Here is a 113,631-nt window from a genome sequence, read left to right as displayed (position 1 = left end):
GCGCGACAATTCCTGGCTGGCGGCGGAGGTCTGGGTGGCGCCCGCAGCCGTCTGGGTCGACAGGTCGCGGATGTTCACCAGGCTGCGGTCCACATCCCGGGCCACCAGCGCCTGCTGCTCGGCGGCACTGGCGATCACCAGGTTGCGCTGGCTGATCTGTGAGATCGCCCCGGTGATCTTCTCCAGCGCGCTGCCGGCGCCGTTGGCCTGCTGCAGGGTTTGCCCGGCCTGTTCGGCGCTGGTCTGCAGGGCGCTGACGGTGGCATCGGTGCCGTGCTGAATACGGTTGATCATCTGTTCGATTTCTTCGGTGGAATCCTGGGTGCGTTGCGCCAGTGAACGCACTTCGTCGGCCACCACGGCAAAGCCACGGCCGGCCTCGCCAGCCCGGGCCGCCTCGATCGCGGCATTCAGCGCCAGCAGGTTGGTCTGTCCGGCAATGGCCCGAATCACCTCCAGCACTTTGCTGATGTCCTGGGCCTGGGACGCCAGCCCCTGGGCCTGTTCCGACGCCCCCAGCACTTCGCTGACCAGTTGCTGGATCGACTCGATGGTCTGGCTGACCTGATGATGGCCGTGGCGGCTGTCCTGGTCCGAGGCTTGGGAGGCTTCGGCGCTGGAGACGGCGTTGCCGGCCACTTCATCCACCGCCGCGCTCATTTGCGTGACCGCGGTGGCGGCCTGCTCGATTTCATCGTTCTGCAACTGCAGGCCGCGGGTGCTCTGTTCCATCACCGCGCTCATTTCCTCGGCGGCCGAGGCCAGTTGCTGGGACGACTCGGCGATGCCACGGATGGTCGAGCGCAGGTTGTCCTGCATGCCGGCCAGGGCCGTCAGCAGTTGCGCCGGCTCGTCCCGGCCCTGGCCATTGACGTCCTGGGTCAGGTCGCCGGCAGCGATGGTCCGGGCGATCGCCAGGGCCTGGGCCAGGGGCGCGGTGATGCTGCGGGTCAGTAGCCAGGCCAGGAACAGGGTGCTGGCCAGGGCGATAGCAATGATGATGCCGACGATCCACTGTGAGCGCTCATAGAGCCTGGCGGCCTCCTCGGCGGCGGTATCGGCGCCGTTCTGGTTGAACTGGATCAGCTCTTCCAGGGTGCTGTCCAACTGGCTGCCCAGGGGCGCCAATTCGACGTTGAGTCGGGTGTAGGCCTGCTCCTTAAGGCCGCCATCGATCTGCTGGATGATTTCCTGCAGAAGGGTCGTGTACTGGGCAATGGTGTTTTTCAGCCGTTCCAGCAGCGCCGCTTCCTGCTCGCTGGTCAGCAGGGTCTTGTGCTGTTCCAGGCGTTGGGCCAGCTCCAGGCGTTCGTCGGCGATCATGCGCTTGCTTTTTTCCCGGCTCAGAGGCTGGTCATTGACCAGCAGTCGCAGCGCTTCCAGGCGGATGGTGGCGATATTGGCGGCGCTGTCATGGATGTTCTCGATGCTGGGCATCCACGAGGCCTCGATGACTTTTGCACTTTCGCGCAGGGTTGCCATCTGCCCCAGGCAGAACAGCCCGACTGTCACCAGCAAGGCGGCCAGAACCGCAAAACTGAGGCTGGCTCGCAAGCCGATTCGAATATTCCTGATCGACATCATGTGCTCCTTGAATACATTAAAAAAACATTCGGCCCTCGCTGATTTAGCGCTGTTGTTAGGGGAGGGTGGGCGCTTTATATGGCAAAGTGCCATCATATTGAAAGGCCCTGAATAGAGGCTTTTCCCCGATAGTCATGGGGTTTTTTCGGCAACGGGAGCCCTTTTTTCGCGACCAGCTTGCTCAGCTCATGAGGCCTTCACGCCGCGTACTGGAAGGCCTGCGGGTGAATCGATAAAGCCCGAGCTTTGCCGACTTGATGGTTTTTTATTGACCGAACGGTCGATTTAAAAAATTGCCGGCAATCGTCAGCAAAGATTTCCCGGCTCGGTGGATCGGGCGAAAAAATGCGCTTCTCCTCGGGTCGTTTCACTGGCTAAGCTCTGGCATCGCAAATTCCCGCAGAGGTCTACTTATGCCGCAGTCATGGCCCGCCGCCGATATCGCTCGAATGATCCTCGATGGCTTCGACGACTACCGCGAGCACTTCCGCCAGATCACCGACGGTGCCCGGCAACGCTTCGAGCAGGCGCAGTGGCAGGAAGCGCAGAAGGCCTCGGCGGCGCGCATCAATCTCTATGAGGAGAAGGTCGGGCAAACCGTGACCGGCCTGCATCAGGCCTTCAGTGACGACGCGTTGATGGATGTGGCGCAGTGGCCGCTGGTGAAAAGCGCCTACATCAGCCTGATCGACCTGCGCTTTGACGACGAGCTGTCCGAGACCTGGTACAACTCGATCTTCTGCGGCCTGTTCAGCCACGACCTGATCAGCGACGGCTGCATGTTCATCCACACCACCCGGCCCAGCCTGCGCCGGGCCCGGGCCGCGCAGACCCGCAGCTACCAGCCCCAGGGCAACCTGTCGGCGATGCTCGAACAGGTGTTTGCCGACTACCGTTTCAGCGAGGACTATGCCGATCTGGCGGGCGACCTGCGGCGCCTGGAGGCGCAATTGCGGGAGAACCTGCCGGACTGGGTGTGCAAGGACCCGGAGCTGACCCTGGAGCTGTTTTCCTCGGTGCTCTATCGCAACAAGGGCGCCTACCTGGTGGGGCGCATCTTCACCCATGAAGAGCAGTGGCCGCTGGTGATCCCGCTGCTGCACCGCGAAGGCCGGGGCATCCAGATCGATGCGTTGATCACCGACGAGGCCGATGTCTCGATCATCTTCTCCTTCACCCGTTCGTACTTCATGGTGGATGTGCCGGTGCCGGCGGAATTCATCGGCTTTCTCAAGCGCATCCTGCCGGGCAAGCACATCGCCGAGCTGTACACCTCCATCGGCTTCTACAAGCACGGCAAGTCGGAGTTCTACCGCGCCCTGATCAACCACCTGGCCAGTACCGACGACCGTTTCATCATGGCTCCCGGTGTGCGCGGCATGGTCATGAGCGTGTTCACCCTGCCGGGCTTCAACACCGTGTTCAAGATCATCAAGGACCGCTTCTCGCCGTCGAAGAACGTCGACCGGGCCACGGTGATCGAGAAGTACCGGCTGGTGAAGAGCGTCGATCGGGTCGGGCGCATGGCCGACACCCAGGAGTTCGCCGATTTCCGCTTCCCCCTGAGCAAGTTCGATCCGGCCTGCCTTGAGGAGCTGCTGGAAGTGGCGCCGTCCACCGTGGCCGTGGAAGACCAGACGGTGCTGATCCGCCACTGCTGGACCGAGCGCCGCATGACCCCGCTCAACCTCTACCTGGAGCACGCCAACCCGGACCAGGTGCGCGAAGCGCTGGAGGATTACGGCCTGGCGATCAAGCAACTGGCGGCGGCCAACATCTTCCCCGGCGACATGCTGCTGAAGAACTTCGGCGTGACCCGTCATGGCCGGGTGGTGTTCTACGACTACGACGAAATCTGCTTTCTCACCGAAGCCAACTTCCGCCACATCCCGGCACCCCGTACCCCGGAAGACGAGATGGCGTCCGAACCCTGGTACTCCATCGGCCCCCACGACGTGTTCCCCGAGGAGTTCCCGCCGTTCCTGTTCGCCGATGCCGGCCAGCGCAAGCTGTTCGACCAGTTGCACGGCGAGCTGTACAACGCCGACTACTGGAAGGGCCTGCAGGACGCCATCCGCGCCGGCAAGATCATTGATGTCTTCCCTTACCGGCGCAAAGGCCTGGAAGACGAATAGCCGCAGCGGCTAGCGCCCCCTCACAAGCTGCAAGCTAAAAAGCGGAAGCTGCGTTAATCTTGCGGCTTTTCGCTTGAAGCTTGCCGCTGCTTTTATGACTGACCAACTGCTGAAAAACCTCGATCACGCCATGCTCGCCGACCGCCACCGCTTGCGTCGGCAGTTGCTTGAGCTGCGCAAGAAGCCCGATGAGGCCAAGCTCGCCCAGTGGCTGGAGCGGATGCAGGCATCGTGCAACCTGGTGACGGCGCGGCGCGCGAGTGTGCCGCCGATCCGCTATGACGACAGCCTGCCGATCGCCGCCAAGCGCGACGAGATCAAAGAGGCGCTGCTCAAGCATCAGGTGCTGATCATCGCCGGTGAGACCGGCTCGGGGAAAACCACCCAGCTGCCGAAGATCTGCCTGGAAATCGGTCGCGGCCAGCACGGCCTGATCGGCCATACCCAGCCCCGGCGGATCGCCGCCCGCAGCGTTGCCAGCCGGGTCGCCGAAGAACTGGCCACGCCCCTGGGTTCGCTGGTGGGCTATCAGGTGCGCTTCGAGGATCAGAGCGATGCCAGCACCCTGATCAAGCTGATGACCGACGGCATCCTGTTGGCGGAAACCCAGAACGACCGCTACCTGGAACGCTACGACACGATCATCGTCGACGAGGCCCACGAGCGCAGCCTGAACATCGACTTCCTCCTCGGCTACCTCAAGACCCTGCTGCCACGGCGCCCGGACCTGAAGGTCATCATCACCTCGGCGACCATCGACCTGGAGCGCTTCTCCAAGCACTTCGATAACGCGCCGATCGTGGAAGTCTCCGGGCGTACCTTTCCGGTGGAAACCTGGTATCGCCCCCTGACCCTGGAGCAGGACGAGGAGGGCAACCGGGTCGAGGACGACCTCACGGTGGATCAGGCGATCCTTGCCACCCTGGATGAAATTGCCGCCTACGAGCGCAGCGAACGGCGCAGCCCCGGAGACGTATTGGTGTTCCTTCCTGGCGAGCGGGAGATCCGCGACGCCGCAGAAATGCTGCGCAAGGCCCAGCTCAAGCACACCGAGATTCTGCCGCTGTACGCACGCCTGTCGCCGGCGGAACAGCAACGGATCTTCCAGTCCCATCCGGGGCGGCGCGTGGTGCTGGCGACCAACGTCGCGGAAACCTCGCTGACCGTGCCGGGCATCCGCTATGTGATCGACAGCGGCACCGCGCGCATCAGCCGCTACAGCTACCGGGCCAAGGTCCAGCGCCTGCCCATCGAGGCGATTTCCCAGGCCAGCGCCAACCAGCGCAAGGGCCGTTGCGGCCGGGTCGAGCCGGGGATCTGCGTGCGCCTGTACAGCGAGGAGGATTTCCTCGGCCGGCCGGAATTCACCGACCCGGAGATCCTGCGCACCAACCTGGCGGCGGTGATCCTGCAGATGCTCCATCTGCGCCTGGGTGAAATCACCGCATTCCCGTTTATCGAGCCGCCGGATGGCAAGGCCATCAGCGACGGTTTCAACCTGCTGCAGGAACTCTCGGCAGTGGACCGCAACAGCCAGCTGACGCCTCTGGGCCGGCAACTGGCGCGCCTGCCGGTGGACCCGCGCATGGGCCGCATGCTGCTCGAAGCGGCCAAGCTCGGCAGCCTGCAGGAAGTGCTGATCGTCGCCAGCGCGATGTCGATCCAGGACCCTCGCGAGCGTCCGCCGGAGCGCCAGCAGGCGGCTGATCAGGCCCACGCACAGTGGAAAGACGTGGACTCGGATTTCGCCGGGCTGGTCAACCTGTGGCGCGGCTTCGAAGAACAGCGCCAGGCCCTGACCGCCAGCCCGTTGCGCAACTGGTGCCGCAAGAACTTCCTGAATTACCTGCGCCTGCGGGAATGGCGCGACTCGCACCGGCAACTGAGCCTGATCTGTCGCGACCTGCAGTTGAGCCTGAACAAGGAACCGGCGGACTACCCGAAACTGCACAAGGCGGTGCTGGTGGGGCTGCTGAGCCAGATCGGCCAGAAGACCGAGGATGGCGACTACCTCGGTGCCCGTCAGCGGCGCTTCTGGGTTCACCCGTCCTCGGGCCTGGGCAAGAAGCGCCCGCAATGGCTGATGACCGCCGAACTGGTGGAAACCACCAAGCTCTACGCGCGCATGGTGGCCAAGATCGAGCCGGACTGGATCGAGCCCCTGGCCGGCCATCTGGTGAAGAAGAACCACTTCGAGCCCCACTGGGAGAAGAAGCGCGGCCAGGTGGTGGCCTACGAGCAGATCACCCTGTTCGGGCTGATCGTGGTCGGCCGCCGGCCGGTGCATTACGGCCCGGTGGACCCGGTGGTGTCCCGCGAGCTGTTTATCCGCGAGGCCCTGGTGCGCGGCGAGATCCAGTCCAAGGCCAAGTGCCTGAGCGCCAACACCCAGTTGTTGGAACAGCTCGACGCCCTGGAAGCCAAGGCCCGGCGCCGCGACATCCTGGCGGACGAGGAAACCCTGTTTGCCTTTTACGACGCTCGCTTGCCGGCCGAGATCCATCAGACCGCGACCTTCGACAGCTGGTACCGGGTGCACAGCCAGAAGAACCCGCAGTTGCTGATCATGCGCGAGGAAGACGTGCTGGCCCGCGAGGCCAGCGAAGTCACCGCCAAGCAGTACCCGGACACCCTGCATATCGGCGACCTGGAACTGGCCCTGAGTTATCACTTCGAACCCAACCATCCCCGCGACGGCGTGACCTTGCGGGTGCCGGCGCCCCTGTTGCCGGCGCTGCCCGCCGAGCGCCTGGAATGGCTGGTGCCGGGGCTGATCGAGGCCAAGTGCATTGCCCTGGTACGCAACCTGCCCAAGGCCCTGCGCAAGAACTTCGTGCCGGTGCCGGACTTCGTCAAGGCGGCCTTGCAGCGCATGGTCTTCGCCGAAGGTTCCTTGCCCCAGGCCCTGGGCCGCGAGCTGTTGCGCATGACCGGCGCGCGGGTCAGCGACGAGGCCTGGAGCGAAGCCGAACAACAGGTGGAAAGCCACCTGCGGATGAACCTGGAAATCGTCGATGCCCAGGGCAAGTTCCTCGGCGAGGGCCGTGACCTGGCCGAACTGACCGCGCGTTTCGCCGAAGCCAGCCAGGCTGCCCTGGCGGTGCCGCAAACCGCCAAGAGCCAGCAGCCGGTGGAGGCCAAGGTGTTTGCCGCGGTCGCGGAAAAGACCCAGCAGAAGATCGCCGGGCTGTCGATGACCGTGTATCCGGCCCTGGTGGAAGAGGCCGGGACGGTCAAGGAAGGGCGTTTCTCCACTGCCGCCGAAGCCGAATTCCAGCACCGCCGGGCCTTGCAGCGCCTGCTGTTGCAGCAACTGGCCGAGCCGGCCAAGTTCCTGCGTGGCAAGTTGCCGGGGCTGACCGAGCTGGGCCTGCTGTACCGCGAATTGGGCCGGGTCGATGCGCTGGTGGAAGACATTCTGCTGGCCAGCCTCGACAGCTGCATCCTTGAGGGCGAAGCCAGCTTGCCCCGCGATGGCGCGGGGCTGGCGTCCCTGGCCGAGCGCAAGCGCGGCGCCTGGACCGAGCACGCCGAGCGTCTGGCGCGCCTGACCCTGGAGATCCTCAAGCTCTGGCACGGCCTGCAAAAACGCTTCAAGGGCAAGATCGACCTGGCCCAGGCGGTGGCCCTCAACGACATCAAGGCCCAGCTGGCAAACCTGGTGTACCCGGGTTTTGTCCGGGAAACCCCGGCCCTGTGGCTCAAGGAGCTGCCGCGCTACCTCAAGGCGGTGGAGCTGCGTTTCGAGAAACTCGGCAGTCAGGTGCAGAAGGATCGGGTCTGGAGCACCGAGCTTGCGGGCCTGTGGAACCAGTACCAGACCCGGGCGCAGAAGCATGCCCAGGAAGGCAAGCGTGATCCGCAACTGGAGCTGTACCGCTGGTGGCTGGAGGAGTACCGGGTGTCGCTGTTTGCCCAGCAGTTGGGGACCAAGGTGCCGATTTCCGACAAGCGCCTGAACAAGCAATGGAGCCAGGTCGACGCCTGAGCCGACGCCCCCTCAGGCGCTGGCGTGCCAGCGAAGGCGTGATCAAGGGCGCGGCAAGGCTCAACCCGGCTCGTTGGCAAGCCGGTGCCTGCCGGGCGCGCGGCAATTGCGGCGAAATGCCGGTGGTTATGGCAAACTCCGCCGTCATAAATACCGGCACGCTGGTCTGGCCCCCCAGGCAAGCGGGCGGATCGGAATAAAGCGATGCCAGGAAGGCTCCCACCAGCGGGGCAGTCCGTTTGTGGTTTGGCACGGCGGTGCCAATACCTTCTGCCTCATCACACTAGAGGAACGACCGTGCATAACGTCGTCATCAGCGGCACCGGCCTGTTTACCCCGGCCAATAGCATTTCCAACGAAGAGCTGGTGGAGTCTTTCAACACCTACGTCCAGCAGTTCAACCGCGACAACGCGGCGGCCATCGAACGGGGCGAAGTGCAGGCCCTGACCGAATCCAACGCCGCCTTCATCGAGAAAGCCTCCGGGATCAAGAGCCGCTTTGTCATGGACAAGGCAGGCATCCTCGACCCGCAACGCATGGTTCCGAACCTGCCGGAGCGCTCCAACGACGAGTGGTCGGTGCTCTGCCAGATGGCCGTGGCCGCCGCCGAGCAAGCCCTGCAACGGGCCGGCAAGACCGCCGCTGATATCGACGGGGTGATCGTCGCCTGCTCCAACCTGCAGCGCGCCTACCCGGCCATCGCCATCGAAGTCCAGGCGGCCCTGGGTATCCAGGGCTTCGGTTTCGACATGAACGTGGCCTGCTCCTCGGCGACCTTCGGCATCCAGGCCGCCTGCAACAGCGTGCAGCTGGGCCAGGCCCGGGCGATCCTGATGGTCAACCCGGAAGTCTGCACCGGGCACCTGAACTTCCGTGACCGTGACAGCCACTTCATCTTCGGCGACGCCGCCACCGCGGTGATCATCGAACGCGCCGACCTGGCCACCTCCAAGCACCAGTTCGAGATCGTCAGCACCAAGCTGCTGACCCAGTTCTCCAACAACATCCGCAACAACTTCGGTTTCCTCAACCGCGCTGCGCAAGAAGGCATCGGTGGCCGCGACAAGCTGTTCGTCCAGGAAGGCCGCAAGGTGTTCCGCGACGTGTGCCCGATGGTGGCGGAGCTGATTGCCGCGCACCTGGAAGAGAACCAGCTCAACGTCGGCGACGTGAAGCGCTTCTGGTTGCACCAGGCCAACCTCAGCATGAACCACCTGATCGTCAAGAAACTCCTGGGCCGCGAAGCGTCGGTGGAAGAGGCGCCGGTGATTCTCGATACCTACGCCAACACCAGCTCGGCCGGCTCGGTGATTGCCTTCCACAAGTACCAGGACGACCTGGCCAGCGGTTCCCTGGCGGTACTCAGCTCCTTCGGCGCCGGTTATTCGATCGGCAGCGTGTTGCTGCGCAAGCGTTGATCTAGGCTGATGCGGGTGTGGCGCCGGGCGGCATTGGCGCGTCACACCCTCTCAAACCTGCATGATTGAACGAGGCACGAATGGCTGCTGCAGATGACGGGCAACTGCTAGAGCGCCTTTTGGCGGGTGAGCAAAAGGCTTACAAGGAACTGGTCAGTACCTACCAGAGCGCCATGCGCGCGGTGGCTTACGCCATTGTCGGCAATCGCCATGCCGACGAAGTGGTGCAGGATGCCTGGCTGTCGGTGGTGCGCAATCTGTCGGGCTTTCAGGGGCGCTCCAGCCTCAAGACCTGGCTGCTGACCATCACCGCCAACGCGGCCAAGGGCCGCTACAAGCAAAATCGCCGGGAAGTGTTGCTCGATGACCTGCCCGCGCCCCATGGCACGGTCGGCGATGAGCGTTTCTCCTCCACGGATGGCCACTGGCTGGTGGCGCCTTTCGCCTGGCACGAAGACACCCCCGAAGCCTTGCTCACCGAATCCGAGCTGCGCGACTGCCTGGAACACACCCTGCTCAGCCTCTCGGAGCTGCAAAGCAGCGTCCTGCTGCTGCGTGAGCGCCAGGGCCTGGAGCTGGAAGAAATCTGTAATCTTTTGGGGCTCACGCTCTCCAATGTCCGGGTGCTGTTGCATCGGGCACGTCTTAAGGTCTTCGCCACCGTGGAGCATTTTGAGGAAACCGGCCAATGCTGACCTGTAAGGAACAAGTGGCACGCTCCAGCGATTATCTCGATGGTCAGTTGAGCTTTCGCGAGCGCCTGATGGTGCGCCATCACCTGCTGTTCTGCCCCAATTGCCGGCGATTCATTCGGCAGATGCGCCTGCTCCAGGCCACCTTGCGGGTGTTGCCGGAGCCGCCCCTGGAGGGCTTGGATGCCTTGGCCGAGCGTCTGGCGACGCAACGCAGCAAGGACGTTTGAGAGGGAAAAACACAGGCCGGCGCGGCGACGACGAACGGATGATGGGGGAGCGTCGCCCCGCGCCGGACTGTTGAAACCCGGCAGAGGCTGCTCGCGGTTGGCGCGGGCAGCCTCTGCGGTGTACGAGCTGGTCGCTTAGAACTTGGCTTCGGCGTCCAGTTGCAGGGTGTTGGTATTGGCGTCGCGCTGGGTGCGGCTGGAGTAGTCGGCCTTGGTCAGGAAGTAGGTCGCGCCCAGGGCGAAGTTCTTGTCGATGTCGTAACCGACCTTGAACTTGTGGCCACGGGAACCGGTGGTGCCGTTGGCAAAGTCGGAGTCGGTAAAGGCGCCGACCACGGCATTGCGCTGCACGTCGCGGTAGTTGTAGTCGAGGTTGAAGCCGAACACTTTCGACTTGGCGCCCAGCAGCCAGGCGGTGTCCTGATCGTTCACCGCATCGTTGTTCTTCACGTACTGGCCGTAGAACGACAGCGGCATCGGCAGGCCGCCGATGTCGATCTGGCTGAAACCTTCGTACAGGCGGAACTGGTTGTCGGCCGAGTTGCCGTTGACCGCCAGGGCACAAGGCGTGGAGGTGCCGGTGCAACGGCTGTCCTTGTCGTTCTGGTAGGCATAGACGCTGCCGCCGACGGTCAGCTTCAGATTGTCGGTGATGGCGAAGCGGCTACCCAGTTGGCCGGCGGTCAGGCGCAGGTCGTGGCGGAACTGCACGCCTTCGCCGTCGACGTTGTCCTTGAGGCTGTAGTTGCCCAGGCTGCCGAACAGTTCGGCGCTGCCGCCCAGCGGGTACTTGTAGGTGACGGCCAGGCCTTCAGGGTTGATGTCACTGTCCCAGATCACATCGCCCATGCTGACCCAGGGTTGCAGCATCTTGCCGCCGATCACGTGCAGGTTCTTGACGGCGTCCGGGTGATAGTCGATGTAGCCCAGGTCCAGCCAGATCTGTTTCTTGTCGAAGTAGTTGTCCATGTCCTGGTTGGTGGAGCGGGCATCGTCGCCGCCGCCGGTGGCGATGCGGATGCCGGTGTCCACCTGCGGGTTGATCTCGCTGTAGGCGCCCAGGCGGGCACGGATGCGCTGACGATCCTTGTCGCGGCCGCCGTTGTTGGATTCGCCGTCGATCTTGACGGTTTCCTGGCGGACCCGAACGTCGCCCTTGAACTGAGTCTTGGCCGCCCAGGCCAGCTTCTGGTCGAAGGCGCTCAGCTCGTTGGCTTTCTTGGCGGCCGCCGCCACTTGTTCGTTGGTTTCTTGCTGCGCTTGCTGAGCGATTTGCTGGGCCTTCTGATCCTTGGCCAGATCGGCTTGCAGTTCAACGTACTGCGCCTGGGAAATCGAGCCGTTGGCCTTGAGCATGTCGAGCAGTTTGGCGTCGACCGCAGCACTGGCGGGAACGCTCATGGCCAGTAACAGGCCGCCACACAGGGCCGCCGCGGTTTTCGTGGAAGCAAGACGCATAGCAATCTCCGAAGGTAAGAGTGGATGGCTCAACCATCCAGGACACAACCGACCTGTGCAGATCGGAAAACAGTGGTCGGGTAGAACCCGGCGCTCTAAAAACAGGCGCCAGTATCACGATGGTTTATGACAGCGGGGTGGCAAAGTAATGGCGTGTAGATGACGATTGCTGACGGCAATGCCCCCTGGGCGAGGAGCGTTGTTGGTGCCGGGACAGGGGGGATGCTGGGGGCGAACGGCCGCCGTTCAGTGGGCGGGTGTCGCGCCGCAAGAGGTCAGAGAAGCGGGGCGGGCGGCTTGGCCCGAGCTTGGGGCTCGGGCCTGGCGGGGTCAGGGGCAGGTGGTTTCGTGCAGGTACAGCCACTGCGCCGAGTTGTCCTGGACACGGATGATCGCCAGGGACAGGCGCGCGGTTTCGAGTGAGTCCAGGCGGTGGACTTCCTTGTAGCGGATCGCCGCACACGGGCCTTCCTGCCACACGCAATGCAGGTCGCTGAGGCGGATTTCCAGCCCCGGGCGCTTGCCCAGGCCCGCGTGAAACAGCTGTTGCACCTGCTCGCGGCCGACCAGGGCGCCGCCGGTGGTGACCATCTGGAAGTCCTCGGCCAGCAACGCCATCAAGGGTTCGAGGCAGGCTGCGCCGTCCCCCTGCCGGTTGCTGAAGACGCTGTGAATCAGTTGGTGAATACGCTGCACGCTGTGTTGCGCTTGTTCAATGATCGAGTTGGGCATGGGGGGCCTTCATGGTGGGGAGTTGGTTCAGGGTCAGCAGCGGCAGCAGACCGGCCGCAGCGGCCAGCAACAGGCTCAGGTGGTAGGCGCCGGTGGCATCGGCGTACCCCAGCAGCAGGTTGTAGAGCATCAGCAACCAGGCGGCGCCGAGGCTGAACGCCACCTGCCGGTTGATGTTCCAGATCACACTGGCCCGGTGTGTATCGGCGCCGTTGAAGTCGAGCAGGGCGGTGGTCTGCGCGGTGTTGGCGCCGGCACCGCCGCCCAGGCCCATCAGCAGGTAGGCCATCACCAGCAGCGGCAGGTCGGCGGCCGAGTCGACCCAGCACAGGCTGGCGATGCCGGCGCTGTGCAGCACCAGGGCCATGGCGAACAGCCGCGCGGCGCCCAGGCGGTTGTAGCAGCGTCCGCCCACCAGCATCGCCAGCAGCGCGCCGGCGGCGTACAGCAGCATGAACATGCCGCTGTGCCGGGCACTCAGGTGCAGGTGCTCCTGGAGGAAGAACAGGCTCAGCAGATTGACCCCGGTGAAGATCCCCGGAATGGCGTGATAGATCGCCACCGACAGGCCCAGGCGCGGGTTTTTCAGCAGCCGTAGTTCGACGATCGGACGGGCGCAGGCCCGGCAGTGGCGCCGATAGCACTCGGCCAACAGCAGCCCGGCGATCAGGCTCGGTGCCGCCTGATACGCCGGGTAGCCGCTGCCGTACAGCGACATGCCCAGCAGCAGGCCGCCAAGGCTCGCGCTCACCAGCAGCAGGCCGCGCAGGTCCGGGCGATCCGCGGGTGCCGAGGGGCCAGGGGCGATCCAGCACCAGGACAGCAGCGCCGCCAGCAGCGACAGCGGCAGGCTGGCGAAGAACACCCAGCGCCAGGAACTGTGATCGACAATCGCGCCGCCCAGCGTCGGCGACAGTGCCGGCGCCAGCAGGGCCACGGCCATCACCAGGGTGGAGATCCGCGAGCGTTGCGCGCCCTGGAACAGGTTGAAGGTCAGCGCCTGCCCCAGGGGAATCAGCAGGCCGCCGGCCATGCCCTGGACCAGCCGCCAGAACACCAGCGACATGAAGCTGTCGGCCAGCCCGCACATCAGCCCCGCGCCGCTGAACAGCAGCATCGAGGCGCAGAGCACCTGGCGGTTGCCGAAGCGCCCGGCCAGCCAGGTGCTGATGGCGATCACCAGCGTCAGGCCAAGGATGTAGGCATTGGCGACCCAGGCCACGGCGGCGCTGGACACCTGCAAGTGGCCGGCAATGCTGGGCAGGGCCACCGCCGACATGAAGATGTTGACGCAGTCGATAAAGAACCCGAGGAGAAATACCACCGCCACTTTGTATCTGTAAGTCATGCCGTCTCCCTATTTGCGCGCAGCTTAGGGAGCTTGGGGGCGGCGTGTCGAGGCGCCTATACTTGACGCATTGTTTAACAGGATTTGACAGTGAGCGATCATTTTCACGGCCAGCTGCACCGGGTGCAGACCTTCCTCGCGGTGGTCGACTTCGGCTCCTACACCCGCGCCGCGCAATACCTGGGCATCAGCAAGGCCATGGCCAGCCTGCATGTGAAGACCCTTGAGCAGGCACTGGCGAGCACCTTGCTGGTGCGTACCACGCGGCAGGTGACCCTGACCGAAACCGGCGAGGACCTTTACCACGAGTTCAAGGGGATTGTCGCCAATATCGACACAGCCTTCGACAACGTGCTGCATGGGCGCAACCGGGTCAGCGGCAAGCTGCGCATCAGTTCCACGGCGGAGTACGCCGAGACGTTCGTGTTGCCGATCCTGCCGCTGTTCACCGCGCGCTATCCCGAGGTGCGCCTGAGCTATCACTTCAACTCATCGCTGAATGATCTGGTGGCGGAAAAGCTCGACCTGGTGATTCGCCTCGGCCACCTGGCGGATTCGGGGTTCAAGGGACGCAAGCTGGCGGACTACGCCATTGCCCTGGTGGCCAGCCCGGCGCTGCTTCAGGGCCGGGAGTTGCAGCGGATCGAGGACCTGAGTGCGCTGCCGTGGATCGGCAACAGCAACCTGGCCGGGCCGCCGGGTTGGACCTTCAGCCATCCGCGCCGCGGCGAGGTGGAGGTGAAGGTCAGTCCGGGGCACGAATCCAACTCGGCGACGGCGATTCGTGCCCTGGCCCTGGCGGGCCTGGGGCTGGCGGTGCTGCCGGAGTGGATGGTCCTCGACGATCTGGGCAGCGGCCGCCTGGTGCGGGTCCTGCCGCAGTACGGCCTGGCCCCGCAGCCGGTGCATGTGCTGTTTCCCAACAGCGCGCACTTGCCGCGCAAATCCCGGGTGTTCATCGATTTTCTTGCCGAACACCTGGGGCATTGAGGGGGGCAGGGTACTGGCGGTTTCGGTGAGTCCGGGGATGGAGGATACTCGCCGGGTCGTTCGATCTGAATTCCGGGGACCCCCATGCCGCTGCAATCCTTGAACAGTCTGTGTGCCGTCGATCCTGTGCAATGGGATGGCCTGCTCAAGGATGGGCAACCCTTTGTGCGCCATGCCTTTCTCAGTGCCCTGGAAGACAGCGGCAGCCTCGGCCCGCGCTCGGGCTGGCAGGCCGAGCACCTGTTGCATGTGGAGGACGGTCGCCTGCTGGCGGCCCTGCCCAGCTATCGCAAATGGCACTCCTACGGCGAGTACGTGTTCGATCACGGCTGGGCCGATGCCTGCGCGCGGGCCGGGATCGACTATTACCCCAAGCTGCTGACGGCGGTGCCTTTCAGCCCGGTCAGTGGCGCGCGGGTGCTGGCGGCGACCCAGGCGGATGCCTTCGAGCTGCTGAAAAGCCTGCCCGGCTACCTGGAGATCGAAGGGCTTTCCAGCGCCCATATCAACTTCACCGACGACTTCAGCGACGCTGCCCTGGAACAGCAACCGGGCTGGTTGCAGCGCCTGGGCTGTCAGTTCCATTGGCAGAATCGCGGCTATCGGGACTTTCAGGATTTTCTCGACGCCCTGAGCTCGCGCAAGCGCAAGCAGATGCGCAAGGAGCGTGAGCAGGTGGCGGGGCAGGGCTTTGATTTCCAGTGGTTCGAAGGCCAAGAACTGGACGAGGCGCACTGGGACTTCGTCTACGCCTGCTACGCCAACACCTATGCGGTGCGGCGCCAGTCGCCCTACCTGACCCGGGCCTTCTTCAGCCTGCTGGCCGAGCGCATGCCCGAGGCGATCCGCGTGGTCCTGGCCAAACAGGGCGGGCGCCCGGTGGCCATGGCTTTCAGCCTGGTGGGCGGCGACAGCTTCTACGGCCGCTATTGGGGCTGCCTGGCGGAGTTCGACCGCCTGCATTTCGAGACCTGTTTCTACCAGGGCATGGAGTACGCGATTGCCCAGGGGCTGCAACGCTTCGATGCGGGAGCCCAGGGCGAGCACAAGCTGATCCGCGGCTTTGAACCGGTGCTGACCCGTTCCTGGCACTACCTGCGCCACCCCGGCCTGAATGCCGCGGTGAAGGATTTCCTGCAGCAGGAGCGCAGCGGTATTCGTGCCTACGCCGAGGAGGCGAGGGACGCCTTGCCCTATCGGCAGGCGTGACCCTCGCCCCTTTGCGTCAGCTGTCTTCCTTGCCCAGCCAGCGGTAGACCACGCCACCGATCACCGCGCCGAGGATCGGCGCCAGCCAGAACAGCCACAGCTGCTGCAAGGCCCAGCCGCCGACGATCAGCGCCGGGCCGGTGCTGCGGGCCGGGTTGACCGAGGTGTTGGTGACCGGGATCGAGATCAGGTGGATCAGGGTCAGGGCCAGGCCGATGGCGATCGGCGCCAGCCCCGCCGGGGCGCGCTTGTCGGTGGCGCCGAGGATGATCACCACGAACATCAAGGTCATCACCAGCTCGCAGACAAACCCCGCCGCCATGGAATAGCCGCCGGGGGAGTGGGCGCCATAGCCGTTGGAAGCCAGCCCCGAGGCCAGTTCGAAACCGGGCTTGCCGCTGGCGATGAAGTACAGCAACGCCGCGGCGATCACCCCACCGAGCACCTGGGCGACGATATAGGCCGGCAGTTCCCTGGCCGGAAAGCGCCCGCCCACCACCAGCCCTACGGACACGGCGGGATTCAAGTGACAACCGGAGATATGGCCGATGGCGAAGGCCATGGTCAGCACCGTCAGGCCGAAGGCCAGGGCGACGCCCAGCAGGCCGATGCCGACATTGGGAAAGGCCGCGGCGAGCACGGCGCTGCCGCACCCGCCCAGGACCAGCCAGAAAGTACCGAGCATTTCGGTAACGGAACGTTTGAACAAAGACATGAGTGAGTCCTTGATAGGTCAACCTATCAACGCGATACAACTGTTATGCATCCCGCAGGTTAACTACAGGTTCCGCTCCGGAACCTAGGGTCAGTACAGCAGGCTTTCGGCGCAATTCCAGTCCGCAAAAAAACGCCAGGGCCCCTGGAAACGGGGCCCTGGCGTCGCGAGGCACAACCTTCTGCAACTGATTGCAACCTGTAGCCGCTGCCGCAGGCTGCGACCGAGTCCGCAGGACTCGCAGGGCGATTGACCAGGCAAACCGCGGATGCAGGTTCTGCGGCCCCTGCGGTGCCGATCGCAGCCTGCGGCAGCGGCTACAGATCAGTCGCCGCCGGTCAGTCGATGCCGACGAATCCTCCGGTCTGGTGTTGCCACAGGCGTGCATACAGACCGCCACGGGCCAGCAGTTCGGCGTGGGTGCCGGTCTCGGCGATGCGCCCCTGTTCCAGGACCACCAGGCGGTCCATGCGGGCGATGGTGGAGAGGCGGTGGGCGATGGCGATCACGGTCTTGCCCTGCATCAGGGTTTCCAGGCTTTCCTGGATCGCCGCTTCGACTTCCGAGTCCAGGGCCGAGGTGGCCTCGTCCATGATCAGGATCGGCGCGTCCTTGAGCAGTACCCGGGCGATGGCGATGCGCTGGCGCTGGCCGCCGGACAGCTTGACCCCGCGCTCACCGACATGCGCATCGAAACCGGTCCGGCCCTGGGCGTCGGACAGCAGCGGGATGAACTCATCGGCGCGGGCCTTGCGCACCGCTTCCCAGAGTTCCTCGTCCGTGGCGTCGGGGCGGCCGTAGAGCAGGTTGTCGCGGATCGAGCGGTGCAGCAGCGAGGTGTCCTGGGTGATCATGCCGATGCGTTCGCGCAGGCTTTCCTGGGTCACTTCGGCGATGTTCTGGCCGTCGATGAGGATTTGCCCGCCCTGCAGGTCGTACAGGCGCAGCAGCAGGTTGACCAGGGTCGACTTGCCGGCTCCGGACGGACCGATCAGGCCGATCTTTTCCCCGGGACGGATGTCCAGGTTGAGGTCGCTGATCACCTTGTTGGCCTTGCCGTAATGGAACTCCACATGCTCGAAGCGCACGCCGCCGTTGGCCACGGCCAGCTTGGGCGCCTGCTCGCGGTCGGTGAGCTGCAGCGGCTGGGCGATGGTCTGCAGACCGTCCTCGACCATGCCGATGTTTTCGAAGATGCCGTTGATCACCCACATGATCCAGCCGGACATGTTGACGATGCGGATCACCAGGCCGGTGGCCAGGGCGATGGCCCCGGCGCTGATCAGCGATTGGCTCCACAGCCACAGGGCCAGGCCCGTGGTACTGACGATCAGCAGGCCGTTGAGGCTGGTGATGGTCACGTCCATGGCGGTGACCACGCGCCCGGCCAGCTGGCTTTTCTCGGTCTGCTCGGCGATGGCCTCGCGGGCGTAGCTCTGCTCGAAATGGGTGTGGGCGAAGAGCTTGAGGGTGGTGATGTTGGTGTAGCCATCAACGATCCGCCCCATGAGTTTGGAGCGGGCGTCGGAGGCGTCCACCGAGCGTTGCTGGATGCGCGGCACGAAGTAGCGCATGGCGCCGATGAAGCCGGCGATCCACAGCAGCAGCGGGATCATCAGGCGCCAGTCGGCGTCGGCGAACAGCACCAGGGAGCCGATGGCGTAGATGGTCACGTGCCACAGGGCGTCGATCACCTGCACCGAGGAGTCCTGCAGCGAATAGCCGGTCTGCATGATGCGCTGGGCAATGCGCCCGGCGAAATCGTTCTGGAAAAAGTTCAGGCTCTGGCGCAGCACGTAGCTGTGGTTCTGCCAGCGGATCAGGCTGGTCATGCCGGGGTTGATGGTCTGGTGCATCAGCAAGTCGTGCAGGCCGACCATCAAGGGGCGGAACAGCAGGGCCACCACCGCCATCCAGGCCAGTTCCAGGCCGTGGTCGGTGAATACCCGGGCGCTGGGCGTGCCCTGGGCCAGGTCGATGATGGTGCTCAGGTAGCTGAACAGCGACACCTCGATCAGGGCCACGAACAGGCCCACCACCAGCAGGGCGACGAAGCTCGGCCAGACTTGCTTGATGTAGTGGAAGTAGAAGGGTAGGACCCGATTGGGCGGGGTGGCGCTGGGGGCGTCGCGGAAGATATCGATCAGTTGTTCAAAACGACGAAAGAGCATGGGGGTCTTGAAGCCCGGGGTACGGGCTCTCCTGTTCTGAAAGCGGACGGGGCGCCGGGTGGGGCGCCGCCGTCGGGACAGGCTGGCGGATTCAGTCGATGCGCTTGGCCGACTTGATCAGCACCGGGTCCACAGGCACGTTTTGCATGCCTTGCTTGGTGGTGGTCTGGGAATTGACGATCTGGTCCACCACGTCCATGCCGCTCACCACCTTGGCGAATACGGCGTAGCCGGCATCGCGGCCCGGGTCGAGGAAGGCGTTGTCGGCGACGTTGATGAAGAACTGGCTGGTGGCCGAGTTGGGGTTGGAGGTGCGGGCCATGGACAGGGTGCCGCGTACGTTATGCAGGCCGTTGGAGGCTTCGTTCTTGATCGGGTCGCGGGTGTCTTTCTGCACCATCTGCGCGGTGAAACCGCCGCCCTGAACCATGAAGCCCGGGATCACCCGGTGGAAGATGGTGTTGGTGTAGAAGCCGCTGTCGACGTAGTCGAGGAAGTTCTTGCTGGAGATCGGGGCCTTGACCGGGTCCAGTTCGACTTCGATCTTGCCGAAGCTGGTGTCCAGCAGGACGTGGGGCGCCTTGGCCGGTTGGGCGGCCATCAGGTTGGCAGCGAACAGCACGGAGCCGGCGACGAGGGCGATTTTTTTCAGCATGGTTCAGTGATCCTGGGTGGTGGTGTCGACTGTGGTTGTGAAGTCCAGCAGGGTTTGGTTGAAGCGCTGCGGCTGGTCCAGCGGGGTGGCGTGACGGGAATCCTCGATCACCACCAGCCGTGCATCCGGCAGCAGTTTGACATAAGCCTCCTTGACCGCCACCGGGGTGTAGTCGTGGTCGGCGCTGACGACCAGGGTTGGACAGGTGATACGGCCCAGACGTTCCTGCACCCCCCAGCCGACGATGGCGTCGAAGCTGGCGAGATAAGCACGTTTGTCGTTTTTTGCCCAGCGCTCGGCCATTTTCCGCCGCAACTCGCCTTGCTCGGGCTTGGGAAACAGGCGCTGGCCCAGGGCCTGGCCGATGGTGGCCAGGCTCAGCACCCGGGCCAGGCTCCAGCGCTTGAACCACTGCCAGTAGTCGTTGGCGCTGCGCACCTTGACCTCGGGGGCGCTGTTGACGATGCACAGGCTTTTGAGCAACTGCGGCTGATCCACGCCCAGTTGGAAGCCGATCATGCCGCCCATGGACAGCCCGACATAGTGCGCGGGGCCCAGGTTCAGGTGTTCGATCAGCGCCACGATATCGGCGGTGAAGCCCGGGATGCTGTAGCGCTCCCGGGGTTTGTCCGAGCGTCCGTGGCCACGCAGGTCGGGGACGATCAGGCGGTAGCGGTTCGAGAGCTCGGGGATCTGCTTTTCCCAGTCCTGGGCGCTGGAGCCCAGGCCGTGAACCAGCAGCAGGGGATCCCCCCGGCCGTATTCCTCGTAGTGCAGGGTGCAACCTTCATGCTCGAAATAGGCCATGGCAGAACTCCTGTTCTGGTGAGTGGACGTCAGGCTTGTTCGGGGGCGGCAAAGGGCGCGTCCAGGGGCGCGGTGTCGAACGTGCGCAGCAGTTCCACGAGGATCTGCGTGGCCGGGCCCAGGGGTTTGTCCTTGTTGGAATAGAGGAAGAAGGTCGGGTGGCGACTGCCGCCCTGGTCCAGGGGCAGGACCTTGAGCAGGCCTTCGCGCAGTTCCCGTTCGATCAGGTGCCGGGGCAGCCAGGCAAAACCCAGGCCGCTGCCGACGAAGGTCGCGGCGGTGGCCAGGCTGCCCACGGTCCAGCGCTGTTCGGCGCCGAGCCAGCCCACATCCCGCGGCTGCTGGCGGCCGGAGTCGCGGATTACCACTTGCAGCTGGCTTTCCAGGTCCTGGAAATGCAGCTCCCGTTGCAGGCGGTGCAGGGCGTGTTCCGGGTGGGCCACGGCGACGAACTCCACCGAACTCATCTCGGTGCCCAGGTAACCGGGAATGTTGAAACTGCTGATGGCCAGGTCGGCCACGCCTTCGAGCAGCACTTCCTCGACCCCGGACAGCACTTCCTCGCGCAGGCGCACGCGGCAGCCGCGGCTTTGCGGCATGAAGGCGGTCAGGGCGCGCACCAGCCGCGCGTTGGGGTAGGCGGCGTCCACCACCAGTCGCACTTCGGCTTCCCAGCCCTGCTCCATATGGTGGGCCAGGTCTTCCAGCTGGCTGGCCTGCTTGACTAGTTGCCGGGAGCGGCGCAGCAGCACGCCGCCGGCTTCGGTGAGCACGGCCTTGCGCCCGTCGATGCGCAGCAGCGGCACACCGAGCTGGTCCTGCATGCGCGCCACGGTGTAGCTGACCGAGGATTGCGAGCGGTGCAAGGCTTCGGCGGCCTGGGCGAAGCCGCCGTGGTCGACCACCGCCTGCAGGGTGCGCCATTGATCCAGGGTCACGCGGGGCGCTTTCATGAGGGACTCCTCTTGTCCTAAGCTGGCGCTCCTTATTGGAGACTGCCGAATGAGAAAATTCTGTTGTGTGTTGCTGGCGTTGTTGCCTCTCTGCGCCTGGGCCTATCCCATCGATGTCGAGAAGCAGCTCAATGGCCTGAGCATCGATTACACCGCCTACGACACCGATGAAGACATCGGCTCCATCCAGTTGAACAACTTCGGCAAGCGCGATGCCCTGTGCTCGGTGGTATTTCGCAATGGCCCCGAGTCACCGCGCACCCGCAAGGTGGAAGTCGCCGCGGGGCAGAGCAAGAACGTGACCGCCAAGTTCAACCGCAAGATCATCAAGCTGCGCCTGGAACTGAACTGCCAGGCCAAGTGATCGAAGCAGGCCGGTCCAGGGGGATTGCACAGGGGCCGGCTGTGCTTATAAACGAATTTATTGATTGGTTATAGCAGTTATTTGCGCTTTTTCATCGATATCACTCTGTTTAATCTGCGCTCCATCGACTTACGCATACCCCGATGGAGGCTTCAGCCATGTCCCGCGTCCTGATCATTGAAAGCAGCGCCCGCCAGCAGGATTCCGTATCCCGGCAACTGACCCAGACCTTTATCCAGCAATGGCAGGCCGCTCACCCCGGCGACTCGATCACGGTCCGCGACCTGGCCCGCCACCCGGTGCCGCACCTGGACGCCAACCTGCTGGGGGGCTGGATGAAGCCCGCCGAGCAGCGCAGCGCCGCCGAGCAGGACTCCCTGCAGCGTTCCAACGAATTGACCGAAGAGTTGCTGGCCGCTGACGTGCTGGTGCTGGCCGCGCCGATGTACAACTTCGCCATTCCCAGCACCCTGAAGGCCTGGCTGGACCATGTGCTGCGCGCCGGGGTGACCTTCAAGTACACCGACACCGGGCCCCAGGGCCTGCTCACCGGCAAGCGCGCCTACGTGCTCACTGCCCGTGGCGGCATCTACGCCGGCAGCAGCGCCGATCACCAGGAACCCTACCTGCGTCAGGTGATGGGCTTTATCGGTATCCACGACGTCGAGTTCATCCACGCCGAAGGCCTGAACCTGGGGGGCGACTTCCATGAAAAGGGCCTGAACCAGGCCAACGCCAAGCTGGCCCAGGTGGCCTGAGCCAGGATGCTGGGGCCCAGGCGCCCTCAGCCAGGGGCTCGGCGGCGCCGTTAATCCGCAGATAATCCCCCGGTGTTGAAGTAGCGCCTGCGGATCCCCTTCAAGCCGGTTCGCGCATCGAACCTCCCTTTGCACTGGTTGCTCCTTCAGTGCCGACGCCCGATTGCACGCTTAGCGAGATCGGGCTTTTTTTTGCCCGGGATTTCATCTGCGCGGGCAAAACCGCTATCGTCGCCGCCATTCAAGATGAGGCGAACATGGGCTATCTACTTTTTGTCACCCTGATCCAGGCGTTTTCCTTCAGCCTGATCGGCGAATACCTGGCCGGGCATGTCGACAGTTACTTCGCGGTGCTGGTGCGGGTGCTGCTGGCGGGGCTGGTGTTTCTTCCGCTGACCCGCTGGCGCCGGGTGGAGCCGGCCTTCATGCGCGGCATGCTGCTGATCGGAGCGCTGCAGTTCGGCATCACCTACGTGTGCCTGTACCTGAGCTTTCGCGTGTTGACGGTGCCGGAGGTGCTGCTGTTCACCATCCTCACGCCATTGCACGTGACCCTGATCGAAGACGCCCTGAACCGGCGTTTCAACCCCTGGGGCCTGTTGGCGGCGCTGGTGGCGGTGGCGGGCGCGGTGGTGATTCGCTACGACAGCGTCAACCCGGATTTCTTCATCGGCTTCTTGCTGCTGCAACTGGCCAACTTCACCTATGCCGCCGGGCAAGTGCTGTACAAGCACCTGGTGGCGCGCCATCCCAGCGACCTGCCGCACTACCGGCGCTTCGGCTACTTCTACCTGGGTGCCTTGCTGGTGGTGCTGCCGGCGTTCCTGCTGTTCGGCAAGGCCCATTACCTGCCTGATGCGCCGCTGCAATGGGCGGTGCTGCTGTTTCTCGGCCTGGTGTCCACGGCCCTGGGCATGTACTGGTGGAACAAGGGCGCGTGCCTGGTGACCGGCGCCACCCTGGCGGTGATGAACAACCTGCATGTGCCGGTGGGGCTGTTGATCAACCTGCTGATCTGGAACCAGCACGAAGACCTGGGGCGGCTGATGCTGGGCGGCTTGGTGATCCTTGGCGCGGTATGGATCAGCCGCCGCGGTGCCCGGCCCCGCCTGATCCCATAACCCGCAGGAGCCGCTGATCTGCCGGAGCCGGCTTGCCGGCTGAGAGCCCGCAAGCCCTGCGTCTGACCGGTCAACGCCTTCGCTGATCGGTAGGAGCCGGCTTGCCGGCGAAAGGGGCCGCAAGCCTTGCGCCTGACGGGCCGACGCTTTCGCTGGCAAGCCAGCTCCTACGGTGGGGCAGAGTCGGCTTGCTGGGGTAAGGGGCCGCAAGCCTTGTGCCTGACGGGCCGACGCTTTCGCTGGCAAGCCAGCTCCTACGGTGGGGCAGAGTCGGCTTGCTGGGGTAAGGGGCCGCAAGCTTGGCGCCTGACGGGCCGACGCTTTCGCTGGCAAGCCAGTTCCTACGGTGGGGCAGAGTCGGCTTGCTGGGGTAAGGGTCCGCAAGCCTTGCGCCTGACGGGCCGACGCTTTCGCTGGCAAGCCAGCTCCTACGAAGTTACAGCGCCTGTTTTTCGAGCTGGGGCACATGGCTGGCCCCCAGGACCGCCGGCAGCAAACCGGCCCGCAGATCGGTGCCGCTGGGCTGCTGGTAGAGGTTCAGGCCGAACTCCGGCATCACCGCCAGCAGGTAATCGAAGATATCCCCCTGGATGCGCTCGTAATCGACCCAGGCGGTGGTGCGGGTAAAGCAGTAGATCTCCAGCGGAATGCCCTGGGCCGTGGTCTGCATCTGACGCACCATGCAGGTCATGTTCGGCTGGATCTCCGGGTGACTCTTGAGGTACGCCAGGGCGTAGGCGCGGAAGGTGCCGATGTTGGTCATGCGCCGGCGGTTGGCCGACAGCGCGGCGACATTGCCCTGGGCTTCGTTCCAACTCTTGAGCTCGGCCTGCTTGCGCCCGATGTAGTCGGTGAGCAGGCGCACCTTGCTCAGCCGTTGCTCTTCGTCGTCATGCAGAAAACGCACGCCGCTGGCATCGATGTACAGGCTGCGCTTGATCCGCCGGCCGCCGGACTGCTGCATGCCGCGCCAGTTCTTGAACGACTCGCTCATCAGGCGCCAGGTGGGGATGGAGACGATGGTCTTGTCGAAGTTCTGCACCTTGACCGTGTGCAGGGTGATGTCCACCACGTCGCCGTCGGCGCCGACCTGGGGCATCTCGATCCAGTCGCCGACCCGCAGCATGTCGTTGCTGGTCAACTGCACGCTGGCGACGAAGGACAGCAGGGTGTCCTTGTAGACCAACAGGATCACCGCCGACATGGCGCCCAGACCGGACAGCAGCAACAGCGGCGAGCGGTCGATCAGGGTGGCGACGATGATGATCGCGCCAAACACATACAGCACCATCTTCGCCAGTTGCACATAGCCCTTGATCGAGCGGGTGCGGGCGTGTTCGGTGCGCGCGTAGATGTCCAGCAGGGCATTGAGCAGGGCGCTCAGGGCCAGCAACTGGAACAGGATGGTGAAGGCCATGGCCAGGTTGCCGAGGAACAGCAGGCTGGTCTTGCTCAGCTCCGGCACCAGGTGCAGGCCGAACTGGATCACCAGGGACGGGGTCATCTGCGCCAGGCGGTGGAACACCTTGTTGTGGCGCAGGTCATTGAGCCAGTGCAGGGACGGCTGGCGGCCCAGCAGCCTGACGGCGTGCAGGACCAGGTAGCGGGCCACTCGTCCGAGCACCAGGGCGACCACCAGCAACAGGGCCAGGCCGATGCCGGCGTGCAGGAGAGGGTGTTGATCGAGGGCTCCCCAGAGGTCCTGGGTATTGAGCCAGAGCTGTTTGAAATCCATGGGCTAAAACGATTCTTCTATGGGACACGAGGGGAGGATTAGAGCATTTAACCCTGACAAAGTTACGGTTAAGGACAAATCGGCTAACAAAAAACCAACTCTTTGCCACCGTTTGCACAAAGAAACTCGGCCTTCGCGCTCGAAACCGTTACCCTATGCAGCTGTTTTTTTGCATATCTTCGAGGTAGCACCCGTGTTTTCCCAATTCGCCCTGCACGAACGCCTGCTCAAAGCCGTGGCCGAGCTTAAATTTGTCGAGCCGACGCCGGTGCAAGCAGCGGCTATTCCGCTCGCGCTGCAAGGGCGTGACCTGCGGGTGACGGCACAAACCGGCAGCGGCAAGACCGCGGCCTTTGTCCTGCCGATCCTCAATCGCCTGATCGGCCCGGCGAAGATCCGCGTCAGCATCAAGACCCTGATCCTGCTGCCGACCCGGGAACTGGCCCAGCAGACCCTCAAGGAAGTCGAGCGTTTCTCCCAGTTCACCTTCATCAAGTCCGGCCTGATCACCGGCGGTGAAGACTTCAAGGTCCAGGCCGCCATGCTGCGCAAGGTGCCGGACATCCTCATCGGCACCCCGGGGCGCATGCTGGAGCAGCTCAACGCGGGCAACCTGGACCTCAAAGAAGTCGAAGTGCTGGTGCTCGACGAAGCCGACCGCATGCTCGACATGGGCTTTGCCGAAGACGTGCAGCGCCTGGTGGACGAATGCCCGAACCGCCAGCAGACCATGTTGTTCTCCGCCACCACCGGCGGTTCCGGCCTGCGGGAAATGGTTGCCAAGGTCCTCAACAACCCGGAGCACCTGCAACTCAACAGCGTCAGCCAGCTCAACGAAACCACCCGTCAGCAGATCATCACCGCCGACCACAACCAGCACAAAGAACAGATCGTCAACTGGCTGCTGGCCAACGAGACCTACCAGAAGGCCATCGTCTTCACCAACACCCGGGCCATGGCCGACCGCATCTACGGTCGCCTGGTGGCCCAGGATTACAAGGCGTTCGTCCTGCACGGCGAAAAGGACCAGAAGGATCGCAAGCTGGCCATCGATCGCCTGAAGCAGGGCGGGGTCAAGATCCTGGTGGCCACCGACGTCGCCGCCCGCGGCCTGGACGTCGACGGCCTGGACCTGGTGATCAACTTCGACATGCCCCGCAGCGGCGACGAATACGTGCACCGCATCGGCCGTACCGGCCGCGCCGGCAACGATGGCCTGGCCATCTCGCTGATCTGCCACGGCGACTGGAACCTGATGTCGAGCATCGAGCGCTACCTCAAGCAGAGCTTCGAGCGCCGCACCATCAAGGAAGTCAAAGGCACCTACAGCGGCCCGAAAAAGGTCAAGGCGTCCGGCAAGGCCGTTGGCGTGAAGAAGAAAAAGACCGACGCCAAGGGCGACAAGAAAAAGTCCGTGGCCAAGTCGCCGACCAAGCGCAAGACCGCCAACCGCCCGAAAAGCGACAGCCTGGTCAGCCAGGACGGCCTGGCGCCGCTCAAGCGCCGCAAGCCACAGGCGCCGGCGGCTGAGTAAGCCCGCCGCCTGCTGTCGATGAAAAGCCCGGACCTGGTCCGGGCTTTTTTTTGCCTGGCTTGCGGGTTTTCTCCATGGCCGGGCTGGGCCTGCAGGCCGCCACCAAGAAATGTGGCCTAAAGATTAAGAAATGTCTGATGTGTCGGTGACTGGAGCAAATCTAGTATCGGCATCCGCTGAAGGGCCCGGATTATTTGGGAACTACACAGTCTTTCAGCCTGCTCGGCGCTCATTTGACGTCAAGATGATGGCACATTAACATCCGCGCCCTGTCTTGGCCTTGCTGCCCTTTCGAAGGATCGAATATGTCTCTCTCCACCCTCGGGATGAGGTTGTGCTGCGCGCTGTCTTGCCTGCTGCTGACTGGCCCCTTGCACACGGCCCTTGCCGCCCCCTTACCTGCACCGACGTTCAGCCCCGGCGACCAGGACCTGATCCGCGACCGGCAGAACCGCCTGCTGGAAGAACAGCAGCGGCGTCTCGACGAACTCAAGGACCTGCCCGGCAAGAGCGCCACGCCGGTGGCACCCAGCGCGCCCGCCGACAGCCGCTGCTTCCCGATCAAGGACATCCAGCTCAAGGGCGCCGACTCGCTGTCCGCCAGCGAGCGCGAGAGTCTGCTCAAGCCCTACATCGGCCAGTGCCTGGGAGTGCCTCAGCTCAACGAGCTGCTCAAGGTCATCACCAACCGCTACATCGAAAAGGGCCTGGTCACCAGCCGCGCCTACCTGCCGCAACAGGACCTGTCCAGCGGCCACCTGCAGGTGCTGGTGGTGGAAGGCAAGCTTGAGGGCCTCAAGGCCGCCGAAGGCAGCAAGCTCAGCGCCCGCGAACTGAACATGGCCTTTCCCGGCAGCAGCGGTGAGTTGCTCAACCTGCGGCAGATCGAGCAGATGGTCGACCAGCTCAACCGCCTGCCGTCGAACCAGGCGCAGATGGAACTGGCCCCGGGGCAGGCCGTGGGCGGCAGTGAAGTCTTGGTCAAGAACAACCCGCAAAAGCCCTGGCGCGTCGGCCTGTCGCGCAGCAACGAGGGCCAGAAGAGCACCGGCGAGCAGCAGTGGGGCAGCTCTTTCGAATGGGACAGCCCCCTGGGCCTGGCCGACCAACTGGTGCTGCGCGGTGGCCACGACGCCATCAGCGACCACCAGAAAACCTCGCGCAACGCCATGCTCTACTACAACCTGCCGTTTGGCTGGTGGAACCTCAGCTACAGCTACAGCCAGAGCGAATACCGCTCCCTGGCCCAGGGGCAGGGCTTCAACTTCAAGCAGACCGGCGACAGCCAGAACCACCAACTGCGCCTGGAGCGAGTGATCCACCGTGACGCTGTGAGCAAGACCTCGCTGAACAGCGGCCTTAGCTACCTGCGCACCAACAACTACATCGAAGACAGCAAGCTCGCCAACAGCAGCAACCGCCTCAGCGAAGCCCAGTTCGGCATCAACCATGGCCGGCGCATCGGCGGCGCCTTCGTCAACTTCGACCTGGGGATGCAGGATGGCATCGGCGCCTTCGATGCCCAGCGCGAAAACCAGCGTGACCGATACGGCAATCGCCAGGCCAATGCGCGCTATCGCAAATACACCGCCACCGCCAGCTACCTGCAGCCGTTCAAGCTGTGGGACGAGTCCCTGGTGTTCAGCAGCCTGGTCACCGGCCAGCGCAGCGAGGATGTGCTGTTCAGCTCGCAACGCATGAGCCTGGGCAGCCAGTCCTCGATCCGTGGCTACAAGGACCAGAGCCTCAATGGCGACAGCGGTTACTACTGGCGCAACGACCTGCGCTGGAGTCGCCCGGTGACCTGGAACTGGCTGCGCCCGGCGTTCGCCGAGTACGGCACGGGACTGGGCTATGACGTTGGCGCGATCCGCAACGACCGCTACAACGCCGAGCAGCATGGCCGGGTCTCCAGCGACTCCATCGAATTCTTTGCCCGCGGCAAGCACCTCGCCGCCAGCCTGACCTTCGCCCACTCCCTCGAGCGGCCAGATGCCCTGAGTGAGCGGGAAGCACCGATCTACTTCCGTTTGGACCTGTTCCTCTAATTCCGCTTTTTGCCTGAGATTCTCGACATGGACGTTCGTCAGTTTGCCTTCCTGGCCCGCCAGCCTTCGGCTGCCCTGCAATCCCGTGAGTCCTTTTGGGGCCTGCCCAAGCGTGGTCTGGCGTTCATCCTGGCCAACATGATGTTCTGGCAGCCGGTGGTGGCGATGGCCGACGGCATCGTGGTCAACGGCAGCGGCACCAGCCTCGGGCAAGCGGCCAATGGCGTGCCTATCGTCAACATTGCTGCGCCCAATGGCGGCGGGCTGTCCCACAACAAGTTCAGTGATTACAACGTCGGCCAGCAGGGCGTAATTCTCAACAACGCCACGCAAAACCTACAGAACACCCAGTTGGGTGGCTACATCATCGGCAACAGCAACCTGGGTGGCCGCGCGGCCAATGTGATCCTCAACGAGGTCAATGGCGGCAGCCCCAGCCAGCTAAAGGGTTACACCGAAGTGGCCGGGCAATCAGCCCATGTCATCGTCGCCAACCCTTATGGCGTGACCTGCAACGGCTGCGGCTTCATCAACACCCCCAAGGCCACCCTGACCACCGGCAAACCGGTGATCGAGAACGGCCAGATCCAGCGTTACCAGGTGGACCAGGGCAGCGTCGCCATCGAAGGCGCGGGGCTCAACGCCAGCAATATCGACCAGTTCGAAATCATCACCCGCAGCGCCAAGATCAACGCCGAGATCCAGGCCAAGCACCTGGCGGTGATCGCCGGGGTCAACGATGTCGACGCCCAGACCTTGAACGCCACGGCACGCACCGCCAACCCGGCGGATGCGCCGCAACTGGCGATCGACTCCTCGGCGCTGGGCGGCATGTACGCCGGGGCGATCAAGCTGGTGGGTACTGAAGCCGGGGTGGGGGTGAAGTTGGCGGGGGACATGGCCACCAGCGGCGGCGACCTGCAAATCGATGCCAATGGCAAATTGACCCTGGCTCGTGCTCAGGCCCTGGGCGATGTGCAACTCAAGGCGCAAGAGGTGCAACTGACCGAGTCGGTGTACGCGGACCGGAACGCCAAAGTGGTTGCTGCTGAAAAACTGGCGGTGGACAAAAACCTGACAGCGGGCGGCAACGTGCACCTCGAAGGCCGGCAGGTGGTCAGTCGTGGTCAGCTTAATGCGGGGCTCCAGCGGCAAGAGGCTATCGAGACCATCAATCCCAGCAGCCATCTGCAGCTTCAGGGCGGCAGTCTGACCAATACCGGCACTATCAACGCCCGGGGCAGCCTCACGACTGATCTGGAGCGCCTGGATAACCGGGACGCGGAACTGGTGGCTGCGGGTGATCTGCACCTCAAGGCCGGTCGTGTTGATAACCGTGGTGGTCAGTTGATTGGCCAGCAAGCTCTCAAGGTTGAGGGCAGCAGTCTGGATAATCGTGGCGGGACCCTGGCCGCCGAGCAGTCTGTCAAGGTGGTACTCGACACTCTGGACAACCGCGATCAGGGCCTGCTGCTCAGCAAAAGCGCAGACTTGACCCTGAACACCGACAGCCTGGATAACCGCCAGGGCACCCTGCAAGCCAACCAGGGCGAGCTCAAGGCCAGGGTCAAACAGGTCCTCGACAACGGCGGCGGCAAGATCCTCACGGGTGCCGGAAAACTGAGCCTGGAAGCCGATGAACTGCGCAACCAGCAAGGACGACTGAACGCCCAGACCGGCAAGCTTGAGGTCAAAAGCGCGACCTTCGACAACACTCAGGGGCAGGCCCGCGGGGCGGCAGTCGAGATCAGCAGCCGCTCCCGTCTGCTCAATGATCAGGGGCATGTGCTGTCCACCGCAGGCGACTTGCAGCTCAAGGGCGGCGAGCTCCGCAACAACGAGGGCGAGATCGCCAGCCAGAAGCACCTGCAACTCTCCGTCGACAGCTTGCAGAATCAGAAGGGCAGCCTCAGCGCCGAAACCATCGGGCTGGCGCTTTCCGGCAAGCTGGACAACGACGCGGGGCTGATCGAGGCCCGGGAAAGCCTCGCGGTGGACGCCGGTTCAGTGAGCAACGCCAAGGGTCGTTTGCGGGCCTTGGGCGAGCAGGGCGAGAGCCGCTTCAGCATCGGTGGTCGTTTCGATAACGACCAGGGCCTGGTGGAGATCGGCAATCAGCGCTTGATTCTGAGCAGTGGGGGCTTGAGCAATCAGCAAGGGCTGGTGCGCCACCTGGGGCAACAAGGCTTCGTGTTGTCCCTGGCGGACGCTGGCAATGCTGGCGGTAGTTTCATCACTAACAGTCGGCTGGATCTGGACCTGGCGGACTGGAGCAACACCAGCCGGATCCAGGCACAAAAGATCGGCTTGAAGGTCGGGACCTTCACCCAGACCCGCACTGGCAAGCTGGTCTCGGTCGAGGGGGTCGAGGCTAGTGGTGATCATTGGATCAACGACGGCGGCCTGGAAACCGATGGCGACCTGAAGCTGATTCTCAGTGGTTCTTACCAGGGCAACGGCCTGCTCAAGAGCCAGGGGCGCATGACTTTCGCTGCCGCCCGCGCCGACCTTAGCCAAGAGGCCGAAGTGCGCAGCGGTGCTGCCGCCGATTTCACTCTCGGCGGTCACCTGCAGAACCTCGGCACGCTCACGGCCGCCGGCGACCTGCAACTCAAGGTCGACAGCCTGACCAACCAGGGCACCCTGGGGGCGGGCAATGCCCTGCACATCGAAACCCCGACCCTGGTCAACCAGAGCGGGCTGATCTTCAGCGGCGCCGACATGCAGCTGGAAACCAGCAGCCTGACCAACGACAAGGGTGACATCTACAGCCTTGGGCGCCTGGATGTGAATGCCCCGGGACAACAACCGGCCAGCCTGATCGAAAACATTTCCGGCACCATCGAAAGCGCCCATGGCATGCAGTTGCTGGCCAATCGCCTGGTGAACCGCAAGGAGAAGTTCGCCTTTATTCCGGCCCTGACCTCCGGGCGTATCACCTTGCACTTCACCGACAACTGCAAGGGCAAGCACTGTGCAGCCTCCTACTCGGTGACCGAGGTCTACGGCACGAAAATCACCGAGGACTCCCAGCGCGGTAACCTGATTTCCGGCGCCGAGCTGACCTTCAAGGGCGACAGCTTTGAAAACCAGTTCAGTACCATTTCTGCCGCCGGCGACATCAGCTTGCAAAGCAACAGCCTGAAGAACATCGGTGCCGGTGGTGGCGAGATCCGCAATTACGCTTACTCGATCTACACCAAGGACGACGGCGCCTACTACACCTTCATCAACAACATGGGGCGCTACAACGCCTACAACGACCCCAACTCTGCCAGTTACAACCCTGCGGCGATGCCATTGGGAGCGATCGCCCTTGGTAGCCTGAACGGCTTCAGCAAGGTTGAGACCTCCGGCAGTGGCGAAGTCGCCGAGGCAGTCATCCAGGGCGCCGGCAAGGTGGACATCACCGGCACCCAACTGCTGGAAAACAGCGTGATTCGTCCGGGTGAAACCGTGGCCGCCAGTGCCAGCCGGGTCGGCCTGACAACCGTGGACAGCAGCACTCAGGCCCTGCCACAGCTGAACCTGCAAGCCGCTCCGGACCTGCAGCAACAAGCGGTCAACCCTCTGGCCTTGCCCGGTTTCAGCTTGCCGCAAGGTGACAGCGGCCTGTTCAAGGTCAGCCGCAACCCGCAACACAAATACCTGATCGAAACCAACCCGGCGTTCGCCAACCTCAAGCAGTTCATCAGTTCCGACTACCTGCTCAGCCGCATCGGTTTCAACAGCGACCAGACCCAGCGCCGCCTGGGCGACGGTCTCTACGAACAACGACTGATCCGCGAAGCGGTGATCGCCCGTACCGGCCAGCGCTTCATTGCCGGGCTGGACAGCGACGAAGCGATGTTCCGCCACCTGATGGACAACGCGATCGCCAGCAAGACCGCCCTTGACCTGTCACCGGGTGTCGCCCTGACCTCCGCCCAGGTTGCGGCCCTGACCCACGACATCGTCTGGATGCAGGAACAGGAGGTCAACGGCGAGAAGGTCCTGGTACCGGTGCTGTACATGGCCCAGGCCAACAACCGCCTGGCGCCCAATGGCGCGCTGATCCAGGGGCGCGATGTGAACCTGATCTCCGGCGGCACCCTGGCCAATCAGGGCACCCTGCGCGCCAGTGCACAACTGCAAGCCAGCGCCCAGAACATCGACAACAGCGGCCTGATGGAAGCCAACGAACGCCTGTCGTTGCTGGCCACCCAAAGCATCCGCAACGCCCAGGGCGGGATTCTCAAAGGCCGGGACGTCAGCCTGGTCGCGACCCAGGGCGACGTCGTCAACGAGCGTTCGAAAGTCAGCCAGGACACCCGTTATGGCGGCGGTATCCAGCACAACGACTACCTCAACAGCGCGGCTCGGGTCGAGGCGGGCAACAGCCTGAATATCGACGCCGGACGGGATATCCGTAACAGCGGCAGCGTGCTCCAGGCCGGGGGGGATGCAAGTCTCAAGGCGGGGCGTGATCTGGCGTTGGTGGCCACTGAGCAAGTGAACAGCAGCAGCGGGCGCCACAAGAAGACCAGCTGGAGCCAGAGCCAGACCACCCAGCACGGCAGTGAAGTGCAGGTCGGTGGCAATCTTTCCGCCACGGCCGGCCAGGATCTGCAGATAGTGGCCAGCAAGGTCGCTGCCCAGGGCAGCCTGGCACTGGCAGCGGCGCGTGATGTCTCCATCGAGGCTGCGGCCAATGAGAGCCACCGCGCGTCGAAGAGCAAGAAGGTCACCAGCAGTAACGATCAGGTACGTCAGCAGGCATCCTCGGTGACCGCTGGCGGCGATCTGTCGATCAAGGCGGGTCAGGACCTGACCTTGGTGGCCAGCCAGGTGAAGGGCGAGCAAAACGTCGCGCTGGATGCCGCTCGCGATCTCAATCTGCTGTCCGCCAAGGACGAGAGCGCCTCTTTCTACTCGAAGAAGAGCAAAGGCTCCTTCGGGCGTAGCAGCAGCAAACAGCAGGAGAGCTACCACAGCACCAACGTCGCCTCTGTGGTCGAGGCCGGGAAAGACCTGACCCTCAACACCAGCAAGAAAGCCGATGGCGGCATGAGCATCAACGGCGGCCGCGATGTCACGGTGATTGGCAGCCAGCTCAAGGCCGGCGCAGACCTGATGGTCGGCGCCACCGGCGATGTGGCGGTCCTCTCCGGTGTCGAGGAGCACGGTTCCTACAGCAAGAAGACCAAGTCCGGTTTCCTCGGCCTGTCCAAAAGCGGCAAGAGCCAGTTGCAAACCACCGCGACCCAGGTCGGCAGCGAGCTGAATGCCGGCAACGATGTGGTGGTTGCTGCGGGCAACGATATTCGCTTGCGGGCCAGTGAAGCCACGGCCGGCAACGATGTGGAACTGCGTGCCGGGCTGGTCAAGGACACGGGTGACATCAACCTGGTTTCGGCCAACGACACCGCCTACAGCCGCAGCGAGCAGTACAAGAAAAAGGTCGGGCTGTCCTCCTCCGGGGCCAGCGTCTCCTTTGCCTCGGCCAAGGAATCCGGGCGCCAGGCGCAAAGCAGCACCAGCGTGGGCAGCCAGGTGCTGGCCGAGCGCGATGCGAGCCTGAAGGCCGAGCGCGACATCAACGTGGTGGGCAGCGGCATCAGCGCCGGGCGCAATGTCAGCCTCGACGCCGGCCGTGACGTCAATGTGGTGGCGGCACAGAACAGCTCAGCGGAGCAGGACTGGAAAAAGAGCAAGCAAGTCGGCGTAGGCGTCAGCAGTGACGACAACGGTGTCAGCCTCTTCGCCGGGGCCGAGCGCAACAAGGAAAAGAATCGCGTCGAAACCCAGACCGCCGCCGCCAGCCAGATCAGTGCCGGTGCAGACCTGTCGGTCAACGCCAAGCGCGACATCAATCAGATCGGTTCCGACCTTCGGGCCGATCACGACATCAACCTGGTGGCCGGCCGCGACATCAAGATCGACGCCGCCCGGGAAGTGCGGGTGACCGAGCAGCAGCGTGAAAGCGAGCGCAATGGCCTGGGCGTCACCCTCAACCACAACTACGGCAAGACCAAGGACGCCGTCAACGGCGCCGGCGACGGTGAAAACAACACCAGCAAAGCCTCCAGCACCCTCAAGGCCGTCGACTCGGTCAGCCAGTTCCTCGCCGGACCGACCGCTGACGTCAAGCTTGGCAACAGCAAGCAAAGCAGCAGTCAGGAGATCATCGAGCAGAGCAACCGCTCTTCAACCCTGCAGGCCGGCAACGACCTGAACCTCACGGCCAACAACGACGTGACCGTCAAGGGCAGCCAGTTGGGTGCCGGGCGCGACATCAACGTCAAAGGGCGCGACGTCACCCTGGATGTGGCCAAAGGCAGCATCAGCGAGGAAACCCGCAATACCGAGATGTGGGGCGGCATCCACGGCGGCACCAGTGGCGGCGTCAAGATCGGCGTCGGAGGCAGCTTCGGCACCGCCAACACCGAGAGCAGCCAAGGCTCCTCCACCGTCACCCAACTGGATGCCGGGCGCGACATCAACCTCAAGGCCAGCAACGACCTGAACCTGATCGGGACCCAGGCCCAGGCCGGACGCAACATCGACCTGGATGCCGGCAACGACCTGAACATCCGCGCCGCGCAGAACGACCACAGCAGCGAAAACAACCGCAACAGTGGTGGTGGGGAGATGGGCTTCACCTTTGGTTCAGAAGGCGTCGGTTTCTACGTCAGCGTCAGCATGGGCAAAGGCAATCTGGAACGTGAAGGCGAGCGCCAGCAAGAGGCCTATCTCTATGCCGGGGACCGTCTGGGCTTCACCAGTGGCAAGGACACCAACATTGCGGGTGCCAACCTGCGTGGTGATGAAGTGATCGGGCGTGTCGGGGGGGACCTGAACGTCGCTTCGGTCGCCGACACCGGCAAGGTCAAGGGTAAGGAATTCGACATCAGCGTCACCGCCACCTTTGGTCCTGCCCCGGGCCTCAGTGGCTCAGTCGGTTACGGCCAGACCACCGGCAAGACCGACTGGGTTGAAGAGCAAACCCGCATCACTGGCAAGAACAAGGTCGATATCCGCACCGAAAACCACACCCAGATCGACGGTGCGCTGATCGCCGCCGACAACGGCAACCTCAAGCTGGATACCGGCACGCTGGGCTTCAGCGATATCGCCGGTAAGGACAAGGAGCACGGCTATTACCTTAACGTGGGCGGCACCTACAGCTCCGGTAGTGGCACCACACAAGACAGCAGCCAGGTGGGTAAAGGCAAGGAGGGTGAAACCGGCTGGAGCGTCAGCGGCTGGGATTACCAGAAGAACCGCGAGCAGATCGTGCGGGCCACCGTTGGGGCGGGCGAGATCGTGGTGCGCAAGGATGCCGAGACCGGGGCCGATTCGACGGCCGGGCTGAACCGGGATGTTAGCAAGGCGTATGAGATCACCAAGGATGAAGAGTCGCGTACGGATTTGTATGCGAGTAGTTCTTCCATTGACGCTGCACTCAAACCGGGTGAAACGCTGAAACAATGGTCTGATGGGTTGCTCAACTATGACAAAACTGCACTGAATAACTTTAACAAGGCGGCGTCAGCGCTCAACGTGATGATTAATCGCGTGGATAAAATTTTAGGGCGTCCCATGGATGCTCGTGCGGAAGCTGTGGCAGGGAAGGACTTAGCAGAAAGTACACTTGAGGCACTGATTCTTTCCGGTAAAAGTCGCCGCGAAGCTATGGCGATGATGGGAGATCAAAAGTTTATCGATGGTGTTCTTGTTGGTATCGCCTCATTAAATGGTATCGAACCGAAGGTTCTGGAGGAAATTGAAAGGGTCGTAGAGCCCAGTAACAACGTTCCTAGCCAAGGTTCGCTGGTGCTGAAAGAAACGCAGGTTAATCCCACTGGGATATTGGAGCTTCAGGGAACTTTAGAGAGTCTTGCGGCAGCTCAGAAATATATTAAGGAAAATCCAGAGCAAGCGGAAGCTGTAGGCTATGTTATGGCTGCTGCGCAGGGGCCTAAAGGTGTTGCGCAGTTTCTGGTGATGAAAGCTATTGAGGGAACAGAGTTTGGTAAGAAGTTTGCTGAAAATATGGGTAAGGTGGAAGCCTACGCGGGAAAAGCAGCAGCACAGGCTATTCAAGGGACAGAGTTATACCCGAATTTTCAAGAAGATGCCTATATAATTGGCGGTGGCGAGCTGATCTATAGCATCTTTACTGGTGCGTTACCGGGTAAGAAGGGAGCGAAGGGCGAGGCTCATGTTTCTGTTAACGATGGCAGAATTAATGAACGTGGGGGGAATTCTGCTGGTGATACTGGAAAGGGGGGCGCTGGGTCAGTAGATAAAACTGTACACGATACCAATACTAATCTGCCTGTAGTTCGTGAAGGGAAAGTAGTTTATGAACCATTGGCTAGGCCTGATGCAAATGAAATTAGGGCTGGGTCAGGGTTTGCAAAGCTTGGATATGATGTTAAATATAAAGCTACCGCATCGGATCTAGGAGTTAAAGATGTAAGAACGCCAGATATGTATGTGTCTGGTATTGGGAAGGTTGATGTTTATACGCCGAACACAGCAAATCAAAAAAATATTATAAATGTTATTGAGAAGAAAAAGTCACAAGCTTCATCTGTTTTGACGCAGATTGATTTGTCTGGAGTTGAAATGAAAAGTATTGCAGATAGGGTTTGGGGCAAACCCAATGCTAAAAATATCCATACATTATTTTTTCAGGATTCAAAAGGGCAAATACATCGTTTTGATCGTCCGGTCTTAGGAGGTAACTAATGTCAAAGTTACAGTGTGAATGTGGTTGTGTAATGGTTGCTCGTACAATGGAGGAGGAGTTTTTATATGATTTTGTTCCTCAGAAGGTAATCGTTGGATTGCTAAATAAGTGGGAGGCTGCTGGTGCTAATTTTAGTAGTGATGATTTTTTGGATTTATATAATGAGTTTAGAAGAGATGCATACAAGTGTCCGTCTTGCGGTCGTATTCTATTGCAGGTTGATGAGGGGGGGGATGCGTTTGATAGATATAAAAAGGAAGTTGACTAGTTGCTGTTTGAGTGATTGTGGTTTTTGATAAGTTTGTTGCTGTAGTAAGTGGGTTTTGCGAGATGTAGATGTAATGGCTTGCTTGATTGGGTGAGTCCTTTTGGTTGTACATAAGAGAGCTCAAACCTCAAGATCAGCAGCGGCTTGAAGGTCCGCGCCGAGCAAAACGACAATGATGGTGGGGAAGTGGGCATCACTGTCGGTACCGAAAAGAGATGGCGTTCTATGCCGGCGTGACAATCTGGAGTGTGAAGGCGAGCGCCATCAAGAGGCTTATCTCTATGCCGGGGACCGTCTAGGTTTCACCAGTGGCAAGGACACCAACATTTCTGGTGCCAACCTGCGTGGTGATGAAGTGATCGGGCGTGTCGGGGGAGACCTGAACGTAGCTTCGGTCGCCGACACCGGCAAGTTCAAGGGCAAGGAATTCGACATCAGTGTCACCGCCACCTTTGGTCCTGCTCCGGGGCTCAGTGGCTCAACTGAAAACCACATCCAGATCGACGGTGCGCTGATCGCCGCCGACAACGGCAACCTCAAGCTGGACACCGGCACCCTGGGCTTCAGCGATATCGCCGGTAAGGACAAGGAGCACGGCTATTACCTGAACGTGGGCGGCACCTACAGCTCCGGTAGTGGCACCACACAAGACAGCAGCCAGGTGGGTAAAGGCAAGGAGGGTGAAACCGGCTGGAGCGTCAGCGGCTGGGATTACCAGAAGAACCGCGAGCAGATCGTGCGCGCCACCGTCGGGGCGGGCGAGATCGTGGTGCGCAAGGATGCCGAGACCGGGGCCGATTCAACGGCCGGGCTGAACCGGGATGTGAACAAGGCGTATGAGATCACCAAGGATGAAGAGTCGCGTACGGATTTGTATGCGAGCAGTTATTCCCTTGGCGCTGTGGCGAGCCCGAAGAAGGCGTATGAGCAGTGGAAGAAGAGTGTTGAGTTGTATGGGGAAAAAAGCCGGGAGACGATGGTAAAGCTGTTCCTTCTCTTGGCCAGCATGGGCGTTCTAATTGAATCGCCCCGGATTCTCTAGACACCTTGCAAGCTCATTGCGTAACGCTTTTCAAACTCTACCGGCGACAGCTGATTGTTGAAACCATGACGACGTTTCGCGTTGTAGAACATCTCGATGTAATCAAACACATCACTACGTGCACCTTCCCGTGTGGGGTAGATTTTGCGCTTGATCCGTTCCCGTTTCAGAAGCTGGAAAAAGCTCTCGGCCACGGCATTGTCATGACAGTTGCCTCGACGACTCATGCTGGCAACCAAATTGTTCGCCTTCAAAAAGCTGCGCCAATCGGAGCTGCTGTATTGGCTGCCTTGGTCGGAGTGAACCATCACCTCCTGTTTCAGTTTACGCCTCCAAACCGCCATCAATAACGCATCAATTGCCAAATCACTGGTCATCTGCGACTTCATTGACCAGCCAACGACCTGACGAGAAAACAGATCCAGCACCACTGCCAAATACAGCCAGCCTTCATACGTACGAATGTAGGTGATGTCGGTGACCCAAACCTTGTTGGGTTCTACGACATCGAACTGGCGCTTCAGCAAATTGGGTGAGGCTACCGCTGGCTTACCGCCGTACTTTCCAGGGCGACGTCGATACCCTGTCTGAGAGCGCAGCCCTTCAAGACGCATCAGCCTCGCCACACGATGGCGACCACAGTCTTCTCCGACCTCGCGCAGATCATCATGGATTTTTCGATACCCATAAACGCCGCCGCTCTCCAGCCATGAGTGCTTGATCAAACCCAGCAGTCGCTGATCGTCTTTAGCTCGTGCAGATTGCGGCTCAGACAGCCAGGCGTAATAACCGCTGGGATGGACTTTCAGCGTCAGGCAAAGCCGTCGAGTCGAATAGTCGCCCGCGCGCTGTTTGATAAAGGCGTACTTCAGCCGCACTCCTTGGCAAAGTACGCGGCGGCCTTTTTTAATATGTCTCGCTCTTCAGTCACCCGCTTGAGTTCCGCTCGAAGACGACGCAGCTCAGCGTGCTGATCATCATCCTGCTGCCGTTCTTCTTGAGGTTTGCTGTAGCGCTTTATCCAGGCATAGAGGCTATGCGTCGACACGCCAAGACGTGCTGCCACATCGGCGACAGGCAGCTTCTTTTCGGTCACTTGATTGACTGCTTGGATTTTGAATTCTTCAGGGTAACGCGGGTTGCTCATGGCACCTCCTAATTGACCTCAGTTTAAGGCAAAGAGGTGTCTACGAAACCCGGGGCGATTCATGATGCATTAAATCGAAAGGCTATTAGCGATGTAACTACTATGGGAAGTTTAGCTCACGTACCAGCTACTTGGTTAGGGAAGCTATTGGGTGCATTATTTGGTCGAAGTGTAATTGTTGGAGGGGAAGCGGCAGGCCTGAAACTCACGGGTAACCTACTTGGGAAGGAGAGGTCTCTCGGGAGCGCTGCGGGACACGCCTATGCTGGTGGTGTTCTTGAGGGAGGAACTGGTGCCGCATATGCTGGTCATGGTCAGTACAGATATGGAGTCGGGGAAACTATTGTGCCTGAAGGAACAGCTATAACTTTGCCCCGAGAGGGCATTCGTATCACAGACGCAACTGGGTAATTTATCGAGCGTGGTGATTGGGAGGGATTATTCGCAGCAGTGTTAAAAAATCCTCGTATTGCTAACGATATTGAAGGCATGGCAACTTGGTTGCCCGGTGCTAAAGTTCTTAATTACTCTCTTAGTGCGCCTACAAATCTGGTGATTTTGAAAAATTCATCAACGGTGGAACAGCGCACATCGCTTTCTGAATTGCTAAAGTCCTACGCAGGGTGTGTACAATGGGCTGCATGTACAGAATTCGTGAGGTGATTTATGTATTTTAAGGATTTGAGTGATTATTCTTACTATTTAAGTGGTGGGCTACCTAGTGTAAAGAATGTCGGCTGGATAGATTCAAGGCATTATTTTGAACGAGGTGATGTTCCAAAGGCTGTTGTTGATAAGCTGCATCAGCTGATAGCTGGCTCTGCTGTATTTGATGCTCATGTAAATAAGATACGAGGTATTCATCCGTGTAATTTATGCGGCGAGCGAAATGTTGAGGTCTCTGTAGGTAGTAAAAATATATATATTGGTAGCTCTGAGATTTGGGTGCCGTATGCTTGCGCTGATGGGTATTTTGCCTCCCCTACGATGATAGTTCACTATATAGAAGTGCATGGATATAAGCCGCCGGATGAATTTATTGAAGCGTTAATGGCTGTGGATTTAGATGTGGAGTACTCGGCTCAAGATGCTTATATGCTGGCTGTTTCTAAGGTTTGAGTATGGTGTTTAAGGGCGATTTATAGAACGTTGTTGGTGGTGAGGGGGTAGTCAGAAAAGATGGTCGAGTTATTATTTGCTGCCGCTATCGATCTTTGGGTTTCGATTCTCAGATGGTGTAATGACTTTGGATGAGATTTGGTGGCTATCTTTGCACTAAGAACATTAAGTGGCTCACGAGATAAGAGGGGGCTGAGTTTTGTCGCCTTGTTATGAATTGTTTCGAGCTGGAAGACGTTCTTGACTTAATTTTCCTGAAGTTGGATGAGCCAGTGAGGGATAGGGTGGTTTGGCTTTTAGAGTGTTTTGGAAAATACATAGGCTCAAGATCCATGTTTAGATTATCCAAGTCCGTGGTAGAAATGGATGTTGTTGGCCGTTATCTGCGTCAAGGAAGCATTATTGAGCACTATTACTAAGAGAACAGGTCTGTTTTTGAACTATAGGTGTATGGTCAATCACGAGAGAAAAAGGGCGACCTTCAAGCCGCCCCTTTTTGCTTACTGAAGCACTTGCTCTTGCATTCGCCTTGTCGTCACATCCATCAAATCACACCCATCGCGTAGCAGAATGCTGCACAGCAGCGACAGTTCCTGCAGCACCACTGCACCTTTGGGCGCTTCATCAGAAACTGCGAGGTTCTCCAGTAGTTGAGTCACAGCGCGAATGCGATACGCCGCTGCATCGTGCAGGACGTCTGTGGGAGCTTGGGTGTCGATCAGCAGTGAGGGAATGTTGCAGTCGTGGCCGGTTATAGCTTGATAACGCGTCATTTATTGAGCCTCTTTAGTTTGACTGAGGACTCTGTAAATCAGGTCGCCAAACCCGGTCGTCCTTTCAACGACCCCTCGACTATATCCAGCGCCCCCCCTGTCCTTAAAGCCCCATTCCTACTGGATTGTCTGCTTCTGCCGTAAGGCAATTCCTAATTTGTCGAGAGTATCTTTTCAAGCCGGTCCGCCACGATTTTCCTGGCTTACAATGCCGCCGCTTATCGCCATGCCACAGTTGGTTTTCAGGTGGCGGTGCGTTGTTGAAAACCCTCTCAAGGAAGATCCGTCATGCGTCTGTTGTCTCTGCTGTTCAGCTTCGTTCTGCTCGCCGGTTGTGCTTCAACCCCGGACTATTACATCTCGCCCAAACCGGTGCAGATTCCCGCCACCGCCACTTACTGGATCGACACCTTCAACCTGCAACTGGTGGGCGAGAGCGAGCGCTTTCTGCCCGAGGACAAGCTGCGTCAGCAGCTGGGCATGGAGTTGATCCGGCAATTGGGCAATGCCAATCGCTACGCCGCCAGCAAGGACAGCGCCGACTACCTGCTGGATGTGAATGCGGTGTACAAGCGCCGCCTGAGTGATTCCAAGGGTGGGCTGGTGTCGATGGTCGTCGATGACAATACGATCCTGGCCAGTGTCGATTTTGGCTACAAGGTCCAGGTCAAGCGCGACGGCGCCGAGGTGTTGCATTTCGCTCAGGAGCGCAACGGTTTGCAGCCTGCCGGAGCCATGGGCCAGTTGCGTAATATGAAGAGCATGCTGGGGGTGATCACCAACAGCGGTAATTCGGATGTGGAGAACTTCTACATTCGCGCTCTGCCGAAGTTCATTGTCAGTGATATCAAGGCCATTCCTTCGCGCTGAGTAGGTGTGTGGCTGGATGGTAGGAGCGAGCTTGCTCGCGATGAGCCGAGGGCGCTGCGTTCTTTCAGTTGCGGCGCGTTGTCGTTGACGTTCATCGCGAGCAAGCTCGCTCCTACATGGGGTATGGATGTATCAGTCGGCCTTTTGGCTTATAGCGCCCTCACCGGAATACAAATCTCACACTCCAGCTCCCCGGTCTTGATGTCGTAGTACGCATCCGCCGGATAGCGTTCGAACGCCGGGCGCGGGTCGAACTGCATGCCGCTCTTGGGCAGCCAGTCGCGGCACAGTTCGATCCAGGCATCGCCGATGTCCGGGCCAAGGCCGCGGTAGGCCGCTACGGCGTACAGGCCGCCGGGCAAGGTGGTGATCACGGCGGGAGGGCCGGCCTTGAAGTCTTCGTGCACTTCGACGCAGGCGTCGTAGCGGCATTTTTCGGCCGGGGTGAGGTCCGGGTCGTCGTGGCCGATGCCGTAGCGCACGCGGTTGAACAATCGGTGTTCGAGCATCCATGGCATGACGGTTTCGCGCCAGAAAACCCCAATGCCCGGGCCGTAGGCACCGATGTAGCGCAGGTAAGCCACGCGGGTGGCGGGCAGCTGCTGCAGGGTGACGTTCATCGCTGTTTCCTTCAGGTGAATGAAGGCGTCAGGATCGTCGAAGGCGGGAATGTGGGTCTGATCAGGATTGCTCAATTCACGCAGGCGCCGTTCTCGGATGTCGTCGAGGCGGCGGTGCCAGCGTTTCGGTTCGGTATCGCGCCAGGTGCTGGGGGAGACCGAGAAGTGTTGCTTGAAGGCTCGGGAGAAGGCTTCGCCGGAGCCGAAGCCGACTTCCAGCGCGATTTCCAGGATCGAGGCTGCGGGGCGACTGGCCATGAGGTAGGCGCCGCAGGCCAGGCGCCGGCGACGCAGGTAGGCGCCCAGGGGCTCGCCGACCCAGGCGCTGAACAGGCGGTGGAAGTGGTAGGGCGAAAAATGTGCCACCCGCGCCAGGTCCGTCAGCTCCAGGGGCTGGTCCAGGTGTTGGTCGATGTACTCCAGCACCCGGTTCATGCGCAGGGTGTATTCGTGGAGGCTGTGGTAGGCGGCGCTCATGTCTTCAGATTAGTTGGCTGTGAGGGTCGTCGTAGTCTGCCGCAGATTTGTGCCATTTGTGTGTGCGATTCGCCGGCAAGCCGGCTCCTACGGGAGGTTTCTGTCGGCGAACAGGCTGTCAGTCGTCACAGCAGCAACTGCTGCCCTTGCTCCGGGGTGTTTTCTGGTAACGGTCGTGGTGCCGAACCCAGTCCATGATCTGTTCTTCGTTGCGCCCCTTGGGCGTCAGGTCGAGGAAGTTGTAGGCCCCCAGCAACAGGTCCAGCCCGCGGGCATAGGTGGAATATGTGTGGAAAATTTCACCTTGCGGGTTGCGATAGAACACGCTCAGGCCGGGTAGCTCCCGCTCGTCGCCACTGACCTGTTCGTAGTTGTAGCTGGCGGTTCCCTGGGCCAGTTGCTCGTCGCTGAGGCTCACGCCAAAGTCTTGGTTGAAGTCGCCGCCGGCGCTGGAGTACCAGTCGAAATGCCAGCCCATGCGTTGGCGAAAGGCTTGGAATTGGCCGTAGGGCGCGTGGGATACCGCCACCAGCGCCACATCGTGGTGGGCCAGATGCAGGTTGGCGCCATCGAAGTGGTCCGCCAGGAACGAGCAGCCCTTGCAGCCCTCTTTCCAGCCGGCGCCGAACATGAAGTGGTAGACCAGCAGTTGGCTGTGGTCGCCAAACAGGTCCGCGAGGCTTAGCGGGCCATTCGGGCCTTGAAACTGATAGGGCTTGTCGATTTTTACCCAGGGCAGCGCCCGGCGTTCGGCGCTGAGCTGGTCGCGCTGGCGGGTAAAGGCCTTTTCGTGGATCAGATGCTGTTTGCGGGCTCGTAGCCATTGTTCCCGGGAGACCACGGGATGATCGGTAACGGGCATGACATTTCTCCTCTGGCAGTGGGCGAAGCGTCTTACACACGCTAGTCGTTTGACTCCGGGGCAGATCGACAAACCGCCCAGCGGTTTTCCGCTTGGGGGGCGCTGGCCTGGGTGGATTTCCTGAACGGCTGAAAAGCCTGTCGGTCACAACCTATGAACGGCATTTCATTCTTGTGTCTGGAGGTTGAATCAGGATGAGCACTTACAACTGGGATCTGATCGAACGGCTGTTGCACGAAGTGCAGAACGGCGCCGGCCACAGTTTCACTCCCCGTCCTTACGCCGAGCAGCATGCGGCGGCCAAGGCGGCGGAAGGTGAGGCCACCGGTAACCTGGATGATCTGAAAGTCACTGCTACCGAGTACGAAAAGCTGCTTCTGGACCGGGGGTTTATCGAAACTCGGCCTGAGGAAGAGGGTGGCAACGGTGAGAATTTCATCCTGACACCCCGGGGCTCCAGCCTGCTGTGCCTGCTCGACAGCAGTATTCCGGGTCATGAGCATCCCCGTCAGGTGCTGGATGAGCAGGCCGATGCCCTGGCGCCGGAAACTTTCGACGAGTTGGCCTCCAAGGCTCAGATCGCCTAGCTCAGGGCGGGTCCTGGCGGGCGTTCTGCAGGCATTTGAGTTCCGCGAAATCCTGGCGTACGCCGTCGATCTTCTTCAGCAGGCGCTGGCGCTGCTCAAGGCTGCTGGTGGCCATCAGGTCCACCAGCAGGTGGCGGGCGGCCTGTTCGGTGCGGGCATAGGCCTGGCGGTAATCCTCTGTCCATAACTGCTCGCGGTTCACCAGCAGTTGCTCGATGCGTTGTGGGAAATCGCTGTTTTGCCGTTGCGCCACGGCGGCGCTGAACTGTGCCTGCCAGTGGATGCGGTTGGCGATCCACTGCTGGTTCTGTTCGCCCAGGGACGCCGACCATTGCTCGATGCGTCGTTGCTGGTTGGGACTCAAGGGGCCGAGCCAGGATTTCAGGCGTTTGCTCATGCGCTGGCTGCGCTGTTCTATCTGCTGCGCCAGGGATGGTTTCAGGTATTGCTCGCGATGTTCCTGCTGGTCCTTGGCAAAGGCGTTGTTCATCTCGGCGACTTGTCCGTCGTCCAGGCCCTGGAGCAGCTCTACCGCGGAGGGCACGATCTGCCGCGCGGTTTCGGCGATGGCTTGCTTGGCTTCCTGGGTTCGCTGTTGCAGGGCTTGGTCACTGACCTGATTGCTCTGCACCATGGCTTGCAGGCGATCAAGCCAGTCCAGGTAGCCTGGCAGTTGGGTGGTGCAATGCCAGCTCAGGTGCTGCTGCAGACGCTGGTTGAACCAGCTCTTCTGCTCGCGGTTCATGTCCAGGTAGTCGTTGAGGGTCCAGGGGATGATCACATCCAGGTTGCGATAGGCTAGGCCTACCCGGCTGCAGGCGCCGAGCAGCAGGCTGCAGATCAGCAGCGGGATGAGCAGGTGCCAGCGGCGGGCCATGGGCGAGTCCTTGCGAGTGCGGGTTGCTGTATCTGAACCCGCCGGGCCGCTGACAGTTCAGAGGCCTGTGCCTAGTAAAACGTCCGTTCGGCCTTGAAGGTGAGCAGGCCGTCGCACTGTGGGTTGTGCCCGGTGTAGGCACTGCAGTCGCTACCGCGCAGGCTTGAATCACTGTAGATCAGCTTCAGATCGATCCCCCGCCAGGGCCGCGAGAATTTGATCGACCAGTCATTGAAGCCTGCCACTTCACTGCCGTTGGCCACGGCGACAGCATTGGTCAACTGGTACGCGGTGTATTTGACGCTGATGCCTATGCCGAACGGCGAGTTGCCGCCCAGGTCGGCGAACAGGGCGCTGTTGCGCATGGCCGGGTCGTTGCTGAGGGCGGCGCCAAACCGGCTGCCCAGCAGGCTCAGGCCGCCGTAGAACTCCTGGCTGTTCTGGGTGCGCCGCTGCGGGTAGTTGTAGTGAATGATCCCCAGTTCGTAGCCCAGGGTCTGGTCGAAGGGACGCTTGAAGCCCAGGTAGGCGTCCACTTCAAGCGGGCTGGCGGGGTTCAGGCCCATGCTGGGGGACCATTGGCCGAAGTACCAGCCGCTGTCGTGGCTCAGGTCGAGGCCGCCGTGCAGGGAGTCGCTGGAGGCGGGTTTGACCAGGCCCTGGGCCATGCTGCGGCTGGGGCTGGTGCCCAGCTTGAGGTCGAAGGCGCCCAGTTCTCGCTGGACTGTCTGGCCCAGGGCGATGGGGCAGGCCAGTAGCAGGCTGAGGGCCAGTGTGGCGGATTTGAGCATGCAGCACTCCTTGAACGGCGGGGAGTGACAACCTGAAAGTCGGCTGAAACGATTTATCCGGAAGGCGGCAAGAATACCGGCGAATGCCTGGGGATGAGGGCCGTTCGTCGATTTTTGCTGGCGTTGGGCGGGGAGCGGGGTGCCAGTCCTAGCGCTTTGAGGGCAAAGCGCTAAGGGACCAGGATAGAGCGTGGGGAATTACTTCTTACCGAGGCTGATCTGCTTGGACGGGCCGAAAGTCTGGCCGCTGACGCCTTTGGCAATTTGCTGGATTTCGCCGCCGGACTTGAGGAAGGCTGCGATTTGTTCGTTGATCGATTCGCTGGTTTCAACGGCGGGAGCTGGTTTTGCTTTGCTGTTGGAGGCTTTTACTCGCATGGCGGCCATTTAACCTTTCGGGAAAATTAATTTGGCCAGGCATCTTATCAGAAATACTTGACAATTGCTTGGTAAATATCCTCTGGAATAACGCGCGGCTTTTTGTGTTTTTTTCTAAGTTGATCTCGCTGATATCTACCTAAGTGGCTGTTTTAAATAAGGACTACTGGCGGGCAAGGCGGTCTTGGCGCTGCGGATTCCGCTCGGGCAGGTGCGCCTTTGCCTGACGAGTGGCCGCTTGATCGGCGCCAAGGCCAGAAAAATCAAGGCTGTTCATGGATTTTTTCCCTGGGCGACTCAGGAGCATCAACGCCACTGTGGAAAACAGGTAGAATGCCGCCCACGTAACGAGGGTATTGGAAATGGCTTTAGTCGGGCGCTACAACAGTTTGCAAGTGGTAAAACACACTAACTTTGGTTTGTATCTGGATGGCGGTGCGGACGGCGAGATCTTGCTGCCCAATCGTTATATTCCCAAGGATATTCCCAGTGAAGATGAAGACTGGTTGAATGTTTTTGTTTATCTGGACAGTGCCGACAAGTTAATCGCAACTACTGAAAAGCCGAAAGTTCAAGTCGGCGAGTTCGCCAGTCTTAAAGTTGTCGAAGTTAACAGCATCGGGGTATTTCTGGATTGGGGATTGCCCAAGGATCTGCTGCTGCCGTACTCCGAGGAAAAGCGCCAGATGAATGCCGGCGAATACTGCGTGGTGCATGTCTACCTGGACAAGCACACCCGTCGTATCACCGCCACGGCCCGCCTGGACCGCTATCTGGACAAGACGCCCGCCAACTACAAGGTGGGCCAGGAAGTCGACTTGCTGGTGGCCGAGTCCACCGACATGGGCTTCAAGGCCATCATCAATAACAAGCACTGGGGCCTGATTCACAAGAACGAGGTGTTCAAGTTCCTGCGCTCTGGCATGCAAGAGAAAGGCTTCATCAAGGAAGTCCGCGCCGACGGCAAGATCAGCCTGAGCCTGCAACCTGTGGGTGAAGAGGCGGCCACCAGTCTGAACTCGAAGATCCTTGCCAAGTTGCGGGAGAACAATGGTTCCCTGGCGGTCAGCGACAAGAGCGATCCGGCATTGATCAGCAGTTTGTTCGGGGTCAGCAAGGGCAACTTCAAGAAGGCCATCGGTGCACTTTATAAGCAGGGCCAGATTGTCATCCACGCAGATCGCATCGAGCTAAGCTGACACTCACTTCACGCTGCAGGCGAGTCTCATGAAAACCACTCTGGTCGCCTGGCTCGCCACCCTGCTGGCGTTCCTGCTGCTCGACGCGCTTTGGCTGGGGCTGATGATGGGCCCCACCTACCGCGCCCAGCTGGGCTCGCTGCTGCTGGAACAGCCACGGCTCTTGCCGGCGGCTCTGTTCTACCTCCTCTACGTGACTGGTTGCCTGCTGTTCGCGGTACGCCCCGCCCTGCAACAGGGTGGCTGGCGTCGGGCTGCGCGCCTGGGGGCACTGCTCGGGCTGGTGTCCTACGGCACTTATGATCTGAGCAACTGGGCGACCTTGCAGGCCTGGCCGGCCGCCCTGGCGCTGCTGGATATGGCCTGGGGCATGCTGGTCAGTGCCCTGGCCAGTGGTTTCGGCGTCTTCTGTGCCTGCCGTTGGGCACCTGGTGCTGGACGCGGGCCGCAAGTCTGAGCGGGTTTGCCACTGGGTTTTGCGCCGCTGTTCAGCCCGCTGGGGTGTAACTTTTTTATCTTGGGTAGGTGTCATGTCATTCAAACACTGTGAGGCACTGTGGTGAGCATCGAACGGCGCAACGCCGATGGCTTTGCCCTGCAAGTGATGCTGGGGTTGTGCCTGATCTGGGGCGTGCAGCAGGTCATGATCAAGTGGGCGGCGGCGGACATTGCTCCGGTGATGCAGGCGGCCGCCCGTTCCGGGATTTCGGCGCTGCTGGTGGCCCTGTTGATGTGCTGGAAGGGCGGCTGGTCGCAGATTCCCGGCACCTGGCGCGCCGGTCTATTGGCCGGCGCCCTGTTCGGCCTGGAGTTTTTGTTCATTGCCGAGGGCCTGAAGCTCACCAGCGCCGCGCACATGTCGGTGTTTCTTTATACCGCGCCGATCTTCACCGCCCTGGGGGTCAATTGGCTGCTGCCCAGTGAGCGTTTGCGGCCCTTGCAATGGCTGGGGATCGTTCTCGCATTCATTGGCATCAGCATTGCCTTTGCCGGTGGCATCTCCCTCGACAACCTGGACCTGCGCATGCTCCTGGGCGACCTGCTGGGATTGCTGGCGGGGCTGGCCTGGGGGGCGACCACGGTGGTGGTGCGGGCTTCACGGCTGTCGGAGGCGCCTGCCACCCTGACCCTGTTCTATCAGTTGATCGTCGGATTTGTCGGCCTGTTGTTGATTGCCGTGCTCAGCGGTCAGGTGACCCACGTCAGTCTGACCCCGGTGGCGGTGGCCAGCGTGCTGTTCCAGGGGCTGGTGGTGTCGTTTTTCAGCTACCTGACCTGGTTCTGGCTGTTGCGCCGCTATCTGGCGGCAAACCTGGCGGTGTTTTCCTTCATGACGCCGATGTTCGGCGTGACCTTCGGCGTGCTGTTGCTGGGTGAGCCTTTGAGTCTCAACTTTGTGCTGGGGGCGCTGCTGGTGCTGCTGGGCATCACTTTTGTCAGCGCCGAACAATGGTTGCGTCGGCGGATCAAGCGTTTGCTGTAAGCCGCTGTCTAGGACGCCAGCGGGCAGCGCTGTGTCGCGGACCGCGGTTGCCAGAGCAGGCTGGCGCCGAGCAGCAAGCCGCAGCCTGCGACCACCAGCGCCGGCTGCAGATTGCCGCTGAAATGACTGCTCAGGGCCGCCAGCAATGGACCGCTCAACTGGCCCATGGCGAAGCAGGCGGTGAGCAACCCGGCATTGCGCTGGGCCGACTGTGGTGCCAGTTCCCGTGAGCGCTGCATGACCAGTTGCATGCAGGCCAGGAACGGCGTGCCACACAGCAGCACTCCCAGCACCAGGCCCAGGCCACTGCCCAGCAGGCAAGCAAAGACTCCCGCCGCCTGCAGCCACAGGGTCGCCATCAGCCAGTGCCGAGTGTTGTCCGGGCGTTGTCGGCGCAGGCTGACCAGGGCGACTCCCAGGGCGGCGGCCAGGCCGAAGCCGGGCCAGAACAGATCGGCTTGCCACTGGCCGTGAAAGCGCGCGCTGGCCATCTGCGAGAGAAAGGTCGCGGGAATGATGTAGCCCACGCCGTACAGGCCATAGACCAGCCCCAGGCGGCCCACGCTTTGCTCATTTTCCGCGGTCGGCTGGGGGGTGAGCCGCTGGCTGCTGGAGGTCCGGGGTAGGATCGGCAGGATCACCAGCAGCATCAGCAAGGCCACGGCGCCATACAGCAGCCACAGGTTGGCGGAGCTTTGTCCCAGCCGATTGGCGCCCAGGGCCAGCAGGCCGGTGAGCATGATCCCCAGCCCCGGGCCGGCGAACACCAGGGCTCCCAGGCGGGGCCGGCCTGCCGCCAGGGCCAGGGGCTGGCTCAGGGCCGTGATCATCACCAGCACCCAGGCACTGGCCAGGCCGGTGCCGAAGCGCAGCGCCAGGTGCGGCCAGAAACCCCGAGCCCAGAACGAAGCCAGGGTCAGCAACACACATAACCACAGCCCACCCAGCAGGCGGGCCCGCATCTGGCCCGGCTGCCGGGCGAACATGGCGTCCAGAGCGCCGATGAAATAGCCCAGGTAGTTGGCGGCGGCGATCAGTCCGGCGGCGGTCAGGTCGACCTGGCCTTCGCTGATCAGGTGCGGCAACTGTGGCGTCAGGGCGAAGCGGCCAATGCCCATGGCCATCATCAGGGCAATGAAACTGGCAAGCAGGCGCAGCAGGGGGGACATGGTGGTCTTCCATCGGCAAGGACAATGACCGTCAGGCTAGGGCGGATTGACTTTCATTAAAAATGAATAATAGTGAGAAACCTGTTCAGTTTTGGAGAAGGTCATGGAGTTCAGCCAGCTGCGTATTTTCCAGGCTGTGGCCGAGGAAGGTTCCATCACCCGGGCCGCCGAGCGCCTGCACCGGGTGCCGTCGAATCTCTCGACCCGGCTCCGGCAACTGGAGGAGCAACTGGGCGTCGAGCTGTTTCTGCGTGAGCGCCAGCGCTTGCAACTGTCACCGGCGGGCAAGGTCCTGCTCGATTACGCCGCTCGGTTGTTCGCCCTGCACGACGAAGCTCATGCCGCGGTGCAAGGCGGTCAGCCGGCCGGGGATTTCGTCCTCGGCACCATGTACAGCACCGCGGCCATTCATCTGCCGGCGCTGCTGGCGCGCTACCACCGCACCTACCCGGCGGTGAATCTGCAGGTGCAGTCCGGGCCCAGCGGCGAGTTGCTGGAAGGCTTGCTCACCGGACGCCTGGACGCCGCCCTGGTGGATGGTCCCCTGGAACTGGCGGGGCTGGATGGCGTGCCGTTGTGCGATGAAACCCTGGTACTGATCAGTGAGGCCGATCACCCTCCGGTGCGCACTGCCCGGGATGTGGAGGGCCGGGCGGTGTTCACCTTTCGTCAGGGCTGTTCCTATCGCATGCGCCTGGAGTCCTGGTTTGCCCACTATCACGCAGCCATGGGCCGGGCCATGGAGATCGAGTCCTATCAGGGCATGCTGGCCTGCGTGATTGCCGGTTCCGGGGTGGCGCTGATGGCCCAGTCGATGCTCGACAGCCTGCCGGGGCGGGAAAGTGTCGCGGTGCATGCTCTGGCCGAGCCGTTCGCCCACACCACCACCTGGCTGATGTGGCGCAAGGGCATGCTGGGGGCCAACCTCAATGCCTGGATCGAACTGCAGCAGGGTGCCTTCGGGCATCAGGTGCCGGTGCTGCGGGCCAATGGCTGAATAGCCTTGGCCGATTCGTCTCAATCCAGTAACAGTTCATTGCGATTGCGAGGCAGCGCGCAGGAAAAGTTAGGACTATTATCTGCTTGAGGCGGCGCAGTACCGCCGCTCGGCACGACCCTGAGGGGGCACTATGAAAGACAAACTGCAAAGCTGGCTTCACGACCTTGGCGTCGCTTTGGGCCTGATCGAGCCACCGCTGCAACCGGTGCCGATTCCTACCGACGAAGAGCTGCGGCGCCGTCAGCAACGTCGCCGTTGAGCTTGCCGCGAGTGCGGAGTGCAGACTCCGTCTCGCGCCTGGTTTTTCCCACCACGAGACGCTGGGCCTGATCCCGGGGTGTTCGTGCAACCCTTTATAGTCCTGCTCCTCTGCCTGGCTCCTGCAGCATTCAACCGCGTTGCCCGCCCGGCGCCTGGGCACTTTTTTGTGGGCGAAAAAAAACGGGTGCGGCCACCGACGCCGCACCCGTCGAAGAAAAGCTTCAGGCGTCCGACGTCAGGTCAGATCGCGTTGGCCAGCGGCACCGGGCGCCGAGAGAGCAGGCTCACCACCACGAAGCTCACCAGGCCCACGGCCAGGCTGTAGTAGATCGGGGTGTTGGCGTCCAGGCCATCCTTGAACATGAAGAACAGGGCCGTGATGAACCCCAGGGACATGCTGGTAATGGCTCCGGCGGTGGTGGCGCGTTTCCAGTAGATGGCCCCGATCAGCGGAATCAGCATGCCGCCCACCAGCAGGTTGTAGGCCAGGGTCAGGGCGCTGATCACGTCACTGACCACCAGGGCGATGCCCAGCACCACGATGCCCAGCAGCAGGGTCGCGATACGGTTCTCGTGGACGTCGCCGTTGCCGCTCTGGCGACCACCGCGCAGGCGTGGCAGCAGATCCTGGGTCACGGTGGTGGAAGCGGCCAGCAGGCCGGCGCTGGCGGTGGACATCAGCGCAGCCAGTGCGGCGGCTATGACCAGGCCGCGGATGCCGTTGGGCAGGCTGGTCTGGACGATGCTGGCGAAGGCGTTGTTGACGTTGTCCAGGTCCGGCAGCAGCACCTTGGCGGCCATGCCGATCAAGGCGCCGGCCAGTCCGTAGAGCACGCAGTAGAGGCCGGCCGCGGTTCCGGCGATTTTCGCGACGCCTTCACTGCGAGCGGTGAATACCCGCTGCCAGATGTCCTGGCCGATGAAGATGCCGAAGAAGTAGATCAGGAAGTAGGTGAGGATGGTGTCCCAGCCGATGGCGGTGAAGTCGAAATAGCTGGCCGGCAACTTGGCCACCAGGCTGTCCCAGCCGCCGGCGTCGACGATGGATAGCGGCATCAGCAGGAACACCAGGCCGATGGTCATGATCAGGAACTGCACGATGTCGGTCAGGGTCAGCGACCACATGCCGCCGATGGTCGAATAGAGCACCACCACACCACCGCCCACCAGGATCGAGACCCAGAACGGCAAGCCGAACAGCACTTGCATCACGGTGCCTATGGCAATGGTCGAGGTGGCCCCGATCATCAGGGCGTAGACCAGCATGATCAGTCCGCTGGCATGGCGTGCCGCGGGGTTGTAGCGGCGCTCCAGCACTTGGGTGACGGTATAGATCTTCAGTTTCAGCAAGGGTTTGGCCAGGAACAGGCTGAGCCCGACGATGCCTAGGCCGATGGCGCCACAGAGCCAGAAGCCGGAAATGCCGTGGACGTAGCCCAGGCGCACGGTGCCGATGGTCGAGGCGCCGCCCAGTACGGTGGCCGCCATGGTCCCCAAGTAGAAGCCCGGCCCGAGGTTGCGGCCGGCTACCAGATAGTCGTCACGGGTCTTGGCCCGGCGCATGCCGTACCAGCCCAGGGTGATCATGCCAGCGGCATAAATCAGTACTACGAGAATATCCAAGCCCATGTTCGGGTCCTCAAAAGCAAATTGTTATTGTTGTCGCCACCTGCGGATGCGCACGGCCAACCGTTCGACCGGTGGCGACCGGTCTATCGCAAGAATTGCGGTTGCTGGGCAGTTCAGGCCAAGGGCGGCCTGTTTCGAGAGAGGTCGTACAGGGTGCTGCATCGCGGGGCGGGGATCTGCGCGTCCCCGTTGTTCATGTGGTTAAGGCTGTTTTCTTTATTGTTATTCATGATCTGCTCCGATCACGTTGGCTAAGGTGTTGCGCTCCTTTGCATGACGGATCCATGGCCGCGCTCGTGCTTGAGCGCGGCACCAGCCCTCCCAGGGCCGGGATTCAGCGGTGGGCCACGCCGGGCAGTACGCAGAGCATTTCGTACAGCAGGTTGGCGCCCAGGAGCGAGGTGTTGCCGGTGGTGTCGTAAGGCGGCGAAACCTCCACCAGGTCGCAGCCCACCAGGTCCAGGCCCTGGCAGCCACGGACGATCTCGATGGCCTGGATGGTGGTCAGGCCGCCGATTTCCGGAGTCCCGGTGCCCGGTGCCCAGGCCGGGTCGATGCCGTCGATGTCGAAGCTCAGGTACACCGGGCCGTTGCCGACCTTTTCACGGACCTCGGCCATCAGAGGTTCCAGGGATTTGTGCCAGCACTCTTCGGCCTGGACCACACGGAAACCCTGTTTGCGGCTCCAGTTGAAGTCTTCGGCGGTATAGCCCTGGGCACGCAGACCGATCTGCACCACCCGGTCGCAGTCCAGCAGGCCTTCTTCCACGGCGCGGCGGAAGGTGGTGCCGTGGGCGATCTTCTCGCCGAACATGTGGTCGTTGACGTCGGCATGGGCATCGATGTGCACCAGCCCGACCTTGCCGTGTTTCTTGTGGATGGCCCGCAGGATCGGCAGGGTGATGGTGTGGTCGCCGCCCAGGGTCAGGGGAATCACGTTGTGTTCGAGGATGCCGTCGTAGGCCTCTTCGATGATGCGTACCGCGTCCAGCAGGTTGAAGGTGTTGATCGCCACATCGCCGATGTCGGCCACCGACAGGGAGTCGAATGGGGCGGCACCGGTGGCCATGTTGTAGGGGCGGATCATCACCGATTCGGCGCGGATTTCCCGCGGGCCGAACCGGGTGCCGGCACGCAGCGAGGTGCCGATGTCCAGGGGCACGCCGACGAAGGCCGCGTCCAGGCCGGCAGCGGTTTGCAGATGGGGAAGACGCATCATGGTGGCGATGCCGCCGAAGCGCGGCATTTCGTTGCCGCCCAGTGGTTGGTGAAGAATCTTGTCCACGGGATAGGCCTCATCGTTGTTTTATATTTATGAGGTTGAGGGCGCAGCAGGTGCCGCCCGATCAACCGAGTGGGCCGATTCTGCGAAATGTAGTTCGGGGAAAGAATCGCTACGGACAAATACTTAGTTCAGATTTTTCTAAACTAATGACCAGGGCCGCGCTAGACTCTCGCGCTGCTGCCAACGCCCTGCGAAGCGTGGCAGCCTGCCCCCGTCCGCTGGTGCAAGCAGCGTTATCCGGGTGATGGGGGGGCGATTGAACGTGGGCATGGATGGCATCGGGCCTGCTTCATCGCGCGGCACGAGCACGCGCACTTGTTACAGGGAAGTGGTCGTTTTGCCTGTTATCGGAGCCTGTCATGGCCAACGCTTTACCTGATCTGAAACTATTGCGCATCTTCGTCAGCGTGGTGCGCCATCAGGGGTTCGCCAATGCCCAGCACGAGCTCAATCTCTCGACTTCGGCCATCAGCACCTACATGAGCCAGCTGGAAGCCTCCCTGGGACTGGTGCTCTGTCACCGTGGCCGGGGCGGTTTCAGCCTGACCAGCAAGGGTGAGCTGTTCCACCAGGAAACCCTGCGCTTGCTGGGGGAACTGGAGGGCTTCGAGCAATACGCGGCGGCCCTCAAGGGCGAGTTGCGCGGCACCCTGAACCTGGGAGTGATCGACTCCACCGTCAGCGACAAGGCCCTGCCGTTCGCCGAGGCCATCGGCGCCTACAGTCAGGAGCATCCGGCGGTGCATCTGCACCTGTCGGTGCTGAGTCCTCATGAGTTGCAACTGGGGGTGCAGGACAACCGCCTGGACCTGGCCATCGGTGCCTTCTCCACGCGCATGAGCGGCCTGGTGTACATGCCGCTGTACCGCGAGCAGCACTGGCTGTACTGCAGCAACCGGCATCCGCTGTACAGCGAGCGGCGCATCCCCGAGCAGGTCATCACCCAGCAGCGCATGGTGGGCCGCGGCTACTGGAGCCAGGCCGAGCTGGCCCGTCACGGCTTCAAGCACAGTGCGGCGACCGTGGAGAGCATGGAGGCGCAGTTGATCCTGGTGCTGTCCGGTGCCTACATCGGCTACCTGCCGGAACACTACGCCCAGGCCTGGGCCGACAAGGGGGACCTGCGGGTGCTGCTGCCGGCGACCTTCGGTTATCAGGCGCCGTTCTCCATGATCATGCGCCGTGGCCGGGGCCGTGAGCCGCTGATCCAGACCTTCCGCGACCTGCTCAAGGCCCAGCTCAACCAGTCATAAGGTATTCCCATGTCCCGAGCACGCTGCGAGCGTTGCCTGCGCCCTACGGGCCACTGTCTGTGCCCGCTGATCCCGCGGTTGTCCAGTCGCACCCGGGTGTTGCTGTTGCAGCACCCCAGCGAGGTCAACCATGCCCTGAACACGGCGCGGCTGGCCGCGCTGGGGTTGAGTAACGCCGAGTTGGTGGTGGGCGAGGTGTTCGAGGATTTGCCGGCGCTGCTCGCTCAGCCCGGATACAGGGCCTGCCTGCTGTTCCCGGCGGATGATGCCCAGCCATTGCAGGCCTACGCCGAGACGGATGAACCGTTGCTGCTGGTGGTGCCCGACGGCACCTGGCGCAAGGCGCGCAAGCTGTTGCACCTCAATCCGCTGCTGGCGGCCCTGCCGCGAGTGACCCTGGCCGCTGCCACGCCTTCGCGCTATCGCCTGCGCAAGGCCCCGGGGCCGGGTGCGCTGTCGACCCTGGAAGCGATTGTCCAGGCGTTGCAGGTGCTGGAGGCGCCGACCTCCTTCGAGCCCTTGCTGCGCCCCTTCGAGGCCTTGATCGAAGGGCAGATCGCCGCGATGGGCGAAGACACCTACCAACGCAACCATGGCGCCAATTCCTCCCTGTAAGAGGGGCGAAAACGGGACAAAGCTGCAGTGCTTTTCCCCGGTAAACGGGCTACTTCAAGGGGGCGTCTAGCGTCTCAGGTTCGCAAGGTTTTCTGCCGCAGGATGTAAATGCTGACCAGCACCGCGCTGGTCAGCATGAAGCTGCGTGCCCAGATTGACGGCACCAGGTAGCAGGAGAAACCGATGCTCAGCCACATCAGGCCGATCGCATACACCTTGCCCTTGAGCGGTATGCCGTTGCCATCCAGGTAGTTGCATATCCATGGACCCAGGCGCGGGTGTTGCACCAGCCACTGGTAGAAGCGTGGCGAACTGCGGGCGAAACAGGCCGCCGCCAGCAGCAGGAAAGGGGTGGTGGGCAGTACCGGAAGGAAGATGCCGATGACCCCGAGCGCTACGCTCAGCCAGCCGATGGCCAGCAGAACGTAACGCAATACCCGGGGGCGTTGGCCTATGGGCTTGGCCATAGGCGCCGACTCAGTGGTGACGAGGCTTGAGCAGCGCGGGTTTTTCGTCGGGGGCGTTGCACAGCAGGTACAACGCAGTCAGGGCTTCGGGGATCTGCACGATCATGTCGTCCATCAGGTTGGCATCGGTGGCGATGTCCGAGAACTCCGGCTGCTCGTCGAACAGGCCGGAGCCGACCATGATCGGCAGCAGCATCTCGCTGACTTCTTCCTCTGCGGTTTCGAACCAGGCCGCTTCACGCAGGAATACGCCTTCCATGAACCCGATGCACCAGCCGCGCAGGTCGGAGTCATCCGGGTCGTCGCCCAGGTCGAGTTCGCAGGGCAGTTCGAACTCCTCGTCGGAGGCCAGTTGGCGGGCGATGTGCGCCTTGAGGGCCAGCAGAGTGGATTCGATGGCTTCGCGTTCGGCGTCGTCGCGGTAATGCGGCTCCTCGGCGAAGAGAGCGTCGATCCACTCACGGTCGGGAACGCTTTCCGAACAGATCGACAGCGCGGTCAGGTAGCCGTGAGCGGCCACGTAGTCCAGCGCCTCGTCGTGCAGATCATCTGCGTCGAGGAAGACTTGCAGGCGGGTTAGTTGCTCAGCGAAGGACATTGACGGGCTACCTTGGGGAATAAACGATGTTGAATTCTAGGCTTTCTTGCGCGCTCAAGCCAGCCACGGGGCAGATTTGAGCGGTTCTAAAGGTTACCAGCGGTCCCTTGTCCGCGCCCTCTGTCAGGTGGGGCTCGGGTATACTGCCGCGTTTTGTGATGCCCTGCAGGCCCGAACGCAGTTGCGGACAAGTCCGCTAACGCATTTGTCGGTGAAGCGTGCCGGTTTTTCGGCCAGTCTGCGCCCAGGGAATTCGGTGATTTTTGGAGTTTTTCATGCTCGAACAGGCTCAACGCGTCCTCAAGGACATCTTCGGCTACGACAGTTTCCGTGGTCGCCAAGGTGCGATCATTGAGCGCGTGGCCAGTGGCGGCGATGCCTTGGTGCTGATGCCCACCGGTGGTGGCAAGTCCTTGTGTTTCCAGGTCCCGGCCCTGCTTCGCGAAGGATTGGCGGTGGTGGTATCGCCACTGATCGCGCTGATGGACGATCAGGTGGCCACCCTTGAGGAACTCGGTGTCGCGGCTGCCGCCTTGAACTCGACCCTGAGTGCCGAGCAGCAGCGTGACCTGGCGGCGCGTATTCGTCGCGGCGAGGTGAAGATGCTCTATCTGGCTCCTGAGCGCCTGGTTCAGCCGCGGATGCTGGCGTTCCTGCAGAACCTCGACATTGCCCTGTTCGCCATCGACGAAGCCCACTGCGTGTCCCAGTGGGGCCACGACTTCCGTCCCGAATACCTGCAGTTGGGGCAACTGGCGGAAATGTTCCCCAACGTGCCGCGCATTGCCCTGACCGCCACCGCCGACAAGCGCACCCGGGAAGAGATCGTCAATCGCCTGCACCTGCAGAACGCCGAGCGCTTTCTCTCCAGCTTCGACCGGCCGAACATCTTCTACCGCATCGTGCCCAAGGAGCAGCCGCGCAAGCAGTTGCAGGCGTTCCTCAACGAGCGGCGCAGCGATGCCGGTATCGTCTATTGCCTGTCGCGCAAGAAGGTCGACGAAGTGGCGGCCTTCCTCTGTGAGCAGGGCTTTACCGCGCTGCCGTATCACGCCGGCCTGCCCAACGAGCTGCGGGCCTATCACCAGAAGCGCTTCCTCAACGAGGAGGGCCTGATCATGGTGGCCACCATCGCTTTCGGCATGGGCATCGACAAGCCCAACGTGCGTTTTGTCGCTCATATGGATCTGCCCAAGTCCCTGGAAGCCTACTACCAGGAAACCGGCCGCGCCGGCCGTGACGGCCTACCGGCGGATGCCTGGATGGCCTACGGGCTGCAGGACGTGCTGATGCTCAAGCAGATGCTGCAGAACTCCGAGGGCGACGAGCGCCACAAGCGTCTCGAGCAGCACAAGCTCGATGCGATGCTGGCCCTGTGCGAGGAAACCCGCTGCCGGCGCCAGACATTGCTGGCCTATTTCGATGAGGACATGCCCCAGCCTTGTGGCCATTGCGACAACTGTGTCGACGGGGTGCAGACCTGGGACGCCACCGAGCCGGCACGCCAGGCACTGTCGGCGATCTATCGCACCGGCCAGCGGTATGGCGTCGGTCACCTGGTGGATGTGCTGCTGGGCAAGGACACGGAAAAAGTGCGCAGTTTCGGTCATCAGCACCTGTCGGTGTTTGGCGTCGGCAAGGCTCGCAGCGAAGGCGAGTGGCGCTCCCTGTTTCGCCAGTTGGTGGCGCGCGGGCTGGCGGATATTGACCTGGAAGGCTACGGCGGCCTGCGCCTGAGCGACAGCTGTCGTCCCTTGCTCAAGGGGGAGGTGACCCTGGAGCTGCGCCGCGATCTCAAGCCGCAGAGCAGCCCGAAAAGCAGTACCAGTCAGGCCAGTCAGCTGGTACGGGGCGAGGAGCGCGAGCAGTGGGAAGCGCTGCGAGCCCTGCGCCGCAAGCTGGCGGAAGAGCATGGGGTGCCGCCTTATGTGATTTTCCCCGACTCGACCTTGCTGGAGATGCTGCGCAGCCAGCCCGGCTCCATGGCGGAGATGGCCGAGGTCAGCGGCGTCGGCGCGCGCAAGCTGGAGCGTTATGGCGCGGCCTTCCTCGAAGTGCTGGGCGGCGGTGTCGAGGCGCCGAAGGTGGTCGCCGATATCCGTCACGAGTTGACCACCTTGGCCCGTGCCGGGATGACCCCGGTGCAGATCGCCGGGCAACTGCAATGCACGGAGAAGAATGTCTACACCTTGCTGGCCGAAGCCATAGGCAAGCAGCAGTTGTCGCTGGAACAGGCTCTGGACCTGCCGGAAGACCTGCTGGGGGAAATCCAGGATGCTTTCCTCGACGGTGAGGGCGAATTGCCGCCGGTGGCCGAGATCAGCGAGTTGTTTGCCGGACGCGTGCCTGAAGGGGTTTTGTATTGCGTGCGTGCGGCCTTGCAGTCGGAGTTTGAAATTTGAGGGGGTGCGTCAATGTTGTAACGATTCAGTCCCTTACAGGCCTTGCCTCCGGGCAAGGGGCATGCTTAGCTGACTAATAATTAGGTTTTCTTTATTTTCAGTCTGATCATGAGTGTTTTATGCCGTTAACCGATGAACACCGTTTTGGTATGCAGCTGGCGCATATGTCTCGCGGCTGGCGTGCCGAACTGGATCGCCGCCTGGCCGGGCTCGGCCTGTCCCAGGCCCGTTGGCTGGTGCTGTTGCACCTGGCCCGTTTCGAAGACGCGCCAACCCAGCGTGAGCTGGCACAAAGCGTTGGCGTGGAAGGTCCAACCCTGGCCCGTCTGCTGGACAGCCTGGAAACCCAGGGCCTGGTCCAACGCCAGGCGGTAATGGAAGATCGTCGGGCGAAGAAGATCGTGCTCTGTCCTTCCGCCCGGCCCCTGATCGAACAGATCGAAACCATTGCTACCGCCTTGCGCCATGAATTGTTCATTGGCGTCGACGATGAAGACCTGCGGGTCTGCATGCGCGTTCATGGGCGCATCCTGGCCAATCTGGAAAAATCCTGACGCCTTCCGCCGGGGTTGCCTGACCCCGGTTCGTCCTGTTTTCGCCTATCCCTGAATATTGCTGGTTGCGCCATCCGGTGCGGCACTTGCGCGTCTGTCAGAAGGTCTGGCCGAGGTTCAGCGACAGGGCCTTCTGGTTGTCGTCGTTGAAGCCGTAGCTGAAATTCAATGGCCCCAGCGGCGTATCGAACCCGAGGAAGATGCTCGCGGCATTGATATAGCCGCTGTCAAAGGCGTTGTCGTTGTTCCACGCCCGGCCACGCTCCAGCGAAGCTCCCAGGTACAGCGGGAAATCCAGCGGCAAGTAGGCGCGTGGCGTCAGTCGACGCAAGTACACCGCCCTGGCCAGGGTGATGTTCTGTCCGGACAACGCGTCCTGGCGGAAGCCCGACAGCTGCCGGGCGCCACCGAGGAGGAAGCTGGAAGTCACCACTTCGGCGTTGTCCAGGGTCCGGCCGTAGCGTCCGCCCAGGACGAAGGTGTTGGGGCCGCTGCTCAAGGCCTTGTCCAGCTTGAACTCCCACTGACGGTAGCGGTTGTCCGAGCCCAGGCTTGGTTCGAACTGGCGCAGGGTCAGTCCGATGTCCTCACCGGAGTGAGGGAAGTAGACGTTGTCCAGCGAATCGAAGGAGTACTGCAACTGGTAGTAACCTTCGTTGAAGTGCTCGCTGGGCAAGTCGTGATCGCCGATGCGTACATCGGCCTTGCCCCAGGCTTCGCCGATACCGAAGCGGACTTCGCCGCTGTTGCCGATCTGTCGTCCCAGGTTGAGGCCGAGGCCGTAGCGTTCCACGCGATACTCGGCGATCGGATCGTTGTCCAGTACCGCTTCGACGTTCTGTGCTTCAGCGGCGATGAAGGGCGCAATGAAGTAGCGCGAGCCGGCGTCCAGTGGCTGGTAGAACTCGCTGTAGATTTCCTGCTGGTCGCCGACCTGCACTCGGGTCAGCCACTCCGCACCGAGGCTGTTGATTCCGTTCATGCGGTAGCTGGCGCCGATATTGAAGGCGCTGTCGCCACGCATGTCATCGGACAGGTTCAGGCCCAGGCGCAGGTAGTCGGTGCCGCTGCGCTTGCCGCGGGCACTGATCACCAGGGTGTTGTCCGGGCCCTTGTGGGTCACGCGATACTGCACCTGCTCGAAGAAATCCAGGCCGTACAAGGTGCCCATGTCGGTCTCCAGGCGGCCCAGGTCCAGGGGCTCGCCGATCCGCTGGCGGATGTAGTAGCGAATGACCTCATCGCTGACCTTGGAGTCGTTCTCCACTTTGATCGCGCTGATGATGGGCGTGCGCTGGCTGGGCTGGCGCGCGGCCGTCAACTGCGCGTCCTGCGGCTCGGCGGGGCGCAGGCGAGCCAGGCGTGCGTCGAGGATGCGGGTGGCGCGATAGCCGGCGTCGATCACTTCCTGGGCGCGGCCGAAGTCGGTGACGCCGAAGCTCGACAGCAAAGGTTGGATCAGCACGTCGTCCTTGTGCAGGGTCGCCAGTTGTTCTTCGGAGTTGCGTCGGGTCATCAGGGTGATGGACTGGTTGAGCACATCCACCACGGTATTGAGTTGCTTGCGCGAGCGCAGCGGCGTGCCGATGTCCACCACAATGGCAATGTCGACCCCCATGTCCCGGGCCACATCCAGGGGAATGTTGTCGGTCATGCCGCCGTCCACCAAAAGCCGCCCGTCCAGTTCCACCGGGGCGAATACCGCCGGAATCGACATGCTGGCGCGGATTACCTGGGGCAGGTGGCCTTTGCGGAACACCACCTTTTCGCCGCTGGCGATGTCAGTGGCCACGGCCCTGAAGGGGATCGGCAGCTTGTCGAAGTCCCGGGTGTCACTGGCGTGGGCCAGTTTGCTTTCCAGCAACAACGCCAGGTTCTGGCCCTGGATCACCCCCAGGGGCAGGCCGAGGCTGCCGTCGTCACGGAAGCTGAGCTTCTGCTTGACCAGAAAGTCCCGATCGTCCTGCTTGCGCCGAAAGGGCACGTCTTCCCGGGGCGGGGCATCGGACAGGGCCTGTTTCCAGTCAATGTTCAGGGCCAGTTTCTCCAGCTCGTCGATCTTGTAGCCCGAAGCGTAGAGGCCACCGATCACTGCGCCCATGCTGGTGCCGGCGATCGCGTCGATGCGGATGCCTTGCTCTTCCAGGGCCTTGAGTACGCCGACATGGGCCAGGCCGCGGGCCGCGCCCCCCGAAAGCACCAGGCCGATTTTCGGTCGCGGTGCTTCACTGGATTGAGCGATCAGGGGCAGCAGGCAGAGCAACAGGCAGGACAGCAGGCGGCGCATCGTGGATCTCGGGACGGGCGATAAAGCCGGCTATTATAGCGACGCCCTTGCACCCAGGAGTCCGCCGTACCATGACTGAACGTAAACCCGAAGTGATCATCACCTATTGCACCCAATGCCAGTGGCTGCTGCGGGCGGCCTGGCTGGCCCAGGAGCTGCTGAGCACCTTCAGCGACGACCTGGGCAAGGTGTCCCTGGTGCCCGCTACCGGGGGAACCTTTCATATCAGCTGCGATGGCGTGCAGATCTGGGAGCGCAAGGCCGACGGCGGCTTTCCCGAAGCCAAGGTGCTCAAGCAAAGGGTTCGCGACTGCATCGACCCCGAGCGCGACCTGGGACACAACGATCGGGCTCAGTGAGAGCCGGCCGACGCCGTTGTGGCTGGCTTGTCTGAACGGGTCGAGAGTCGGCTCGACACCACGATCGCCACGATGATCAAGGCGCCTCCCATCAGTATGCGCAACGTCGGATTCTCGCCGAACAGCAGCCAGGCCACGGTAATCCCGTAGACCGGTTCCAGGGCGAAAACCACCGCCGCGGTGCGAGCCTTGATCACCGCCAGGCTGGCGACAAACAGGCTGTGGGCAAGACCGGTGCAGAAGATTCCCAGCAGACTGATCCATAGCCAGTCCATGGCCCGCACCTGGCCAAGCTCGGGGGCCGCCACCGGCAACAGGCACAGGGCGACCACCACGTTCTGGCAGAGGGCCGCCTGCACCGCGGGAATGCGTCCGGAGCTGGCGCGGTTGTTCAAGGACAGCAGGGCAAACAGCAGGCCCGAACCCGCGGCCCAGAGCAGGCCGGTGGTGGCCTGGCTGGCGAGGTCGAAGTCCGGGGTTACCAGCACCAAACCGATGCTCACCAGGCTCACCAGCAGCATCTCGTTGAGGCGGATCCGCTCGCGGAAGATCAGCCCCTCGAGAATGACCGTGAAGGCCGGGAAGCTGGCAAAGCCCAGGGTCGCGATGGCCACCCCGGCGACCTTCACCGCGACGAAGAAGCTGACCCAATGTCCGGCCAGCAACAGGCCGCTGAGCAGCAGGCGCCGCCAATCGGTGGCGGCCAGTTTCTGCCAGGGCGTGGCGCTGGCCAGGCGCGCGAAGCCAGCCAGGGCCAGCACGGCAAAGGCCGCACGGCCGAACACGATAACAGCAGGCGAGGCGACGGCCAGTTTGCCGAACACGCCGGTCAGGCCGAACATCAGGGCGCCGATATGCAGGGCGCCAAGGGCGGTACGCGGAGTCATCTTGATCCTTGAGCAAAAGATGGTGATGGCCTTGAAGGGCTGCGGCTCAGTTTAAGAAGGGTCGGTGCCGGCGTCTGTCGCGATCCTGGGTTTTTTTGTCGAGGGATTAGCCTGGGCTCCCTGCCGGAGCCGACGCGGGGAGTGACCGAATTCGCGCAGCATGGCGGCGGCGAAGGCGCTCTGTGAGTTGTAGCCGACCCGGCTGGCGATCTCGCCGACCGGCAGGGTCGAGCCGCGCAGCAGTTCCAGGGCCATGTGCAGGCGCCGTCGTCGCACGTATTCCATGGGCGTCTCGCCACATTCGGCGATGAACCGTGTGTGCAAGTGGGCGCTGGAAAGACCGGCAATTCGTGCCAGATCGGCCACCTGCAGCGGATGGGCGGCGTGGCGCTCTATGTGGGCCTGCATGGCGGCGTAGGGCAGCCGTCGCTCGCCAGGAGGAAGCGGCGTCGAGTGGTTGAGGCTGGCCAGCAGTAGGACTGCGCCTTGCTGGGCAATCAGGGGGTCGTCCACCGGGCTCTGCGCCAGCCAGTTGACCAGGCGGCTCTGGTTTGGCTCCAGGACCCGATGTCGGGGCGCGTCGAGCAAGCGCCGGCTGGCCTCGGCGTGTTCGCCCAAAGATTGTTGCACCCAGTGTTCACCGGGTATGTCCAGCACCAGGCAATGGCTTCCACTGGGGCTGCCGCACACATGCCGGGCGCCGGCCGGTACCACCACGAAGCTCTGTTGCTGCACCTGACTGCCCCGGCCTTCGACTTCGAAATCGAGCTGGCCACGCAGGCCGAACACCAGTTGCGCATGCTCGTGGCTGTGGGCGATCAGGTCGTGAGTGTAATGGCGCAGAGTGAGGATAGATCCCATCACGGTCTCCTTGGCAGAGGCGCAGTCTACACCGCCAGTCGGGCGGTTCGGGCTGTCATCGCATTGCCGCATTTTTGTCATGGGCTATTAATCGCTGGGGCGCAAGCTCGCAAAAAATCCCGGAGAGCGTCCATGACCCATGTCGAACTCGCCAAGCCCAGTCGCAAGCAACGGGTACGGACCTTATGGATTTCCGATGTGCACCTGGGGACCCGGGATTGCCAGGCGGAGCACCTGGCGCAGTTTCTCAAGGGCTACCAGGCCGATCGCATCTACCTGGTGGGGGACATTATCGACGGCTGGAAGCTGCGCGGTGGCATGTACTGGCCCCAGGCCCATACCAATGTGATCCGCCGCTTGCTGACCATGAGCAAGCGCGGCACCGAGGTGATCTACGTCACCGGCAATCACGATGAGTTCCTGCGCCGTTACTCCAAGCTGATTCTGGGCAACATCCAACTGGTGGACGAAGCCGTGCATGTCACGGCTGACGGTCGCCATCTGCTGGTGATTCACGGCGACCAGTTCGACGTCATCACCCGCTATCACCGTTGGCTGGCCTTTCTCGGCGACTCGGCCTACGAGTTCACCCTGACCCTCAACCGCTGGCTCAATCACTGGCGGGCGCGTTATGGCTACGGTTACTGGTCGCTGTCGGCCTACCTCAAGCACAAGGTCAAGACTGCGGTGAGCTTTATCAGTGACTTCGAGGAGGCCATTGCCCACGAGTGCGTCAAGCGCGAGCTGCACGGGGTGGTCTGTGGCCACATCCACCATGCCGAGATCCGCAAGGTCGGCGAGGTGGACTACCTCAATTGCGGTGATTGGGTCGAGTCCTGTACCGCCCTGATCGAGCATTGGGACGGCAGCATCGAACTCTATCGCCTGGCCGACGCCCAAGCCCGGGAAGCCCAGCTCAAGGCCTCGCTCACGAAAATGGCGGAGCCGGCCTGAGCCGGAGAACCATCGGGCTTCAGTCGGTGCGGGGCTGTTCCATGGCCGCCTGGTACAGCGACTGCCGGGGCTGGGCGAACAGCCGTTGCAGCATGGGTTCGAAGAAGCTCAGGGGCAGGCTGGCGTAGGTGGGGTCGAACGCCGCGGCATCGTACTTGGCGCAGAATTCGGCAGTGCGCTGGTACAGCGGATGCTCGCGAAATTGCTCGCGCAGATGGCGGTCCATGCCCAGGTGGTGGAAGAAGTAGTAGCCCTGGAAGACTCCGTGCTTTTCCACCATCCACAGGTTCTCCGGGCTGACGAAGGGCTTGAGGATGGCGGCGGCGATATCCGGATGATTGTAGGAACCCAGGGTGTCGCCGATGTCATGCAGCAGGGCGCAGACCACGTACTCCTCGTCGCGCCCGTCATGCCAGGCGCGGCTGGCGGTCTGCAGTGAATGGGTCAGACGATCCACCGGGAAACCGCCGAAGTCGCCTTCCAGCAGTCGCAAGTGGGTCAGGATGCGGGCGGGCAGTTGCCTGGCGTAGGCGCTGAAATCCGCAGCGATGATCGCCCAGTCCTCTTGGGTGCCATCCTGCATGTGGGTGAAGCGTGCGTGAGCCTTCATCGTTCGGCCTCTTGCTGTCTGGGGAAATCGGGCCCGAGCCCGGCCATGGTCATAGCCATGGTCGCGGGGTGGCGAGGACGGATGGACGGTCGGCGCTAGAACGGCACCTTGCCGAGGATCATGTCGCGGTACATGACGAAGTCACCCAGCAGGCTGTACAGCGGGTGCTGAAAGGTGGCCGGACGATTTTTTTCGAAGAAGAAATGCCCGACCCAGGCAAAGCCGTAGCCGGCCAGCGGCAGCGCCAGCAACAGCAGCCAGGCCCCTTTGCCGATGGCCAGGGCCAGGAGGAAGATCACCAGGCTGGTGCCGATAAAGTGCAGGCGACGGCAGGTGCTGTCGCTGTGCTCGCTCAGGTAATAGGGGTAGAACTCGGCGAAGCTGCTGAACTGTCGGATGTTTTCCATGGCCGCGATCTCGGTTGTTTGTTGTTGTGCGGGCGGATGTTCTGCGGGAGCTTATGTGAGTCTAGAGTCCCTGGTTGCGCTGGCCAGTGACAATAGGCGCCACTTTAGTATCCTTGGGCAATTGGCCGTAGCATGCGGCTTGTCATGTAAGAAGCCCTCATGAGCGAACGAACGACTTCTGCAAGCTGGGCCTTGGGAATAGTCAAGGCTCTGGAGATGGATGGCCTGGACTGCCGCGCTTTGTTCGAGCAGTTGGGGCTCGACTACGGCGCTCTCGAAGACCCCGACGCGCGCTTCCCCCAGGATTCGATGACCCGGCTCTGGCAGCGTGCCGTCGAGTTGTCCGGCAACCCGGCGATCGGCCTGAACATGGGCAAGGTGGTGCGTCCGGCATCCTTTCATGTGGCCGGTTACGCCTTGATGTCGAGTCGTACCCTGGTCGAAGGCTTTCAGCGTCTGGTGCGCTATCAGCGCATCATTGCCGAAAGCGCCGACCTGAGCTTTCGTCTTTTACCCGAGGGTTATGCGCTGATCCTGACGGTACATGGCGACCATCTGCCGCCCACCCGGCAAAGTGCCGAGGCCTCGCTGGCCTGCGCACTGGCCCTGTGCAGCTGGTTGACCGGGCGGGCCCTGCAGCCACGCAAGGTACTGCTGCAAGGCGAGCAGCCCGAGGATCTGCAGCCTTACAAGGAGATGTTCCATGCCCCGCTGGCGTTCTCCGCGCCCTTTGATGCACTGATCTTCGAACGCGCCGACATGGAGGCGCCACTGCCCACGGCCAACGAGGCGATGGCCTTGCTGCACGATCGTTTTGCCGGCGAGTACCTGGCGCGCTTTTCTGAAAGCCGGGTGACCCACAAGGCGCGGCAGGTGCTGTGCCGCCTGTTGCCCCAGGGCGAGCCCAAGCGCGAGGTGGTGGCGCAGACCCTGCACCTGTCGCAGCGCACGTTGCAGCGTCGTCTGCAGGAGGAGGGCACCAGCTTCCAGACCCTGCTGGACGACACCCGGCGAGAGTTGGCCGAGCAGTATCTGGCGCAGCCGCGCATGACCTTGCTGGAGATTGCCTATCTGTTGGGGTTCGCCGATCCGAGCAATTTCTTCCGGGCGTTTCGCCGCTGGTTCGATACCACGCCGGGTGAGTATCGGGCACGCCTGCTGGCGCTGCCGGCGTCGGTCAATGACGCCAGAACGCCGGAATACACAACACGAACACCGTGATGATCTCCAGTCGGCCCAGGAGCATGCCCAGGGACAGGATCCACTTGGCGGCATCCGGCAGGGTCGAGAAGTTGCCCGCCGGGCCGATGGTTTCGCCCAGGCCCGGGCCCACGCCGGACACGGTGCTGGCGGCGCCGGTCAGGGCGGTCATCCAGTCCAGGCCCAGGAGCGACAGGGCCAGGGCAATCATGCAGATGGTGATGGCGAAGAAGAACGAGAAGGTCAGGATCGAACGAACGATTTCCTCGTCCAGGCGGTGGCCGTTGTACTTCTGCTTGATCACCGCCCGGGGGTGGATCAGCTGATTAAGGTTGGCCTTGAGCAGGATGTAGGCCACCTGGAAGCGGAAGATCTTGATCCCTCCGGCCGTGGAGCCTGAACAGCCACCGACGAACCCCAGATAAAAGAACAGCATCAGTGAGAAATTGCCCCACAGGCTGTAGTCGCCCAAGGCGAACCCGGTGGTGGTGACCACCGAGGTCACGTTCAGCGCTACGTGACGCAGGGCGTCCAGCCAGTGCAGGTCGGTGGTCCACCAGTACCAGGTGCCCAGCACCAGCCAGGTCACCAGGAGCATGCCGAGCAGGCCCTGGACCTGCTGATCCTTGATCAACGCCTTGCGGTTGCCGCGCAGTGTCGCCACATAGAGGGCGAAGGGCAGGCTGCCGAGGATCATCACCACCACCGCCACCCAGTGCACTGCCGGTTGCTGCCAGTGGGCCAGGGAGTCGTCGGAGGTGGAAAAACCGCCGGTGGAGATTGCCGACATGGCGTGGTTGATGGCGTCGAACACGTTCATGCCGGCCCACCAGAACGCCAGGCTGCCGAAGATGGTGATGCCGACATAGGTGGCGACGATCAGGCGCGCCACCATGTGCGAGCGCGGCATGACCTTTTCCGAGCGGTCCGAGGACTCGGTCTGGAACAGGCGCATGCCGCCAATGCGCAGCAGCGGCAGGATCGCCACCGCCATGCCGATAAAGCCGATGCCCCCCAGCCAGTGCAGCATCGAGCGCCAGATCAGGATGCCCGGGGACATGCTGTCCAGGCCGCTGAGCACCGTGGCGCCAGTGGCGGTGATGCCGGACATGCTTTCGAAGAACGAATCGGTGTAGCTGATGTGCTGGGTCAGCAGGAACGGCAGGGCGGCAAAGATACACACCACCACCCAGCTGGAAACCGTCAGCAGGTACATGTCTCGCGGGCGCAGGTGGATGTGCTCGGGGCGCCCCGGGATCACCAGGGCCAAGCCGGCGATAAAGGTGATCATGCTGGCCCAGAGGAAGGACGGCAGGTCGCCGGTGCGTTCGAAGATCACCAGTGTCGCCATCGGTACCACCATGGCGATGGCCAGGGTGATGAGGAAGATGCCGATGATGAAGCCAATGATTCTTAAAGTCGGCAACGCCATGTATTGCGCTCGGGCTGGTAGGTGAAGGGCGCTCATTCTACCTGCGGGGCAGGGCATGTAAACCGGCACCCCGGCGGCGGATGCCGTTAGAATGGCCGGACATTTTTTTCAGGAGGTGGCCGATGGAGGCTCTCGACGCTTTGCTCAACCGTGTTTCCGTGCCGCGCCTGGTGGAGCCTGCGCCCAGCGCCGCGCAGCGCGAAGCACTGTTCGCCGCCGCCTTGCGCGCGCCGGACCACGGGCAATTGCGCCCCTGGCGGTTCCTCACCGTCGAAGGCCAAGCCCGTGATCAGTTGGGCGAACTGCTGGTTGAAGCCGTACAGCTGCAAGGCGGCGAAGTGACTCAGGCCGCGCTGGACAAGGCCCGGGCCATGCCGCTGCGTGCACCGCTGGTGGTAGTGGTCGTGGCGCGGCTGCAGGAGCATTTCAAGGTGCCCAAGTCCGAGCAATTGCTGGCGGCGGGCTGTGCAGCCCACGGTATCCTGCTGGCGGCCTATGCCCAGGGCATTGGCGCCGTGTGGCGCACCGGCGAGTTGTCCTATTCGCCGCACGTGGCCAAGGGGCTGGGCCTGACGGAGGGGGAAGAGATCATTGCCTTCCTGTACCTGGGGACGCCGCTGAACGAGCCTCGGGTCGCACCAAAAGTCGACACCAGCGAGTTTGTCAGCGCCTGGAGCGCCAAGGCCTGATCGACACCAGCGGTCGCTGTGTTGCATCGCGGGCAAGCCCGTTACCGCCGGACCTGGCAGTAGCGGCTTGCCCGCGCTGGTTTCAGGCGGGGGCTGGCGCGCCGGGCATCAGGGGCAACTCCAGGGTGGCGATGAAGCCGCCCTGGGAGTGATTGTCCAGTAACAGACTGCCGCCGTGACGCTCCGCCGCCCGGCGAGCAATGGCCAGGCCCAGGCCATGGCCGGGTGCGCTTTGCCCTGGTGCGCGGAAGAACGGCTCACCCAACTGTTTCAGGTGTTCGGCGCCCACCCCGGGCCCGTGGTCGCGCACGCTGATCAGGATCCTGTCGCCCTGGCGCAGGGCCTGGACCTCGATCGGTTGCCCGGCGGGGTTGAAGCGCTGGGCATTGCGTAGCAGGTTGTCCACCGCCCGCTCCAGCATGGTCGGCCAGCCTCGCAGGCTCAGCTGCGGCTGGGCGTCGATCTGCACCTGTTGCTCCGGGCAGGCCAATTGCGCGTCTTTTTGCAGGGCCAGCAGCAAGGCATTGAGGTCCACGTCCTCGGCGCTGGCGTTGTCCGCGTCGACCCGGGCCAGCACCAGGATCTCGCTGATCAGCGCCTCCAGGCGATCGCATTCCCGAGTCAGTCGGGGCCACAGCCGCTCCCGCTCTTCGGGGGCGGCACGCTCGGCCAGGGCCAGGGCGATGCGCAGCCGTGCCAGGGGGGAACGCAGTTCGTGGGACACATCCCGCAGCAACTGACGCTGGCTGCCAATCAGGCTTTGCAGACGCGAGCCCATGCGGTTGAAGTCCCGGGCCAGCACGCCGAACTCGTCGCGCCGATTGGCCAGGCGCGCCAGGCTGTTCTGCTGATAGCTGGCCTGGCCCAGATCGTGTACGGCGCCGCGCAGGCGGCTCAGCGGGCGGGTGATGGACAGGGTCACTAGCAGGCTGAACAGGGTCAGCACCACCAGGGCAATGGCCAGGGCGCTGAGGGGCCAGGTCAGGCTGTCGCGGTGCCAGGCATCCAGCTCCGGATGGGGGATGCGGTAGATGAACAGATAGGTATCGCCGGTGGTAGGGCTGGTGTATTCCGCGGTCAGGCGGCGCCAGGGCAGGTGGCGGTCGTCGTTGTTCTGCCGGGCCTCGAAGGCGGCGGCGCGGCGCGGGAAAGTCCCGCGTACCACCGGGTCGCCGCTCTCATTGAGGACCTGGACATCGATGTGGTACTGGCGCTTGCGCTGCTGGAGGATGTCCTGGGCGGCGTCTTCGCCCTGGGTTTCGTAGGTTTGCGTCCACTCCGCGGTGAGGCTGTTGAGCCCCGGATGGCGACTGAGGATCCAGGCGTCCTGGTTGAGCATGTGCCCGAGCAGGATCGACAACCCGGCAACCAGGGTGATGGCCAGCCAGAAACTGGCCAGGATGCGCCAGAACAATGAACGCACAGAGACTCCTCGAACGCGAAAGCCCAGTGGCGCAGGCCACTGGGCTGGGGGATGGACGCTAACGCATTATTGCGCTTTTTGCGGTTGTTGCGCTTTCCAGGCCTTGAACTCGGCCCATTCGGCGCGACGTTCCTCTTGTTTCTTCACGATGGCGTCGAATTCTTTCTGCTGCTCGGGCTTGAGCAGGGCGCGGATGTCAGCCTGGGTTTTCTGCTGTTTGGCGGCCAGTTCGTCTTTCATGGCTTTCTGGTCGGCCGGCGAGAGTTTCTCCAGGTATTTTTCCACGACGGCCTTGCGGTCGTGCATTTGCTCGCCCATCAGCTTGCCGATCTGCTGGCGTTGCTCACGGCTCAGGTCCAGTTGACCGAAGGGGCCTTTGCCGCGCATGTGCTCGCTGTGCCGTGGACCGTCCATCGGCCCCATCGGGCCGTTGCCCTCAGGCATGGCCATGGCCACGGTTGGCAGGGCGGCGGCGAACAACAGAGCGATCAGGGTCTTGCGCATGGTGTGTCTCCTTGTCTCATTCCCGGTAAGTTCCGGATGAGTTCAGGTTACCCAGATCAAGGTCAGCGGCGGTCAGTGGAGGGTAAAGCTTGGGTAAAGACGCCGGGCCGGCGTCCTGACAATGGCGTCGGGACGCGGTTACAGGCTGTAGTAGTAGCCGCGGCTGCGCAGGGCAACGATGCGCGGGCGACCATCTGGGTGGGGGCCGATCTTCTTGCGCAGATTGCTGACGTGCATGTCCAGGCTGCGGTCGTACAGGGTCAGCTTGCGGCCCAGCGCGATCTGCGCCAGTTCCTGCTTGTCCAGCGGCTCGCCAGGTTGCTTGAGCAGGGCCTCCAGCAGGCGACTTTCGGAAACCGTGAGACTGATGTCCTGCTCGTCAATGGTGGCCACGCCGCGAATCGGGCTGAAGCACAGGTCGCCCAGCTCCAGCTGGCTGGAAGCCGCCACCGGGTGGCTGCGGCGCAGGACGGCGCGCAGGCGGGCAGTGAGTTCGCGAGGGTCGCAAGGCTTGGCCAGGTAGTCGTCGGCGCCCAGTTCCAGGCCGAGGATGCGGTCCAGGGGCTCGCCGCGGGCCGAAAGCATCAGCACCGGCAGGTCGGGGTGGTCGTTGCGCAGTTGCTTGAGCAGTTCCAGGCCGCTGCCGTCGGGCAGCATGACGTCCAGCACCACGGCTGCCGGGGCCGCTTCGGCCAGGGCCCGGCGTGCGCTCAAGCCATCGTGGCAGGCACGTACTTGAAAGCCTTCCTGGCCGAGCCAACTGCTCAGGAGCTCGCACAGCTCCTGGTCATCATCAATCAGTAACAGGTCGCTCATGAATCACTCAATTTAGCCATTGTCGACGCTTGCGATGCCCGCCACTGGCGAAGATACCGCAGAGCAGGGCGATGAGGGCCACGCCGCCGCCAGTGACGAACCATTGCTGCTGATCGGTCAGCAGTCGCGGCACCGGGTTGGCCTGGGCCTCTTTGAGCTGCAGCTTGAGGCGCTGGTTCTCCTGGCGCAAGCGGGCCAGCTGTGGGCTTTCCCGTTCGGCGTCGGCGCTTTGCAATTGTTTGCTCAGCTCTTCTCGCAGGCGCTCGCTCTCTTTCAAGCGTTGCTGCAACTCGGTGATCTGACTGCCGGCGCTCAGGGACAGCGGCGTCGAATGGCCGGTTTCCTGGGTTTCCTCGGCAAGGGCCGGAGCCCCGATCGACAACATGACCAACAGCAGGCACAGCGGACCTTGGCGCATCGAAACTCCTGATTCCAATCGAGTGTTGGGCAGGTTGTCGGCCGTCAAACGAGAATAATGAGCGATTGAGAACGCGATGGACCCTGAAGGTTCATCGCGTCGGGGAGGATTTACGGCATCGATTGCCTGAACGGCTTGACCAGCACGTTGGCGTAGACGCCGGCAGTGACGAAGGGGTCGGCCTCGGCCCAGGCCTGGGCGGCTTCCAGGGACTCGAACTCGGCGACGATCAGGCTGCCGGTGAAGCCGGCGGCGCCGGGGTCGTTGCTGTCGATCGCCGGGTGCGGGCCGGCCAGCACCACACGCCCTTGCTCATTGAGTACTTGCAGTCGCTCCAGGTGCGCCGGGCGTGCGGCCAGGCGTTTTTCCAGGGAGTTGGCGACGTCTGTGGCAATGATTGCGTAAAGCATGTCAGTCCTCGGTTTTCGGGGTAGTGGGATCGGCGTCATGCAGGTGGCGCGACAGGTAGATGCCCTGGCCCACCAGGAATAGTACGGTCATGCCCAGGCTGCCGAAGACTTTGAAGTCGACCCAGATGCTCTGGAAAGTGAAGGCGACGAACAGGTTGGCGGCGCCGCAGAACAGGAAGAACGCGATCCAGGCGATGTTCAGGCGGGTCCACACCGGATCAGGCAGGGTCAGGGCGTGGCCCATGATGCGCTTGATCAGCAGGCGGTCGCCGACGAAATGGCTGCCGATGAAGGCCAGGGCGAACAGCCAGTTGACCACCGGGGCTTTCCACTTGAGGAAGGTTTCGCTGTGGAAGGCCAGGGTCAGGCTGCCGAAGACCAGGCAGGCGACCAGGGTCAGCCATTGGCTCTTTTCCAGTTTGCGCTGGGAAATGAACAGCGCGCCGTACACCACCAGGGAACTGATGATCAGCACCGCCGTGGCGCTGTAGATGCCGCCCACGGTGACTTCGTGCCCGGCCAGGTCGACGACCCGGGGATCGATTTTATAGACGATGAAAAACAGGAACAGCGGGATGAAGTCGATGAATTGTTTCACAGTGGCAGCCAGAAGCAGGATGTGGCGGCATAATAACAAACATCCTTGGTCGCGAAAGCGCCAGCTGACTTGAGGTTTTAACATCCTGTGAATGTCGATTTGCACTGCCATAGCACGGCCTCCGACGGCGCCCTGGCGCCTGCGGTTCTGGTTGCGCGTGCGTACGAGAGAGGCGTGCGAATCCTGTCCCTGACCGACCACGACACCCTCGAAGGGCTGGACGAGGCCCGTCAGGCAGCGGCGCAACTGGGCATGCAACTGGTCAATGGCGTCGAACTGTCCTGCACCTGGGGCGGCGCCACTATTCATGTGCTGGGCTACGGATTCGATACCCGGGCTCCGGCCCTGGTGACAGCCATCGAGAAACTTCACGCAGGGCGCTGGCTGCGTTCCGAGGAAATCAGCCGCAAGCTGGCCCTCAAGGGCATGCCGGGCGCTTTGGAAGGCGCCCGGGCCATCCAGCAGGAGCTGGGAGACAGCGGCAACGCCCCGGCGCGGCCGCACTTTGCCGACTACCTGGTGCGTGCCGGCTTCGTCAAGGACCGCGCCGAAGCCTTCCGCAAGTGGCTGGGGGCGGGAAAGCTGGGTGACGTCAAGCTGCACTGGCCCACCCTGGAGGAAACGGTCGGCACCCTGCGCGAGGCCGGTGCCTGGGTCAGCCTGGCCCATCCCTGGCACTACGATTTCACCCGCAGCAAGCGTCGCCGTCTGATTGCCGACTATATTCAAGCCGGTGGTCATGCAATCGAAGTGGTCAATGGCCATCAACCTGCGGAGCAAGTGGGCAGTTTGGCTATTCTTGCTCGTGAATTCGGACTGCTGGTCAGCGCCGGCAGTGACTTTCATGGTCCAGGAGGCTGGTCCGAGATCGGCGAATACCGCCCGGTACCCGAGGATCTGCCACCGCTATGGTGTCGCTTCAAACATGAGCCAATTATTGCCGCCTGAACAGGTAGAGACAGTGAGTCAATTTTTCCAGATCCACCCGGAAAACCCCCAGCCGCGCCTGATCAAACAGGCCGTCGAGATCATCCGTGGCGGTGGCGTGGTGATCTATCCCACCGATTCGTCCTATGCGGTCGCCTGCCAGATGGGCGACAAGGCGGCGATCGAGCGGGTGCGCCGCTTGCGGCAACTGGACGACAAGCACAACTTCGCGCTGATCTGCAGCGACCTTTCGCAGTTGGGCCTGTTCGCCAAGATCGACACTGGCACCTTCCGCTTGCTCAAGGCCCATGTGCCGGGGCCCTATACCTTTATCCTCAATGCCACCCGGGAGGTGCCGCGCCTGCTGCTGCACCCCAAGCGCCGCACCATCGGCCTGCGGGTGCCGAGCAACCCGATTGCCCTGGCGCTGCTGGCCGAGCTGGGCGAACCGCTGATGAGCGTCAGCCTGATCATGCCCGGCGACACCGAGGCCCTGAGCGATCCCTATGAGATGCGCCAGTTGCTGGAGCATCAGGTGGACCTGATCATCGACGGCGGCTTCGGCAGCACCGAGTCGTCCACAGTGATCAGCCTGGCCGATGGCGAGCCGGAAGTGATCCGCGTCGGTTGCGGCGACCCTGCGCCGTTCATGGCCGAGGCCTAGATGTCCGCAGTAGAAACCGTCGACGAGCAGGCCGGTGCCCAACAGGAGCTGCCATTCGCCATGGTCTACGGCCAGGCGGTCATGGAAATGCCCCTGGACCTGTACATCCCCCCGGATGCCCTGGAGGTCTTCCTCGAAGCCTTCGAAGGACCGCTGGACTTGCTGCTGTACCTGATCCGCAAGCAGAACATCAATATCCTCGACATCCCGGTGGCGGAAATCACCCGCCAGTACATGGGCTATGTGGAACTGATGCAGTCGGTGCGCCTGGAGCTGGCCGCCGAGTACCTGGTGATGGCGGCGATGCTGGCCGAGATCAAATCGCGAATGCTTTTGCCGCGTTCCGCCGAGGTCGAGGAAGAAGAGGACGACCCGCGGGCCGAGCTGATCCGCCGCCTGCAGGAATACGAGCGCTTCAAGGCCGCCGCTGAAGGCATCGACGGCCTGAGCCGGGTTGGTCGCGACGTGGTGGTGCCCAAGCTTGATGCGCCCGAGGCTCGGGTGCGCAAGCTGCTGCCGGATGTGGCCCTGGAAGAGTTGCTGATGTCCATGGCCGAGGTGCTGCGCCGTGGCGACATGTTCGAAAGCCACCAGGTCAGCCGCGAGGCCCTGTCTACCCGCGAGCGCATGAGCGATGTGCTGGAGCGGCTCAAGGGCGGCGGTTTCGTGCCCTTTGTCGAGCTGTTCACCGCCGAGGAAGGGCGCCTGGGGGTGGTGGTGACCTTCATGGCGATCCTCGAACTGGTCAAGGAATCCCTGGTCGAGCTGGTGCAGAATGAGCCCTTTGCGGCCATCCACGTACGGGCGCGAGCCGAATAACGAGCTTAAATCATGAACCTGAATGAACCCCGCGAGCTGGCCTCCCTGCTCGAAGCCTTTCTGTTGGCCTCGGGAAAACCCCAGTCCCTGGAACGCCTGTTCGAGCTCTTCGAAGAAGCCGAGCGGCCGGACCCGGCCGTCTTCAAGAAGGCCCTGGCCCTGCTGGGCAAATCCTGCGAGGGGCGGGCGTTCGAGCTCAAGGAAGTGGCTTCCGGCTATCGCTTGCAGATCCGCGAAAAGTTCGCGCCCTGGGTCGGCCGCCTGTGGGAGGAGCGCCCGCAGCGCTACTCCCGTGCCCTGCTGGAGACCATGGCCCTGATCGCTTACCGCCAGCCGATTACCCGGGGCGAGATCGAAGATGTGCGCGGCGTGGCGGTCAACAGCAACATCGTCAAGACCCTGCTCGAACGCGAGTGGATTCGGGTGGTGGGCTACCGTGATGTGCCGGGCAAACCGGCGATGTTCGCCACCACCAAGGCCTTTCTCGACCATTTCAACCTGAAGAACCTCGACGACCTGCCGCCGTTGGCCGAACTGCGGGAGATTGAAGCCGAGCCAGTGCTGGAGTTCGATGACGCCCCCGTGCCCGAGCACTTGCAGCAACTGGCCGACGCCAGCGCGGAGCAGGAGGAGCCCAAGGAAGAAACCAGCTTCCATACCCTGTTGCTGGAGCTGGACTCCATGGAGGAGGGGATCAAGACCGACTTCGACGACCTGCATCGCGATGGCGCGGTTGAGCCTGGGAACTCGGAGCCGCTGTTCGATCACCCGGAGGTGCAAGCCGAGCCTGACATCCCAGGTGACGACTTGGATGACTCCCATGAGTTTGCGGTCGAGCCCGAAGCAGAGCCGCAGGGTGCAGCCGAGGACGATGTGCTGGGTGTCGCCGAGGCCCGGGCCAAATTGCTGGCCGCCGTGGCCGCGCTGGAGCCTTCGCCACCGCAATTGAGCGAAGAAGAAGCCGAAGCCCTGGCCCTGGCCGAAGCCATCGAGAACGAACGCCGCCTGCTGGACGACTGACCTTGCCGGCGAAGGCGTCAGTCGGTGCGGCGCATGACGTGCCGGCCAGCCGGCTCCCACGGCGATGCCGGTCACCGGTTGGCGGAAAAAAGCCCGGGCGGCGACTTATCAACTAGTCTGTGATGCGCAATCGCCGCCATGAGCGTATGATTCGCGACCCTTTGGCGATCCCTTCGCCACAGAACCTGTTTTCACGTCTTCAGGCCGCTCTAGCCTGAAGCGCTACACCGGGAGGTGCCCAGATGAGCGATACCGATCAGAACGACCAGGAAATCCGTCCAGCCGGCGAGAAACTGCAGAAAGTCCTCGCCCGCATCGGCGTCGGCTCGCGCCGCGACGTCGAGGCCTGGATCAGCCAGGGCCGGATCAAGGTCAACGGCAAAGAGGCCACCCTGGGCCTGCGCGTCGACCTGCATGACGCCATTTCCATCGATGGCAAGGTGATCAAGCGCGAAGAGGCCGCCGAATCGGTGCGCCGCGTGATCATGTACAACAAGCCCGACGGCGAAATCTGCACCCGTGACGACCCGGAAGGCCGTCCGACCGTGTTCGACAAGCTGCCGCGTCCGCGGGAAGGCCGCTGGATCAACATCGGCCGCCTGGACATCAACACCACCGGCTTGCTGATGTTCACCACCGACGGTGAGCTGGCCAACCGCCTGATGCACCCGTCCTACGAGATGGACCGCGAGTACGCGGTGCGCGTGCGTGGTGAAGTCGACGACGAGATGATCGAACGGCTCAAGGCCGGGGTCATGCTCGAAGACGGCCCGGCCAAGTTCACCGACATCCAGCAGGCGCCCGGTGGCGAAGGTTTCAACCACTGGTACCACTGCGTGGTGATGGAAGGGCGCAACCGTGAAGTGCGCCGCCTGTGGGAATCCCAGGGCCTGGTGGTCAGCCGCCTGAAGCGCGTGCGCTTCGGTCCGGTGTTCCTCAACTCCGACCTGCCCATGGGCCGCTGGCGCGAAATGAGCCAGTACGAAGTCGACGTGCTCAGTGCCGAAGTCGGCCTGACCCCGGTGGCCCTGCCGCAGCTCAACGCCAAGTCCAAGGACAAGCTGGAGCGCATGCAGCGCAAATCCTCGCGTCCGGTGGGCAAGAGCGAGCGCGTGCGCACCCTGCGTCCGGCCACCGGCGCACCGGCCAGCCCGCGTGCTTCCCGCGAGCCGCAGATCGAAGGCGAGCGCCCAGGGCGCAAGCCGGCGGCCCGTCAGGATGGTGAGCGCGCGCCACGCGCGCCGCGTCCGGCCAGCGGTCGGGGCACGCCGGTAGCCGAGCGTCCGGCGGACACCAAGCGTCCGGCCAAACCGGCACCGAAGTCCAAGCGTCCAAGCCCGGTGCTGGACAAGGACGCGCCGTCCGGCAAGCGTCGTGGCGCCCCGGCCGGTGCCGGCCAGCGTCCCGGCTTCGGTCGTCGCAAGCCGGAGTAAGCGTCGGCCAGCCGACAACAACGCCAACCCTCGGGTTGGCGTTTTTTTTGCCCGGTGCTTGGTGGGCGCCGGCTTGCCGGCGAACAGGCTCTCAAGTCCTGGGCCTGGGGCATGATCGTCTTCGCTGAAAAGCCAGCGTCTACCCACCAGCCTGCGGTTGCGCTAGAAGGCGAACTGGCCGTCGAACACCGGTTTGTTGTCCACCGCCAGCACCCCTGAGCTGAAGATCAGATCCAGGTGGTGGCTGCCCTTGGCGCCGCCTCCCAGCCCCAGGTGCAGGCCGCAGTGGCGCTCCTCGAAGCCGGAATTGCGCCCGTAGAGGGACCTGATGCCTTCGTTGGTGCCGATGCCCAGCTCCTCGATGCGCCGGTTGGACGGGTTGGCATCCAGGTATTTGTTGAAGTCGTTGGCCAGCCCGGGTACCTCGGTGGCGACCCTGGTGATGCTGGAGTTCTCGATCCACAGCTCCAGCGGTGCTTGCAGTACCCCGTATTTACGGGCGAAGGGGATGGTGCCGAGGAAGGTGCCGAGAAACTTCACATGACCGTTGATGGCCTCGCTGTGGGTGGCGATTTCCCCGGGTGCCAGGTCGTAGTTGCCGACGCCGTTGATGTCGGTCCATTTCTTCACGTTGCTCAGGGGTGTCTCGAAATATGAGCCCTGGGGGTCGCTGAAGCTCAGGGTCGAAGCCTGGGACAGGCGGCGGATCAAGGTGGCATTGAGGTCGGCGATACGCTGCGGCTCGACGCTGAAGGTGTCGTAGAAGTACTCGCCGTAATCCTTGAACAGCAGCGACTTCTTCCAGTGCTCGGCCATCAGTCCGTGCAGCGGGCGGAGGAACTCCGGACCATCGGGGCGGGGCTGGGCCAGGGTCGAGGAGTCGTAGAAAAAAATGTACAGGTCGCAGTCGATGATCGCCCGGGCCAGGCGTTCGGCCGGCTCCAGGTCCAGGCACAGGGCGCTGAGCGTCAGCGGCGTGGCCTGGCGCGCCTGTTCGAGGATGGCACTGACCATGGCCTGGTAGTCGGCGGTGTGGCCGAGCACCACTTTCTGCGGTCGGGCGTTGCTCAGGGCCGGGTGGCGTTCGAGGTAGTACAGGAAATGGCGGATGGCGCGGGTCTGGTCCATAAAACCTCCCTGGAGGACAAAGGTGACCGGGGCAGGCGCAAGGCCTGCTCCGGTCCGGGCGCCTTACATTGGCCACATCGCCGTGCCGAACGGCACCACGGCGTCGGCCTGCATCATTTCCACGGCTGCATCATGAGTGGCCGCTTCGAACCACTCGTCCAGTTGCAGTTCGGTTTCCAGGTCTTGTTCCAGTGTTTGCATGGTGACTCTCCTAGATGACATAGCGCATAGCAGTCCATTGGCAGAGCGGATCAACAGCGGTGAACGAGATGCTTGCACAGGCTGCGCAGCCGCTCCTCGTACCTGTCGGACGAGGCATCCGGCAAGTGGCTGGAAACCTAGTTCAGGGCATTTTGAAGTGCAAAAAAATATTTAGATTATTTTCTACTGAACTTTATTTTCTATTTTTGTGCGAGCTATTTATCGCCTGAAAACAAAAAGCTAAAGCACTCCCGGCGGCGCCGCGGTCGGCGCGTCAATTTGCAGTCGCCGGGACGGATGATCTGTCTTGGCAAGTTAACGTTACGCGCTGTAAAGAAAAAATGACGAAATGTTGCGTGTTGCGCCCTGAAACGGCACGGGTCGTGGCGCTGTAAGGAAAAGCTGCCGGCGGACCGTGAGCCATCTGCTTGCCGAGGCTCTGGCCCGCTTGTTCCGGAGCGCCAAGGCGGGTGAGATGCACACCTGCCTGCGTACAGGTGCATAACAAGAAGGAGGCGCAATGAACGCCGTAACCGACTTTCACCGACACCCTTCGAAGGGCGATGGTCATCGCACCTTCATCGACGACCCCACGCGGTCCGTCCAATGTTCCGCCGCCGATGTCGAGCATCGAGCAGGCCCCGCAAGATCCCGGTTACCGGCACGCTGATACAGCGGTGTCTGGCGGCAGGGGGTCAGGGGTGTACAATGCGCGGCGTTTTAACTGTGACCCAACTGCGTACCCGCGCATTTTGCGTCTGCGTCGCGCGTTTCAGCCTGCCCCGAGGGCGCTGGGAGCCGCGCTGCCGGGCCAATAAACTCAAGGTTATCCACCTTGTTCACTCCGCCGCGTCACGAGCGTGGTGGGTTCGATTTCGTCACAGATAAAAACAAACAGGTGACGCATGACCGTTAGAAAAACGCTGAATTTCGGGTGCCTGCGCTGGGGTTTGCTCCGCGCCGCTTAAGCCTCATCGGGCGGCAACGTCTTGCAAACATCATCAAACCTTGCGTGAGAACCTTTTCATGAGTGGACAAAACTCGCATTCGGGCGAGCTGAAACGCGGCCTGAAAAATCGCCATATTCAACTGATCGCCCTGGGCGGCGCGATCGGCACCGGTTTGTTCCTGGGCTCGGCCGGGGTACTCAAATCCGCTGGCCCATCGATGATCCTCGGCTACGCCATCTGCGGTTTCATCGCCTTCATGATCATGCGCCAGCTGGGCGAGATGATCGTCGAAGAGCCGGTGGCCGGTTCCTTCAGCCACTTCGCCCACAAGTACTGGGGCGGCTTCGCCGGTTTCCTCTCCGGCTGGAACTGCTGGATTCTCTACATCCTGGTGGGCATGTCGGAGCTGACCGCGGTCGGCAAGTATGTGCACTACTGGTGGCCGGACGTCCCGACCTGGGCCTCGGCGGCGGTGTTCTTCGTGATGATCAACGCCATCAACCTGGCCAACGTCAAGGTCTTCGGCGAGGCCGAGTTCTGGTTCGCCATCATCAAGGTGGTGGCCATCGTCGGCATGATCGCCCTGGGCAGCTACCTTTTGGTCAGCGGCCATGGCGGCCCGCAGGCCTCGGTGAGCAACCTTTGGTCCCACGGCGGCTTCTTCCCCAATGGCGTCAGCGGCCTGGTGATGGCCATGGCGATCATCATGTTCTCCTTCGGCGGCCTGGAAATGCTCGGTTTCACCGCAGCTGAAGCCGACAAGCCGAAGACCGTGATCCCCAAGGCAATCAATCAGGTGATCTACCGCATCCTGATTTTCTACATCGGCGCCCTGGTGGTGCTGCTGTCGCTGACCCCATGGGACACCCTGCTGGTGACCTTGAACGCTTCCGGCGATGCCTACAGCGGCAGCCCGTTCGTCCAGGTGTTCTCGATGCTGGGCAGCAACACTGCGGCGCACATCCTCAACTTCGTGGTCCTGACCGCGGCGCTGTCGGTGTACAACAGCGGCACCTATTGCAACAGCCGCATGCTGCTGGGCATGGCGGAGCAGGGGGATGCGCCGAAAGTCCTGGCCAAGATCGACAAGCGCGGTGTGCCGGTGATGTCGATCCTCGCCTCGGCGGTGGTGACCTTCGTTGCCGTGGTGCTCAACTACCTGATCCCGCAGCACGCACTGGAACTGCTGATGTCCCTGGTGGTGGCGACCCTGGTGATCAACTGGGCGATGATCAGCTACTCGCACTTCAAGTTCCGCCAGCACATGAACCGCACCGGCCAGACCTCGCTGTTCAAGGCCCTGTGGTACCCCTATGGCAACTACGTCTGCCTGGCATTCGTGGTGTTCATCCTCGGCATCATGCTGATGATCCCGGGCATCCAGATCTCGGTGTACGCGATCCCGGTGTGGGTGGTGTTCATGTGGGTCTGCTACCTGATCAAGAACAAGCGCAGTGCCCAGCAACCGCTGCAGGCGGCCAGTGCTTCGCTGAAGTAAGCGCGGCCCCGGCAAGGACTAACCCGGCTCCGGCCGGGTTTTTCATGCCTGTGATTCTTGGCGGGCTTGGATTGCTTGCGCCGGCAGGCCGCCTGCAAGTGTGTGCTGGGCGGCGAAGAGGCCCGCCGGAGCCCAGGTAATGGGCGTATCCTGTGGGCCCTGAAAACGGATTCCTGTTCCATGCTGGTGATTTCCAACAATGTGCATCTGCCGGATGCCGAGATCGAGCTGACCGCCATCCGCGCCCAGGGCGCGGGAGGGCAGAACGTCAATAAAGTGTCCAGCGCGGTGCATTTGCGCTTCGACATTCCGGCCTCGTCCTTGCCGCCCTTCTACAAGGAGCGCCTGCTGGCGCTGCGCGACAGTCGCATCACCAGTGACGGCGTGATCGTTCTCAAGGCCCAGCAGTACCGCACTCAGGAGCAGAATCGTGCCGATGCCCTTGAGCGCCTCACCGAGCTGATCCTCAGTGCCGTCAAGGTGGAAAAGAAACGCCGCCCCACCAAACCGACCCTGGGTTCGAAGAAGCGCCGTCTGGAGAGCAAGGCCAAGCGCGGCAACATCAAGGCCGGTCGCGGCAAGGTGGACTTCTAGCCGAGTGCGCGTTCCTTGCGCTGCCGGGGCGCCTGACGGTACAGGCACAGGCTGAGTACCAGGCCGCAACAAGCGGCGATGGCGGCGAACAGGAAGATCGAGGCAAAGCCGAAACCCGCGGCAATCGCCCCGGCCAGGGGGCCGGTGATGCCCAGCGACAGGTCGATGAACAGCGAATAGGCGCCCACCGCGGCACCTCGGCTGGAGGCTGGCACCAGGTTCACCGCTTCCACCCCCAGGGCCGGGAACACCAGGGAGAAGCCGAAGCCGCTCAAGGCCGCGCCGGCCAGGGCCCAGTTGGCGTCCGGAGCCTGCCACAGCAGCAACAGGCCGAGGGTTTCCACCGACAGGCAGGCGATCGCCACGCGAAAGCCGCCCAGGCGGTTGATCAGGTTGCCGAACAGCAGGCGGGCACCGATGAAGCTGGCGCCGAACAGGCTCAGGCACAGCACCGCGTTGGCCCAATGCTGAGTGGCGTAATACAGGGTGATGAACGTGGCGATGGTGCCAAAGCCGATGGAGCCCAGGGCCAGGCCGCAGCCGTGGGGGAAGACCTTGCCCAGCACATGGATGAATGGCAGGCGTTCGCCGGCGACGATGGGGGCGGCGACTTTCGGCCAGGCCAGCAGCAGGCCGAGCACGGCCAGCAGGATGATGCTCGAGCCCATGCTCCACAAGCCGAGATGATCGACCAGCCACGCGCCCAGGGGCGCGCCAATGGCCAGGGCACCGTAGCTGGCGATGCCGTTCCAGGAGATCACCTTGGCGGTGTTGGCCGCGCCGACTCGCCCGATGCCCCAGCCAATCGAACCCGAGCCCACCAGGCTTTCCGCGCTGCCCAGCACCAGGCGGCCGGTCAGCAGGCTGATCAGGCTCAGGGTCGGCAGATGTTGCAGCCAGGCCGAAAGCAGCATGAACACGCCGCTCAGTCCGCAGCCGGCCAGGCCGTACATCACCGCGCGCTTGCTACCCAGGTTGTCGATGATGCGTCCTGCGTAGGGGCGGCTGAGCAGGGTGGCCAGGTACTGCACGCTGATCACCAGGCCGGCGATGACTGCGCCAAAACCCAGGTCGCTGTGCACATAGCCCGGCAGCACCGCCAGGGGAATTCCGATGTTCAGGTAGCCGATAAAGGTGAACAGGACGATGGAGACGACTTGCAGCGTGACCGCCAAGGGGCGCTGGGAATCTGGCATGGGGATGGGTCCACGGCGACAGCTAAATAGATAGGCTGCTTATGATACCGATGTGGACGCTGATGCAGGGGGAGAATTCGACGCGTTGTTCAGATCTTTCGGGTCAGGGTGTTGACTCAGGCGTCTTGGTCTTGCAACAGGTGAGTGGTGACCAGGGCGGCGATGGCGTTTTCCTGGGTGCCGAAGCGGGCCAGCAGGGCGGCCTGTTTCTGCGCGCTGAGGCGGTTCCACACCTCGATCATTTTTTCCGCGGTGCCGATCAGTACGCTGGCCTGGGTTTCGCTGAAGGAGTCGGTCATGGTCGGGTGAGGCTCGGAGGGAGGTTTCAGGCGGTGTGGAAAGCGCTTGAGTAGCGCTTTCCACACGGTCTGGTTACAGCATTTTTCAGTCTTCGCTGTCGGCCTTGCGGCGGTCGGCGGCTTCTTGCACTACAGGCTTTTCAGCACTGGCTTGGGGCGGGGTGGTCTGCTCAGTTTCGTGCAGGCTTGGGAAGGGGAGATTCGGGATCTCATGCATGTCGTTGCTCCTCGCAAAGTCTGTTTTTTAAATCGCTGGGTAGGTCCGCGCTTTTAAAAAGCCTGGGCAGGATACAGCACTGGAAATGACAAAAAGATTTTTATCGCGATTTTTTGGGATGAAAGGATCAGGGCTGCGCCGCAAATGCCTTGCCGAGGAGGGCGTCCTTTAGACACCCGCCTCGGCAAACACATGTTTCAGACGACCCGGGCGATGGCCTCGGCCAGCAGGTCCAGGCGGGTGGCGTCGATCCCGGCCACGTTGGCACGGCCGGAGCTGACCATGTACACGCTGTGCTGCTCACGCAGCGCCTGCACCTGAGCCGGGCTCAGGCCGGTGTAGGAGAACATCCCGCGTTGCACACCGATATGGGCGAAGCGCTCGGCCAGGCCATGGGGTTGCAAGGCCTCCACCAGGCCGGCGCGCAGTTGCGCGATGCGCTGGCGCATGGCTTCCACTTCGTCGATCCAGAGGCGCTTGAGTTCGGCATCGCCAAGGATGGTGGCGACCACTGCAGCGCCGTGATCCGGTGGTGTGGACCACAAGTTGCGGGCGATGTGGGCCAGTTGGCTGCGCACGTCCAGCAGTTTTTCGCCGTCCTGAGCGCAAACGATCAGGGCGCCGGTGCGGTCGCGGTACAGGCCGAAGTTCTTCGAGCAGGAGCTGGTGATCAGCACTTCCGGCAGTTCGGCGGCGAACAGCCGCACCGCCCAGGCATCCTGCTCCAGGCCATCGCCAAAGCCCTGGTAGGCGAAGTCGATCAGTGGCAGCAGCTTGCGGCTGCGCACCACCTCCAGTACCCGTTGCCAGTCGGCGTGGCTGAGGTCGAAGCCGGTCGGGTTGTGGCAGCAGGCGTGCAGCAGCACCACATCGCCCTCGGGCACCCGGTTCAGGGTCGCCAGCATGGCCTCGACGTCCAGGCGGTTGTCGCTGCCCACGTAAGGGTAGTGGCTGACCTTGACTCCGGCTGCGGCGAAGATGGTTTCGTGGATCGGCCAGGTCGGATCGCTCAGCCACACGCCACGGCCCGGCAGGCAGTGGGCGATGAAGTCGGCGCTCAGGCGCAGGGCGCCAGTGCCGCCCGGGGTCTGGGTGGCGCCGGCGCGCTGGCTGGCGATCAGCGCAGAGTCGCTGCCCAGCACCAGTTCATTGATCACCTTGCCGAAGGCCGCGTCGCCGTGGCCGCCGATGTAGATCTTGGTGTCCTGGCGATCCACCAGGCGCTGCTCGGCCAGCTTCACCGAACGCGGAATCGGAGTCAGGCCCTGGGCGTCTTTGTAGACCCCCACGCCGAGGTCGAACTTGTTCGGATTGGGATCGCTGGCGTAGGCCCCCATCAGGCCGAGAATCGGGTCGCCGGGTACCCGGCCGATGGCGTCGAAATGCATTACTTGCGTCCTTCTGCGGTCTTGGCCACTTCGTCGGTGCGGGCGGCCATGATGAAGTCGTTGCGGTGCAGGCCCTTGATCGAGTGGCTCCACCAGGTCACGGTGACCTTGCCCCACTCGGTGAGCAGGCCCGGGTGATGACCTTCGGCTTCGGAGATCTCGCCCATGGCGTTGGTGAAGGCCAGGGCGAACTTGAAGTTCTTGAACAGGAAGACTTTTTCCAGCTGCATCACGCCGTCGCGAACTTCGATGTTCCAGTCAGGGATCTGCTTGATCAGTACCGGCAGTTCTTCGTCGCTGACTTGTGGAGCATCGGCGCGGCAGGCTTCGCAATGGGCTTGGTTCAGAGCGGTCATGGTGTGTTCCTGAGTTCGATTCTTGTTGGAAGTTACTATCTTTCGCAGCGGCTCGCGAGTGCGAACCGCTCAGGCCGCCTTGGGTTTTGGCGGGAACTTGGGCGCGTGCAGGCCCAGCTGCATGCCTTGGTGGACCAGGGCCATGATGTCTTCATGGGCCAGGTCGAACAGGCGCTTGAGGTTGGGCAGGACGAAATAGATCGGTTGCAGGATGTCGATGCGATACGGCGTGCGCATGGCTTCCAGCGGGTCGAAGGCCTGGTGTTCCGGGGCTTCGGAGAGGCTGTATACGGTTTCCTTGGGCGAGGAGAGGATGCCACCGCCATAGATGCGTCGCCCGGCCGGGGTTTCTACCAGGCCGAACTCGATGGTCATCCAGTACAGGCGCGCCAGGTATACCCGCTCTTCCTTGGTGGCTTGCAGGCCGAGCTTGCCGTAGGTGTGGGTGAATTCGGCGAACCAGGGGTTGGTCAGCAGTGGGCAGTGGCCGAAGATCTCGTGGAAGATGTCCGGCTCCTGCAGGTAGTCCAGCTCTTCTGGGGTGCGAATGAAGGTCGCCACCGGGAAACGCTTGCTGGCCAGCAGCTCGAAAAAGGTCTGAAAGGGAATCAGCGCCGGCACTCGGGCCACTTGCCAGCCGGTGGTTTCGCCGAGGACCTTGTTGATTTCGCTCAACTGCGGGATGCGATCGTGGGGCAGTCCGAGTTTCTCGATGCCATCCAGATACTCCTGGCACGCACGACCCTCGATGACTTTCAGCTGACGCGTGATCAGGGTGTTCCACACCGCGTGTTCTTCGGGTGGATAGTCGATAAAACCTTGCGCGTCGGGCTCGCGGGCCACGTACTGCGTCTGCTTCATGCTGCTCTCCTGCCAGGGGATGCGTTCTTGTTATGTGTGACCCCAGTCTTACCCGAGGGTGCGACGCTTTGCAGCAGGCGTTCGGTGGGCGTGAGGGGCTATTGGGTGCCTATTTGTAAAGTAATCGTTACGAATTTGCCTGGGTGGCCGCCGTGTTGTGGGTTTTCAGCTTTGAAAAAGCCCTTTGCTGTCACATAATCTTGACGATTATCTGCGTCACCCTGCAGAAAGTTTGCCAAGGCCGGCGTCAAAAGCGTCGGTTTTCGGCGTTTATGCCCTTTATCATCAGCTCCGGGCCTCCTTTTATGCGTATCAAAGTTCACTGCCAGAACCGCATCGGCATCCTGCGCGACATTCTCAATCTGCTGGTGGAGTACGGGATCAACGTGGCCCGTGGCGAAGTGGGGGGCGAGCATGGCAACGCCATCTACCTGCACTGCCCGAACCTGATCAATCTGCAGTTCCAGGCGCTGCGCCCCAAGTTTGAATCCATCGCCGGGGTCTTCGGTGTCAAGCGTGTCGGGCTGATGCCCAGCGAACGTCGGCATATGGAGCTCAATGCGCTGCTGGGGGCGCTGGAGTTCCCGGTGCTGTCCATCGATATGGGCGGCTCCATCGTTGCCGCCAACCGGGCGGCGGCGCAGTTGCTGGGGGTGCGGGTGGATGAGGTGCCGGGCATTCCCCTGTCGCGCTATGCCGAAGACTTCGACTTGCCGGAACTGGTACGGGCCAACCAGTCGCGGATCAACGGGCTGCGGGTCAAGGTCAAGGGCGATGTGTTCCTGGCGGACATCGCCCCGCTGCAATCCGAGCACGACGACAGCGAGGCCATGGCCGGCGCGGTATTGACCTTGCATCGGGCGGATCGGGTCGGTGAGCGCATCTACAACGTGCGCAAGCAGGAGTTGCGCGGTTTTGACAGTATTTTCCAGAGTTCGAAAGTCATGGCGGCGGTGGTGCGTGAGGCACGGCGCATGGCGCCGCTGGATGCGCCGCTGTTGATCGAGGGCGAAACCGGCACCGGCAAGGAGCTGCTGGCCCGCGCCTGCCACCTGGCCAGCCCGCGGGGGCAATCGCCACTGATGGCCCTGAACTGCGCCGGGTTGCCGGAATCCATGGCTGAAACCGAGCTGTTCGGCTATGGCCCCGGGGCCTTCGAAGGGGCGCGGGCCGAGGGCAAGCTGGGACTGTTGGAACTGACCGCCGGAGGCACCCTGTTTCTCGACGGCGTGGGGGAGATGAGCCCGCGTCTGCAGGTCAAGTTGCTGCGTTTTCTGCAGGATGGCTGCTTCCGGCGGGTGGGCAGTGATGAAGAGGTGTATCTGGATGTGCGGGTAATTTGCGCGACTCAGGTCGACCTGTCGGAGCTCTGTGCCCGGGGCGAGTTTCGCCAGGACCTCTATCACCGGTTGAATGTGCTGTCGCTGCATATACCGCCCCTGCGCGAATGCCTCGATGGCCTGACCCCGCTGGTGGAGCATTTTCTCGATCAGGCCAGCCGGCAGATCGGCTGCCCGCTGCCGCGACTGGCACCGGCGGCCATGGAGCGCCTGAGTCACTACCACTGGCCGGGCAACGTCCGGCAGTTGGAGAACGTGTTGTTCCAGGCGGTCTCGTTGTGTGATGGCGGCATGGTCAAGGCCGAGCACATCCGCTTGCCGGACTACGGTGCCCGTCAGCCCCTGGGGGATTTCTCCCTGGAGGGCGGCCTGGAACAGATCGTCGGGCGCTTTGAGAAGGCCGTGCTGGAAAGCCTGTACGCCGAGCATCCCAGCAGCCGGCAGTTGGGCAAGCGTCTGGGGGTGTCCCATACCACTATTGCCAACAAGTTGCGCCAGTACGAGGTCGGCAAGGAATCTCCGGAATAAAAAAGCCCCGCTGATGAAGCGGGGCTTTTCGTTTGGCTCGGGGCTGGCTGTCTTCAGATATGGAAGTAGCCGACACAGGAGTCAAAAGGCAGGCGCTTGAGTTCGATCTTGTTCATGTCGAACACTTCGCGCAGGGCCTTGGTTTCGCCCGGGAAGTTGCGGTAGGCGACTTCGTCGAGAACCACGATAGCGCCCTTGGGCATGTACGGCAGGAAGGTTTCCAGGGCGACCTTGGTGGGCTCGTACAGGTCGGTGTCGAGGATCAGCATGGCCACTACCAGGTCTGGACGCGACTTGACGAATTCCGGCGCGGTCTTGCAGATGTCGCCCTTGACCAGCTCGCAGCGCGGGATGCGGTTCACCGGACGCAGCAGGTCGTTGGCATCGATCATGTCCTGGATCAGCGACTGGTCGGTGTCGGAGAACATGCTTTCGTTGATGTCGGCCGGGTCTTCGTCCTTGTTGATGCTGGTGAAGCCTTCGAACGTGTCGAAGCCCACAATGGAACGGTTGATGGCGTAAGGCTCGAGGATCATCGACAGGTGCATGTAGAGCATCAGCGAGTTGCCCTTGTACACGCCGCATTCGATGATCGCGCCGGGTACATCCATGACCTTCTTGAACAGCTCCATGCGCGACAGCGCGGCGGTGACGTTGATGCGGTTGGCGAAGACGAAGGGTGCGTCGGCAACGTACTCGGCGTCGACCCGCTTGAGTACGCCGGCGCGGGTTTCGTTGTATTCGGCTTCGGCGGGGGTAAGGCGACGTTTGGTCATGGCTTGAATCCTTGGAAATTCGAGAAGTCGTGGGCGTGGAAGTAGTCTTTGAAGCCGGAGCCGACGTCGGGGCAGGCGCTGTCGACGTTGGGGGCTCCGCGGTGGTGTTTCAGGTCTTCGAGGTGCATCAGGCGGAAGTCCACGCTGAAGCGGGTGCGGTCGGTACGGTTGGGGACAGTGCCGTGCAGGTGCGAGCCGGAGAACACCAGCATCTCGCCGCAATTGCCGGCAATGCGGATCTCCGAGGCGTTGTCGATCTCTTCCAGGGGAACTGGATGGACCCGCACTTCTTCTGTCAGGTTGTCCTTGGCCTTGTGGCGCTGGTTACTGATCCAGTCCTTCAGGCTCCAGTCTTTCGAGGTGTTGGCCACCGGCTTCTCGAAGTAGCCGGGGTTGATCATCATGGTCTGGTCCGGGGTGATGCTGTAGACCGGCATCCAGGTGTTGATCTGGCAGTCCACGCTGCCATACCAGCTGTCGCGATGAGGCTTGTAGGCGTAGCTGACGCCGGCGTGGAGGTAGTCGTAGTTGGGCACGACCCGCAGGCGCGGTACGTCGAAAATGTAGTCCCGAGGATCGATGCCGATCTCGTGTATGAAGGCAAGGATCAGATCCTTGACGCGCTGGCTGTTGGTGAACTGGCCCTTGAGTCGGGTAACCCGGCTGACGAACTCTTCTACCGGCATCATCGTGTGCAGAGCCTGGTGGTTGGTTTCGCCATCGAATGCCGCGGTGATGCTTTCCTTGGCGTACCCGCAGAGTTCTTTTGCGGTGGCCAGGTCAGTGTCCAGGAAGATATCCCCGGAATAGATGGCTTCCTTGAAGTCGGCTGTCTTGCGCAGCTGATTGAGGTACAGGTTCAAAGTGGTTCTCCTTGGCAGTCACTGGCTTAGGTGTCGGCCACCCCCCTGCAAACTGAAGTCGCAAGCGCCAGCGACTGTGTCTAGCAAGAACTGTTCACAAAGTGCCGGCTTGGTGGTCGAAAGTTCCCCGGGAGCGCGACCGATACTTGCCGTCAGCGGCATAAGTCCGCCGTTTTTTCGTCTCTTGGCTCGTCTTGAAAACCACGTTGCTTGCGTTAAAGCCCCGGCCTGCATGGTGTGCGTTGCTTGGCGTGGAAGTTGGTGTAGAAATTGCTTGCGCCATGCCTACTACAGCGTGGGGCGGCAAACGTCCGGCAGATGAGGAACGATTGTGGACAAGTACCTTTATGTGGCAATGACCGGCGCCAGCCAGAACGCACTGGCGCAAAAGGCTCATGCCAACAATCTGGCGAACATCTCCACCAACGGCTTTCAGCGCGACCTGGAACAGGCGCGCGCGATGCCGGTGTTTGGTGACAGTTTTCCGGCGCGGGCCTTTGCCATGGGCGAGCGGCCAGCCACGGACTTTACTCCCGGCTCGATGGTGGAAACCGGTCGTGACCTGGACGTAGCCGTCAGCGGCAAGGGCTGGATCGCCGTGCAAAGCCCCGATGGCAGCGAAAGCTATGTGCGCACCGGCAGCTTGAACGTCGACGCTCTGGGTGTGCTGCGTGCCGGCAACGGCATGCCGGTCATGGGCAACGGCGGTCCGATCGCCGTGCCGCCTGAGCAGAAGATCGAAGTGGGCCAGGACGGCACCATCAGCATCCGTGCCATGGGTGAGGGGCCGCGGGTCATGGCCGAGGTCGATCGCATCAAGCTGGTCAATCCGGACATCAAGAACCTGACCAAAGGGCTCGATGGCTCGATCAAGACCAAGGACGGCCAGCCGGCGCCGGCCGATGCCAATGTCCAGCTGGTGTCGGGATTCCTGGAGTCGAGCAACGTCAATGCCGTGGAAGAGATGACCGCGGTGCTGGCCTTGTCCAGGCAGTTCGAATTGCACATCAAGATGATGAACAGCGCCAAAGAAGACGACCAGGCCATGGCTCGGGTCTTGCAGATCAGCTAATTACCAGTACCTAGCGCCGTAAAACAGGCGCGAGAGGAGAATCGAATGCTTCCGGCTCTATGGGTTGCCAAAACCGGTCTGTCCGCCCAGGACACCAACCTGAGTGTGATTTCCAACAACCTGGCGAACGTCTCGACCACGGGTTTCAAGCGTGATCGCGCGGAATTCCAGGACCTGCTGTACCAGATCAAGCGTCAACCGGGTGCCCAGTCGACCCAGGACAGCGAACTGCCAAGCGGCCTGCAGGTCGGTACCGGTGTGCGCATTGTCGGCACCCAGAAGAACTTCACCGCCGGCAGCCTGCAAACCACCGAGCAGCCGCTGGACCTGGCGATCAACGGCCGGGGTTTCTTCCAGATCCTGCAACCCGACGGCACCACGGCCTACACCCGTGACGGCACCTTCCACCTCAACTCCAATGGCCAGATCGTCACCGCCAGTGGTTTTGCCCTGGAACCGGCGATTGTCGTGCCCAACGACGCGCAGACTTTCACCGTGGGTCAGGACGGCACCGTATCCATCACCATCGCCGGCAACCCGGCGTCCCAGGTGATCGGCAACCTGCAAACCGCCGACTTCATCAATCCGGCCGGCCTGCAGGCCCAGGGCAACAACCTGTTCCTGGAAACCGCCGCCAGCGGCGCGCCGCAGATCGGCACTCCGGGTCTCAACGGTTTCGGCACCACCCTGCAGAACACTCTGGAAGCGTCCAACGTCAGCACGGTCGAGGAGATGGTCAACATGATCACCACTCAGCGTGCCTACGAGATGAACTCCAAGGTGATCTCCACCGCCGACCAGATGCTCTCGTTCATAACGCAGAAGCTGTAATCAAGTCTTGAGGTCGCCACAGGTCTGATGTGGCGTGCCGGCAACATCGTGAGGAAGGGTCATGAATCGGTTTATTTGTGTTCTAGCGCTGAGTGGGAGTGCCGTGCTTGCGGGCTGTGTTGCCCCGCCGCCCAAGCCCAATGACCCTTACTACGCGCCAGTATTGCCGCGTACACCGCTGCCTTCCGCGTCCAACAATGGTTCGATTTACCAGGCCGGCTTCGAGCAGAACCTGTACAGCGACCGCAAGGCGTTCCGGGTCGGTGACATTATCACCATCACCCTGAACGAGCGGACCAACGCCAGCAAGGGCGCCAACTCGGCCCTGACCAAGACCAGCTCCAACAGCGTTGGCCTGACCTCGCTGTTCGGTGCCGTACCCAACACCAACAACCCGTTGGGCGATGGCGACCTGACCCTCAATGCCGGCTACAGCGGCAACCGTGCGACCAAGGGCGACAGCAAGGCGGCGCAGAGCAACAGCCTGACCGGTTCGATCACCGTCACCGTGGCCGATGTGTTGCCCAACGGCATCATCGCGGTACGCGGCGAGAAGTGGATGACCCTCAACACCGGCGACGAGCTGGTGCGGATCGCCGGCCTGGTCCGGGCCGACGATATTGCCACTGACAACACCGTTTCCTCGACCCGAGTGGCGGATGCGCGCATCACCTATTCGGGCACCGGCTCCTTTGCCGATGCCAACCAGCCTGGCTGGTTCGACCGTTTCTTCCTCAGCCCGCTGTTCCCTTTCTAGGTGATGAGAAGCCTCATGTTCAACTTCAAGCACCTGATGGCGGCGGCCTTGTTGCTGTCCACTTCCCTCGGCGTTCAGGCCGAGCGGCTGAAGGACATCGCCAGTATTTCCGGCGTGCGTTCCAACCAGTTGATAGGCTACGGCCTGGTGGTCGGGCTTAACGGCACCGGCGACCAGACCACCCAGACGCCGTTCACCCTGCAGACCTTCAACAACATGCTGTCGCAGTTCGGCATCAAGGTGCCGGCCGGTTCCGGCAACGTGCAGTTGAAGAACGTTGCGGCAGTGTCGGTGAGTGCCGATCTGCCGGCTTTCGCCAAGCCGGGCCAGCAGGTGGATATCACGGTTTCGTCCATCGGTAACTCCAAGAGCCTGCGTGGCGGCACCCTGTTGCTGACACCCCTCAAGGGGATCGACGGCAACGTCTATGCCATCGCCCAGGGCAACCTGGTGGTGGGCGGTTTCGACGCCGAAGGGCGCGACGGTTCGAAGATCACCGTCAACGTGCCGTCGGCCGGGCGGATTCCCGGCGGCGCTTCGGTGGAGCGAGCCGTGCCTAGCGGTTTCAACCAGGGCAACAGCCTGACCCTGAACCTCAACCGTTCGGACTTCACCACCGCCAAGCGCATCGTCGACAAGATCAACGACATGCTCGGCCCGGGCGTGGCCCAGGCCATCGATGGTGGTTCGATCCGCGTCACCGCGCCACTGGACCCAAGCCAGCGCGTGGATTACCTGTCGATCCTGGAGAACCTGGAAGTCGATCCGGGGCAGGCGGTGGCCAAGGTCATCATCAACTCCCGGACCGGCACCATCGTCATCGGGCAGAACGTCAAGGTGTCGCCGGCGGCGGTGACCCACGGCAGCCTGACCGTGACCATTACCGAAGACCCGATCGTCAGCCAGCCCGGTCCTCTGTCCAATGGCCAGACCGCGGTGGTGCCGCGTTCGCGGGTCAATGCGCAGCAGGAAGCCAAGCCGATGTTCAAGTTCGGACCGGGCACCACCCTGGATGAGATCGTTCGCGCGGTGAACCAGGTGGGCGCGGCCCCAGGCGACCTGATGGCGATTCTCGAAGCCTTGAAACAGGCCGGCGCGCTGCAAGCCGACTTGATCGTGATTTGAGGTGGCGGCCATGGATATACGTAAGAGCGGATTGATTGGCAGCGGCGATTCCGGGTCCTATTCCGACCTCAATCGTCTGCAGCAACTCAAGGTCGGAGACAAGAACGGCGAAGCCAACGTGCGCAAGGTGGCGCAGGAGTTCGAATCGCTGTTTCTCAACGAAATGCTCAAGTCCATGCGCAAGGCCACGGATGTCATTGCCCAGGACAACCCGCTCAATACCCCGGCCGCCAAGCAATACCAGGACATGTACGATCAGCAGCTCGCGGTGTCCCTGTCGCGTGAGGGTGGCGGTATCGGCCTGGCCAATGTGCTGATGCGCCAGATGATGAAGAACAAGCCGGCCACGCCGGGCGCCACGCCGCCAGCCCAGGTCGCTGCGCCAGTGGCGACACCGACGCCGATTGCCGCGGGCACCAGTGCCCAGGATGGTCCCTTGAGCCGGTCCAATGGCCAGCGGCCGTTGTGGGCCTCCCGTGCCCATGACCCGTTGCGAACCTCCGTGGCCCATAACGACATGGTCCTGCTCAACCAGCGTCGCCTGTCGCTGCCAAGCAAGCTGACCGATCGCCTGTTGACCGGGATCGTGCCGTCGGCCGGCGGTGTTGCCGATGCCACCACTCAGAACCCTGCGCCGAGTCGCACCACGGCGGCCGCTGATGCGGTGCTGCGCGGCGAATGGCGGGTCAACCAGGGCTATGCCGCGTCCCAGGGCAAGATGCGCGTGTATGGCCGGGCCATGGCCCAGCCGCCGTTGGCGCCGGCCAAGCGCGCCTTCAGCTCTGCCGACGACTTCGTGGCCACTATGCTGCCAATGGCGCAGCAGGCGGCTCAGCGGATCGGCGTCGATCCTCGCTATCTGGTGGCCCAGGCCGCGCTGGAAACCGGTTGGGGCAAATCGGTGATGCGCCAGCAGGATGGCACCAGCAGTCACAACCTGTTCGGCATCAAGGCCGGCAAGAGCTGGCAGGGTGCTCAGGCCCGGGCGATCACCAGTGAGTTCCGCAATGGGCAGATGGTCAAGGAGACGGCGGCGTTCCGTTCCTACGATTCCTATCAGGACAGCTTCCACGATCTGGTGACCTTGTTGCAGAGCAACAATCGCTATCAAGAAGTGCTGAAGGTGGCCGATAAACCAGAACAGTTTGTTCGCGAGTTGCAAAAAGCCGGGTATGCAACGGACCCGGATTACGCTAGCAAGATTTCGCAGATAGCCAAGCAGATGAAGAACTACCAGAACTACGCTGCGGCGGGCGTTTCCACGAATTTATAAGGTCTGAATCATGAGTTTGCTCAATATCGGGATGTCGGGGCTGGCCGCCAGCCAAACGTCGTTGATGACCACGGGTAACAACATTGCCAACGCCGACACCGCCGGGTACTCGCGCCAGCAGACCGTGCAGGGCACCAAGGCCTCCGCTCAATTCGGCAATGTCTTCATCGGCACCGGTACCACCCTGGCCGACGTGCGCCGGGTGTACAACAGCTTCCTCGATGCCCAGTTGCGCACCGCCACGTCCCTCAATAGTGACGTGGCCGCCTACCAGGGCCAGATCAGCCCGATCGACCAGTTGCTGTCGGACAACGGCACCGGCATGAACGGCGCCCTGACCAAGTTCTTCGCCTCGCTGCAGAACCTCAATGCCAAGCCCACCGACGAGGCCTCCCGGCAGTTGCTGCTCAGCGACACTCAGGCCTTGAGCAACCGTTTCAATTCGGTGTCCAGCCAGCTCAACGAGCAGAACAGCAACATCAATGGCAACCTGGCGAGCATGGCAGACCAGGTCAACAAGCTGGCCAACACCGTGGCTCAGCTCAACCAGAAGATTTCCGAGCTGTCGACCAACGGCAACGGCATGCCCAACGATCTGTTGGATGCCCGTAATGAAACCGTGCGTCAGCTTTCGACGTTCATCGGGGTTCAGGTATCGGAGCGCGGTTCGAGCCTCGATCTGTACCTGGGCAGCGGCCAGCCACTGGTGATGGGCAACTCTGCCAACACCCTGGAAGTGGTGCAGGGCAAGAATGATCCGACCCGCTCCATGCTGCAGATCAACCGGGGTACCAGTACCGCGGACATCACCAACGTCACCACGGGTGGCGAGATCGGCGGCCTGTTGCGCTATCGCAGCGAAGTGCTGGACCCGGCCATGAATGAACTGGGGCGCGTGGCCCTGGTGGTAGCCGACCAGATGAACAGCCAGATGGCCCAGGGCATCGACAAGAACGGTGAATTCGGCGGCAACCTGTTCAACGACATCAACAGCCTCAGGATGATCAGTCAGCGCAGCATGGCCAGCGCGACCAACAGTGCCGGTTCGGGCAACTTCAATGTGACGATCAAGGACACCGGCAAGCTGAGCACCAGTGACTACACGGTGACCTTCAGCAGTGCCACCGATTACAGCGTCAAGCGTTCCGATGGCTCCGACCTGGGTAGCTTCAGCACGACCACCAGCCCGGCGCCGGTGATCGACGGCTTCTCGCTGAACCTCACTGGTACGGTGGCCGCCGGTGACAGCTTCAAGATCATCCCGACCCGCAATGCCGCAGCCACCATCCAGACGGAAATGACCGACTCCAAGCGCCTAGCTCTGGCCGCGCCGTTGAAGGCCGAGCTGGGTGCCGGGGTCAAGAGCTCCCTGAGCATTTCTTCGCAGCCGTCCCTGGCAGTGCCGATCGACAACTACGATGTAGCCAGCAAGCTGGAGATGCAGACCGCTCTCAAGAACTCCGGCCCGGTCAAGGTGGTGTTTAACGCGGCGTCCGGCGGCAGCCAGACATACGATTACTTTGACGCCAAGGGCACCAAGATGGGCAGCGGCTCCATCGTGCCGGGGCAGAGCAACGTCCTGAACCTGCAAGTCAATATGCTCGATGCCAGCGGCAACCCGATCACCGACGGCGGCACGCCACCCGTGACCAAGACCTTCACGGTGCAAATGACCGTTGCCGGTTCGCCCAACGCCGGTGACAACATGAGCATCTCGGTGAATGGCGCCGGCTCTTCCGATAACCGCAACGGCCTGGCGTTGTCGGGCCTGCAGACCAAACAGACCGTGGACACCGGTTCGGCGAGCAAGGGCATCACCCTGGTGGATGCCTACGGCAAGCTGATCGAGAACGTCGGCGCCAAGGCCAGCCAGGCCAAGCTCGACACCGCGGCCAACGGCTCCATCCTGGCCAACGCCAAGGGTGCCCGGGACTCGCTGTCCGGGGTCAACCTGGATGATGAGACCGGTAACCTGGTCAAGTTTCAACAGTACTACACCGCGTCTTCGCAGATCATCAAGGCTGCGCAGGAAACCTTCAGCACGCTGATCAACAGCCTTTAAGGAGTCGTAGCCCATGCGCATTTCCACCGCCCAGTATTACGAGACTTCGGCTGCCAACTATCAGAAGAACTTCTCCAACGCGATCAAGAGCGGCGAAGAAGCCAGCAGCCTGGTCCGGGTCAAGACCGCCGCCGACGATCCGGTGGGCGCTGCCCGTCTGCTGCAATTGGGTCAGCAGGCTTCCCTGCTTGATCAGTACAAGGCCAACAGCAACTCGATCAAGGCTTCCCTGGGCCAGGCCGAGTCGGTGATGACCAGCATCAACAACGTCCTGGACCGCGCCAAGCAACTGGCCGTCGGCGCGGGCAGCGCCGGTTACACCGATGCCGACCGCCAGGCCAATGCTGCCGAGCTGGGGCAGATCGAAGAGCAACTGCTGAGCCTGATGAACTCTCAGGACGAAAACGGCAAGTACCTGTTCGGTGGTTCCAAGGACGACGTTCCGCCGTTCAGTCGCAACTCCGATGGCACCTACAGCTACAACGGTGACCAGAGCAGCCTGAAACTGCCGGTGGGCGACACCATGATGATGGCCGCCAACAGCACCGGTTGGGATGTGTTCCAGCAGGCGCTCAACACCAGTCGTAGTCAGGTCACCATGACCTCGCCGGCGGTGGATGATGGACGGGTGTCCCTGTCCAATGGCCAGATGAGCAACAGTGGCGCCTACAACAGCCAGTTCCGCGCTGGCGAGCCTTATACCGTGTCGTTCGTCAGCGGTACCCAGTTGCAGATCCTCGATGGCAGCGGCAACGATGTGACCGCCGAGGCCAGCAAGGGTGGCGTGGTCGGTACTTCGCCGAATCAGACGGTGAGTTTCCGGGGTATCGATCTGAACCTGAACGTCAATCTCAAGTCCGGCGATGTCGCCAACACGGTGCTGCCGGGCCACAGCTTCACCCTGGCGTCGAAGCCGGACACCTTCAACGTTGCGCGTTCTCCGGGCAACCCGAGCATGACTCAGGTTTCAGCCACCAGCGTGACGGACCCGGTGGCCTACAACTCGACGTTCCCGAGCGGTAACGCGGTGCTCAAGTTCACCAGCGCCACCAACTTCGACCTGTATGCCGCGCCGCTGACGGCCGACAGCAAGCCAGTGTCTTCAGGGGTGGTCGGTCCGGGCAATATTGCCACTGCGGCAGGTGTGAGCTTCACCCTGACGGGCGCTCCGTCGCCGGCCGCCAACGATCAGTTCAGCGTGGCGGTCAACACTCACGAAACCCAGAATATCCTGGACACCGTGAGTCAGTTGAAAAACGCCTTGAACACACCCACCGACGGTAACGTCCTGGCGACCCAGAAGCAGTTGGCCGACCTCGCCTCGGGCATGGCCAACCTGGCCAGTGGTGTCGATCAGCTGTCCATCGGCATCAGCTCCATCGGTGGTCGTGGCTCGGCGTTGGCCACCCAGAACGAAATCAACGAAAGTCTGGCGGCAGCCAACGTCACCACGCGTTCGGCCATCAGTGATTCCGATCCGGCCGAAGTCATGACCCGTCTGACCCTGCAGCAGACCATGTTGCAGGCCTCGCAGTTGGCCTTCAGCAAGATCACTCAACTCGGCCTGTTCAACAAGGTCTGAGTACAAGGCGTTCGAGCCCGTCTCGAACGCCGTGATCGTCGAGCCGTCAGCCGTCTTTTTTAAGCGGTCCTGCAGCCCTGGTCTTTCTGGCCGGGGCTCGCCGCTCGAGAGTTTGCAACCGTGAACCAAGCCCCTCTAGTCAGCATCGTCATCCCCGCCTTCAACCCGCGTTTCTTCAGTCAGGCTCTGGACAGTGCCCTGGCGCAGACCTACCAGCCCCTGGAAATCGTCATTTGCGACGACAGTGCCGACGATCAGATCCAGTGTATCGTCGAAGCCATTGTCGAGCCTGCACATCCTGTGCGCTATCTGCGCAACCCGCAGCGCCTGGGCCTGCAGAAGAACGTCCTGCGCTGTGTTGAAGAGGCGCGTGGCGAGCTGATCAAGGTGTTGTGTGATGACGATCGGCTGTTTGCGCCCAGCATCGCCCTGCAGGCACCGGTGCTGATCGACAATCCGGATATCAACCTGGTGTGCGCACTACGGGTATTCAGTGACGCCGGGAATTTCATCCTGCCGCCGCGGGTCGACAACTGCCGTTTTACCTACAACGATGCCGTGCTCAAGGGCGAGGATATGCTGGCGATCTTCGAGAGCACGCCGCGCAATTTCCTCGGCAACTTCAGCTCAGCGCTGATGCGTCGTGCCGATGTGCTGGAGCTGCTGCCGGCATTGATCCAGGAAGGTGCCGGTTTTGTAGCGCTGCTGGATTTCGCTCTGTTCATCTGCCTGATGCGCCGTGGCAATCTCGCGGCGTTGGTGACGGTGCTCAGTTGCGAGCGCCTGTACCCGGGGCGCCTGAGCGCGACCCCGGAAATGCTCAAGCAGGCACGTAGTGAGTGGGAGTGGCTGGTGCAGATGCTGGCCGCACGCAGTGGCGAGTCGGCGCCGGCGGCAGGCTGGGTGCGCTATGTCGATATGGCTCGGGAGGCCGAGCAGCCGCGTAACTGGCAGGAGCTGTGCGTGACCCGGGTGCTGGGCAACCGCAGTACCGTGGTCGATGGCCGGGTCGGTGGCGAGAGCATCAGTTACGAGGATTTCTATCGGGAGTGGCTGTCGGTACGCAAGTTTTCGGCGGTGGAGCAGCGGCTGATGCCTCAGCGCATCGACAGCTGGCCGCGGCGGGTGCAACTGGTGCCGGTGGTCCTTGACTTTGAGGGCGATGGCGAGGCACTTGCTCGGACTCTGGACAGCATTGATGGTCAGTTGTTCGCGCCTGCCGCGGTGCTGGTGTTATCGGTGGGCGAAGAGCAGGTGCGTGATCGGGTTCTGCATCAGTCTCTGCGAGGTGACTGGGTGCAGCAGCTCAATGAGCTGGTGCCGCAGTTGGAAGGTTGCGACTGGTTCTATCTGCTGCAGGCCGGTGATCGCCTGCAGGAGTCGGCACTGTTGATCCTTGCCGAGCGCATCGCCAATACCCCGGCCATGCTCTGTGCCTACAGCGATGAAGGCGCGTTGGTAGAGGGTGAGTCGTCGGAGCCGGTGTTCAAGCCTGACTTCAACCTCGACCTGATGCGCTCCTATCCCTATGTCGGTCGCGCCCTGGCTTTTTCTCGCGAGCGTTTCATGGCCGAGGGCGGTTTCGACCCGGTCCGTGGCGAGCTGGCGCCCCAGGATCTGCTGTGGCGGATGGTGGAGGCGGCCGGGCCGCAGACCATCGAGCACATTGCCGATATCCAGCTGGAGTCCGAGTTCAGCTTCGCCCAGTGGTTGTCCCGCCCTCAGGTGATCGAGGCCAGTGAAGGGCTGGTGGCAGCGCATTTGCAGCGCATCGGCGTGGAGCACCGGATTGTTCATGATGATCTGCCGCTGCTCAACCGCATTGATTACCTGCATGCTAGCCGACCGTTGGTGTCGATCATCCTGCCGTGCGGTGACTCCCTGGCGACCCTACAGCGCTGTGTGGAAAGCCTGATCGAGCAGACGGCCTACAACCACTATGAAATTGTGCTGATGGATGCCGGCAGTCGCGACCCGGCCATGGCCGACTGGCTGACAGCCATGGCCGAGTTGGGTGGTGCCATGCTGCGAGTTCTGCCTTATGTCGGTCCGCACAGCCATGCTGCGCTGATCAACAGTGCGGCGAGCCAGGCGCGTGGCGACTACCTTTTGCTGCTCAGCCCGAGGGCGCTTATCTGCAGTGGCGACTGGCTGGATGAGCTGCTTAATCAGGCCCAGCGTCCGGAGGTGGGCGTGGTGGGGGCACGGATCCTGGCGACTGATGGTTCCATTCTCCATGCCGGTCAGGTGCTGGGTATGGCCGGGCCTGTGAGTTCGCCTTTTGTCGGCGAAGCCATGGACGCCAGGGGCTACATGCAACGACTGCAAGTGGTACAGAACTGGAGTGCGGTCAGTGACGATTGCCTGATGGTGCGCAAGGAGGTCTTTGCCAGCCTGGGCGGCCTGGATGAGCAGGCCTTCGCCGGCGAATTGGGGGCGACCGATCTGTGTCTGCGGGTCGATCGAAATGGCTATCTGGTGGTCTGGACGCCTCATGCCACCCTGATGCTGCGACCAGCATCGCCTGCCGTTGACAACAGCGAGCGCCAGCTGGTCCGCGAGGCCGAGCAGGAGCGCTTCTATCAGCAGTGGATGGCGAAGATCGCTCGCGATCCGGCCTATAACCCGGCCCTTAGCCTGGGCTATTCCAGCTTCAGTCTGGAACCTTCCTTGCGCAACAACTGGAATCCGTTCTGCAGTCGCGCGTTGCCCTTGATCCTCGGCTTGCCGGTCAACAGTTCCGCGGTCGGGCATTACCGGGTCACAGGTCCCCTGGCGGCACTGGAAGAAGCGGGGCGGGTGATTGCCCGGGTGGCCTACGAGTCGCCGTCCACGGTGGATATCGAGCGCCTGTCGCCGGATACCATCATCCTGCAGTGCCGCTATAGCGAAGGGGCGGCCAGTGACATTCTGCGGATGAAAAAATATTCCAGCGCCCTGCGGGTCTTCGAGCTCGACGACTACATCGTCAGTGCGCCGAAGAAAAACACCCACGCTCGGAACAAGCCGGTGAACACCGAGCAGATGCTGCGTGAAGGCATCGGCTTGTGCGATCGGGTGGTGGTGACCACCCAGCCACTGGCAGACGCCCTGTCGAGCATGCACAGCGACATCCGCGTGGTGCCCAACATGCTGGCGCTGGACCCCTGGGCCAGCTTGACCAGTCGTCGTGGTACCTCCAGCAAGCCTCGGGTGGGTTGGGGTGGTGGCACCAGCCATACCGGCGACCTGGAGATCATCGCCGAGGTGGTGCGCGAGCTGGCGAACGAGGTCGAGTGGGTATTCTTTGGCATGTGCCCTGACGACTTGCGTCCTTACGTACACGAATTTCACTCGCTCACCAGCCTGCAAAGCTATCCGTTCAAGCTGGCCAGCCTGAACCTGGATCTGGCGCTGGCTCCGCTGGAGTTTCATATCTTCAACGATTGCAAGAGCAACCTGCGGCTCCTGGAGTACGGTGCCTGCGGTTATCCGGTGATCTGCACCGACACTGAGGCCTATCGCGGTTTCCTGCCTTGCACCAAGGTCCGCAGCAACAGCACCGAGGAATGGTTGCAGGCGATCCGCATGCACCTCTCCGACCCGGCAGCCAGCTACCGCATGGGCGATGAGCTGCGAGAAGCGGTGCATCGCGACTTCATGCTGCGTGACGATAACCTGCGGCATTGGCTGTGGGGATGGTTGGCGGACTGATCCAATCTTGGCCGGTGATGCCCACCGTCACCGGCCGCCTCTCTGGGCAAGCATCACTCGAGTGACTGTCCTTGCGGCCTTCTGCGTTGCCTGCACGCAATTGGCGCACTTCCTGCAAGTCCCCAGTAAATCGCCATAAATCCTTCACTGCGGCGCGGTGCAAGGGACCCTTGGGTTGCGATGAATGATCTGCATCTGGCGCCGCGCCAGCCCTGAATGGGCTGACCTGGCCCACGAAGAGCAAGAGGACAGCGATGAAGGCCGTAATTCTGGCAGGTGGACTGGGAACGCGAATCAGCGAAGAGTCCCACCTCAAGCCCAAGCCCATGATCGAGATCGGTGGCAAGCCAATTCTTTGGCACATCATGAAGCAGTATTCCGCCCACGGGATTCATGACTTCGTGATTTGCCTGGGCTACAAGGGCTACGCGATCAAGGACTTCTTTGCCAACTACTTCCTGCACACCTCGGATGTGACCTTCGACATGCGCAACAACCGCATGGACGTGCATCAGAACTACAGCGAGCCCTGGAGCGTGACGCTGATCGACACCGGCGAGGAAACCATGACTGGTGGGCGCCTGCGCCGTGCCGGGCGCTACCTGCAGGATGAAGAGGCGTTCTGCTTTACCTACGGCGATGGTGTGTCAGACCTGAACATCGGCGCCCTGGTGGATTTTCACCAGGCCCACGGCAAGCTGGCCACCGTGACCGCGGTGCAGCCGCCAGGCCGCTATGGCGCTCTGGATCGCAAGGGCGATCAGGTCCTGGGGTTCACTGAGAAACCCCGTGGCGACGGCGGCTGGATCAACGGCGGGTTCTTCGTGTTGTCGCCCAAGGTGCTGTCTTACATCGATGGCGACAGCACCACCTGGGAAGCCGAGCCGCTGATCCAGTTGGCCAAGGATCATCAACTGAGTGCCTACGAGCACTCAGGTTTCTGGCAGTCCATGGACACCCTGCGCGACAAGAACCATCTGGAACAGCTCTGGCAAAGCGGGGAGGCCCCGTGGAAGCAGTGGGACTGAGTCCGGAGTTCTGGCGCGGCAAGCGGGTCCTGCTGACCGGCCATACCGGCTTCAAGGGCAGTTGGCTGAGCCTGTGGCTGCAAAGCCTGGGCGCAAAGGTCAGCGGTTTCGCCCTGGATCCGGGGACCGAGCCGAGCCTGTTCGAGCTGGCCCGGGTGGCCGAGGGGATTGACGATCATCGTGGCGACCTGCGGGACCTGGGCAGCCTGCTGGAGCTGATCGCCCAGGTCGAGCCGGAAATCGTCCTGCACCTGGCGGCCCAGCCCCTGGTGCGCGAGGCTTACCGTGATCCGCTGGGGACCTACTCAAGCAACGTCATGGGCACCCTCAACCTGTTGGAAGCGATCCGTCAGGTCGGTGGGGTGCGCGCCTGCGTCCTGGTGACCACCGACAAGGTCTACGCCAATCAGGAATGGCTGTGGCCCTACCGGGAAAACGAACCCCTGGGTGGTCATGATCCCTACAGCAGCAGCAAGGCCTGTTGCGAGCTGCTGGCCCAGTCCTATGCCTCCTCGTTCTTTGCCGCCGAGCGTTACGCCGAGCACGGCCTGGCCCTGGCCACGGCCCGCGCCGGCAATGTGCTGGGCGGGGGCGACTTCGCGCCCGAGCGGCTGATTCCCGATGTGCTCAGGGCCTGGTCCGCCGATGAACCTGTGACCCTTCGCTTCCCCCAGGCGGTGCGCCCCTGGCAGCACGCCCTGGAGCCGTTGGCCGGCTACCTGCAGCTGGCGGCTGGTTTGTATGAGCAAGGTCCGCAATACGCGGGGGCCTGGAACTTCGGTCCCGGCGAGCAAGACATGTGCAGCGTCGGTGACGTGGTGGGGCTGCTGGCCCGGCACTGGCCTGAAGCCCCGGGGCTGCGGATCGAGCCCAGTGAGTTGCACGAAGCCGGTCTGTTGCGCCTGGACAGCAGTCGTGCGCGACAGCTGTTGGGCTGGATGCCCCGCTGGACCCTGGAGCAATGCCTGGTGCAAACCCTGGACTGGCACCTGGCCTGGAAAAGCGGAGCGGACATGCGCTCCGTGACCCTCGGGCAGTTGAACCTGTATCGGGGGGCGCTGTGAGCGAGTTCCAGGTGCTGGCGCTGCCCTTGGCCGGGTTGTTTGAGGTGCGCCACAAACGTTTCGAGGATCAGCGCGGACATTTTTCCCGATTGTTCTGCGAGGGCAGCCTGAGTGCCTTTGGCCAGCCTTTCCATATCCGTCAGATCAACCATTCCTGCACCCGCGAACGCGGCAGCGTGCGCGGTCTGCACTACCAGACCGCGGCCCGACCCGAAGCCAAGCTCATCACTTGCCTGCGCGGTGAGGTCTGGGACGTGGCAGTGGACCTGCGCCCCGAGTCGCCGACCTTTCTGCATTGGCATGCCGAGCACCTGCGCGGCGGCGACGGCCGCAGCCTGTTGTTGCCGGCAGGCTTCGCCCATGGTTTCCAGACCCTGAGCGAGGATGCCGAACTGCTCTATCTGCACAGCGCCGACTACGCCCCGGAGCACGAGGCCGGGTTGTCGGTGCTGGACCCGCGCCTGGCGATCAACTGGCCGCTGCCTGTCAATAATCTGTCGACCCGGGATGCCAGCCACCCCTTGCTCGATGCCGCTTTCGCTGGAGTGAGTCTATGAATTGCCGCGGTTGTGGCGCATGCCTGAGCCTGCCTCTGATCGACCTGGGCACCTCGCCGCCGTCCAACGCCTATCTGCGTGCCGGGCAGTTGGATCAGGCCGAGCAATGGGTGCCGCTCAAGGTCCAGGTGTGCCAGCAATGCTGGTTGGTGCAGACCGAGGACTACACCCGCGCTGACCACTTGTTCGACGCCGACTACGCCTATTTCAGCTCGTTTTCCAGCACCTGGCTGCAACATGCCCGGGACTACGTGGCGCAGATGGTCGAGCGTTTCGGCCTGGATGCCCAAAGCCGGGTAGTGGAGGTGGCGGCGAATGATGGCTACTTGTTGCAGTACGTGGCCCAGCGTGACATCCCTTGCCTTGGGGTCGAGCCGACTCGCAGTACCGCCCAGGCGGCGCGGGACAAGGGGCTGCTGATCCGTGAGTCGTTCTTCGGCCGCGATACCGCCGCGCAGTTGCTGGCGGAGGGTTGGGCCGCCGACCTGATGGCGGCCAACAATGTGCTGGCTCATGTGCCGGACATCAACGACTTCCTCTGTGGTTTTGCCGCCTTGCTCAAGCCCACGGGCGTGGCGACTTTCGAGTTCCCCCAACTGCTGACCCTGATGGCCGGGCAGCAGTTCGATACCCTGTACCACGAGCACTATTCCTACCTGTCGCTGACCGCGGTCCAGGGTTTGTGCCAGCGCAACGGCCTGGAAATCTTCGATGTCGAAACCCTGTCGACCCATGGCGGTTCGCTGCGGGTGTTCGTGCAGCGTGTCGATGGCCAGCGCCGTCCCGTACTGGACAGCGTGGCGCGTCAGTTGCGGCTGGAACAGCAGGCCGGGGTGAACACACCCGGGTACTACCAGACCCTGGCGCCGGCCGCCGAGCGGATCAAGCACGAGCTGCTGCGCTTCCTGCTCAAGGCCAAGGCCGAAGGCAAGCGCGTGGTGGGTTATGGCGCGGCGGCCAAGGGCAATACCTTGCTCAATTACGCCGGGGTCAAGCCCGACCTGTTGGCCTGGGTTGCCGATGCCAGCCCGCACAAGCAGGGCAAGTACCTGCCGGGCAGCCGGATCCCGGTGGTCGCGCCCGAGCGCATCGATCAGGAGCGTCCGGACTATGTGCTGGTACTGCCGTGGAACCTGCTGGACGAAGTCAGCGAGCAATTGGCCCAGGTACGGCAATGGGGCGGGCGCTTCGTGATCGCGGTGCCCGAGTTGAAGCTGCTGTGAAGGGCATGACGGTGCTGGTCACCGGCGCCACCGGCTTTGTCGGTCGGCATCTGGTCGCGGCCTTGCTGGCCCGGGGATGCCGCGTGCGTGCGCTGGCGCGGGATGCGGACAAGGCGCGGCAGTTGCCCTGGTTCGACGCGGTGGAGTTTCGCGCCCTGGACGTGCACGCCCCGCAGCTCGATGTCGCGGCCTTGGTGGAAGGCGTCGATGCCTTGGCCCATCTGGCCTGGCCGGGGCTGCCCAACTATCAGGCGCTGTTTCATCTGGAACACAACCTGATGGCCGACTACCGCTTTATCAAGGCCGTGGTCGAGGCCGGGGTGAGCCAGGTGCTGGTCACCGGCACCTGCTTCGAGTACGGCATGCAGAGCGGGCCGCTGGGTGAAGAGATCGAGGCGCGCCCGAGCAATCCCTACGGTTTGGCCAAGCACAGCCTGCATCTGTTTCTGCAAGCCCTGCAGCAGCAGTTGCCCTTCAGTTTGCAGTGGGCACGGCTGTTCTACCTGCATGGCCCGGGGCAGAACCCCAAGAGCCTGCTGGCGGCGCTGGACCGAGCGATCGATGCCGGTGACGAGGTTTTCAATATGTCCGGCGGCGAACAACTGCGGGACTACCTGGCCATCGAGGCCGCCGCCGGCCACCTGGCGGCGCTGCTCGACCAGCGCGGATTTTCCGGAGTGGTCAATTGCTCCAGTGGTCGGCCGGTATCCGTGCGCTCCCTGGTGGAGCAGCGTATCGCTCAGCGCGGTGCGGCGATCCGCCTGAACCTGGGGCATTACCCGTACCCGGACTACGAACCCATGGCGTTCTGGGGCTTGAACCAGCGCCTGCTGCACATAACAGGAGCCGAACATGGCGCATGAGTTGTATCGGGTCGCCGATTTGCCGGTGCTGCAGAACCGCACCTTCGCCGATGCCCAGAGTGCCCGTGCCTCGGCGTCTGCGGATATCGTGCTGGTGCAGGACCTGCAGAGCGGGCTGATCTTCAATCAGGCCTTCGATGCCGACAAGCTCAGCTACGACAGCGACTATCAGAACGAGCAGGCTCACTCGGCGCAGTTCCAGCAGCACCTGATGGACGTGGAGGGCATCATCGCCCGCCACTTCAAGGGGCGTGAGCTGATCGAAGTCGGTTGCGGCAAGGGCTATTTCCTCGAGCTGCTGCGCAGCGAGGGCTATGCCATCACCGGCATCGACCCGGCCTATGAGGGGGCCAATCCCGAGGTGATCAAGGCGCCGTTCACCCGTGGCCTGGGGCTGGCGGCCGAGGCCATCGTGCTGCGTCATGTGCTGGAGCATATTGCCGACCCGCTGGCCTTTCTGGCAGAGATTGCCGATGCCAACCAGGGTGGGCAGATCTACATCGAAGTGCCGTGTTTCGACTGGATCCTTGAGCATCGCGCCTGGTTCGATGTGTTCTATGAGCACGTCAATTACTTCCGTCTCCAAGACCTGCAGCGCATGTTCGGCACAGTGCATGAAGCCGGGCATCTGTTTGGCGGCCAGTACCTGTACGTGGTGGCGGACCTGGGCAGCTTGCAGTCGGCGTTGCCGGCGCCGCTGCAGCCGTTGCGGATGCCGGCGGATTTCACCGCCAGCATCGAGTGTGCCAAGCGCATCATCCAGTCGGCGCCGCACACCGCTGCCGGGATCTGGGGCGCCTCTTCCAAGGGCGTGATCTATTCGCTGTTCCTGCAGCGTGCCGGTGTCGCAGTGGATCAGGTCGTCGATATCAACCCGGCCAAACAGGGCCGTTACCTGCCGCTCAGCGGCATGCGCGTGTCCTCGCCCCAGGAAGCCATGGAGGCTCTGCCGGCGGGCGCCAACCTGTTCGTGATGAATTCCAACTACCTCGAAGAAATCAAGCACATGACCGACGGCCGTTACGTCTATCACGCCGTCGATAGCGCTTCGTTCAGCTAATTTGCCATTGAGAACCGAACATGACCGAGCACAACGTCATTCAAGCCTTTGAACAAGAATGCCAGGCGCAGATCAGCGCCCAGGGCCAGGATGAAAAGCTCAAGGGCCTGGCCCGCGATTTTTTCAATGAGTCTGCGGCGCACAAGTACAGCTATCACTTTTCCTGGATGGGCCGGCCGATCATCCAGCTGCCCCAGGACATGATGGCGATGCAGGAGATCATCTGGCGGGTCAAGCCGGACCTGGTGATCGAATGCGGCATCGCCCATGGCGGTTCGATCATCTACTACGCCTCGCTGCTGGAGCTGCAGGGCCATGGCGAAGTGCTGGGCATCGACCTGGATATCCGCCCGCATAACCGCGAAGCCATCGAGCAGCATCCGATGAGCAAGCGCATCCGCATGATCGAAGGTTCGAGCATCGATCCGGCCATTGCCGAGCAGGTGCGGGCCGCGGCGGCGGGCAAGAAGGTGATCCTGGTCCTGGACTCCAACCACACCCACGAGCACGTGCTCGAAGAGCTGCGCCTGTATGCGCCGCTGGTGTCGGTCGACAGCTACTGCGTGGTCATGGACACCGTGGTCGAGGACATGCCGCCGGAGTTCTTCCCGGACCGTCCGTGGGGCCCGGGCGACAACCCGAAAACCGCGGTCTGGGCCTATCTGGAGGAGAACCGCGATTTCGAGATCGACTACCAGATGCAGAACAAGTTGCTGATCACCGTGGCACCGGACGGTTACCTGCGTCGGGTTCGTTAACTATCAATGGTTGCAGGTTTAAGGCGTTTGGCCGGTTGTGGGGAAGTACCTATGTGGGTTGGAGACAAAGCAATGAATGACAAAGCACCCCTGAGTGAGCGTTTCACCCTTGTGCTGCTGTCCCACAACCGCAAAGCGTTCATGCGGCGCACCTTGCAGTATTACAGCACCTATCCCTGCTCGATCCTGGTACTGGATTCGTCGCTGGAGGCGGACGAGTCGCTGTCGCAACTCTACCCCCGGGTCGACTACCGGCATCTGCCGCAGTTCGGCTACAAGGGCTTGCAGGACAAGCTGACCTACGGCATGAGCCTGGTGACTACGCCCTACATGGCGTTCGCTGCCGATGACGATTTTCTCCTCCATGATGCGCTGACCAGCTCCCTGGAGTTTCTTGAGGCCCATCCCGACTACGGACTGTGCCACGGCTACGGGATGATGTACCTGGCCCGGGCTTCGGAAACCAATTACTACCGCCGTGATCGCCGGGTCATGGAGGACTATGGCGCCGATGATGCCCAGGACCGGGTGATGAATTTCATGGGGCATTTCCTGCCGCCGTTCTATGCGGTGACCCGCACCGACCTGCTGCGCCAGTGGTATGAGCTGTTGCCACCGGGGGTGAGTTTCGAATGGCAGGAAATCGGTCACTCCTTCTTCCTGCTGGCTTGTGCCAAGGCGCGGATCCTGCCGATTCCGTTTGCCGTGCGCGAGGCCAACTACGGGGCCTCGGAGCACAACACCAATGTGCTGACGGTGCTGACCTACAAGGACGCGCAATCGGTGGCCCAGCGTGAGGCGTTCGCCGAATTCCTCGCATCGCTGCCCACCGGTTTCAGTGACCGGGACCCCGAGCAGGTGAAGCAGATCGCCCTGGACAGTTTCACCGCCATGGCCGACTGCCTGCTCAGCGGACGCTCCCTCAAGGGGACGGCGATCTTTCGTTCGGCCTGGGTCGAGGTTGGAGCCGAGCCGGTACGCTCCTTCGGTCCCGAGCAGTTCGTCGAGATGCCGTTCTACAACCAGCCGATGTTCGATCTGCTGACTGAGTTGGAATTCCTCATGCACGCCATGCCCACCGGGCGCCTGCAGCTCAAGGAGCTGGAGGGCGTGTTGCTGCGTCAGGAAGAGTTGATGCGGGTCCATCCCAATGACACGCCGCAAAGCCTGCGCGCCCGGTTGTGGGAAGCGCTGACCCTGAACCTGTTCAACCGCGAGGTGGTCAAGTGCCTGGCGGAGTCGATGCAGGACAGCGAAGAGCCCGAGGAGGCGCGCAAGCTGCAGGCCTGGGCCGAGCGCCTGGCGTCGGTGCCAGGGGTAGACAGTCGTGCCCTGTTCGACGCGACCGAGTCGGGACGCTTGCTCAAATGGCTCGAGGCCCGTACTCCGGAGCCGGCACAACTGAGTGCCATCGCTGCGCACCTGGCGCGTCATGCCGGAGGCCCGCAGGTGCAGATCCTGTTGCTGGACCTGGACGCTGATCTGGTCAAGTTGCAGGCTACGCTCGACAGTCTGCTGGCCGGCCATTACAAGGCGTTCAAGCTGGTGGTGTTCACCACGGGCGAGCTGCCGGCCACCACCACGGCCCAGGACACCTTGCACTTCATCAAGGTCACGGAAAACAACTACGTCGAGCGCATCAATCAGGCCATGGCCCAGTCTCGCGCCGACTGGGTGTTGTTGGCCGAGGCCGGTGATCAGTTCACCGCCAGCGGCCTGCTGCGGGCGAGCCTGGAATTGCTCGGCGCCGAAGGTATTCGGGCCGTGGCCATGGACGAGATCCAGCGCCGTGCCGATGCCACCTTGACTTCGGTGTTCCGCCCCGGGGTCAACCTCGATCAATTGCAAGGCACGCCGGCGCTGATGGCCCGGCATTGGCTGCTGGACCGCGAGACGGTGCTGCGGGCCGGTGGTTTCTCCCGAGAACTCAAACAGGCGTTGGAGCTGGACCTGCTGCTGCGCCTGATCCAGGACGGCGGTCTGGCCGGCCTGGCCCACCTGGCCGAGCCATTGCTGATTTGTCAGGCCCCTGGGGACAAGGCAGAGACCGAAGAGCGGCAGGTACTGACCCGGCACCTGGCCGCACGAGGTTATCGCGCTCAGGTTGGCTCAGCGCAGCCGGGCACTTACCAGATCGAGTATCAGCACGCCGAGCGACCGCTGGTATCGATCATTCTGCCCAGCCAGGACAATTTCGCCGAGTTGCAACGCTGCCTGGTCAGCGTCCTGCAGCGCACCCGCTACCAGCGCTATGAAGTGCTGATCGCCGAAAACCACAGTCAGAGTGCCGAGCTCGACAGTTGGCTGACCAGCCTTGAAGGCCGCGGCGAGCGTATTCGTGTGTTGCGCAGCGACCGGCGCCTGAGCGCTTCGGCCTTGTTCAACATGGCTTGCCGGGAAGCACGGGGCGAGTACCTGGTGCTGCTCTCGGCCGAGGGTGAAGTGGTCAACGCCAACTGGATCGAGAGCCTGCTCAACCAGGCCCAGCGTCCGGAAGTCGGGATTGTCGGCGCCAAGCTGGTGAACGAAAGGGGCATGACCACTCAGGCCGGCCTGATCCTGGGCTTCGACGGCCACCTGGGCGCCGCCTTTGCCGGCGAGGCCAAGGACGCGGCGGGCTACATGAACAGCCTATGGGTGGAGAAGAACTACTCGGCGGTG

100 protein-coding genes and 1 pseudogene (2 of these 101 cut by a window edge) are annotated in these 113,631 nt (G+C 62.4%); 56 read left to right on the top strand and 45 right to left on the bottom strand.

What is annotated here, in order from left to right; genetic code table 11:
- A protein-coding gene (locus tag ACMGG8_RS26925; RefSeq protein WP_414158740.1) for a methyl-accepting chemotaxis protein crosses the window boundary here: on the bottom strand, positions 1-1,581 show its 5' portion. The gene continues 45 nt to the left of window position 1, outside the view; 1,581 of the gene's 1,626 nt are visible here — the first part of the coding sequence; the start codon lies at positions 1,579-1,581; the stop codon falls past the left edge of the window.
- 416 nt (positions 1,582-1,997) lie between these two features.
- Between ACMGG8_RS26925 and aceK the strand changes: the two genes are divergently transcribed.
- The 5 genes from aceK to ACMGG8_RS26900 all read left to right on the top strand — a co-directional run bounded on the left by aceK (position 1,998) and on the right by ACMGG8_RS26900 (position 10,048).
- Complete coding sequence (gene aceK, locus ACMGG8_RS26920; protein ID WP_060838049.1) at positions 1,998-3,719, top strand: bifunctional isocitrate dehydrogenase kinase/phosphatase; 1,722 nt, start codon at positions 1,998-2,000, stop codon at positions 3,717-3,719.
- Positions 3,720-3,813: 94 nt separating this feature from the next.
- Entirely contained in the window at positions 3,814-7,707 is a 3,894-nt protein-coding gene (gene hrpA / locus ACMGG8_RS26915) for an ATP-dependent RNA helicase HrpA (RefSeq protein ID WP_414158739.1), read from the top strand.
- A 297-nt stretch (positions 7,708-8,004) separates the two neighbouring features.
- Positions 8,005-9,126, top strand: coding sequence for a beta-ketoacyl-ACP synthase III (locus tag ACMGG8_RS26910; protein ID WP_060838051.1), 1,122 nt, complete (start codon positions 8,005-8,007; stop codon positions 9,124-9,126).
- A gap of 80 nt (positions 9,127-9,206) precedes the next feature.
- Positions 9,207-9,821 carry an RNA polymerase sigma factor gene (locus tag ACMGG8_RS26905; protein ID WP_414158738.1) on the top strand — a complete coding sequence of 205 codons (615 nt, stop codon included), beginning with the start codon at positions 9,207-9,209 and terminating at the stop codon, positions 9,819-9,821.
- Entirely contained in the window at positions 9,815-10,048 is a 234-nt protein-coding gene (locus tag ACMGG8_RS26900; protein ID WP_060838053.1) for an anti-sigma factor family protein, read from the top strand. Before ACMGG8_RS26905 ends, ACMGG8_RS26900 begins: the two co-directional genes overlap by 7 nt.
- A 135-nt stretch (positions 10,049-10,183) precedes the next feature.
- Here the strand turns inward: ACMGG8_RS26900 and ACMGG8_RS26895 are convergent, their stop codons facing one another.
- From ACMGG8_RS26895 to ACMGG8_RS26885, 3 genes are all read right to left on the bottom strand, one after another.
- On the bottom strand, positions 10,184-11,506 hold the full coding sequence (locus ACMGG8_RS26895; protein ID WP_414158737.1) for a putative porin: 1,323 nt from the start codon (positions 11,504-11,506) through the stop codon (positions 10,184-10,186).
- Between the two features lie 330 nt (positions 11,507-11,836).
- A complete protein-coding gene (locus ACMGG8_RS26890; protein ID WP_414158736.1) occupies positions 11,837-12,238 on the bottom strand; it encodes a DUF4440 domain-containing protein in 402 nt (133 codons plus the stop codon).
- Positions 12,219-13,586 carry an MFS transporter gene (locus ACMGG8_RS26885; protein WP_414158735.1) on the bottom strand — a complete coding sequence of 456 codons (1,368 nt, stop codon included), beginning with the start codon at positions 13,584-13,586 and terminating at the stop codon, positions 12,219-12,221. Before ACMGG8_RS26885 ends, ACMGG8_RS26890 begins: the two co-directional genes overlap by 20 nt.
- 84 nt (positions 13,587-13,670) lie before the next feature.
- On the opposite strand from ACMGG8_RS26885, the gene ACMGG8_RS26880 reads away from it, so the two are divergent.
- Positions 13,671-14,576, top strand: a complete 906-nt coding sequence (locus tag ACMGG8_RS26880) for a LysR family transcriptional regulator (protein ID WP_060838057.1) — start codon at positions 13,671-13,673, stop codon at positions 14,574-14,576.
- 84 nt (positions 14,577-14,660) lie between these two features.
- Positions 14,661-15,785 (top strand): GNAT family N-acetyltransferase, encoded by a 1,125-nt coding sequence (locus ACMGG8_RS26875; protein ID WP_414158734.1) that lies wholly within the window; start codon positions 14,661-14,663, stop codon positions 15,783-15,785.
- Positions 15,786-15,801: 16 nt separating this feature from the next.
- On the opposite strand, the gene aqpZ is transcribed toward ACMGG8_RS26875, so the two are convergent.
- From aqpZ to ACMGG8_RS26850, 5 genes are all read right to left on the bottom strand, one after another.
- Positions 15,802-16,500 (bottom strand): aquaporin Z, encoded by a 699-nt coding sequence (gene aqpZ / locus ACMGG8_RS26870; protein WP_060838059.1) that lies wholly within the window; start codon positions 16,498-16,500, stop codon positions 15,802-15,804.
- A 338-nt stretch (positions 16,501-16,838) separates the two neighbouring features.
- The gene (locus ACMGG8_RS26865) at positions 16,839-18,671 is read right to left on the bottom strand and encodes an ABC transporter ATP-binding protein (RefSeq protein ID WP_060842767.1); all 1,833 of its coding nucleotides are present in this window, start codon (positions 18,669-18,671) and stop codon (positions 16,839-16,841) included.
- Positions 18,672-18,762: 91 nt separating this feature from the next.
- Positions 18,763-19,326, bottom strand: coding sequence for a peptidylprolyl isomerase (locus ACMGG8_RS26860; protein ID WP_016967472.1), 564 nt, complete (start codon positions 19,324-19,326; stop codon positions 18,763-18,765).
- A 3-nt stretch (positions 19,327-19,329) separates the two neighbouring features.
- Positions 19,330-20,133 carry an alpha/beta fold hydrolase gene (locus tag ACMGG8_RS26855; protein WP_060838061.1) on the bottom strand — a complete coding sequence of 268 codons (804 nt, stop codon included), beginning with the start codon at positions 20,131-20,133 and terminating at the stop codon, positions 19,330-19,332.
- Between the two features lie 29 nt (positions 20,134-20,162).
- Complete coding sequence (locus ACMGG8_RS26850; protein WP_060838062.1) at positions 20,163-21,086, bottom strand: LysR family transcriptional regulator; 924 nt, start codon at positions 21,084-21,086, stop codon at positions 20,163-20,165.
- 49 nt (positions 21,087-21,135) lie between these two features.
- On the opposite strand from ACMGG8_RS26850, the gene ACMGG8_RS26845 reads away from it, so the two are divergent.
- The 3 genes from ACMGG8_RS26845 to ACMGG8_RS26835 all read left to right on the top strand — a co-directional run bounded on the left by ACMGG8_RS26845 (position 21,136) and on the right by ACMGG8_RS26835 (position 23,329).
- Positions 21,136-21,450, top strand: coding sequence for a hypothetical protein (locus tag ACMGG8_RS26845; RefSeq protein ID WP_060838063.1), 315 nt, complete (start codon positions 21,136-21,138; stop codon positions 21,448-21,450).
- 158 nt (positions 21,451-21,608) lie between these two features.
- A complete protein-coding gene (locus ACMGG8_RS26840) occupies positions 21,609-22,208 on the top strand; it encodes an FMN-dependent NADH-azoreductase (RefSeq protein ID WP_060838064.1) in 600 nt (199 codons plus the stop codon).
- A 257-nt stretch (positions 22,209-22,465) separates the two neighbouring features.
- Complete coding sequence (locus ACMGG8_RS26835; RefSeq protein WP_060838065.1) at positions 22,466-23,329, top strand: carboxylate/amino acid/amine transporter; 864 nt, start codon at positions 22,466-22,468, stop codon at positions 23,327-23,329.
- Positions 23,330-23,765: 436 nt separating this feature from the next.
- Here ACMGG8_RS26835 and ACMGG8_RS26830 read toward each other — a convergent pair whose 3' ends face one another.
- Positions 23,766-25,064 carry a mechanosensitive ion channel family protein gene (locus ACMGG8_RS26830; protein WP_414158733.1) on the bottom strand — a complete coding sequence of 433 codons (1,299 nt, stop codon included), beginning with the start codon at positions 25,062-25,064 and terminating at the stop codon, positions 23,766-23,768.
- A 193-nt stretch (positions 25,065-25,257) separates the two neighbouring features.
- Here ACMGG8_RS26830 and ACMGG8_RS26825 point away from each other — a divergent pair, with 193 nt between their 5' ends.
- The 5 genes and pseudogenes from ACMGG8_RS26825 to ACMGG8_RS26805 all read left to right on the top strand — a co-directional run.
- Positions 25,258-26,598: a DEAD/DEAH box helicase gene (locus ACMGG8_RS26825; protein ID WP_060842770.1), complete on the top strand. Its 1,341-nt coding sequence runs from the start codon at positions 25,258-25,260 to the stop codon at positions 26,596-26,598.
- Between the two features lie 305 nt (positions 26,599-26,903).
- Entirely contained in the window at positions 26,904-28,646 is a 1,743-nt protein-coding gene (locus ACMGG8_RS26820; protein WP_414158732.1) for a ShlB/FhaC/HecB family hemolysin secretion/activation protein, read from the top strand.
- Between the two features lie 27 nt (positions 28,647-28,673).
- Entirely contained in the window at positions 28,674-37,382 is an 8,709-nt protein-coding gene (locus ACMGG8_RS26815) for a hemagglutinin repeat-containing protein (RefSeq protein WP_414158731.1), read from the top strand.
- A complete protein-coding gene (locus tag ACMGG8_RS26810) occupies positions 37,382-37,651 on the top strand; it encodes a hypothetical protein (protein ID WP_129405509.1) in 270 nt (89 codons plus the stop codon). Before ACMGG8_RS26815 ends, ACMGG8_RS26810 begins: the two co-directional genes overlap by 1 nt.
- A gap of 123 nt (positions 37,652-37,774) precedes the next feature.
- A pseudogene (locus ACMGG8_RS26805) lies at positions 37,775-38,657 on the top strand (hemagglutinin repeat-containing protein); the annotation flags it as partial.
- 32 nt (positions 38,658-38,689) lie between these two features.
- On the opposite strand, the gene ACMGG8_RS26800 reads toward ACMGG8_RS26805, so the two are convergent.
- Positions 38,690-39,840, bottom strand: a protein-coding gene (locus tag ACMGG8_RS26800) for an IS3 family transposase (RefSeq protein WP_414158730.1) whose coding sequence is annotated in 2 segments (ribosomal slippage) — positions 38,690-39,603 and positions 39,603-39,840 — 1,152 coding nt in all. Because the reading frame shifts where the segments join, the coding sequence is not laid out codon by codon here.
- 489 nt (positions 39,841-40,329) lie between these two features.
- Between ACMGG8_RS26800 and ACMGG8_RS26795 the strand changes: the two genes are divergently transcribed.
- Positions 40,330-40,503 (top strand): putative adhesin, encoded by a 174-nt coding sequence (locus ACMGG8_RS26795; RefSeq protein WP_414159984.1) that lies wholly within the window; start codon positions 40,330-40,332, stop codon positions 40,501-40,503.
- Between the two features lie 3 nt (positions 40,504-40,506).
- Entirely contained in the window at positions 40,507-40,959 is a 453-nt protein-coding gene (locus ACMGG8_RS26790; protein ID WP_414158729.1) for a hypothetical protein, read from the top strand.
- 500 nt (positions 40,960-41,459) lie between these two features.
- Here the strand turns inward: ACMGG8_RS26790 and ACMGG8_RS26785 are convergent, their stop codons facing one another.
- Positions 41,460-41,732 carry a hypothetical protein gene (locus tag ACMGG8_RS26785; RefSeq protein ID WP_414158728.1) on the bottom strand — a complete coding sequence of 91 codons (273 nt, stop codon included), beginning with the start codon at positions 41,730-41,732 and terminating at the stop codon, positions 41,460-41,462.
- A 288-nt stretch (positions 41,733-42,020) separates the two neighbouring features.
- On the opposite strand from ACMGG8_RS26785, the gene ACMGG8_RS26780 reads away from it, so the two are divergent.
- Complete coding sequence (locus ACMGG8_RS26780) at positions 42,021-42,602, top strand: hypothetical protein (RefSeq protein ID WP_414158727.1); 582 nt, start codon at positions 42,021-42,023, stop codon at positions 42,600-42,602.
- Between the two features lie 149 nt (positions 42,603-42,751).
- On the opposite strand, the gene ACMGG8_RS26775 is transcribed toward ACMGG8_RS26780, so the two are convergent.
- The gene (locus ACMGG8_RS26775; protein WP_060842779.1) at positions 42,752-43,699 is read right to left on the bottom strand and encodes an AraC family transcriptional regulator; all 948 of its coding nucleotides are present in this window, start codon (positions 43,697-43,699) and stop codon (positions 42,752-42,754) included.
- 118 nt (positions 43,700-43,817) lie between these two features.
- Entirely contained in the window at positions 43,818-44,561 is a 744-nt protein-coding gene (locus ACMGG8_RS26770) for a DUF899 domain-containing protein (protein WP_414158726.1), read from the bottom strand.
- 194 nt (positions 44,562-44,755) lie between these two features.
- On the opposite strand from ACMGG8_RS26770, the gene ACMGG8_RS26765 reads away from it, so the two are divergent.
- Positions 44,756-45,148, top strand: coding sequence for a transcriptional regulator (locus ACMGG8_RS26765; protein WP_414158725.1), 393 nt, complete (start codon positions 44,756-44,758; stop codon positions 45,146-45,148).
- A gap of 1 nt (position 45,149) precedes the next feature.
- Here the strand turns inward: ACMGG8_RS26765 and ACMGG8_RS26760 are convergent, their stop codons facing one another.
- The 3 genes from ACMGG8_RS26760 to ACMGG8_RS26750 form a co-directional block, all read right to left on the bottom strand.
- Positions 45,150-46,025, bottom strand: a complete 876-nt coding sequence (locus ACMGG8_RS26760; protein ID WP_414158724.1) for a DUF6279 family lipoprotein — start codon at positions 46,023-46,025, stop codon at positions 45,150-45,152.
- Between the two features lie 71 nt (positions 46,026-46,096).
- Positions 46,097-46,816, bottom strand: coding sequence for a TorF family putative porin (locus ACMGG8_RS26755; protein WP_414158723.1), 720 nt, complete (start codon positions 46,814-46,816; stop codon positions 46,097-46,099).
- Positions 46,817-47,014: 198 nt separating this feature from the next.
- The gene (locus tag ACMGG8_RS26750) at positions 47,015-47,203 is read right to left on the bottom strand and encodes a hypothetical protein (RefSeq protein ID WP_016962619.1); all 189 of its coding nucleotides are present in this window, start codon (positions 47,201-47,203) and stop codon (positions 47,015-47,017) included.
- 353 nt (positions 47,204-47,556) lie between these two features.
- On the opposite strand from ACMGG8_RS26750, the gene ACMGG8_RS26745 reads away from it, so the two are divergent.
- From ACMGG8_RS26745 to ACMGG8_RS26735, 3 genes are all read left to right on the top strand, one after another.
- Entirely contained in the window at positions 47,557-48,393 is an 837-nt protein-coding gene (locus ACMGG8_RS26745) for a S1 RNA-binding domain-containing protein (protein WP_060838083.1), read from the top strand.
- A 28-nt stretch (positions 48,394-48,421) separates the two neighbouring features.
- Positions 48,422-48,850, top strand: a complete 429-nt coding sequence (locus ACMGG8_RS26740) for a DUF2177 family protein (RefSeq protein WP_060842782.1) — start codon at positions 48,422-48,424, stop codon at positions 48,848-48,850.
- Positions 48,851-48,952: 102 nt separating this feature from the next.
- Positions 48,953-49,876: a DMT family transporter gene (locus ACMGG8_RS26735; protein ID WP_414158722.1), complete on the top strand. Its 924-nt coding sequence runs from the start codon at positions 48,953-48,955 to the stop codon at positions 49,874-49,876.
- Positions 49,877-49,884: 8 nt separating this feature from the next.
- Here the strand turns inward: ACMGG8_RS26735 and ACMGG8_RS26730 are convergent, their stop codons facing one another.
- Positions 49,885-51,045, bottom strand: coding sequence for an MFS transporter (locus tag ACMGG8_RS26730; protein ID WP_414158721.1), 1,161 nt, complete (start codon positions 51,043-51,045; stop codon positions 49,885-49,887).
- Between the two features lie 103 nt (positions 51,046-51,148).
- Between ACMGG8_RS26730 and ptrR the strand changes: the two genes are divergently transcribed.
- Positions 51,149-52,042 (top strand): putrescine utilization regulator PtrR, encoded by an 894-nt coding sequence (gene ptrR / locus ACMGG8_RS26725; protein ID WP_060842785.1) that lies wholly within the window; start codon positions 51,149-51,151, stop codon positions 52,040-52,042.
- Between the two features lie 133 nt (positions 52,043-52,175).
- On the top strand, positions 52,176-52,304 hold the full coding sequence (locus ACMGG8_RS26720) for a PA1414 family protein (protein ID WP_011059908.1): 129 nt from the start codon (positions 52,176-52,178) through the stop codon (positions 52,302-52,304).
- A gap of 242 nt (positions 52,305-52,546) precedes the next feature.
- Here the strand turns inward: ACMGG8_RS26720 and ACMGG8_RS26715 are convergent, their stop codons facing one another.
- Together ACMGG8_RS26715 and speB are read right to left on the bottom strand one after the other, a co-directional pair.
- Entirely contained in the window at positions 52,547-53,935 is a 1,389-nt protein-coding gene (locus tag ACMGG8_RS26715) for a sodium:solute symporter (RefSeq protein WP_414158720.1), read from the bottom strand.
- A 334-nt stretch (positions 53,936-54,269) separates the two neighbouring features.
- On the bottom strand, positions 54,270-55,220 hold the full coding sequence (speB, locus tag ACMGG8_RS26710) for an agmatinase (RefSeq protein ID WP_060838089.1): 951 nt from the start codon (positions 55,218-55,220) through the stop codon (positions 54,270-54,272).
- A 359-nt stretch (positions 55,221-55,579) separates the two neighbouring features.
- Between speB and ACMGG8_RS26705 the strand changes: the two genes are divergently transcribed.
- On the top strand, positions 55,580-56,473 hold the full coding sequence (locus tag ACMGG8_RS26705) for a LysR family transcriptional regulator (protein WP_060838090.1): 894 nt from the start codon (positions 55,580-55,582) through the stop codon (positions 56,471-56,473).
- Between the two features lie 9 nt (positions 56,474-56,482).
- Entirely contained in the window at positions 56,483-57,088 is a 606-nt protein-coding gene (locus ACMGG8_RS26700) for a tRNA-uridine aminocarboxypropyltransferase (RefSeq protein ID WP_060838091.1), read from the top strand.
- Between the two features lie 74 nt (positions 57,089-57,162).
- Here the strand turns inward: ACMGG8_RS26700 and ACMGG8_RS26695 are convergent, their stop codons facing one another.
- Together ACMGG8_RS26695 and ACMGG8_RS26690 are read right to left on the bottom strand one after the other, a co-directional pair.
- Positions 57,163-57,555: a YbaN family protein gene (locus ACMGG8_RS26695; protein ID WP_060838092.1), complete on the bottom strand. Its 393-nt coding sequence runs from the start codon at positions 57,553-57,555 to the stop codon at positions 57,163-57,165.
- A gap of 10 nt (positions 57,556-57,565) precedes the next feature.
- Complete coding sequence (locus ACMGG8_RS26690) at positions 57,566-58,153, bottom strand: YecA family protein (RefSeq protein ID WP_016962628.1); 588 nt, start codon at positions 58,151-58,153, stop codon at positions 57,566-57,568.
- Positions 58,154-58,428: 275 nt separating this feature from the next.
- Here ACMGG8_RS26690 and recQ point away from each other — a divergent pair, with 275 nt between their 5' ends.
- Entirely contained in the window at positions 58,429-60,555 is a 2,127-nt protein-coding gene (gene recQ / locus ACMGG8_RS26685; RefSeq protein ID WP_414158719.1) for a DNA helicase RecQ, read from the top strand.
- Between the two features lie 119 nt (positions 60,556-60,674).
- Positions 60,675-61,109, top strand: coding sequence for a MarR family transcriptional regulator (locus tag ACMGG8_RS26680; protein ID WP_016962630.1), 435 nt, complete (start codon positions 60,675-60,677; stop codon positions 61,107-61,109).
- Positions 61,110-61,206: 97 nt separating this feature from the next.
- On the opposite strand, the gene ACMGG8_RS26675 is transcribed toward ACMGG8_RS26680, so the two are convergent.
- Complete coding sequence (locus tag ACMGG8_RS26675) at positions 61,207-63,396, bottom strand: patatin-like phospholipase family protein (RefSeq protein WP_414158718.1); 2,190 nt, start codon at positions 63,394-63,396, stop codon at positions 61,207-61,209.
- 71 nt (positions 63,397-63,467) lie between these two features.
- Between ACMGG8_RS26675 and ACMGG8_RS26670 the strand changes: the two genes are divergently transcribed.
- Positions 63,468-63,755, top strand: coding sequence for a SelT/SelW/SelH family protein (locus ACMGG8_RS26670; protein ID WP_060838095.1), 288 nt, complete (start codon positions 63,468-63,470; stop codon positions 63,753-63,755).
- Here the strand turns inward: ACMGG8_RS26670 and ACMGG8_RS26665 are convergent.
- Together ACMGG8_RS26665 and ACMGG8_RS26660 are read right to left on the bottom strand one after the other, a co-directional pair.
- Positions 63,749-64,642: a DMT family transporter gene (locus tag ACMGG8_RS26665; protein WP_414158717.1), complete on the bottom strand. Its 894-nt coding sequence runs from the start codon at positions 64,640-64,642 to the stop codon at positions 63,749-63,751. The genes ACMGG8_RS26670 and ACMGG8_RS26665 overlap by 7 nt on opposite strands.
- 51 nt (positions 64,643-64,693) lie before the next feature.
- Positions 64,694-65,503 carry a helix-turn-helix domain-containing protein gene (locus tag ACMGG8_RS26660; RefSeq protein ID WP_414158716.1) on the bottom strand — a complete coding sequence of 270 codons (810 nt, stop codon included), beginning with the start codon at positions 65,501-65,503 and terminating at the stop codon, positions 64,694-64,696.
- A 132-nt stretch (positions 65,504-65,635) separates the two neighbouring features.
- On the opposite strand from ACMGG8_RS26660, the gene ACMGG8_RS26655 reads away from it, so the two are divergent.
- Positions 65,636-66,457 (top strand): UDP-2,3-diacylglucosamine diphosphatase, encoded by an 822-nt coding sequence (locus tag ACMGG8_RS26655; RefSeq protein ID WP_060838098.1) that lies wholly within the window; start codon positions 65,636-65,638, stop codon positions 66,455-66,457.
- Between the two features lie 19 nt (positions 66,458-66,476).
- Here ACMGG8_RS26655 and ACMGG8_RS26650 read toward each other — a convergent pair whose 3' ends face one another.
- A complete protein-coding gene (locus tag ACMGG8_RS26650) occupies positions 66,477-67,067 on the bottom strand; it encodes an HD domain-containing protein (RefSeq protein WP_414158715.1) in 591 nt (196 codons plus the stop codon).
- Positions 67,068-67,162: 95 nt separating this feature from the next.
- On the bottom strand, positions 67,163-67,474 hold the full coding sequence (locus tag ACMGG8_RS26645) for a DUF962 domain-containing protein (RefSeq protein WP_060838100.1): 312 nt from the start codon (positions 67,472-67,474) through the stop codon (positions 67,163-67,165).
- 159 nt (positions 67,475-67,633) lie between these two features.
- On the opposite strand from ACMGG8_RS26645, the gene ACMGG8_RS26640 reads away from it, so the two are divergent.
- On the top strand, positions 67,634-68,695 hold the full coding sequence (locus ACMGG8_RS26640; RefSeq protein WP_060838101.1) for an AraC family transcriptional regulator: 1,062 nt from the start codon (positions 67,634-67,636) through the stop codon (positions 68,693-68,695).
- Here ACMGG8_RS26640 and ACMGG8_RS26635 read toward each other — a convergent pair.
- Positions 68,652-70,106, bottom strand: a complete 1,455-nt coding sequence (locus ACMGG8_RS26635; protein WP_016962638.1) for a TrkH family potassium uptake protein — start codon at positions 70,104-70,106, stop codon at positions 68,652-68,654. The genes ACMGG8_RS26640 and ACMGG8_RS26635 overlap by 44 nt on opposite strands.
- A 122-nt stretch (positions 70,107-70,228) precedes the next feature.
- On the opposite strand from ACMGG8_RS26635, the gene ACMGG8_RS26630 reads away from it, so the two are divergent.
- Entirely contained in the window at positions 70,229-70,795 is a 567-nt protein-coding gene (locus ACMGG8_RS26630) for a nitroreductase family protein (protein ID WP_060838102.1), read from the top strand.
- Positions 70,796-70,877: 82 nt separating this feature from the next.
- Here ACMGG8_RS26630 and ACMGG8_RS26625 read toward each other — a convergent pair whose 3' ends face one another.
- The 6 genes from ACMGG8_RS26625 to ACMGG8_RS26600 form a co-directional block, all read right to left on the bottom strand.
- A complete protein-coding gene (locus tag ACMGG8_RS26625; RefSeq protein WP_060842793.1) occupies positions 70,878-72,218 on the bottom strand; it encodes a sensor histidine kinase in 1,341 nt (446 codons plus the stop codon).
- Positions 72,219-72,284: 66 nt separating this feature from the next.
- On the bottom strand, positions 72,285-72,722 hold the full coding sequence (locus ACMGG8_RS26620; RefSeq protein ID WP_016965847.1) for an LTXXQ domain-containing protein: 438 nt from the start codon (positions 72,720-72,722) through the stop codon (positions 72,285-72,287).
- A gap of 138 nt (positions 72,723-72,860) precedes the next feature.
- Complete coding sequence (locus ACMGG8_RS26615; protein WP_016965848.1) at positions 72,861-73,538, bottom strand: response regulator transcription factor; 678 nt, start codon at positions 73,536-73,538, stop codon at positions 72,861-72,863.
- A gap of 7 nt (positions 73,539-73,545) precedes the next feature.
- Entirely contained in the window at positions 73,546-73,956 is a 411-nt protein-coding gene (locus ACMGG8_RS26610; protein WP_016965849.1) for a translation initiation factor 2, read from the bottom strand.
- A gap of 110 nt (positions 73,957-74,066) precedes the next feature.
- Entirely contained in the window at positions 74,067-74,366 is a 300-nt protein-coding gene (locus ACMGG8_RS26605) for a YciI family protein (protein ID WP_060838104.1), read from the bottom strand.
- Between the two features lies 1 nt (position 74,367).
- Complete coding sequence (locus tag ACMGG8_RS26600; RefSeq protein ID WP_108544757.1) at positions 74,368-74,964, bottom strand: septation protein A; 597 nt, start codon at positions 74,962-74,964, stop codon at positions 74,368-74,370.
- An 87-nt stretch (positions 74,965-75,051) separates the two neighbouring features.
- Here ACMGG8_RS26600 and ACMGG8_RS26595 point away from each other — a divergent pair, with 87 nt between their 5' ends.
- From ACMGG8_RS26595 to rluB, 5 genes are all read left to right on the top strand, one after another.
- Positions 75,052-75,912, top strand: coding sequence for a PHP domain-containing protein (locus tag ACMGG8_RS26595; protein WP_016965852.1), 861 nt, complete (start codon positions 75,052-75,054; stop codon positions 75,910-75,912).
- A gap of 13 nt (positions 75,913-75,925) precedes the next feature.
- A complete protein-coding gene (locus ACMGG8_RS26590; protein ID WP_042941347.1) occupies positions 75,926-76,555 on the top strand; it encodes an L-threonylcarbamoyladenylate synthase in 630 nt (209 codons plus the stop codon).
- 120 nt (positions 76,556-76,675) lie between these two features.
- Complete coding sequence (locus tag ACMGG8_RS26585) at positions 76,676-77,374, top strand: segregation and condensation protein A (RefSeq protein ID WP_173655933.1); 699 nt, start codon at positions 76,676-76,678, stop codon at positions 77,372-77,374.
- Between the two features lie 12 nt (positions 77,375-77,386).
- Positions 77,387-78,394 (top strand): SMC-Scp complex subunit ScpB, encoded by a 1,008-nt coding sequence (gene scpB / locus ACMGG8_RS26580; RefSeq protein WP_060838106.1) that lies wholly within the window; start codon positions 77,387-77,389, stop codon positions 78,392-78,394.
- 242 nt (positions 78,395-78,636) lie between these two features.
- Positions 78,637-79,827, top strand: a complete 1,191-nt coding sequence (gene rluB / locus ACMGG8_RS26575; protein ID WP_060838107.1) for a 23S rRNA pseudouridine(2605) synthase RluB — start codon at positions 78,637-78,639, stop codon at positions 79,825-79,827.
- Between the two features lie 162 nt (positions 79,828-79,989).
- On the opposite strand, the gene ACMGG8_RS26570 is transcribed toward rluB, so the two are convergent.
- The 3 genes from ACMGG8_RS26570 to ACMGG8_RS26560 form a co-directional block, all read right to left on the bottom strand.
- Positions 79,990-80,955, bottom strand: a complete 966-nt coding sequence (locus tag ACMGG8_RS26570) for a leucyl aminopeptidase (RefSeq protein ID WP_235758747.1) — start codon at positions 80,953-80,955, stop codon at positions 79,990-79,992.
- Between the two features lie 63 nt (positions 80,956-81,018).
- Positions 81,019-81,156, bottom strand: coding sequence for a hypothetical protein (locus ACMGG8_RS26565; protein WP_016964425.1), 138 nt, complete (start codon positions 81,154-81,156; stop codon positions 81,019-81,021).
- Positions 81,157-81,430: 274 nt separating this feature from the next.
- Positions 81,431-81,787: a hypothetical protein gene (locus ACMGG8_RS26560; protein WP_235758745.1), complete on the bottom strand. Its 357-nt coding sequence runs from the start codon at positions 81,785-81,787 to the stop codon at positions 81,431-81,433.
- Between the two features lie 395 nt (positions 81,788-82,182).
- On the opposite strand from ACMGG8_RS26560, the gene ACMGG8_RS26555 reads away from it, so the two are divergent.
- Positions 82,183-83,604, top strand: a complete 1,422-nt coding sequence (locus tag ACMGG8_RS26555; protein ID WP_060838109.1) for an amino acid permease — start codon at positions 82,183-82,185, stop codon at positions 83,602-83,604.
- Positions 83,605-83,784: 180 nt separating this feature from the next.
- The gene (gene arfB / locus ACMGG8_RS26550; protein WP_060838110.1) at positions 83,785-84,198 is read left to right on the top strand and encodes an alternative ribosome rescue aminoacyl-tRNA hydrolase ArfB; all 414 of its coding nucleotides are present in this window, start codon (positions 83,785-83,787) and stop codon (positions 84,196-84,198) included.
- Here the strand turns inward: arfB and ACMGG8_RS26545 are convergent.
- The 6 genes from ACMGG8_RS26545 to phhA all read right to left on the bottom strand — a co-directional run bounded on the left by ACMGG8_RS26545 (position 84,195) and on the right by phhA (position 88,515).
- Positions 84,195-85,394 carry an MFS transporter gene (locus ACMGG8_RS26545; protein WP_060838111.1) on the bottom strand — a complete coding sequence of 400 codons (1,200 nt, stop codon included), beginning with the start codon at positions 85,392-85,394 and terminating at the stop codon, positions 84,195-84,197. The genes arfB and ACMGG8_RS26545 overlap by 4 nt on opposite strands.
- Positions 85,395-85,510: 116 nt before the next feature.
- Positions 85,511-85,693 carry a hypothetical protein gene (locus ACMGG8_RS26540; RefSeq protein ID WP_060838112.1) on the bottom strand — a complete coding sequence of 61 codons (183 nt, stop codon included), beginning with the start codon at positions 85,691-85,693 and terminating at the stop codon, positions 85,511-85,513.
- 85 nt (positions 85,694-85,778) lie between these two features.
- The gene (locus ACMGG8_RS26535; RefSeq protein WP_256596728.1) at positions 85,779-85,910 is read right to left on the bottom strand and encodes a hypothetical protein; all 132 of its coding nucleotides are present in this window, start codon (positions 85,908-85,910) and stop codon (positions 85,779-85,781) included.
- A gap of 197 nt (positions 85,911-86,107) precedes the next feature.
- Positions 86,108-87,298 carry an amino acid aminotransferase gene (locus ACMGG8_RS26530; protein ID WP_414158714.1) on the bottom strand — a complete coding sequence of 397 codons (1,191 nt, stop codon included), beginning with the start codon at positions 87,296-87,298 and terminating at the stop codon, positions 86,108-86,110.
- Positions 87,298-87,654, bottom strand: a complete 357-nt coding sequence (locus ACMGG8_RS26525; protein WP_007930096.1) for a 4a-hydroxytetrahydrobiopterin dehydratase — start codon at positions 87,652-87,654, stop codon at positions 87,298-87,300. Before ACMGG8_RS26525 ends, ACMGG8_RS26530 begins: the two co-directional genes overlap by 1 nt.
- A gap of 69 nt (positions 87,655-87,723) precedes the next feature.
- Positions 87,724-88,515, bottom strand: a complete 792-nt coding sequence (gene phhA, locus ACMGG8_RS26520) for a phenylalanine 4-monooxygenase (protein WP_060838114.1) — start codon at positions 88,513-88,515, stop codon at positions 87,724-87,726.
- 305 nt (positions 88,516-88,820) lie between these two features.
- Between phhA and ACMGG8_RS26515 the strand changes: the two genes are divergently transcribed.
- A complete protein-coding gene (locus ACMGG8_RS26515; RefSeq protein ID WP_060838115.1) occupies positions 88,821-90,383 on the top strand; it encodes a sigma-54-dependent transcriptional regulator in 1,563 nt (520 codons plus the stop codon).
- Positions 90,384-90,436: 53 nt separating this feature from the next.
- On the opposite strand, the gene ACMGG8_RS26510 is transcribed toward ACMGG8_RS26515, so the two are convergent.
- A complete protein-coding gene (locus tag ACMGG8_RS26510; RefSeq protein WP_414158713.1) occupies positions 90,437-91,159 on the bottom strand; it encodes a TylF/MycF/NovP-related O-methyltransferase in 723 nt (240 codons plus the stop codon).
- On the bottom strand, positions 91,156-92,022 hold the full coding sequence (locus ACMGG8_RS26505; RefSeq protein WP_414158712.1) for a hypothetical protein: 867 nt from the start codon (positions 92,020-92,022) through the stop codon (positions 91,156-91,158). Before ACMGG8_RS26505 ends, ACMGG8_RS26510 begins: the two co-directional genes overlap by 4 nt.
- Before the next feature lie 331 nt (positions 92,023-92,353).
- Here ACMGG8_RS26505 and ACMGG8_RS26500 point away from each other — a divergent pair, with 331 nt between their 5' ends.
- The 16 genes from ACMGG8_RS26500 to ACMGG8_RS26425 all read left to right on the top strand — a co-directional run.
- Positions 92,354-93,094 carry a flagellar basal body rod protein FlgF gene (locus ACMGG8_RS26500; protein WP_016965788.1) on the top strand — a complete coding sequence of 247 codons (741 nt, stop codon included), beginning with the start codon at positions 92,354-92,356 and terminating at the stop codon, positions 93,092-93,094.
- A gap of 45 nt (positions 93,095-93,139) precedes the next feature.
- Entirely contained in the window at positions 93,140-93,925 is a 786-nt protein-coding gene (gene flgG, locus ACMGG8_RS26495; RefSeq protein ID WP_060838118.1) for a flagellar basal-body rod protein FlgG, read from the top strand.
- A 61-nt stretch (positions 93,926-93,986) separates the two neighbouring features.
- On the top strand, positions 93,987-94,682 hold the full coding sequence (gene flgH / locus ACMGG8_RS26490) for a flagellar basal body L-ring protein FlgH (protein ID WP_060838119.1): 696 nt from the start codon (positions 93,987-93,989) through the stop codon (positions 94,680-94,682).
- 15 nt (positions 94,683-94,697) lie between these two features.
- Positions 94,698-95,807: a flagellar basal body P-ring protein FlgI gene (locus ACMGG8_RS26485; protein ID WP_016963126.1), complete on the top strand. Its 1,110-nt coding sequence runs from the start codon at positions 94,698-94,700 to the stop codon at positions 95,805-95,807.
- Between the two features lie 10 nt (positions 95,808-95,817).
- Positions 95,818-97,080: a flagellar assembly peptidoglycan hydrolase FlgJ gene (flgJ, locus tag ACMGG8_RS26480; RefSeq protein ID WP_414158711.1), complete on the top strand. Its 1,263-nt coding sequence runs from the start codon at positions 95,818-95,820 to the stop codon at positions 97,078-97,080.
- Positions 97,081-97,090: 10 nt separating this feature from the next.
- Positions 97,091-99,142 (top strand): flagellar hook-associated protein FlgK, encoded by a 2,052-nt coding sequence (gene flgK, locus ACMGG8_RS26475; protein WP_060838121.1) that lies wholly within the window; start codon positions 97,091-97,093, stop codon positions 99,140-99,142.
- Positions 99,143-99,155: 13 nt separating this feature from the next.
- A complete protein-coding gene (locus ACMGG8_RS26470; protein ID WP_060838122.1) occupies positions 99,156-100,724 on the top strand; it encodes a flagellar hook-associated protein 3 in 1,569 nt (522 codons plus the stop codon).
- Between the two features lie 120 nt (positions 100,725-100,844).
- Positions 100,845-104,417 (top strand): glycosyltransferase, encoded by a 3,573-nt coding sequence (locus ACMGG8_RS26465; protein ID WP_414158710.1) that lies wholly within the window; start codon positions 100,845-100,847, stop codon positions 104,415-104,417.
- 254 nt (positions 104,418-104,671) lie between these two features.
- Entirely contained in the window at positions 104,672-105,445 is a 774-nt protein-coding gene (rfbF, locus tag ACMGG8_RS26460; protein WP_060838124.1) for a glucose-1-phosphate cytidylyltransferase, read from the top strand.
- Positions 105,427-106,509 carry a CDP-glucose 4,6-dehydratase gene (gene rfbG, locus ACMGG8_RS26455; RefSeq protein WP_414158709.1) on the top strand — a complete coding sequence of 361 codons (1,083 nt, stop codon included), beginning with the start codon at positions 105,427-105,429 and terminating at the stop codon, positions 106,507-106,509. Before rfbF ends, rfbG begins: the two co-directional genes overlap by 19 nt.
- Complete coding sequence (locus ACMGG8_RS26450; protein ID WP_060838126.1) at positions 106,506-107,066, top strand: dTDP-4-dehydrorhamnose 3,5-epimerase family protein; 561 nt, start codon at positions 106,506-106,508, stop codon at positions 107,064-107,066. The genes rfbG and ACMGG8_RS26450 overlap by 4 nt, the downstream gene beginning before the upstream one ends.
- Positions 107,063-108,289: a methyltransferase domain-containing protein gene (locus ACMGG8_RS26445; RefSeq protein ID WP_414158708.1), complete on the top strand. Its 1,227-nt coding sequence runs from the start codon at positions 107,063-107,065 to the stop codon at positions 108,287-108,289. Before ACMGG8_RS26450 ends, ACMGG8_RS26445 begins: the two co-directional genes overlap by 4 nt.
- Before the next feature lie 5 nt (positions 108,290-108,294).
- Positions 108,295-109,152: an NAD-dependent epimerase/dehydratase family protein gene (locus ACMGG8_RS26440; protein ID WP_060841895.1), complete on the top strand. Its 858-nt coding sequence runs from the start codon at positions 108,295-108,297 to the stop codon at positions 109,150-109,152.
- Positions 109,142-110,212 carry a class I SAM-dependent methyltransferase gene (locus ACMGG8_RS26435; protein ID WP_414158707.1) on the top strand — a complete coding sequence of 357 codons (1,071 nt, stop codon included), beginning with the start codon at positions 109,142-109,144 and terminating at the stop codon, positions 110,210-110,212. The genes ACMGG8_RS26440 and ACMGG8_RS26435 overlap by 11 nt, the downstream gene beginning before the upstream one ends.
- Before the next feature lie 20 nt (positions 110,213-110,232).
- Positions 110,233-110,970: a cephalosporin hydroxylase family protein gene (locus ACMGG8_RS26430; protein WP_060838129.1), complete on the top strand. Its 738-nt coding sequence runs from the start codon at positions 110,233-110,235 to the stop codon at positions 110,968-110,970.
- A gap of 51 nt (positions 110,971-111,021) precedes the next feature.
- Positions 111,022-113,631, top strand: the 5' portion of a protein-coding gene (locus tag ACMGG8_RS26425) for a TIGR00180 family glycosyltransferase (protein ID WP_414158706.1). It continues 324 nt past the right edge of the window; 2,610 of the gene's 2,934 nt are visible here — the first part of the coding sequence; its start codon is at positions 111,022-111,024; the stop codon falls past the right edge of the window.

The sequence above is a fragment of the Pseudomonas sp. BNK-45 genome, assembly GCF_047456255.1.
Classification (GTDB): Bacteria; Pseudomonadota; Gammaproteobacteria; order Pseudomonadales; family Pseudomonadaceae; genus Aquipseudomonas.
This window is presented reverse-complemented; position numbering and strand designations above follow the sequence as displayed.

Bases quoted from the DNA above. Each gene is read 5' to 3' on its own strand.
- flgH (WP_060838119.1), top strand. From the start codon at position 93,987: ATGAATCGGTTTATTTGTGTTCTAGCGCTGAGTGGGAGTGCCGTGCTT.
- ACMGG8_RS26840 (WP_060838064.1), top strand. From the start codon at position 21,609: ATGTCCCGCGTCCTGATCATTGAAAGCAGCGCCCGCCAGCAGGATTCC.
- ACMGG8_RS26680 (WP_016962630.1), top strand. From the start codon at position 60,675: ATGCCGTTAACCGATGAACACCGTTTTGGTATGCAGCTGGCGCATATG.
- ACMGG8_RS26615 (WP_016965848.1), bottom strand. From the start codon at position 73,538: ATGAGCGACCTGTTACTGATTGATGATGACCAGGAGCTGTGCGAGCTC.
- ACMGG8_RS26750 (WP_016962619.1), bottom strand. From the start codon at position 47,203: ATGGCCGCCATGCGAGTAAAAGCCTCCAACAGCAAAGCAAAACCAGCT.
- ACMGG8_RS26545 (WP_060838111.1), bottom strand. From the start codon at position 85,394: ATGCCAGATTCCCAGCGCCCCTTGGCGGTCACGCTGCAAGTCGTCTCC.
- rluB (WP_060838107.1), top strand. From the start codon at position 78,637: ATGAGCGATACCGATCAGAACGACCAGGAAATCCGTCCAGCCGGCGAG.
- flgJ (WP_414158711.1), top strand. From the start codon at position 95,818: ATGGATATACGTAAGAGCGGATTGATTGGCAGCGGCGATTCCGGGTCC.
- ptrR (WP_060842785.1), top strand. From the start codon at position 51,149: ATGGAGTTCAGCCAGCTGCGTATTTTCCAGGCTGTGGCCGAGGAAGGT.
- ACMGG8_RS26530 (WP_414158714.1), bottom strand. From the start codon at position 87,298: ATGCATTTCGACGCCATCGGCCGGGTACCCGGCGACCCGATTCTCGGC.
- ACMGG8_RS26715 (WP_414158720.1), bottom strand. From the start codon at position 53,935: ATGGGCTTGGATATTCTCGTAGTACTGATTTATGCCGCTGGCATGATC.
- ACMGG8_RS26640 (WP_060838101.1), top strand. From the start codon at position 67,634: ATGAGCGAACGAACGACTTCTGCAAGCTGGGCCTTGGGAATAGTCAAG.
- ACMGG8_RS26900 (WP_060838053.1), top strand. From the start codon at position 9,815: ATGCTGACCTGTAAGGAACAAGTGGCACGCTCCAGCGATTATCTCGAT.
- ACMGG8_RS26905 (WP_414158738.1), top strand. From the start codon at position 9,207: ATGGCTGCTGCAGATGACGGGCAACTGCTAGAGCGCCTTTTGGCGGGT.
- ACMGG8_RS26620 (WP_016965847.1), bottom strand. From the start codon at position 72,722: ATGCGCAAGACCCTGATCGCTCTGTTGTTCGCCGCCGCCCTGCCAACC.
- ACMGG8_RS26440 (WP_060841895.1), top strand. From the start codon at position 108,295: ATGACGGTGCTGGTCACCGGCGCCACCGGCTTTGTCGGTCGGCATCTG.
- ACMGG8_RS26560 (WP_235758745.1), bottom strand. From the start codon at position 81,787: ATGCTCGACATCGGCGGCGGAACATTGGACGGACCGCGTGGGGTCGTC.
- ACMGG8_RS26795 (WP_414159984.1), top strand. From the start codon at position 40,330: ATGGCAACTTGGTTGCCCGGTGCTAAAGTTCTTAATTACTCTCTTAGT.
- phhA (WP_060838114.1), bottom strand. From the start codon at position 88,515: ATGAAGCAGACGCAGTACGTGGCCCGCGAGCCCGACGCGCAAGGTTTT.
- ACMGG8_RS26890 (WP_414158736.1), bottom strand. From the start codon at position 12,238: ATGCCCAACTCGATCATTGAACAAGCGCAACACAGCGTGCAGCGTATT.
- ACMGG8_RS26810 (WP_129405509.1), top strand. From the start codon at position 37,382: ATGTCAAAGTTACAGTGTGAATGTGGTTGTGTAATGGTTGCTCGTACA.
- ACMGG8_RS26730 (WP_414158721.1), bottom strand. From the start codon at position 51,045: ATGTCCCCCCTGCTGCGCCTGCTTGCCAGTTTCATTGCCCTGATGATG.
- ACMGG8_RS26605 (WP_060838104.1), bottom strand. From the start codon at position 74,366: ATGCTTTACGCAATCATTGCCACAGACGTCGCCAACTCCCTGGAAAAA.
- ACMGG8_RS26820 (WP_414158732.1), top strand. From the start codon at position 26,904: ATGTCTCTCTCCACCCTCGGGATGAGGTTGTGCTGCGCGCTGTCTTGC.
- ACMGG8_RS26760 (WP_414158724.1), bottom strand. From the start codon at position 46,025: ATGGCCCGCCGCTGGCACCTGCTCATCCCGCTGCTGATCTGCAGCCTG.
- ACMGG8_RS26855 (WP_060838061.1), bottom strand. From the start codon at position 20,133: ATGGCCTATTTCGAGCATGAAGGTTGCACCCTGCACTACGAGGAATAC.
- ACMGG8_RS26665 (WP_414158717.1), bottom strand. From the start codon at position 64,642: ATGACTCCGCGTACCGCCCTTGGCGCCCTGCATATCGGCGCCCTGATG.
- rfbF (WP_060838124.1), top strand. From the start codon at position 104,672: ATGAAGGCCGTAATTCTGGCAGGTGGACTGGGAACGCGAATCAGCGAA.
- ACMGG8_RS26705 (WP_060838090.1), top strand. From the start codon at position 55,580: ATGGCCAACGCTTTACCTGATCTGAAACTATTGCGCATCTTCGTCAGC.
- ACMGG8_RS26485 (WP_016963126.1), top strand. From the start codon at position 94,698: ATGTTCAACTTCAAGCACCTGATGGCGGCGGCCTTGTTGCTGTCCACT.
- scpB (WP_060838106.1), top strand. From the start codon at position 77,387: ATGAACCTGAATGAACCCCGCGAGCTGGCCTCCCTGCTCGAAGCCTTT.
- ACMGG8_RS26860 (WP_016967472.1), bottom strand. From the start codon at position 19,326: ATGCTGAAAAAAATCGCCCTCGTCGCCGGCTCCGTGCTGTTCGCTGCC.
- ACMGG8_RS26780 (WP_414158727.1), top strand. From the start codon at position 42,021: ATGCGTCTGTTGTCTCTGCTGTTCAGCTTCGTTCTGCTCGCCGGTTGT.
- ACMGG8_RS26650 (WP_414158715.1), bottom strand. From the start codon at position 67,067: ATGAAGGCTCACGCACGCTTCACCCACATGCAGGATGGCACCCAAGAG.
- ACMGG8_RS26655 (WP_060838098.1), top strand. From the start codon at position 65,636: ATGACCCATGTCGAACTCGCCAAGCCCAGTCGCAAGCAACGGGTACGG.
- ACMGG8_RS26835 (WP_060838065.1), top strand. From the start codon at position 22,466: ATGGGCTATCTACTTTTTGTCACCCTGATCCAGGCGTTTTCCTTCAGC.
- ACMGG8_RS26885 (WP_414158735.1), bottom strand. From the start codon at position 13,586: ATGACTTACAGATACAAAGTGGCGGTGGTATTTCTCCTCGGGTTCTTT.
- ACMGG8_RS26765 (WP_414158725.1), top strand. From the start codon at position 44,756: ATGAGCACTTACAACTGGGATCTGATCGAACGGCTGTTGCACGAAGTG.
- ACMGG8_RS26645 (WP_060838100.1), bottom strand. From the start codon at position 67,474: ATGGAAAACATCCGACAGTTCAGCAGCTTCGCCGAGTTCTACCCCTAT.
- ACMGG8_RS26660 (WP_414158716.1), bottom strand. From the start codon at position 65,503: ATGGGATCTATCCTCACTCTGCGCCATTACACTCACGACCTGATCGCC.
- ACMGG8_RS26630 (WP_060838102.1), top strand. From the start codon at position 70,229: ATGGAGGCTCTCGACGCTTTGCTCAACCGTGTTTCCGTGCCGCGCCTG.
- ACMGG8_RS26755 (WP_414158723.1), bottom strand. From the start codon at position 46,816: ATGCTCAAATCCGCCACACTGGCCCTCAGCCTGCTACTGGCCTGCCCC.
- hrpA (WP_414158739.1), top strand. From the start codon at position 3,814: ATGACTGACCAACTGCTGAAAAACCTCGATCACGCCATGCTCGCCGAC.
- ACMGG8_RS26470 (WP_060838122.1), top strand. From the start codon at position 99,156: ATGCGCATTTCCACCGCCCAGTATTACGAGACTTCGGCTGCCAACTAT.
- ACMGG8_RS26865 (WP_060842767.1), bottom strand. From the start codon at position 18,671: ATGCTCTTTCGTCGTTTTGAACAACTGATCGATATCTTCCGCGACGCC.
- ACMGG8_RS26690 (WP_016962628.1), bottom strand. From the start codon at position 58,153: ATGTCCTTCGCTGAGCAACTAACCCGCCTGCAAGTCTTCCTCGACGCA.
- ACMGG8_RS26430 (WP_060838129.1), top strand. From the start codon at position 110,233: ATGACCGAGCACAACGTCATTCAAGCCTTTGAACAAGAATGCCAGGCG.
- ACMGG8_RS26565 (WP_016964425.1), bottom strand. From the start codon at position 81,156: ATGCAAACACTGGAACAAGACCTGGAAACCGAACTGCAACTGGACGAG.
- ACMGG8_RS26635 (WP_016962638.1), bottom strand. From the start codon at position 70,106: ATGGCGTTGCCGACTTTAAGAATCATTGGCTTCATCATCGGCATCTTC.
- ACMGG8_RS26445 (WP_414158708.1), top strand. From the start codon at position 107,063: ATGAATTGCCGCGGTTGTGGCGCATGCCTGAGCCTGCCTCTGATCGAC.
- arfB (WP_060838110.1), top strand. From the start codon at position 83,785: ATGCTGGTGATTTCCAACAATGTGCATCTGCCGGATGCCGAGATCGAG.
- aceK (WP_060838049.1), top strand. From the start codon at position 1,998: ATGCCGCAGTCATGGCCCGCCGCCGATATCGCTCGAATGATCCTCGAT.
- ACMGG8_RS26535 (WP_256596728.1), bottom strand. From the start codon at position 85,910: ATGCATGAGATCCCGAATCTCCCCTTCCCAAGCCTGCACGAAACTGAG.
- ACMGG8_RS26670 (WP_060838095.1), top strand. From the start codon at position 63,468: ATGACTGAACGTAAACCCGAAGTGATCATCACCTATTGCACCCAATGC.
- ACMGG8_RS26695 (WP_060838092.1), bottom strand. From the start codon at position 57,555: ATGGCCAAGCCCATAGGCCAACGCCCCCGGGTATTGCGTTACGTTCTG.
- ACMGG8_RS26895 (WP_414158737.1), bottom strand. From the start codon at position 11,506: ATGCGTCTTGCTTCCACGAAAACCGCGGCGGCCCTGTGTGGCGGCCTG.
- ACMGG8_RS26435 (WP_414158707.1), top strand. From the start codon at position 109,142: ATGGCGCATGAGTTGTATCGGGTCGCCGATTTGCCGGTGCTGCAGAAC.
- ACMGG8_RS26515 (WP_060838115.1), top strand. From the start codon at position 88,821: ATGCGTATCAAAGTTCACTGCCAGAACCGCATCGGCATCCTGCGCGAC.
- recQ (WP_414158719.1), top strand. From the start codon at position 58,429: ATGCTCGAACAGGCTCAACGCGTCCTCAAGGACATCTTCGGCTACGAC.
- ACMGG8_RS26700 (WP_060838091.1), top strand. From the start codon at position 56,483: ATGTCCCGAGCACGCTGCGAGCGTTGCCTGCGCCCTACGGGCCACTGT.
- ACMGG8_RS26790 (WP_414158729.1), top strand. From the start codon at position 40,507: ATGTATTTTAAGGATTTGAGTGATTATTCTTACTATTTAAGTGGTGGG.
- ACMGG8_RS26540 (WP_060838112.1), bottom strand. From the start codon at position 85,693: ATGACCGACTCCTTCAGCGAAACCCAGGCCAGCGTACTGATCGGCACC.
- flgG (WP_060838118.1), top strand. From the start codon at position 93,140: ATGCTTCCGGCTCTATGGGTTGCCAAAACCGGTCTGTCCGCCCAGGAC.
- ACMGG8_RS26675 (WP_414158718.1), bottom strand. From the start codon at position 63,396: ATGCGCCGCCTGCTGTCCTGCCTGTTGCTCTGCCTGCTGCCCCTGATC.
- flgK (WP_060838121.1), top strand. From the start codon at position 97,091: ATGAGTTTGCTCAATATCGGGATGTCGGGGCTGGCCGCCAGCCAAACG.
- ACMGG8_RS26830 (WP_414158733.1), bottom strand. From the start codon at position 25,064: ATGGATTTCAAACAGCTCTGGCTCAATACCCAGGACCTCTGGGGAGCC.
- ACMGG8_RS26770 (WP_414158726.1), bottom strand. From the start codon at position 44,561: ATGCCCGTTACCGATCATCCCGTGGTCTCCCGGGAACAATGGCTACGA.
- ACMGG8_RS26610 (WP_016965849.1), bottom strand. From the start codon at position 73,956: ATGCGCCAAGGTCCGCTGTGCCTGCTGTTGGTCATGTTGTCGATCGGG.
- ACMGG8_RS26785 (WP_414158728.1), bottom strand. From the start codon at position 41,732: ATGACGCGTTATCAAGCTATAACCGGCCACGACTGCAACATTCCCTCA.
- ACMGG8_RS26570 (WP_235758747.1), bottom strand. From the start codon at position 80,955: ATGGACCAGACCCGCGCCATCCGCCATTTCCTGTACTACCTCGAACGC.
- ACMGG8_RS26525 (WP_007930096.1), bottom strand. From the start codon at position 87,654: ATGACCGCTCTGAACCAAGCCCATTGCGAAGCCTGCCGCGCCGATGCT.
- ACMGG8_RS26740 (WP_060842782.1), top strand. From the start codon at position 48,422: ATGAAAACCACTCTGGTCGCCTGGCTCGCCACCCTGCTGGCGTTCCTG.
- ACMGG8_RS26775 (WP_060842779.1), bottom strand. From the start codon at position 43,699: ATGAGCGCCGCCTACCACAGCCTCCACGAATACACCCTGCGCATGAAC.
- ACMGG8_RS26555 (WP_060838109.1), top strand. From the start codon at position 82,183: ATGAGTGGACAAAACTCGCATTCGGGCGAGCTGAAACGCGGCCTGAAA.
- aqpZ (WP_060838059.1), bottom strand. From the start codon at position 16,500: ATGTCTTTGTTCAAACGTTCCGTTACCGAAATGCTCGGTACTTTCTGG.
- ACMGG8_RS26850 (WP_060838062.1), bottom strand. From the start codon at position 21,086: ATGAAAGCGCCCCGCGTGACCCTGGATCAATGGCGCACCCTGCAGGCG.
- ACMGG8_RS26745 (WP_060838083.1), top strand. From the start codon at position 47,557: ATGGCTTTAGTCGGGCGCTACAACAGTTTGCAAGTGGTAAAACACACT.
- ACMGG8_RS26875 (WP_414158734.1), top strand. From the start codon at position 14,661: ATGCCGCTGCAATCCTTGAACAGTCTGTGTGCCGTCGATCCTGTGCAA.
- ACMGG8_RS26815 (WP_414158731.1), top strand. From the start codon at position 28,674: ATGGACGTTCGTCAGTTTGCCTTCCTGGCCCGCCAGCCTTCGGCTGCC.
- ACMGG8_RS26510 (WP_414158713.1), bottom strand. From the start codon at position 91,159: ATGACCAAACGTCGCCTTACCCCCGCCGAAGCCGAATACAACGAAACC.
- ACMGG8_RS26845 (WP_060838063.1), top strand. From the start codon at position 21,136: ATGAGAAAATTCTGTTGTGTGTTGCTGGCGTTGTTGCCTCTCTGCGCC.
- ACMGG8_RS26720 (WP_011059908.1), top strand. From the start codon at position 52,176: ATGAAAGACAAACTGCAAAGCTGGCTTCACGACCTTGGCGTCGCTTTG.